109 protein-coding genes, 4 tRNA genes, 1 pseudogene and 2 riboswitches (1 of these 116 only partly in view) are annotated in these 114,882 nt (G+C 60.6%); of the genes and pseudogenes, 68 read left to right on the top strand and 46 right to left on the bottom strand.

Going from position 1 to position 114,882, the window contains the following annotated elements; genetic code table 11:
* The 7 genes from EDF61_RS08320 to EDF61_RS08290 all read left to right on the top strand — a co-directional run.
* On the top strand, nt 1–265 hold the 3' end of the coding sequence (locus tag EDF61_RS08320; RefSeq protein WP_105656601.1) for an acylneuraminate cytidylyltransferase. The gene continues 920 nt to the left of window position 1, outside the view; the window shows 265 of its 1,185 coding nt (coding positions 921–1,185); its start codon lies off the left edge, out of view; it ends in the stop codon at nt 263–265.
* 12 nt (nt 266–277) lie between these two features.
* Nucleotides 278–1,171 (top strand): N-acetylneuraminate synthase family protein, encoded by an 894-nt coding sequence (locus EDF61_RS08315; RefSeq protein WP_105656602.1) that lies wholly within the window; start codon nt 278–280, stop codon nt 1,169–1,171.
* Between the two features lie 87 nt (nt 1,172–1,258).
* Nucleotides 1,259–2,254, top strand: coding sequence for a glycosyltransferase family 2 protein (locus EDF61_RS08310; RefSeq protein ID WP_105656603.1), 996 nt, complete (start codon nt 1,259–1,261; stop codon nt 2,252–2,254).
* Nucleotides 2,251–3,594 (top strand): polysialyltransferase family glycosyltransferase, encoded by a 1,344-nt coding sequence (locus EDF61_RS08305; RefSeq protein ID WP_105656604.1) that lies wholly within the window; start codon nt 2,251–2,253, stop codon nt 3,592–3,594. Before EDF61_RS08310 ends, EDF61_RS08305 begins: the two co-directional genes overlap by 4 nt.
* Nucleotides 3,595–3,602: 8 nt before the next feature.
* Nucleotides 3,603–4,616: a hypothetical protein gene (locus EDF61_RS08300; protein WP_286172165.1), complete on the top strand. Its 1,014-nt coding sequence runs from the start codon at nt 3,603–3,605 to the stop codon at nt 4,614–4,616.
* 8 nt (nt 4,617–4,624) lie between these two features.
* Complete coding sequence (locus tag EDF61_RS08295; RefSeq protein ID WP_286172164.1) at nt 4,625–5,857, top strand: DUF6716 putative glycosyltransferase; 1,233 nt, start codon at nt 4,625–4,627, stop codon at nt 5,855–5,857.
* Between the two features lie 297 nt (nt 5,858–6,154).
* A complete protein-coding gene (locus tag EDF61_RS08290; protein WP_105656607.1) occupies nt 6,155–7,240 on the top strand; it encodes an inositol-3-phosphate synthase in 1,086 nt (361 codons plus the stop codon).
* 188 nt (nt 7,241–7,428) lie between these two features.
* On the opposite strand, the gene EDF61_RS19085 is transcribed toward EDF61_RS08290, so the two are convergent.
* Both EDF61_RS19085 and EDF61_RS08285 read right to left on the bottom strand, forming a co-directional pair.
* Complete coding sequence (locus EDF61_RS19085; RefSeq protein WP_255209577.1) at nt 7,429–7,551, bottom strand: hypothetical protein; 123 nt, start codon at nt 7,549–7,551, stop codon at nt 7,429–7,431.
* A gap of 583 nt (nt 7,552–8,134) precedes the next feature.
* Entirely contained in the window at nt 8,135–9,586 is a 1,452-nt protein-coding gene (locus tag EDF61_RS08285) for a CCA tRNA nucleotidyltransferase (RefSeq protein ID WP_133833769.1), read from the bottom strand.
* A 124-nt stretch (nt 9,587–9,710) separates the two neighbouring features.
* Here EDF61_RS08285 and EDF61_RS08280 point away from each other — a divergent pair, with 124 nt between their 5' ends.
* The 5 genes from EDF61_RS08280 (at nt 9,711) to trxA (ending at nt 15,122) form a co-directional block, all read left to right on the top strand.
* Entirely contained in the window at nt 9,711–10,250 is a 540-nt protein-coding gene (locus EDF61_RS08280; RefSeq protein WP_105656609.1) for an NUDIX domain-containing protein, read from the top strand.
* A 37-nt stretch (nt 10,251–10,287) separates the two neighbouring features.
* A complete protein-coding gene (gene murJ / locus EDF61_RS08275; RefSeq protein ID WP_286134650.1) occupies nt 10,288–11,991 on the top strand; it encodes a murein biosynthesis integral membrane protein MurJ in 1,704 nt (567 codons plus the stop codon).
* A gap of 126 nt (nt 11,992–12,117) precedes the next feature.
* A complete protein-coding gene (locus tag EDF61_RS08270) occupies nt 12,118–13,704 on the top strand; it encodes a hypothetical protein (RefSeq protein ID WP_133833768.1) in 1,587 nt (528 codons plus the stop codon).
* Between the two features lie 100 nt (nt 13,705–13,804).
* Complete coding sequence (gene trxB / locus EDF61_RS08265; RefSeq protein WP_105656612.1) at nt 13,805–14,770, top strand: thioredoxin-disulfide reductase; 966 nt, start codon at nt 13,805–13,807, stop codon at nt 14,768–14,770.
* Nucleotides 14,771–14,798: 28 nt separating this feature from the next.
* Nucleotides 14,799–15,122, top strand: a complete 324-nt coding sequence (gene trxA, locus EDF61_RS08260; RefSeq protein WP_105656613.1) for a thioredoxin — start codon at nt 14,799–14,801, stop codon at nt 15,120–15,122.
* Between the two features lie 112 nt (nt 15,123–15,234).
* Here the strand turns inward: trxA and EDF61_RS08255 are convergent, their stop codons facing one another.
* On the bottom strand, nt 15,235–15,447 hold the full coding sequence (locus EDF61_RS08255; RefSeq protein WP_133833767.1) for a hypothetical protein: 213 nt from the start codon (nt 15,445–15,447) through the stop codon (nt 15,235–15,237).
* Nucleotides 15,448–17,002: 1,555 nt separating this feature from the next.
* Here EDF61_RS08255 and istA point away from each other — a divergent pair.
* On the top strand, nt 17,003–18,559 hold the full coding sequence (gene istA, locus EDF61_RS08250; protein WP_133833766.1) for an IS21 family transposase: 1,557 nt from the start codon (nt 17,003–17,005) through the stop codon (nt 18,557–18,559).
* A pseudogene (locus EDF61_RS19265) lies at nt 18,556–19,300 on the top strand (ATP-binding protein). Before istA ends, EDF61_RS19265 begins: the two are co-directional and overlap by 4 nt.
* Nucleotides 19,301–21,471: 2,171 nt before the next feature.
* Here the strand turns inward: EDF61_RS19265 and EDF61_RS08240 are convergent.
* The 10 genes from EDF61_RS08240 to rpmH form a co-directional block, all read right to left on the bottom strand.
* A complete protein-coding gene (locus EDF61_RS08240; protein WP_133833971.1) occupies nt 21,472–21,717 on the bottom strand; it encodes an ATP-binding protein in 246 nt (81 codons plus the stop codon).
* An 861-nt stretch (nt 21,718–22,578) separates the two neighbouring features.
* Nucleotides 22,579–22,716 (bottom strand): hypothetical protein, encoded by a 138-nt coding sequence (locus tag EDF61_RS18760; protein WP_166650744.1) that lies wholly within the window; start codon nt 22,714–22,716, stop codon nt 22,579–22,581.
* Nucleotides 22,717–24,025: 1,309 nt separating this feature from the next.
* Entirely contained in the window at nt 24,026–25,219 is a 1,194-nt protein-coding gene (locus tag EDF61_RS08235; RefSeq protein ID WP_133833765.1) for a ParB/RepB/Spo0J family partition protein, read from the bottom strand.
* A gap of 198 nt (nt 25,220–25,417) precedes the next feature.
* Nucleotides 25,418–26,341: a ParA family protein gene (locus tag EDF61_RS08230; RefSeq protein ID WP_105658699.1), complete on the bottom strand. Its 924-nt coding sequence runs from the start codon at nt 26,339–26,341 to the stop codon at nt 25,418–25,420.
* Between the two features lie 177 nt (nt 26,342–26,518).
* The gene (gene rsmG, locus EDF61_RS08225) at nt 26,519–27,160 is read right to left on the bottom strand and encodes a 16S rRNA (guanine(527)-N(7))-methyltransferase RsmG (protein WP_105662203.1); all 642 of its coding nucleotides are present in this window, start codon (nt 27,158–27,160) and stop codon (nt 26,519–26,521) included.
* Nucleotides 27,161–27,206: 46 nt separating this feature from the next.
* A complete protein-coding gene (locus EDF61_RS08220; protein WP_133833763.1) occupies nt 27,207–27,734 on the bottom strand; it encodes a Jag family protein in 528 nt (175 codons plus the stop codon).
* 2 nt (nt 27,735–27,736) lie between these two features.
* Nucleotides 27,737–28,711 carry a membrane protein insertase YidC gene (gene yidC / locus EDF61_RS08215; protein ID WP_105658696.1) on the bottom strand — a complete coding sequence of 325 codons (975 nt, stop codon included), beginning with the start codon at nt 28,709–28,711 and terminating at the stop codon, nt 27,737–27,739.
* Nucleotides 28,711–29,088, bottom strand: a complete 378-nt coding sequence (gene yidD / locus EDF61_RS08210) for a membrane protein insertion efficiency factor YidD (RefSeq protein ID WP_105662201.1) — start codon at nt 29,086–29,088, stop codon at nt 28,711–28,713. The genes yidC and yidD overlap by 1 nt, the downstream gene beginning before the upstream one ends.
* Nucleotides 29,088–29,441: a ribonuclease P protein component gene (gene rnpA, locus EDF61_RS08205; RefSeq protein ID WP_105658694.1), complete on the bottom strand. Its 354-nt coding sequence runs from the start codon at nt 29,439–29,441 to the stop codon at nt 29,088–29,090. Before rnpA ends, yidD begins: the two co-directional genes overlap by 1 nt.
* A gap of 64 nt (nt 29,442–29,505) precedes the next feature.
* Entirely contained in the window at nt 29,506–29,643 is a 138-nt protein-coding gene (gene rpmH / locus EDF61_RS08200) for a 50S ribosomal protein L34 (protein WP_075972541.1), read from the bottom strand.
* 516 nt (nt 29,644–30,159) lie between these two features.
* Between rpmH and dnaA the strand changes: the two genes are divergently transcribed.
* The 11 genes from dnaA (at nt 30,160) to EDF61_RS08150 (ending at nt 41,195) form a co-directional block, all read left to right on the top strand.
* Nucleotides 30,160–31,596, top strand: a complete 1,437-nt coding sequence (dnaA, locus tag EDF61_RS08195) for a chromosomal replication initiator protein DnaA (protein WP_133833762.1) — start codon at nt 30,160–30,162, stop codon at nt 31,594–31,596.
* 466 nt (nt 31,597–32,062) lie between these two features.
* Nucleotides 32,063–33,190, top strand: coding sequence for a DNA polymerase III subunit beta (gene dnaN / locus EDF61_RS08190; RefSeq protein WP_105658692.1), 1,128 nt, complete (start codon nt 32,063–32,065; stop codon nt 33,188–33,190).
* Nucleotides 33,191–33,248: 58 nt separating this feature from the next.
* On the top strand, nt 33,249–34,412 hold the full coding sequence (gene recF / locus EDF61_RS08185; protein ID WP_133833761.1) for a DNA replication/repair protein RecF: 1,164 nt from the start codon (nt 33,249–33,251) through the stop codon (nt 34,410–34,412).
* Nucleotides 34,405–34,962 (top strand): DciA family protein, encoded by a 558-nt coding sequence (locus tag EDF61_RS08180; RefSeq protein WP_105658690.1) that lies wholly within the window; start codon nt 34,405–34,407, stop codon nt 34,960–34,962. The genes recF and EDF61_RS08180 overlap by 8 nt, the downstream gene beginning before the upstream one ends.
* 343 nt (nt 34,963–35,305) lie before the next feature.
* Nucleotides 35,306–37,309: a DNA topoisomerase (ATP-hydrolyzing) subunit B gene (gene gyrB, locus EDF61_RS08175; RefSeq protein ID WP_208294252.1), complete on the top strand. Its 2,004-nt coding sequence runs from the start codon at nt 35,306–35,308 to the stop codon at nt 37,307–37,309.
* Nucleotides 37,310–37,367: 58 nt separating this feature from the next.
* Entirely contained in the window at nt 37,368–39,995 is a 2,628-nt protein-coding gene (gyrA, locus tag EDF61_RS08170; protein ID WP_133833759.1) for a DNA gyrase subunit A, read from the top strand.
* On the top strand, nt 39,992–40,600 hold the full coding sequence (locus EDF61_RS08165) for a DUF3566 domain-containing protein (protein WP_133833758.1): 609 nt from the start codon (nt 39,992–39,994) through the stop codon (nt 40,598–40,600). The genes gyrA and EDF61_RS08165 overlap by 4 nt, the downstream gene beginning before the upstream one ends.
* 122 nt (nt 40,601–40,722) lie before the next feature.
* A tRNA-Ile gene (locus EDF61_RS08160) sits at nt 40,723–40,796 on the top strand.
* Nucleotides 40,797–40,827: 31 nt separating this feature from the next.
* On the top strand, nt 40,828–40,947 hold the full coding sequence (locus EDF61_RS19070; protein WP_219844366.1) for a DLW-39 family protein: 120 nt from the start codon (nt 40,828–40,830) through the stop codon (nt 40,945–40,947).
* Nucleotides 40,948–40,954: 7 nt separating this feature from the next.
* Nucleotides 40,955–41,027 (top strand) — tRNA-Ala (locus tag EDF61_RS08155).
* Between the two features lie 95 nt (nt 41,028–41,122).
* Nucleotides 41,123–41,195: transfer RNA gene (locus tag EDF61_RS08150), tRNA-Ala, on the top strand.
* 67 nt (nt 41,196–41,262) lie between these two features.
* Here EDF61_RS08150 and EDF61_RS08145 read toward each other — a convergent pair.
* Nucleotides 41,263–42,405, bottom strand: a complete 1,143-nt coding sequence (locus tag EDF61_RS08145; RefSeq protein WP_133833757.1) for a glycosyltransferase family 4 protein — start codon at nt 42,403–42,405, stop codon at nt 41,263–41,265.
* A 109-nt stretch (nt 42,406–42,514) separates the two neighbouring features.
* Here EDF61_RS08145 and EDF61_RS08140 point away from each other — a divergent pair, with 109 nt between their 5' ends.
* Together EDF61_RS08140 and EDF61_RS08135 are read left to right on the top strand one after the other, a co-directional pair.
* Nucleotides 42,515–43,486 (top strand): bile acid:sodium symporter family protein, encoded by a 972-nt coding sequence (locus EDF61_RS08140; RefSeq protein WP_133833756.1) that lies wholly within the window; start codon nt 42,515–42,517, stop codon nt 43,484–43,486.
* Nucleotides 43,487–43,615: 129 nt separating this feature from the next.
* Nucleotides 43,616–44,482, top strand: a complete 867-nt coding sequence (locus EDF61_RS08135) for a DMT family transporter (RefSeq protein ID WP_133833755.1) — start codon at nt 43,616–43,618, stop codon at nt 44,480–44,482.
* 6 nt (nt 44,483–44,488) lie between these two features.
* Here the strand turns inward: EDF61_RS08135 and EDF61_RS08130 are convergent, their stop codons facing one another.
* A complete protein-coding gene (locus EDF61_RS08130; protein WP_105658684.1) occupies nt 44,489–44,695 on the bottom strand; it encodes a hypothetical protein in 207 nt (68 codons plus the stop codon).
* 171 nt (nt 44,696–44,866) lie between these two features.
* Here EDF61_RS08130 and EDF61_RS08125 point away from each other — a divergent pair, with 171 nt between their 5' ends.
* Nucleotides 44,867–45,412 (top strand): peptidylprolyl isomerase, encoded by a 546-nt coding sequence (locus EDF61_RS08125; protein ID WP_105658683.1) that lies wholly within the window; start codon nt 44,867–44,869, stop codon nt 45,410–45,412.
* Nucleotides 45,413–45,649: 237 nt separating this feature from the next.
* Nucleotides 45,650–46,369 (top strand): rhomboid family intramembrane serine protease, encoded by a 720-nt coding sequence (locus tag EDF61_RS08120; protein WP_166650743.1) that lies wholly within the window; start codon nt 45,650–45,652, stop codon nt 46,367–46,369.
* A 481-nt stretch (nt 46,370–46,850) separates the two neighbouring features.
* Here the strand turns inward: EDF61_RS08120 and EDF61_RS08115 are convergent, their stop codons facing one another.
* The gene (locus EDF61_RS08115; RefSeq protein ID WP_105658681.1) at nt 46,851–47,468 is read right to left on the bottom strand and encodes a LysE/ArgO family amino acid transporter; all 618 of its coding nucleotides are present in this window, start codon (nt 47,466–47,468) and stop codon (nt 46,851–46,853) included.
* Nucleotides 47,469–47,544: 76 nt separating this feature from the next.
* Here EDF61_RS08115 and EDF61_RS08110 point away from each other — a divergent pair, with 76 nt between their 5' ends.
* Nucleotides 47,545–48,423: an ArgP/LysG family DNA-binding transcriptional regulator gene (locus EDF61_RS08110; protein WP_133833754.1), complete on the top strand. Its 879-nt coding sequence runs from the start codon at nt 47,545–47,547 to the stop codon at nt 48,421–48,423.
* A 5-nt stretch (nt 48,424–48,428) separates the two neighbouring features.
* A riboswitch (guanidine-III (ykkC-III) riboswitch) is annotated at nt 48,429–48,494 on the top strand.
* An 11-nt stretch (nt 48,495–48,505) separates the two neighbouring features.
* Nucleotides 48,506–48,823 (top strand): DMT family transporter, encoded by a 318-nt coding sequence (locus EDF61_RS08105; RefSeq protein WP_105658679.1) that lies wholly within the window; start codon nt 48,506–48,508, stop codon nt 48,821–48,823.
* Nucleotides 48,824–48,883: 60 nt separating this feature from the next.
* Here EDF61_RS08105 and EDF61_RS08100 read toward each other — a convergent pair whose 3' ends face one another.
* Nucleotides 48,884–49,141, bottom strand: a complete 258-nt coding sequence (locus EDF61_RS08100) for a cell division protein CrgA (RefSeq protein ID WP_105658678.1) — start codon at nt 49,139–49,141, stop codon at nt 48,884–48,886.
* Between the two features lie 221 nt (nt 49,142–49,362).
* Here EDF61_RS08100 and EDF61_RS08095 point away from each other — a divergent pair, with 221 nt between their 5' ends.
* Genes EDF61_RS08095 through EDF61_RS08090 form a run of 3 tightly spaced genes read left to right on the top strand, consistent with a single transcriptional unit; the run spans nt 49,363 to nt 50,956 of the window.
* Complete coding sequence (locus tag EDF61_RS08095) at nt 49,363–50,136, top strand: class E sortase (protein ID WP_133833753.1); 774 nt, start codon at nt 49,363–49,365, stop codon at nt 50,134–50,136.
* Nucleotides 50,137–50,144: 8 nt separating this feature from the next.
* Complete coding sequence (locus tag EDF61_RS18755) at nt 50,145–50,315, top strand: hypothetical protein (protein ID WP_038992718.1); 171 nt, start codon at nt 50,145–50,147, stop codon at nt 50,313–50,315.
* Nucleotides 50,312–50,956, top strand: coding sequence for an anthranilate synthase component II (locus tag EDF61_RS08090; protein ID WP_105658676.1), 645 nt, complete (start codon nt 50,312–50,314; stop codon nt 50,954–50,956). Before EDF61_RS18755 ends, EDF61_RS08090 begins: the two co-directional genes overlap by 4 nt.
* A 9-nt stretch (nt 50,957–50,965) precedes the next feature.
* Here EDF61_RS08090 and pknB read toward each other — a convergent pair whose 3' ends face one another.
* From pknB to EDF61_RS08055, 7 genes are read right to left on the bottom strand one after another with little or no spacing between them, the layout of a single operon-like run.
* Entirely contained in the window at nt 50,966–52,885 is a 1,920-nt protein-coding gene (pknB, locus tag EDF61_RS08085; RefSeq protein ID WP_133833752.1) for a Stk1 family PASTA domain-containing Ser/Thr kinase, read from the bottom strand.
* Nucleotides 52,882–54,690 (bottom strand): protein kinase domain-containing protein, encoded by a 1,809-nt coding sequence (locus EDF61_RS08080; protein ID WP_133833751.1) that lies wholly within the window; start codon nt 54,688–54,690, stop codon nt 52,882–52,884. Before EDF61_RS08080 ends, pknB begins: the two co-directional genes overlap by 4 nt.
* Nucleotides 54,687–56,147: a peptidoglycan D,D-transpeptidase FtsI family protein gene (locus EDF61_RS08075; RefSeq protein WP_133833750.1), complete on the bottom strand. Its 1,461-nt coding sequence runs from the start codon at nt 56,145–56,147 to the stop codon at nt 54,687–54,689. Before EDF61_RS08075 ends, EDF61_RS08080 begins: the two co-directional genes overlap by 4 nt.
* Nucleotides 56,144–57,541 (bottom strand): FtsW/RodA/SpoVE family cell cycle protein, encoded by a 1,398-nt coding sequence (locus EDF61_RS08070; RefSeq protein ID WP_133833749.1) that lies wholly within the window; start codon nt 57,539–57,541, stop codon nt 56,144–56,146. The genes EDF61_RS08075 and EDF61_RS08070 overlap by 4 nt, the downstream gene beginning before the upstream one ends.
* Entirely contained in the window at nt 57,538–58,932 is a 1,395-nt protein-coding gene (locus tag EDF61_RS08065; protein WP_105658671.1) for a PP2C family protein-serine/threonine phosphatase, read from the bottom strand. Before EDF61_RS08065 ends, EDF61_RS08070 begins: the two co-directional genes overlap by 4 nt.
* Before the next feature lie 3 nt (nt 58,933–58,935).
* A complete protein-coding gene (locus EDF61_RS08060) occupies nt 58,936–59,415 on the bottom strand; it encodes an FHA domain-containing protein FhaB/FipA (protein ID WP_105658670.1) in 480 nt (159 codons plus the stop codon).
* Nucleotides 59,412–60,227 (bottom strand): FHA domain-containing protein, encoded by an 816-nt coding sequence (locus EDF61_RS08055; RefSeq protein WP_166650741.1) that lies wholly within the window; start codon nt 60,225–60,227, stop codon nt 59,412–59,414. Before EDF61_RS08055 ends, EDF61_RS08060 begins: the two co-directional genes overlap by 4 nt.
* 283 nt (nt 60,228–60,510) lie before the next feature.
* Here EDF61_RS08055 and EDF61_RS08050 point away from each other — a divergent pair.
* A tRNA-Leu gene (locus EDF61_RS08050) sits at nt 60,511–60,594 on the top strand.
* An 85-nt stretch (nt 60,595–60,679) separates the two neighbouring features.
* Here EDF61_RS08050 and EDF61_RS08045 read toward each other — a convergent pair.
* Nucleotides 60,680–61,135 (bottom strand): 2-thiouracil desulfurase family protein, encoded by a 456-nt coding sequence (locus tag EDF61_RS08045; RefSeq protein WP_133833747.1) that lies wholly within the window; start codon nt 61,133–61,135, stop codon nt 60,680–60,682.
* A gap of 78 nt (nt 61,136–61,213) precedes the next feature.
* Between EDF61_RS08045 and EDF61_RS08040 the strand changes: the two genes are divergently transcribed.
* The gene (locus EDF61_RS08040) at nt 61,214–61,750 is read left to right on the top strand and encodes a YdeI/OmpD-associated family protein (protein WP_133833746.1); all 537 of its coding nucleotides are present in this window, start codon (nt 61,214–61,216) and stop codon (nt 61,748–61,750) included.
* Here EDF61_RS08040 and EDF61_RS18750 read toward each other — a convergent pair.
* On the bottom strand, nt 61,739–61,906 hold the full coding sequence (locus tag EDF61_RS18750; RefSeq protein ID WP_166650740.1) for a hypothetical protein: 168 nt from the start codon (nt 61,904–61,906) through the stop codon (nt 61,739–61,741). The two genes, EDF61_RS08040 and EDF61_RS18750, sit on opposite strands and share 12 nt — an antisense overlap.
* Before the next feature lie 3 nt (nt 61,907–61,909).
* Nucleotides 61,910–62,959 (bottom strand): LacI family DNA-binding transcriptional regulator, encoded by a 1,050-nt coding sequence (locus EDF61_RS08035; protein WP_133833745.1) that lies wholly within the window; start codon nt 62,957–62,959, stop codon nt 61,910–61,912.
* A gap of 149 nt (nt 62,960–63,108) precedes the next feature.
* On the opposite strand from EDF61_RS08035, the gene uriH reads away from it, so the two are divergent.
* The 9 genes from uriH to EDF61_RS07990 all read left to right on the top strand — a co-directional run bounded on the left by uriH (nt 63,109) and on the right by EDF61_RS07990 (nt 70,088).
* Nucleotides 63,109–64,080, top strand: coding sequence for a uridine-preferring nucleoside hydrolase UriH (uriH, locus tag EDF61_RS08030; protein WP_133833744.1), 972 nt, complete (start codon nt 63,109–63,111; stop codon nt 64,078–64,080).
* Between the two features lie 87 nt (nt 64,081–64,167).
* Nucleotides 64,168–64,866 carry a dienelactone hydrolase family protein gene (locus EDF61_RS08025; RefSeq protein WP_133833743.1) on the top strand — a complete coding sequence of 233 codons (699 nt, stop codon included), beginning with the start codon at nt 64,168–64,170 and terminating at the stop codon, nt 64,864–64,866.
* Nucleotides 64,867–64,920: 54 nt separating this feature from the next.
* On the top strand, nt 64,921–65,352 hold the full coding sequence (locus tag EDF61_RS08020) for a universal stress protein (protein WP_038992696.1): 432 nt from the start codon (nt 64,921–64,923) through the stop codon (nt 65,350–65,352).
* A gap of 88 nt (nt 65,353–65,440) precedes the next feature.
* A complete protein-coding gene (locus EDF61_RS08015; RefSeq protein WP_133833742.1) occupies nt 65,441–66,157 on the top strand; it encodes a LysR family transcriptional regulator substrate-binding protein in 717 nt (238 codons plus the stop codon).
* A gap of 42 nt (nt 66,158–66,199) precedes the next feature.
* Entirely contained in the window at nt 66,200–66,988 is a 789-nt protein-coding gene (locus EDF61_RS08010; RefSeq protein WP_133833741.1) for an enoyl-CoA hydratase/isomerase family protein, read from the top strand.
* A 14-nt stretch (nt 66,989–67,002) separates the two neighbouring features.
* Nucleotides 67,003–67,668: an alpha/beta hydrolase gene (locus tag EDF61_RS08005; protein WP_133833740.1), complete on the top strand. Its 666-nt coding sequence runs from the start codon at nt 67,003–67,005 to the stop codon at nt 67,666–67,668.
* Between the two features lie 9 nt (nt 67,669–67,677).
* The gene (locus EDF61_RS08000) at nt 67,678–68,577 is read left to right on the top strand and encodes a PfkB family carbohydrate kinase (RefSeq protein ID WP_133833739.1); all 900 of its coding nucleotides are present in this window, start codon (nt 67,678–67,680) and stop codon (nt 68,575–68,577) included.
* Nucleotides 68,578–69,372: an HAD family hydrolase gene (locus EDF61_RS07995; RefSeq protein WP_105662188.1), complete on the top strand. Its 795-nt coding sequence runs from the start codon at nt 68,578–68,580 to the stop codon at nt 69,370–69,372. It begins immediately after the preceding gene.
* Complete coding sequence (locus tag EDF61_RS07990) at nt 69,369–70,088, top strand: glycerophosphodiester phosphodiesterase family protein (RefSeq protein ID WP_133833738.1); 720 nt, start codon at nt 69,369–69,371, stop codon at nt 70,086–70,088. The genes EDF61_RS07995 and EDF61_RS07990 overlap by 4 nt, the downstream gene beginning before the upstream one ends.
* A gap of 9 nt (nt 70,089–70,097) precedes the next feature.
* Here the strand turns inward: EDF61_RS07990 and EDF61_RS07985 are convergent, their stop codons facing one another.
* On the bottom strand, nt 70,098–71,075 hold the full coding sequence (locus tag EDF61_RS07985; RefSeq protein WP_133833737.1) for a hypothetical protein: 978 nt from the start codon (nt 71,073–71,075) through the stop codon (nt 70,098–70,100).
* 92 nt (nt 71,076–71,167) lie between these two features.
* On the opposite strand from EDF61_RS07985, the gene EDF61_RS07980 reads away from it, so the two are divergent.
* Nucleotides 71,168–74,350 (top strand): HAD-IA family hydrolase, encoded by a 3,183-nt coding sequence (locus EDF61_RS07980; protein WP_133833736.1) that lies wholly within the window; start codon nt 71,168–71,170, stop codon nt 74,348–74,350.
* 82 nt (nt 74,351–74,432) lie between these two features.
* Here EDF61_RS07980 and EDF61_RS07975 read toward each other — a convergent pair whose 3' ends face one another.
* The 7 genes from EDF61_RS07975 to EDF61_RS07945 form a co-directional block, all read right to left on the bottom strand.
* Nucleotides 74,433–75,839, bottom strand: a complete 1,407-nt coding sequence (locus EDF61_RS07975) for a sugar porter family MFS transporter (RefSeq protein WP_133833735.1) — start codon at nt 75,837–75,839, stop codon at nt 74,433–74,435.
* A gap of 215 nt (nt 75,840–76,054) precedes the next feature.
* A complete protein-coding gene (locus EDF61_RS07970) occupies nt 76,055–77,338 on the bottom strand; it encodes a uracil-xanthine permease family protein (RefSeq protein ID WP_133833734.1) in 1,284 nt (427 codons plus the stop codon).
* A gap of 27 nt (nt 77,339–77,365) precedes the next feature.
* The gene (gene thiD / locus EDF61_RS07965) at nt 77,366–78,790 is read right to left on the bottom strand and encodes a bifunctional hydroxymethylpyrimidine kinase/phosphomethylpyrimidine kinase (RefSeq protein WP_105662184.1); all 1,425 of its coding nucleotides are present in this window, start codon (nt 78,788–78,790) and stop codon (nt 77,366–77,368) included.
* Nucleotides 78,787–79,428 carry a thiamine phosphate synthase gene (gene thiE, locus EDF61_RS07960; protein ID WP_105662183.1) on the bottom strand — a complete coding sequence of 214 codons (642 nt, stop codon included), beginning with the start codon at nt 79,426–79,428 and terminating at the stop codon, nt 78,787–78,789. The genes thiD and thiE overlap by 4 nt, the downstream gene beginning before the upstream one ends.
* A complete protein-coding gene (thiM, locus tag EDF61_RS07955) occupies nt 79,421–80,215 on the bottom strand; it encodes a hydroxyethylthiazole kinase (RefSeq protein ID WP_013347455.1) in 795 nt (264 codons plus the stop codon). Before thiM ends, thiE begins: the two co-directional genes overlap by 8 nt.
* Nucleotides 80,205–80,299: riboswitch (TPP riboswitch) on the bottom strand. (Overlaps the previous gene by 11 nt.)
* 34 nt (nt 80,300–80,333) lie before the next feature.
* Complete coding sequence (locus EDF61_RS07950; RefSeq protein ID WP_105658650.1) at nt 80,334–80,702, bottom strand: GntR family transcriptional regulator; 369 nt, start codon at nt 80,700–80,702, stop codon at nt 80,334–80,336.
* Nucleotides 80,699–82,228 carry a hypothetical protein gene (locus EDF61_RS07945; protein ID WP_166650739.1) on the bottom strand — a complete coding sequence of 510 codons (1,530 nt, stop codon included), beginning with the start codon at nt 82,226–82,228 and terminating at the stop codon, nt 80,699–80,701. Before EDF61_RS07945 ends, EDF61_RS07950 begins: the two co-directional genes overlap by 4 nt.
* A gap of 89 nt (nt 82,229–82,317) precedes the next feature.
* On the opposite strand from EDF61_RS07945, the gene EDF61_RS07935 reads away from it, so the two are divergent.
* Both EDF61_RS07935 and EDF61_RS07930 read left to right on the top strand, forming a co-directional pair.
* Nucleotides 82,318–83,751 (top strand): aldehyde dehydrogenase family protein, encoded by a 1,434-nt coding sequence (locus tag EDF61_RS07935; RefSeq protein ID WP_133833732.1) that lies wholly within the window; start codon nt 82,318–82,320, stop codon nt 83,749–83,751.
* A gap of 79 nt (nt 83,752–83,830) precedes the next feature.
* Nucleotides 83,831–85,279 carry an amino acid permease gene (locus EDF61_RS07930; protein WP_133833731.1) on the top strand — a complete coding sequence of 483 codons (1,449 nt, stop codon included), beginning with the start codon at nt 83,831–83,833 and terminating at the stop codon, nt 85,277–85,279.
* Here the strand turns inward: EDF61_RS07930 and pgm are convergent.
* Complete coding sequence (gene pgm, locus EDF61_RS07925) at nt 85,276–86,874, bottom strand: phosphoglucomutase (alpha-D-glucose-1,6-bisphosphate-dependent) (protein WP_133833730.1); 1,599 nt, start codon at nt 86,872–86,874, stop codon at nt 85,276–85,278. The genes EDF61_RS07930 and pgm overlap by 4 nt on opposite strands.
* 56 nt (nt 86,875–86,930) lie before the next feature.
* Between pgm and EDF61_RS07920 the strand changes: the two genes are divergently transcribed.
* Complete coding sequence (locus tag EDF61_RS07920) at nt 86,931–87,269, top strand: DUF4190 domain-containing protein (protein ID WP_105658645.1); 339 nt, start codon at nt 86,931–86,933, stop codon at nt 87,267–87,269.
* Nucleotides 87,270–87,332: 63 nt separating this feature from the next.
* Here EDF61_RS07920 and EDF61_RS07915 read toward each other — a convergent pair whose 3' ends face one another.
* Both EDF61_RS07915 and EDF61_RS07910 read right to left on the bottom strand, forming a co-directional pair.
* A complete protein-coding gene (locus EDF61_RS07915) occupies nt 87,333–88,790 on the bottom strand; it encodes a peptide MFS transporter (protein ID WP_105658644.1) in 1,458 nt (485 codons plus the stop codon).
* 52 nt (nt 88,791–88,842) lie between these two features.
* Entirely contained in the window at nt 88,843–90,189 is a 1,347-nt protein-coding gene (locus tag EDF61_RS07910; RefSeq protein WP_133833729.1) for an amidase, read from the bottom strand.
* Between the two features lie 67 nt (nt 90,190–90,256).
* On the opposite strand from EDF61_RS07910, the gene EDF61_RS07905 reads away from it, so the two are divergent.
* Entirely contained in the window at nt 90,257–90,583 is a 327-nt protein-coding gene (locus EDF61_RS07905) for a rhodanese-like domain-containing protein (RefSeq protein ID WP_105658642.1), read from the top strand.
* On the top strand, nt 90,580–91,503 hold the full coding sequence (gene pheA, locus EDF61_RS07900; RefSeq protein ID WP_133833728.1) for a prephenate dehydratase: 924 nt from the start codon (nt 90,580–90,582) through the stop codon (nt 91,501–91,503). The genes EDF61_RS07905 and pheA overlap by 4 nt, the downstream gene beginning before the upstream one ends.
* Before the next feature lie 65 nt (nt 91,504–91,568).
* On the opposite strand, the gene EDF61_RS07895 is transcribed toward pheA, so the two are convergent.
* The gene (locus tag EDF61_RS07895; RefSeq protein ID WP_105658640.1) at nt 91,569–92,615 is read right to left on the bottom strand and encodes a diacylglycerol/lipid kinase family protein; all 1,047 of its coding nucleotides are present in this window, start codon (nt 92,613–92,615) and stop codon (nt 91,569–91,571) included.
* Nucleotides 92,616–92,653: 38 nt separating this feature from the next.
* Here EDF61_RS07895 and serS point away from each other — a divergent pair, with 38 nt between their 5' ends.
* Together serS and EDF61_RS07885 are read left to right on the top strand one after the other, a co-directional pair.
* Nucleotides 92,654–93,931, top strand: coding sequence for a serine--tRNA ligase (serS, locus tag EDF61_RS07890; protein ID WP_105658639.1), 1,278 nt, complete (start codon nt 92,654–92,656; stop codon nt 93,929–93,931).
* A 124-nt stretch (nt 93,932–94,055) separates the two neighbouring features.
* On the top strand, nt 94,056–94,886 hold the full coding sequence (locus EDF61_RS07885) for an HAD family hydrolase (protein ID WP_105662175.1): 831 nt from the start codon (nt 94,056–94,058) through the stop codon (nt 94,884–94,886).
* Between the two features lie 9 nt (nt 94,887–94,895).
* On the opposite strand, the gene EDF61_RS07880 is transcribed toward EDF61_RS07885, so the two are convergent.
* Entirely contained in the window at nt 94,896–95,498 is a 603-nt protein-coding gene (locus tag EDF61_RS07880; protein ID WP_105658637.1) for a hypothetical protein, read from the bottom strand.
* A gap of 58 nt (nt 95,499–95,556) precedes the next feature.
* Nucleotides 95,557–96,192 carry a membrane protein YczE gene (gene yczE, locus EDF61_RS07875; RefSeq protein WP_133833727.1) on the bottom strand — a complete coding sequence of 212 codons (636 nt, stop codon included), beginning with the start codon at nt 96,190–96,192 and terminating at the stop codon, nt 95,557–95,559.
* A gap of 61 nt (nt 96,193–96,253) precedes the next feature.
* On the opposite strand from yczE (EDF61_RS07875), the gene yczR reads away from it, so the two are divergent.
* Entirely contained in the window at nt 96,254–97,654 is a 1,401-nt protein-coding gene (yczR, locus tag EDF61_RS07870) for a MocR-like transcription factor YczR (protein WP_166650738.1), read from the top strand.
* Between the two features lie 26 nt (nt 97,655–97,680).
* On the opposite strand, the gene yczE (EDF61_RS07865) is transcribed toward yczR, so the two are convergent.
* From yczE (EDF61_RS07865) to EDF61_RS07855, 3 genes are all read right to left on the bottom strand, one after another.
* Nucleotides 97,681–98,340, bottom strand: a complete 660-nt coding sequence (gene yczE / locus EDF61_RS07865; protein ID WP_133833725.1) for a membrane protein YczE — start codon at nt 98,338–98,340, stop codon at nt 97,681–97,683.
* A gap of 179 nt (nt 98,341–98,519) precedes the next feature.
* On the bottom strand, nt 98,520–98,741 hold the full coding sequence (locus tag EDF61_RS07860) for a hypothetical protein (RefSeq protein WP_133833724.1): 222 nt from the start codon (nt 98,739–98,741) through the stop codon (nt 98,520–98,522).
* 9 nt (nt 98,742–98,750) lie between these two features.
* The gene (locus EDF61_RS07855; protein ID WP_105662172.1) at nt 98,751–99,374 is read right to left on the bottom strand and encodes a pyroglutamyl-peptidase I; all 624 of its coding nucleotides are present in this window, start codon (nt 99,372–99,374) and stop codon (nt 98,751–98,753) included.
* 83 nt (nt 99,375–99,457) lie between these two features.
* Here EDF61_RS07855 and EDF61_RS07850 point away from each other — a divergent pair, with 83 nt between their 5' ends.
* A complete protein-coding gene (locus EDF61_RS07850; RefSeq protein ID WP_105662171.1) occupies nt 99,458–100,666 on the top strand; it encodes a DNA recombination protein RmuC in 1,209 nt (402 codons plus the stop codon).
* Between the two features lie 100 nt (nt 100,667–100,766).
* Here the strand turns inward: EDF61_RS07850 and EDF61_RS07845 are convergent, their stop codons facing one another.
* Nucleotides 100,767–101,246: an inorganic diphosphatase gene (locus EDF61_RS07845; protein WP_133833723.1), complete on the bottom strand. Its 480-nt coding sequence runs from the start codon at nt 101,244–101,246 to the stop codon at nt 100,767–100,769.
* Between the two features lie 97 nt (nt 101,247–101,343).
* Here EDF61_RS07845 and dacB point away from each other — a divergent pair, with 97 nt between their 5' ends.
* The 13 genes from dacB (at nt 101,344) to panC (ending at nt 113,602) form a co-directional block, all read left to right on the top strand.
* Nucleotides 101,344–102,708: a D-alanyl-D-alanine carboxypeptidase/D-alanyl-D-alanine endopeptidase gene (gene dacB / locus EDF61_RS07840; protein WP_133833722.1), complete on the top strand. Its 1,365-nt coding sequence runs from the start codon at nt 101,344–101,346 to the stop codon at nt 102,706–102,708.
* An 18-nt stretch (nt 102,709–102,726) separates the two neighbouring features.
* On the top strand, nt 102,727–103,653 hold the full coding sequence (locus tag EDF61_RS07835) for a zinc-dependent metalloprotease (RefSeq protein ID WP_105658630.1): 927 nt from the start codon (nt 102,727–102,729) through the stop codon (nt 103,651–103,653).
* Nucleotides 103,650–104,576, top strand: a complete 927-nt coding sequence (gene tilS, locus EDF61_RS07830; protein WP_286172157.1) for a tRNA lysidine(34) synthetase TilS — start codon at nt 103,650–103,652, stop codon at nt 104,574–104,576. Before EDF61_RS07835 ends, tilS begins: the two co-directional genes overlap by 4 nt.
* Nucleotides 104,577–104,640: 64 nt before the next feature.
* Nucleotides 104,641–105,192, top strand: coding sequence for a hypoxanthine phosphoribosyltransferase (hpt, locus tag EDF61_RS07825; protein ID WP_105658629.1), 552 nt, complete (start codon nt 104,641–104,643; stop codon nt 105,190–105,192).
* Nucleotides 105,193–105,299: 107 nt separating this feature from the next.
* A complete protein-coding gene (gene ftsH, locus EDF61_RS07820; protein WP_105658628.1) occupies nt 105,300–107,225 on the top strand; it encodes an ATP-dependent zinc metalloprotease FtsH in 1,926 nt (641 codons plus the stop codon).
* Between the two features lie 9 nt (nt 107,226–107,234).
* Complete coding sequence (gene folE, locus EDF61_RS07815) at nt 107,235–107,813, top strand: GTP cyclohydrolase I FolE (RefSeq protein WP_286134348.1); 579 nt, start codon at nt 107,235–107,237, stop codon at nt 107,811–107,813.
* Nucleotides 107,814–107,821: 8 nt separating this feature from the next.
* Nucleotides 107,822–108,724 carry a dihydropteroate synthase gene (gene folP, locus EDF61_RS07810; protein ID WP_105662168.1) on the top strand — a complete coding sequence of 301 codons (903 nt, stop codon included), beginning with the start codon at nt 107,822–107,824 and terminating at the stop codon, nt 108,722–108,724.
* Nucleotides 108,711–109,553 carry a 2-amino-4-hydroxy-6-hydroxymethyldihydropteridine diphosphokinase gene (folK, locus tag EDF61_RS07805; protein ID WP_166650737.1) on the top strand — a complete coding sequence of 281 codons (843 nt, stop codon included), beginning with the start codon at nt 108,711–108,713 and terminating at the stop codon, nt 109,551–109,553. Before folP ends, folK begins: the two co-directional genes overlap by 14 nt.
* On the top strand, nt 109,541–110,002 hold the full coding sequence (locus EDF61_RS07800; RefSeq protein WP_105658625.1) for a DUF3180 domain-containing protein: 462 nt from the start codon (nt 109,541–109,543) through the stop codon (nt 110,000–110,002). The genes folK and EDF61_RS07800 overlap by 13 nt, the downstream gene beginning before the upstream one ends.
* Nucleotides 109,971–110,468, top strand: coding sequence for a PH domain-containing protein (locus EDF61_RS07795; protein ID WP_105658624.1), 498 nt, complete (start codon nt 109,971–109,973; stop codon nt 110,466–110,468). The genes EDF61_RS07800 and EDF61_RS07795 overlap by 32 nt, the downstream gene beginning before the upstream one ends.
* Nucleotides 110,465–111,862 carry a PH domain-containing protein gene (locus EDF61_RS07790; RefSeq protein WP_166650736.1) on the top strand — a complete coding sequence of 466 codons (1,398 nt, stop codon included), beginning with the start codon at nt 110,465–110,467 and terminating at the stop codon, nt 111,860–111,862. Before EDF61_RS07795 ends, EDF61_RS07790 begins: the two co-directional genes overlap by 4 nt.
* Before the next feature lie 2 nt (nt 111,863–111,864).
* Nucleotides 111,865–112,731 carry a Rossmann-like and DUF2520 domain-containing protein gene (locus EDF61_RS07785; RefSeq protein WP_133833720.1) on the top strand — a complete coding sequence of 289 codons (867 nt, stop codon included), beginning with the start codon at nt 111,865–111,867 and terminating at the stop codon, nt 112,729–112,731.
* A gap of 4 nt (nt 112,732–112,735) precedes the next feature.
* Nucleotides 112,736–113,602, top strand: coding sequence for a pantoate--beta-alanine ligase (panC, locus tag EDF61_RS07780; protein ID WP_133833719.1), 867 nt, complete (start codon nt 112,736–112,738; stop codon nt 113,600–113,602).
* Here panC and EDF61_RS07775 read toward each other — a convergent pair.
* Nucleotides 113,599–114,552 carry an NAD(P)H-dependent flavin oxidoreductase gene (locus EDF61_RS07775; protein ID WP_133833718.1) on the bottom strand — a complete coding sequence of 318 codons (954 nt, stop codon included), beginning with the start codon at nt 114,550–114,552 and terminating at the stop codon, nt 113,599–113,601. The two genes, panC and EDF61_RS07775, sit on opposite strands and share 4 nt — an antisense overlap.
* Nucleotides 114,553–114,882: the final 330 nt, after the last annotated feature.

Below are 114,882 nucleotides of genomic sequence, written 5' to 3'. Positions count from 1 at the left end.
CAAGGCCGAATACCTGGCCCGCTGGCTGGCTGACGAATCCATCAATCCGGCTCGTGTTGCCTACGTGGGCAACGACATCAACGATCTGGGCGCGATGGCATTGGTCGGCTGGCCGATCACCGTGGCCGATGCCCAGGAAGATGTGCACCGGGCAGCACGGTACAAACTGACCCGCAAGGGCGGGCACGGAGCGGTACGGGAACTAGCCGAACTGGTTCTCGCCGCACGCACCGCTACCAAGAGTTCTCCAAGTTTCACCCACTGAAAGGCAATACCCATGACTTCCATGACTACTGACATCAAGCCTGTTGCTATCGGCGACGTCCAGGTTGGCGCAGGCCAGCAGGTCTACGTCATCGGCGAGATCGGCATCAACCACAACGGCGACATCGAGATCGCCAAGCAGCTGATCGATATCTCTGCTGAAGCCGGTGCCAACGCAGTGAAGTTCCAGAAGCGCACCCCGGACATTTCCACCCCGATGGACATGCGCGACAAGATCCGCTCCACCCCATGGGGCGACATGACCTACCTGGACTACCGCTACCGCGTCGAGTTCGACCAGGCGCAGTACAAGGAACTCATCTCCTACGCAGCCTCCAAGGGCCTGCACGCCTTCGCCTCGCCATGGGATGTTCCATCGGTCGAATTCATGGAAGAGCAGGGTGCAGTCACCCACAAGGTCGCCTCCGCATCGGTCACCGACATCGAGCTGCTCAAGGCCCTGGCGCAGACCGGCAAGCCGATCATCCTGTCCACCGGCATGTCCACCATCGAGCAGATCGACAAGGCCGTCGAGACCCTGGGTACCTCGAACCTGGTCATGATGCACGCTACCTCCACCTACCCGCTGCCTCCTGAAGAGGCCAACCTGCGCATGATCGAGACCCTGCGCGACCGCTACCAGGTCCCAGTGGGCTACTCGGGCCACGAGCGCGGCCTGCAGATCTCGCTGGCTGCTGTTGCCCTGGGCGCAGTGACCGTCGAGCGCCACATCACCCTGGACCGCACCATGTGGGGTTCGGACCAGGCCTCGTCGCTGGAGCCAAAGGGCTTCGAGTCGCTGATCCGCGACATCCGCATCCTGGAGCAGGCCATGGGTGACGGCGTGAAGAAGGTCTTCCCAGGCGAGCTGGCACCGCTCTCGCGCCTGCGCCGCGTCGACGCCTAAGCACGCCAACGTATCCGGCGGTTGGACTCACCGACGGGTCCAACCGCCGTTTATTTTTGTCTGCATGAGGAAGGCCTTGAAGCACAGATGAGTTTGATCCCCGGGCGCATTTCCGTGGTTATCCCCGCCTATAACCAAGAAGCATATATTTGCGATGCCTTGTCATCGCTGGTCCGGCAGAAGCTGGGACGCTGGGAGCTGGAAGTGCTCGTGGTTGATGACGCTTCCGATGACCAGACTGCTGCCCTGGTTCGCAGCTACCAAGACCAATTGCCTGGCCTGAACCTGATCTCGCTGCCTGAGAATGCCGGAGTTTCTGCCGCCCGCAATGCCGGGTTGGAACAGGTCACCGGCGAATACTTCACCTTCCTCGACCCCGACGACTGGTACTCCCCCGAGCATTTGGAAGCCCTGGCGGAATCCTTGACCGAACTGCACGTGGACTTCGTGCGTTGCGATCATGTGCGTGTCACCGGCACCAATCGCGTCATCCACCGCGCCCCGCAGGCGTTGCGCGGCATGCCGCTGAACCCGGCCGATGACATTGAACCTATCGATTCGCCGTCCATGGTGGACTACGCCTTCGTGTGGGCGGGCATGTACCGCACCGACCTGATGCGCGCCCGCGAACTGATGTACTTCGACGCGCAGTTGCACAGCGCCGAAGACCGCCTCTGGCTATGGAAGCTGCATCTGAACACCGAGCGCTATTCCGTCGTTTCCTCCCCCGGGGTGTTCTACCGCCGCGGCCTGCCCGGCTCGCTGACCCAGGTCTTCGACCACCGTCAGCTCGGCTTCATTCCGGCCTACTCGCAGATCCTCACCGAGGTGCGCTTGCACCCGGACGCGGATCGCCACCTGCCCAAGGCGATGCGGCAGTTCTTCGCCATCGTGTGCCACCACGAGAAGCGCGCGAAGAACTACCCGCCGGAAGTCCGCTTGGAGATGAAGCAGAAACTGCGCCAGGTATTCACCACTATTGATGCGCCGATGGCCCGCCAGGTTGCCCTCGAGATGGACGTTGCCCGTCGCCGCCATATTCTCTCCTTCCTCCAGCCAGGTCAGATCGGGGCCGCCAAGTGATCGCACTGATTGAAGCCAGCAGCTATTTCCAGCTTGCTTCTCTGGCCGCGATGGCCGATGCAGGACTGCTCCCCGAGGCAGATGAACGAATTCTCGTCTTGGCTAACGGCTCGCAGGTTCCGGAACTGACTACTGCGTTGGATGAAGTCCCGGGCTTCGAGAAGCTTGCCGCCCGCTTTGACCGCGTGGTGGATTTCGCTGCGCTGACCTCCCCGCGTCGCCCGGCACAGTTCAACCCGCGTGAGGACGAGCTGCATATTTTCGAACGCCTCCTGCGCAGCGCTTGGGATCTGGGCAATGAACCCTTGACCTTGGTTCTGGAATCCATCCAGGTCAATCCGGCGCGTGCGCTGGCGCGTATTTTCTTTGATGCCCAGCTGTGGATCCACTCCGACGGCTTGATGTCCTATGGCCCAACCCGTAATCGATTGCCAATGCCGCTTCGCCAGCGCGTCATGGGCACCATCCATGTGGACTTGGTTCCAGGACTGCAGCCTCACCTGCTCGCAGAGCTCGAGCCGCGGCGCGAGGTCTTGGCCACCGGCGGCCTGGCTGCAATCTTCGGCGAACTGGCCCAGGGGGCAGAATTCGATCTGCCAACCGGCAGTGCGCTGATCCTCGGCCAGTACCTGGGTTCCTTGGGCCTGATGGATGCCGAGGAAGAATTCGAGCTGCATCTGGAAATGCTCAACGAGGTGGCCCGCCGGGAAATTTCCACCGTCCTGTTCAAGGCGCACCCATCGGCCAGCGCCACCTCAGCGGCACGCTTGTCTGCAGCCGCCAGGGACATGGGGCTGGATTTCCGGTTGGTCGGCACCGATCATCTGGCGGAAACCGTTATCGCGGCGGTACGTCCAGCCGTGGTGATCTCCTGCTTCTCCACAGGCTTGGCCACCGCCAAGTACATCCTGGATACCGAGGTCTACGCAGTGGGCACCGGCAGACTGCTCCAGGCGCTGGCTCCCTACGAGAATTCCAACCGCATCCCGTTGTCCATCATCCATGCCTTGTTCGTCCAGGACGTGCCGGTTCCGGCGCACGGTGGCGGCAGCGACCGCCTCACCGAACTGCTGGCTGCCGTGGCCTACTGCATGCAGGCCGCGCAACTGCCTCACCTGCGCGAGCAGGCCGAGTCCTTCTTGTCCGCGCACTACCCGGAGTTCTCGGCTCATTTCAAGCGCCGGCGCATCACCAGGCTCGAGCTGCCTCCACGCTGGGCGCACATCAGCTCGCGCCGCTCGCTGCCTTCCAAAGTCCGCGGGGCCTCGCGCCGTGTGCTGCGCAATGGTTCCAAGCAGCTGGACACGCTTTCCAAATCCCTGAGCCGACTGGCAAAATGACCCTCACCATGATGAAACTGACTCAACATGACACCCACGAGGTGCCACGCCCGCGTTTCGGCACCGCGCACGTTTGGGTGGAGTCGCCACTGCAGCTGCTTTCGGCGGTAGAAACGCATGCCGCAGGGCTGCTGGGCACGGACATCCGGATCATCCCCCGTCAGGGAATGCCCCTGGAAGCCACGACGCAGGCAATGCTGAATCATGCCCCTGCAGGGGTTCATTTTGAACCGGCCGCTCGTAAGCCTCCGCAGCCCAAGGGCGCTGCCGATCGGTATGTCACCGGCGACGCCTACTCGGGCAAGATCCAGCGCACGCTGCTGGCAGGCGTACGGGCCAAGGAAATCGTGATCATCGATGACGGCATGGCTACGCTGGCCCTGATCAAGCAGCTCATTTCCGATGAGCCCACCCCGTTGGTGCGCGCCCGGACCAGGAATTCCGCAGCACGCGTGGCCATGGGATTGGCGACCTGGCATCGTTTGCGCCAGCTGGCCCGTGAAGATCGCCTGCTGATCGTTTCAGCGTTGTATGTCGACCCGGCATCCCGTCAGAAGATGGCTGATCTGGGGATCAAATTCGCGCAGCACAAGTTTGAATGGCTCGCTACCCAGCCGGTAGCCGAGCAGTTCACCGAACCTACCTTGCTGATCGGTTCGGCGATGGTGGCTGATGAGCTGATTTTTGAGCAGCCGTATCTGCGCTGGATTGAGCAGATCGCTTCCGAAGGCCCGGTTGCGTACTTCCCGCATCGCCGTGAAACTCCCGAATTGCTGGAGAAGATCTCCAGGATTGATCAGGTGGTGCTCAAGGAGCACACCGTTCCCATTGAAATGCGTTTGCGTGTCCTGCGACCAGGCCAGGAGATCCGCGCCTTGCCTTCCACGGTGATTCCATCCCTGCGCCTGCTGCTGGGTCCTGATGCCCGCTGCCTCTATCCGCAAGCCGTGATTGACAGCTGGTGGACCCCTGGTACCCCATCCGAGTTGCGCGAGCACCTATCCAGTTCATTGAAGGTGTGAATCAGCCGATGAAGCCATCAATACTTGCCATCGCCGACTCGGATTCCTATCTGAAGCTGGCAACGAGCTTCCTGAACCGCCTAGGTCCCGCATGGGATCGCAAGGTGTATTTGGCGCGGACCCCGGTGATGCCGACCGCCGACCAGATCGCAGCCGCCTTTGAAGGCACGGATCTGGATCCGGATATCCTGCAGGTGATTTCCGTATCCCAATTAGAAGCCGACACCGTAGATGAAGACATTGTTTTCGCTTCGGCCACCGGGCCGGTAGTTGCCGAGATCTACTCTCGCATGCTTCGCACCGAGCCGACTGATGGCCGGTGCACCGCACTGATTTCCGCCCTGCCTGGCGTGGCATTCCCCGCCACGCAAAAGGGGTGGAACTATCGTCGAGCCGGCGATGCGTTCATTTGCCATTCGCATGCCGAAGCCCGTGATTTCTCATTCATGATCGAAGGCCAGGTAGGGCACCAGCCGACCATCATGGTCAGCAAGCTCCCGTTCTTGCACTCGGCAGGATTCCCGCCAGCGCAAAAGCAGGTGGTCGAACGCTTGGTGTTCGCGCCGCAAGCGAAGGTACCTGCCCAAGAGAGCGAACGCGAGTCGATCCTGCTGGCTCTCGAGCAGGCTAGCAAGATGAATCCCGAACTTGAGGTGATCGTCAAGCTCCGCGCCAAGGCCGGTGAGCCCCAAACGCATCTCGAGGCGTTCCCGTACGATTCCCTGTTCGAGAAGTTGCAGTCCGAACGGCGGATCGGGCCCGAGTCGCGCCTTCGCTTCGATACCGGATCGATGAGTGAAGCATTGGCCGATGGCAGCGCCTTGGTGACAGTGTCTTCGACTGCTGCCTTGGAATCCATTGATCGCGGGTTGCCAACGCTGGTCCTTTCCGACTTCGGCGTCAGCGCGCAGATGATCAACACGGTCTTTGTTGCCTCCGGCATCATCGGCACCTTGGATGACGTCGCCGGCTTGAGCTTCGGTGAACCTACCAAAGCCTGGTTGCGGGAAAACTACTTCCACAGGGTGGACCACAGTTTCGTTCAGTCCCTCGAAATTCTCGCGCAGCGAGCTCGTGCTGGAAAGCTGCACACCGATCCGGAAATGCTGGCGCATATTCGCCGCCAGCCTTTGCGCCACCGCCTCAGAACCACGTTGCCTGCACCGCTAGTCAGGGTTTTGGTGAAGTTGCGGCACCACTTCGGGCCAGCGCGTAGAAATGGCGCCAACTCCTGGTCATGACCAACTGAGAATTAGCTCATGAAATGAATTCATGGACTGAATCCATCGTCACCGTCAGGAGTATCCAGCTCTTTAGTGCTTTACCTGTTATTGGTGCATCTGCGCTGAGGCAGTGGAATAATCACCTCGGTTTCGCTAGCCCAGAGAGGCCGCCCCGATAGTTATTCGGTGATACCGGGCACGATTGGGAATGTTTGCACTCCATTAAGACTTAAGATCATTATGGGTCAATTTGCGCAATGCGCTTTTGCGCGCCCTATTGCCCAAAGGTTTTATACATTTCAATAAGGAGTTCATGTGTCGGCGAACCCGATTCGCGTTGCCATCGTAGGCGTAGGCAACTGCGCCACTTCCCTTATCCAAGGTGTTGAGTACTACCGAAACGCCGATGCTGATTCCACGGTTCCAGGTCTCATGCATGTGCAGTTCGGCCAGTACCACGTGGGCGACGTTCAGTTCGTTGCCGCCTTCGATGTCGACGCCAAGAAGGTCGGGCTCGACCTCTCGGAAGCCATCTTGGCCAGCGAGAACAACACCATCAAGATTGCCGACGTTCCAACCACCGGAGTGACCGTTCAGCGCGGCCACACCTTGGATGGCCTGGGCAAGTACTACCGCGAGACCATCGAAGAGTCTGCAGCCGAGCCAGTTGACATCGTCCAGTCCCTGAAGGACAACGAAGTCGATGTCCTGGTTTGCTACCTGCCAGTTGGTTCCGAGCAGGCCGCCAAGTTCTACGCGCAGTGCGCCATCGACGCAGGCGTTGCATTCGTCAATGCCCTGCCAGTATTCATCGCCGGCACCCCAGAGTGGGCGCAGAAGTTCACTGACGCCGGCGTGCCAATCGTTGGCGACGACATCAAGAGCCAGATCGGCGCAACCATCACCCACCGCGTGATGGCCAAGTTGTTCGAAGACCGCGGCGTTGTCCTGGACCGCACCTACCAGCTGAACGTTGGCGGCAACATGGACTTCAAGAACATGCTCGAGCGCGATCGCCTGGAATCCAAGAAGATCTCCAAGACCCAGGCAGTCACCTCGAACACCTCCGCCGCCCTGGGGGAAGACGACGTGCACATCGGCCCAAGCGACTACGTTGCATGGCTTGATGACCGCAAGTGGGCTTTCGTCCGCCTCGAGGGCCGCAACTTCGGCGATGCTCCGGTCAACCTGGAATACAAGCTGGAAGTTTGGGACTCGCCAAACTCGGCCGGCGTGATCATCGATGCCGTACGCGCAGCGAAGATCGCCCTGGACCGCGGCATCGGCGGTCCGATCCTGTCGGCTTCGAGCTACTTCATGAAGTCGCCACCAGAGCAGTACGACGATGAGACCGCACGCAACAAGGTGGAAGCCTTCATTCGCGGCGACATCGAGCGCTAGCCCTCCGCGTTAGCGGAAAGGCAATGGCCAGGACCGTTCGGTCCTGGCCATTGCTGTATTCGAAAGTGCTCTGGATGCGGAGAAGCCCGCCGGCTGGCAGGCCGGCGGGCCTCTTGGCGATGCCTTGCGAGTTCATCATGGGTACCTCGGATTCTTGTTAGCTGTCAACGGTAATGGCGTTGCCGGCCTTAGCGAATTCGAAGGTACATTTCTGGTGGCACGTGGTTCTTCAGCTCACGCTGACGCATGCGGCGGTTGAACTCGGTGCTATCAAGGTTGGTGAACTTGCGCTTGTCTTGACGCTTTTTCATTTGCTGTCCCTCCCTTCAGTCAAAGTAGAAGGGGAGGGAAGATCTTGGCGCGTGGTTGAAATGGCGCGAGCTTTCAGGCTTTCTGGTCCTGCGAAGATTAATTCCGAGGTGCGAACTGCCCGTTGAGCGGATGAGGAGAACAGTGGACTAGGCATGAAAAAAGTTCCTAAGGGTGAGAGTCGATTACTGACCTGCAACCTCAGGAACTTATGCGGGATTTACCGTGAGTTAGGAATCCGCTTGTCCGGAGGTTGGGGAAATGAGCTTGCACAGACGAGACATGGGAGAGCCGCCAATAAATCGCGCTCCGCGATGAGTCTCTGTGTACCAATTGGTATTAATCATTTCGCCACCTCCTAAAATCTGCTCTCGGCCGGCCATGGATGCCATGGGGCCTCTTTGAAAAGTTTTCTCGATCCGCAAGTCTCATTGAGACTTCCCAATCACAGTATTCAGCATACATGGATTAACCCCGATGCGCTACAAATTCGCGCAGAAACTTTAAGCACTTTCCCGGAGACGGCAAAAGCACCCGAATCCATGCGGATTTCAGGTGCTTTTCCCTTGGTGCTCAGGTCAGAGGTTACCCCTCGGTAGCCGATTCCTGAGCTTCAGGCTGTTCTTTCCACCAGGCGCGCAAGCGCTCAGTGGCGATTTCCGCGCCCAGCGGACCTTCGTCCAAACGCAGTTCCAAGAGGAACTTGTATGCGCGGCCAACGACCTTGCTCGGCTTGATTCCCAACAGGTGCATGATCTGCTCGCCGTCGAGATCCGGGCGGATTGACTGGAGCTCCTCTTGCTCGGCAATCTGCGCGATGCGCGCCTCGAGGTCGTCGTAGGCAAAAGCCAGGCGGTCGGCCTTCTTGCGATTGCGGGTAGTGACATCCGAACGGGTCAGGCGGTGCAGATGCTCGAGCAGGTCTCCAGCATCGGTGACGTAACGGCGCACCGCCGAGTCGGTCCAGCCGGCCTCGCCGTAGCCATAGAAGCGCATGTGCAACTCGACCAGGCGGGCTACGGACTTGGTGGTGTCCTTGTCGAAACGCAGGGCGCGCATACGCGCCTTGACGAGCTTCGAACCCACCATGTCATGGTGGCGGAAGGATACCGCGCCGCTTGGTTCAAATTTGCGGGTCGCCGGCTTACCGATATCGTGCATCAGCGCCGCGAAGCGCAACACGAAGTTCGGGCCGGGAACAGGTCCCTCTTCATCGGTTTCCAACGCCATGGCTTGTTCCAGCACGGTCAGCGAATGCTGGTAGACATCCTTGTGCCGGTGGTGCTCGTCAATTTCCAGACGCAGTGCCGAGACTTCGGGCAGCACCTTATCGGCCAGGCCAGTTTCCACCAGAAGGTCGATTCCCGCGCGCGGGTCTGCACCGTTGATCAGCTTGACCAGTTCATCGCGAACCCGCTCGGAGGAAATGATGTCGATCCGATCGGTCATTCCGCTCATGGCTTCGCGCACCTCTGGACTGACTTCGATCTTCAGCTGCGAAGCAAAACGGGCAGCACGCATCATGCGCAGCGGATCGTCAGAAAAGGAGATATCAGGTGCACCAGGGGTGCGGATGGACCCTTCTTCCAGCGAGCTTACGCCGTCGAAAGGATCCACCAGCGCGAGCTGTGGCAAGCGCAGAGCCATCGAGTTCATGGTGAAGTCCCGACGGAAGAGATCGTCGTGCAGGTTATCACCGAAGGCAACGATTGGCTTGCGCGACTCCTTGTCATAGGCATCAGCGCGGTAGGTCGTGACCTCGAGCGTGTGTTCGCCCTTCTTGAAGGCAATAGTTCCAAACTCGCGTCCCACATCCCAGACGTTATCGGCCCAGCCGGAAATCACCTTGATGGTTTCTTCCGGGCGTGCGCTGGTGGTGAAATCGAGGTCCGGGGATACGCGTCCCAAGTACAGATCCCGAACCGGCCCACCTACCAGCGACAATTCATGGCCCGCCCGAACAAAACGGTCGGCCAAGTCGAAAATAACCGAGGGCAGGATTTGACGCAGTGCGTCAGGCGAGGGAAGTGCATGCATAGTTACTTAAGCGTGCCAGAAATCCCGGAAGAATGCTTGAAATTCCGACGGATTTGCCTGCGAGATAACTTACTTGTCCACGTCGATCAGGCGGCGAACGGTACTTTCTCGATAGAGTGGTTCCATGAACCGACCGATCCCGTCTGCCCCAAAGCGCACCCCATTGACTGCGTCAATGGCTCGCGCGCAGGCAACTGGCGGTCACACGAGCCTGCCGACCGTGGAAGAAGTCTCTTCCGGCGGCATCGTGATCGACTTCAACGACCCCACCTTCCCAGTGGCCATCATTGCCCGGTACAACCGTGGCGGACGGCTGGAATGGTGCCTGCCCAAGGGACACCCGGAGGGCGTGGAAACCAATGAGGAAGCGGCTATCCGCGAAATCGAGGAAGAGACCGGCATTGCCGGACGCATCCTCGCCCCGCTGGGTTCGGTCGACTACTGGTTCACCGTGACGAATTACCGTGTGCACAAGACCGTGCACCATTTCCTGCTGGAAGCTACCGGCGGGCATCTGACGATCGAGAATGATCCCGATCATGAAGCCGTCGATGTTGCCTGGGTCCCCATCGGTTCCCTGGGCAAGCGCCTGTCCTTCCCTAATGAGCGCCGGATCGCTGATCTGGCACGCGAGGTCCTTACAAAGCATGTCTCAGGTTCCTAATCCATCTGCGGGCTCCGATCAGCTACACACCGGAGCCATGGACGTAGTCGCCGGACCTCCCCCGCAGCAGGCAGCTCAGCCTGTTGGCTCGCGCTCCAGGATCTATGCCCTGATGGCCTCCGGCACGATGGTCTCCCGCTTGCTGGGCTTCGTGCGCACGGCCTTGCTGGCGATGGCCATTGGTTCGGTCACCTCGGTGGCTGACATCTTTGAAAAAGCCAATATCATCCCGACTATCATCTACATGCTGCTGGCCGGCGGCATTTTCAACGTCGTGCTGATCCCGCAGCTGATCAAGGCCTCCAAGGCGAAGGACCGCGGCGCCGCGTACACGTCGAAATTGGTGACGCTGACCGTCGTGGGCATGGGTATCCTGACTCTGATCCTCACGCTCTGCGCCAGGCCATTGATCACAGTGCTCACCAATAACTGGACCGAGCCGATGATCGCGTTGGGAACGGCCTTTGCCTACTGGTCGCTGCCGCAGATCTTCTTCTATGGGCTCTACGCAGTACTGGGCCAGGTGCTGAACGCGAATGGCCGCTTTGCCGCATTCATGTGGGCTCCTGCGGTCAACAACATCATCCAGCTGATCGTCATTGGCGCTTTCATCCTGACTTTCGGCGCCTACTCTTCGGGCGACCCGATGCAGGATTGGAGCGGCGTCAAGACCATGTGGCTGGCTGGCGGTGCCACCTTGGGTATCGTATTGCAGTCGGTGGCGCTGTTCTGGCCACTGAAGAAGACCGGGCTGAAACTGACACTGGACTTCCAATGGCGCGGCATGGGACTGCGCCACGTGGGCAAGCTGGCGATCTGGACCCTGGCGGCCATGGTGATCGGCAATCTCTCCTCGCTGGTGTACTCCAAGATCGTGTCCGGAGCTACCGCGGCTCGAGCGCAGCTGCCTCCCGAACAGGCCGCCTCGGTAGCCGGCGAGTACGCCTTGAACACCTCGCAGTTGATCACCGTGCTGCCGCACTCCCTGTTCGCGCTGACCGTCGCCACCGTGCTGTTCAACGACTTCGCCCGGGCATTCACCGAGAACCGCCGCAAGGATGTTGGCAAGCTGCTCAATCAGGGCATGCGCTCCACCGCAATCCCTATCGTGTTCTGCACGCTGGTCTTCATCGTGCTGGCCGGACCGCTAGGCAGGCTCTTTGCCGGCAACTCCGAGAATGCTGCGCAGGCCGCGGGCGCTCTCGGGCAGCTGCTGGTGCTCACCGCGCTTGGGCTGCCGTTCAAGTCCTTGCAGTTCTTCATGCTGCGTGTCTTCTACGCAGAGGAAGATACCCGCACCCCGATGCTGATCCAGTCGGCCACCGCCGGGCTCGGATTGATCTTGGCGTTCGCCGCTGCAGCCGTGGTCGATCCGCTGCATATCGCCGCCGCCATTGCCTTCATCTACGGCTTGACCAACGTGCTGACCTGCATCGGCACCCACTATCTGATCAAGCGCCGCTACGGCAACTACGGTGTTTCCTCTGTCATCGACACCTACATTCGAGTCGGTTGGATGGCTACGCTCTCCTCCATCATTGGATGCATCGCGCTCTGGCTGCTGGGTGGATTCAACTTCGGATTCGCCTACGACTCCGTATTCAGCGCCCTGGTTTCGGTGGCTATTGTCGCGCTGGTGATGGGCATCGTCTTCATTGGCTTGCTGTACAAAACCAAGGTCCCGGAGCTCCAGTCGTTCCTGGGTCCGATCCTTCGCAGAATCCCGGGACTCAATCGCTGATGGTCCGCTGAAACTTGCTAGTGATTCTGGGCAAATAGGCACCAAATAGCTTGATCTGACCGGTAACATGGCAGGTGGTGGTCCGTGGACCGCCACCGAACCAAAATCAACCCCTTGGAGATGCACGTGTCGCAGCCAATCGATGTCGGCTCTGTCCTCAGCGGTCGCTACCAAGTAACCGAGAGTGTCCTTTCATCAGCTGAAGGAGACTTGGTACTCGGTGGCGTAGACCAGGTACTGAACCGCTCGGTCAGCATCATGGTGGCTTCCGTGGAGAATTCATCGCAGCTGGCAACGAGCGCACGCGAAATCGCCATGGGCGAGCGCGCTTCGAACGTTCAGGTGCTGGATCTGGGCATCACCGATGCCAACCAGACCTACCTCGTCGCCAACACCGCGCGTTCCTCGGACCTGCTGGACCTGGTTTTGGAAACCGACGACGCTCCATATGTTGAGCCGTTCTTCACCGACACCCTGGGCACCGAGATCTTCGGCGAGTCCCGCCAGGCCGTCCCAGAGACCTATGAGGACGACAACGAGTACTACGACCAGCTGCAGTACGAAGACGAACCAGAGCAGCAGGGCAAGATCGGTTCCGCCTTGGCTGGTGGCTTCGCGGGACTGAAGAACCGGTTCGGCAAAAAGAACCAGGAACAGCCTGAAGAAGAACAGTTCGACCAGACTGCGCCTAATGAGCAGGTTCCCGACACCATGGCTACCCCGGTTGCGCCAGCTGAAAAGCCAGCGGCCGAAGACAAGCCGAAGGTGTCCCGCCTGGAAGACGAAGACGAGCCTAATGTCACCGCAACTGCGGCCCTGGCTGCCGCTGCGCAGTCCAAGGGCAAGACGCCGGCCAAGCCTACCCAGAAGCCTGCCGAGGAAGATGAGAAGCCGGCAAAGAAGAAGGCTGCAGCAGCTGGAGCCGTAGCCGGCGCAGGCTCCGCTGCGGGTGCCGCCGCTGCCGCTGCCCCGAAAGCCTCGACCTTCCCCGCAGCTGCCAAGAATGCTCCTGCCCAGGACCCCCAGGTCGGCGAAGAGGAAGAGGAAGAAGGCGGTTCCAAGGGAACTCGCCTGCTGGTTGGCGCCGTCTTGCTCATCGTGCTGATTGTTGCAGTCGTGTTCGCTTTCAACTTCCTTGGTGGGGACAAGAACACCACCGCCGATGGCGAGCAGCCAACTGCCGTGGAGTCCCCGGAAAAGCCATCCGAGACGGAGAAGGAAAAGGACTCAACCGAGGACGCCTTGCCTGCTCCGAAGATCGACGACGTATCCCGCCTGGTTCCCGGCAATCAGCAGCTGAACTCCGAAACCGATGGCAAGCTGGGCCAGATGATCGACGGCAACGCCTCGAGCACCTACTCAACGTACTCGTACACCACCGCTGATTTTGGCGGCTTCGCTTCCAACATGGTCTTCATCCTGGAACTGGACGAGAAGTCCAAGATCTCCGAGGTCAATCTAGAGGGCCTGAACGGCACCGGCGGCAACTACGAAATCCTCGTCGGCGAATCCGAAGACCTGGGCGATGCCAAGTCGGTAGCCAAGGGTTCATTCTCCGGTCCTTCGGTATCGGTAACTGCCAAGGACGACGACAAGGACTACATGGAAGGAACCCACGTGTTCCTGGACATCACCGACCTGCCTCGCAAGGCATCCGGCGGCAATGATTCACGTCCATTCGGTCTCCAGATCGGTGAATTCTCCGCCAAGTAATAGAAGCGGAATTTTTTACGAAAGCAATGCGTTGAGGTGGATAGTGAGGTTAGACCTTGCTATCCACCTCGCATTATTAGAACGAAAGGGTTCTACCCCCGTGACTTCAGCACAGAACGACGAAATCCGCGACGTCATCATTGTCGGCTCCGGTCCGGCCGGTTACACCGCCGCGGTTTACACCGCCCGTGCGAATCTGAACCCACTAGTCATCGCCGGCTCAGTCACTGCCGGCGGCGAACTGATGAACACCACCGACGTGGAGAACTTCCCAGGCTTCCCCGAGGGCATCATGGGCCCAGACCTGATGGACAACATGCAGAAGCAAGCCGAACGCTTCGGCGCCGAGATTCTCTTCGACGACGTCACCGAAATGAACCTCGAAGGCGAAATCAAGACGCTGTCCCTGGCTGACGGCACCATCTACCGTGCTCGTGCTGTCATCGTCTCCACCGGCTCCGCCTACCGCGAGCTGGGCCTTCAGGATGAAAAGCGCCTCTCTGGCCATGGCGTCTCCTGGTGCGCCACTTGCGACGGGTTCTTCTTCCGCGACCAGAGAATCGCCGTGATCGGCGGTGGCGACTCCGCCATGGAAGAAGCACTGTTCCTGACCAAGTTCGCCTCCAAGGTCATCGTCGTGCACCGCCGCAACGAGCTGCGCGCTTCGAAGATCATGGCCGACCGCGCCCTGGCCCACGAGAAGATCGAGTTCATCTGGGACTCCGAAGTCATCGGCATCAACGGTGCCGATAAGGTCGAAGGCTTGGTTGTGAAGAACCGCACCAGCGGCGAAGAATCCACCGTGGATGTCACCGGTATCTTCGTGGCCATCGGCAACGACCCACGCGTGGATCTGGTCAAGGACCAGCTGCAGCTGACTTCCGAAGGCACCATCGCCGTTGAAGGCCGCACATCCAAGACCTCGCTGCCAGGTGTCTTCGCCGCCGGCGACGTCATCGATTCCACCTACCGCCAGGCCATTACCGCGGCCGGCTCGGGCTGCGCCGCGGCCCAGGACGTGGAGCACTACCTGGCCAACGTTTCCGAAACCCTCGCTACCGCCTAATAGTTTTCTCAGAAAGGGGTTGTCTCTCATGAGCAACGCAAAAGCAGTAACTGAAGCAACCTTCCAGGCCGATGTCCTGGATGCCGACAAGCCAGTGATCGTCGATTTCTGGGCTGAATGGTGCGGCCCTTGCCGCCAGCTCGGTCCAATCCTGGATCAGATCGCAGAAGAGCACGCTGCGAAGGTCGACGTCGTGAAGGTCAACGTCGATGAGAACCAGGCAATTGCCGCGAAGTACGGCATCACCAGCATCCCAGCCGTATACGTCTTCAAGGGCGGCGAGCATGTCGCTACTTCCATCGGTGCCAAGCCGAAGGCTGTCATCGAAAAGGACTTCGCAGAATACCTGTAAGCCAAGAACATGATTGAAGTGGGGATCAACCGCAAGGTTGGTCCCCACTTCTTATTTAACCGTGGCGCCGCGAGAAGTTCACTTGCTTTCGTTTTCTGGCCGTTTCCGAGCCTTACCCCAGCTCAGGTTGAGCCGGTTCTTCATCTGAAGGCCCTTTTGACATGCTGTTGCGAATATCCAAGGTAAAATATTTGTTTTTATTATTCTGGCTCTGTTCTATGACGCTTTGCACAGTTCTTTGGCACCCGTCAGCCAAGATGCGCATTTCATGCTCAGCAATGGACCCGGCAAGTTCGGGTTCGCATTTGATCGTTTCTCTGGCCACCTAGACAGGTTCCCGAATTCTGAATCTTGATGTCCTATGCAAAATTCAGCGATCCGCAATCGCCGTATTTCTAGCCCTTCAACTTCGGCCCACAATTCCAGACTGCACTGTGAAGGGCCGCGGAAACGCATCCGGATACGCCGCACATGCTAGCTGATTGGATGTGCTTTCTGAGAGGCAGCCAAAACCAATTCCTCATGGGACTATCCGCTTCCGGTCGAAATTGCGTCAAATTCTGTCCATGGATAATCCAGGCCATGCCGACTGCCGCATCCCCGTGTCGCCGCGACACTCAGTTTTCATGGGCGTCTTTAGCTGGAACAGCATCTCTTGGTCTTGATTATTGGGGAGGGTTCAACGCGCAGTGAGAACTGCCAGGGCTAACGGAGTTCCAGGGAATTAGCGGAGCACTCCCCTTCCGCGTATCCACTGGTTGCTCACTGAGCCTACTGTTTCGCCGTCAATCGTCAGAATCCATGATGCTATCTCCTCCAAAGTCCGAACGGTTCAGCAACGAGTTCCTGAGGACGTTCTCTGGCTAAACTGGCACGCAGTAAGCAGAACAGAATCTTTCGGCTTGTGAGTTGTTGTCGTAAGTCAGTTGCTGCGGCCCAAACCATGTTTCGTGCCGATACGTCATCACCCACTGCGCAACTGTCACATGGGCCGCTGGGTAATGATGAGGTGCGACCTGTCGAAGATTGAATGAATCTGAGGTCGATTGCCGTGGAGCGAACGAGCCACATCATCGCTGAATAGCTGTTCATACCCATCGGGGCGAAGCTTGCCGGTAGAACCTGCATCAGGGACAAAGGCCTTAGACTCATGCTCGTTGCCCTACTGTCGACTCACGAAGAGAAGGCCTGAATCTCCAATCTGCTAGTGATCGGAGGGGTTTCTCTCTGATCAGGTCATTGCAATTCTGCACTAGGTCCTAGTGCAATCAACTAACTCTGAACAGCGCGCTACCTATCTTTCGGGAAGTCGGTTTCCCCGAGGGCCAGTACTAACCCCACATATAAGTTCTTTCATTCACACGCTTCCCTCCTTCAGGTTCTCTTGCCTTTCAATTAATGGAGGTCTTCGCCCAGTTCTCCAACCCTGAGAAATTTAGGTTGATCACTACTACGGGCTTCGGCACCTGGGGCTTCGCACTCCACGGCATCATGCCTACCTATTGCGCGGCTGGTGCATGGACAGCTTGGTCCGAATTCCCGCGCTAGTTACCTTGGGGCTTTTTCTAGTGAATAGTTCCTTCGAACCGGGACAAAAGCAGGAGCGGGTTGAGCCGGGTTTGCGGAGACTCTAGTGAACCTATTTCACCGCTAATCCTCCTACTCTCTTGGATTGAAGGTTGTGATCCTTCTGGATTTCCCTTCGCTCACCTTGCTCATTGAATATTTGCCTGCTTGGGAGCCATTGATATTGCATTTGGGTACCACACCGACTTGAACCACGATTATTCCGAATGGGTACCACCTGTAGCGCCCTTGGGGACCACAAAGTAAGCTCCTTCCACCATGTGAGGGCCACATGGTGAAAGGAGCCATTTCCAATGGTACGAAAGATTCAGACGAAGCCGATCCTTCAGCTTCGTTCCCAAGGGTTCTCCCAACGCTCAATCTCCACCTCTCAAGGGTTTTCCCGACGTAGCGTTGCTGCCGTTTTCGAAGCCGCAGACCGCGAAAACCTTGACTGGGATATGATCCGAGAAATACCAGAATCTACTGTTTATGACCGTTTATTCCCCGGACGGGGTACGCATGACAGCGTCTTTGTCCAACCGGACTGGGTACGCGTCCACAAGGAACTGGCGAAGGTCGGTGTCACGCTCAAGCTCCTGCACAGCGAGTACGTAGACGAGCACCGAAGCCACGGTGAACCGACGATGGGATATGACCGGTTCTGTAAGAGTTACCAGCGCTTCGTGCTGGAATCGAACGTCGCCTCCCGAGTCGAGCATAAGGCCGGCATGAGCGTGGAAGTGGACTGGTCAGGTCCCACCATGATGCTGAATGACCCGAACACCGGGGTGCCGGCCAAGGTGTATTTGTTCGTCGCCTGCCTGCCGTTCAGCCGATATTCCTTCGTCGAAGCGACCTTGAACATGAGTCAGGATTCGTGGCTCAGAGCCCATGCGGGCATGTTCGATGCTTTCGGTGGCAGTGTTCCCCGGATTGTTCCGGACAATTTGAAAACAGGCGTGACCCGTCACCCTGCCGAAGGAGAGATCGTACTCAACGACGCCTATCGGCATTTTGCAGCCCACTACTGCGCCGCAGTTCTTCCGGGTCGGGTTCGCAAGCCGAAGGACAAAGCCAGCGTGGAGAACACTGTGGGCCACATCGCGACCTGGGTCATCGCTGGACTGCGCCACCGGTCCTTCACCTCTCTCGATGAGCTACGCCAGGCGATCCGAGAACGGGTAGAGGCCTATAACGCGCAGCCCTTCCAGAAACGTGCCGGTTCCCGTACCAGTGTGTTCCGTGAGCATGAGCAGCCACTGCTGCGCCCGCTGCCAGCAGCACCCTACGAGATCAGTTCGTGGGTTTACGGGCGGAAAGTCGCGAAGAACAGCTACGTCTCGTTCAAACGGAACTACTACTCGGTGCCGGTGGCCCACCTTGGTGCCAGTGTGGACCTGCGTATCACCGACACCGTGGTCGAGATCTTCAGAGGACAACAGCGCTTGAGCAGCCATCTTCTGCTGCCGGCCACGAGCGTGAACCAGTACCAGACGAACGAGGCAGATATTCCGGCGGAGCACCGTTTCACCCAGTGGGACCCGGTCCGCGTACGAGCTTGGGCGCAACGGTGCGGGGTGAAGACTGTGGAGGTTGTTGACCGGATCTTCGCCTCGGTCCCGGTAGAGGAGCAAGCGTTGAATCCGGCATTGGCGGTGCTGCGGTTGAGCCGGAAATACAGTGCGGGCCGGCTAGAAGCGGCGTGCCAGATAGCTTTGGACAGTTCGATTCGTTCACCGCGGTACGCTCACCTGCACCCGATTCTGGAGACGGGGCAGGACCAGAAACCGGTGAGGCAGACATCTGATGTTCCTGAAACTGGTGGTTATGTTCGCGGTAGCGCGTACTACGCCGGGGGCCAGCGATGAGCGGCTTGGACCTGGAGACTAAGCGAAAGCTGCGTGAGATGGGTGCCGTGGAACTGCTGCACGCGATCGAGGCGCAGGATGAGGCACTGAGCATGAGCTTGCGTTTCAACGAGCGGATGCGGATGGCGGTGGATGAAGCCCATTCGGCCTACGATACCAACCGAGTGGGCGGTCTAATCCGTCGAGCCAGACTCCGCTACCCGGACGCTGACCTGCGAACATTGGACTTTGTGGAGGAGCGTGGCTTGGATCAGGTCACTCTTGCTTCGTTGGGCAGCTGCGGCTTCATTGCGCAGAACCACAATGTGGTCTTCCAAGGCTTTACTGGCTCGGGGAAGTCCTATTTGGGGTGCGCGTTGGCAAAGCAGGCGTGCCGAAATCAGATCCGCACCTTCTATATTCGAATGCCTGATTTGGAAGAGGAATGGGTTCAGGCCCAAGATAAGCCTTTTAGGTGCTTCGAAGTTCTTGAAGAAGTACGGGGCATACACGCTGCTTGTCATTGATGAGTGGCTGTTGGACCGGCCTGGCGGGGATTTCCTGCGCATGCTGTTGGAGCTGATGGAGCGAAGATATGGTGCGTCGTCGACAGTGTTCTGCACCCAGTATCAGAAGAAGGACTGGCATCAGCGGCTTGGTTCTGGGGTGCATGCGGACGCGATTATGGATCGAATCATTCACAATACGACGTGGTTCGAAACCGGGACGTACAACATGCGTGAGCAGTTGAACCTCGCATAGAGAGGAACACCGTTGGCGGCCAGTGGCACCCTTCAGGGCAGCTGCTGGTCCCCAACGGCAATAACGCTGGCTCCCAAAGGCAATATTGGGTGGTCCCCAAACCTACTAATATTCACTCATGAGCGGGATCTGGAGCGATGCCGGGCCGCTCATGCCCGACAGGGGTCCCGGAGACCCATACATCCGCCTAGGACGCGCTTCTGCGGCCTCATAAGTCACTCCTAAGGCTTTCTGGCCATCTGTTGCCTCGACCCCTCCCTAGGGCCTTGGCGTCATTTCCTCCTGTCAGCTGCTGGCGTTGAAGTGGTTGGACGATCGTATCCAGGCTTCACCTTCCGCGCGTATGGGACCAAGGGTCAAGTTATCCCTCGGCATCTCGCGACGCTCTTACTTTCCTGCACGCAGTGCGTGCTCGCCGGGTTTTTGGCGCTGGAACGAACTTCCTCATGTCCGCGCCGCAAGCCGCAGACTGATCACTGTCCTCTCACGTAGGCACCGGCCAGACAGGTCCTCTCCGGCGCTCGTACAGGGCTACGCATGTATTCAGCAAGCTTCTTATGCCTCATCTCAGCAAAGGCTGTCAGCCTGCGGGTAGTGGGTATAGCATCATTAGCTATTCATCTCGGGGGCGGGGTGCCCAGGTCGTGCGTGGCCGCTCCATTCTGTGCAACGTCAAACCTGCATTTGCTTTCAGGTCGTTCTGGTTGTTTCACGTGAAACAGCAAGCGCATCGTTGAATTCAGGACAATCAAAGGGCGGTCTAGTTAATGTTTCACGTGAAACACGTTTCGCTTCGCAGACGTCAGCAGGTTCGAAGGGGGTCTGGATTATGTTTCACGTGAAACGTTGCTTCAAGGCAGCTGCTTTCAGTGTCCATGTTGCGGTTCCGCCCCCCCCACCAGTCGCAGTCGCCGATTCAAGAAATTCGAGAGACGGTGACACGATTTCATGACAGCTCGAACTCGGATTTCTAGAGATCTGGACGTCGATTCGGCAAGGGTGCGCACCAATGTTAATCCCACACCTGCGTCAGGAATCTTAATGGAGTCGTTGATTCTCATCAGCGTGCCCTGGTTCAGGGTGCGCGTAATGGCTTCGGGAAGGGCTAGTACCACTCCCCCATCGCACGGCATGGCGCATTCGACATAAGAAGTTCCGGTCATGCCCGCAACGCCAACTGAAGATCGCCTTCTTATCGTCAAACGGAATCGGACCTGTACCGTCCAATTCTCCCTACGCCAGCTCGGCATTGGTCAGCAAACCGGACGGTTCTTCGCCCGATATGGATGGTTAGGCGAAGACAGCCTCTCCTCAGGGTGAACCAAGCAATCAGTATTCGCCGGGGCATCAATCTCGGCACCATTGGCCTCACCCCAGCGGACAATCGGCGGATTGGACCTGGTTAGCACCGACTTCTGTTAATAACGATCAGCTGCATCAACGGCCGCAGCACCGAATGGAATGTAATCCACCTTGACGATGATCAACAGTTTGTATTGCATAAGACGCAGCAACTCATGAGTCGATTTCCCTCCGTGATGCGCCGCCACCAACCTTTACTCGCAGCCAGAGCTGTTCATCAAAGAGCATTGGATACCACTGCCGGTAGGCTTTGACACCCAGCGCAATACGCGAGTTAGTATTCACCGCCCCTGGCGGTCCTCTACAGGTCACGAGCATAGCTGTCGGGATGATCGCCGTCCTGGCCCGGCAGGCTTCACGAGCCCATCCCTCATCATGTGCTGGATCAACATGCTACTTGCACGTCCGACAGATTGATGGCATTTTCATGGCTCTCGCCAACTGCTCAATCGTTTCTTCAGAAGTACGCATTACTGGTCATCATGAAAGTCGTGGATGTCCAGGCAAGGGATTCTATTGCCGGCCGATACCTAGCGTGACGCGACCACGCAGCCGTGGTCGTGGCCAGATAACGGTTGTGCGTCGAATCTTGCTCAACGCACAACGCAGTAATCTGCACATGTGCCGGATCGGTAATCATCTGGTGCTTGTGAATATTCGGTGGTTTGAGAGCCACCCAATATTGCGCTTCTGGGCCAGTCGTTATTGTGGTTCAGATCCACCCAATAGTCTCCCTTAGAGCCACCTGCCGGATCATCAGTCCGGCAGGCAGTCCTGAACGAGGATTCCATCGAATCAACGCCCCGTGGCTAATGCTCCGGCCGAGAGTACACCTCACACATGTTGAGCCCACCGGTCTCAACCCAAATCGTATCGTGCACGACATGATCCATGATCGCGTCGGCTAACGCACCAGTGTCCAGCCGGGCACGCCAATCCGATTGCTTGTACTGCGTACAGAAAATGGTGGATGCAGCGTCATACCGCCGCCCTATGAGCTCGAAGATGATTCTCAGCAACCCGCCGGCTGGAGGATCCAAAAGCCACTCATCCATCAGCAAGACGCAACCACCGGCGCGCGCGGACAGAATACTGGGTGGCTCAGAACCGCAATATTGGCGGCTCTCGAAAAGTCCAGTATTCAGCTTGTCCAGCACCGCGGAGGATCAGCCACCACCGGCTGGCCGCAGACCCTCTATCCATGGTCACCGTGGAATCAACAATCCGGCCAATGTCTGAAGGATGCACCAATTAATTATTGCGGCCCAGACTCATGCCATGGGTCCTTCTCCATCGTGCCCGATGGCTGAGCCCGGTACTGATGGCGTCGAAGGCGAGATGATCATTGTGCCTAGAGCCTACGGCGACCGGTCGATGCTCCGGACCTGGATCGGGCTGAACGGTGTACATGGGCTTTCGGTAGACACCCGTCGAGCTGTTTGCTGAGATTCTGAAGGAAAGAGGATTCAAGCAACTGGTTGCATTCGGTTTGCTCTTTGAACTCAGAATCTCTCGGTGGAGCCAGAATGGTCCTGCTAGCCAGCAGCTCGGCAAGCACTGAATTGGCTTCCGTGACTTTCCTTTTGCTTCCGAATCGCGGATTCACGGTCCCAGATTCTGCTCTTGAGGACCGCGTCATCATCGTCGTTCTAGCTCCACATCCCAACGCTCAGATCCGGGCATTGCCAACTAGGAATCATCAGCGCTTTGAACACCCTCAAATGCGACAGCCTCATCATTAGCTCCGGCAGCATCAGAGCCTGGTCGGATCCGACAGGTGTCCGTGGCTTGGGGAACCACAGATCCACTTGCGCGGCTTGCCCTGATTCGTGGACCAACCGGTCCGCAGGGCCCACGTTCGTGTATTCCGGACATATCAGTGCGACCCGGTTCTTCAACGTGGAGATGGAATTCGTTCATTCGATTCGTTCGTCGATGGCCGTCGTCGGCATGCGCGGATACTCGCAGACCAGCCTGCGGGTTTCTGGTTCGAAAGCGTCAGCGATGGAACCACGCTTCGTCTGCAGGTCATTTGCAGACTCGGTGACTGCCAATGCTGAGCATACGGTGTTACGTGCGATGCCAAGTCGCCGCGAGATCGCCGTTATTGGCACGCCTTCTGCTCAATGCAGTCGACGGATCTCTGCGTACTGTTCCACATTGATCCTTCCCTCAGAATGTCTGTTGAATGGATCAGGTGGGGTGAATATTCAAAAGTCGTTCAATGGTTAGCATTCAGTTAGCGTTGGCACCCCTCCGAACTTGCCCCCGGTTGGTCCTGCCATAAGTCCATAGCGGCCTTCCTTGGCCCTTCACGGCCTTCGTGCGAGCCTTCCTCTCCCCTACCCGACTCCCGGCTCTCGTGGCGTCGCTATACGCCCACCTTGCTGCTCAGAGAGTCATCACGGTATGCCTGACTATCTGATCTTGCTGTTCCAGAACATGCTGTATGCAGTCCTTGCTCAACGCCGTTGCATATCTGCCCTAAGCAAGAACGATGAAACGTACCCTTGGAATCGCCCGATACGGCTTCTCGGTCCAAGGTTTTCGGAGTTGTGCTCAGTTGCGGACAGCATCCTGGCTCCCTTGCACATCAGTCCTCGAACAATCTAAGAAGCATGGCTGACACATGCCACTGCGCATTAGATGGAGTAAAGCCAGGCAGGGATAGACCGCGAAAACCATCAGTGTCTCTACTGATCGCACCTTGTGTTCTCCTTCGCACTGGAAGGTAGCCGGAATACTGTGCACCAAATGCGGCACCTATCGCCCCGGATGTCCTACCAAGCAGAATACTGGCTGCCCAAATCCGTATCCGCTGGGGTAGTTCCCGCAGCCAGGCGGGTCGAATCATGCGTTCTATCCTCTTCCCGTTCTCCGTAGAATTCATTAAGTGGAGGCATTTCGGTGACCTAAACTGAATGGCTCGCTGATCCTCAGGAGCAGGCATCGGAGAATGGTTACGAAGCGAGGTGAAGGGCTCGGCTCAGCGATGCGGTGCCAATCCCGAACCTGGTACGGTGTGTCCTGCTTTCTCTACATTTCTGGACAGCGCCGTGGCTACTTCGTGCTCATGCCATCGGCGTGTACGTTCCCTCTTTGATAAGCCAACGGCGGATGCCAACAATCAGTTTTATGCTTGCTGTGGTTCATGATCCATTTGATGCGAAAGCTATGAGGGCACACCTAAGTATCCGTTTATGGACAGCAGCGGTTTCCTACCCACCAACGATTCATCTCCATGTGCCGCCCTCATACTTTGTTGGCAGTAACCTCGCATGGAGTATTTGTTTCACGTGAAACACAGGCTCTAGATACAAGAAAGGCGCATGTTTCACGTGAAACATGCGCCAGTTCATGAAATTACGAGTTCATAGTCGGATCAATAACCTGCATGATGCGGTTCAGATCATCCACCGAAGCGAACTCGATGCTGACTTTGCCCTTGCGGCTGCCAAGCTGAATCTTGACGTTAGTGTCCAAGCGGTCCGCGAGCGAAGTTGCCAGGAAGTCCAGGCGTTCATTGCGCTGGGTCTCTCGCGCCTTCTTTGCTGGCTTTCGTGGCTTGTCGTCACTCAGTGCCACTGCTTCTTCGGTCGCGCGCACGGACAAGCCCTCATTGATGATTCGCTGAGCCAGCTGCTCGATGACTTCGTTGTTCGACAGTCCTAGCAACGCGCGCGCATGACCGGCAGAAAGAACGCCAGCCGCAACACGACGCTGAACGAGTGGAGGTAGTTTCATCAAGCGAATCGTATTGGAAATCTGCGAACGGGAACGTCCGATTCGTTCTGAAAGCACTTCCTGGGTGCAATTGAACTCTTCTAGAAGCTGCTGATAAGCAGCGGCCTCTTCCAGTGGATTCAGTTGTGAGCGATGCAGGTTCTCGAGCAAGGCGTCGCGCAACAGATCGGTGTCATGCGTGTCGCGGATAATGGCCGGGATAGTCGCTAGGCCAGCCGCCTGTGTCGCGCGCCAACGGCGTTCACCCATGACCAGCTCATACGGAGCGTCATCTTTCTCGCGGGAAGGGCGGACCACGATAGGTTGAAGCAATCCAATTTCGCGGATCGAATGGATGAGTTCATCCATGTGCTCCTGATCGAAGTTGGTACGCGGCTGCTTGCGATTTGGGTGAATCAGCTGGACGTCGAGTTCAGCGAACTGTGCGCCAGGAACTTCGACAAGATCGGGAGAGTCTGATTTTACAGGTTGCGGCTCGGTCTTCTTAGGTGCTGGTTTCTCAGCTGATGCGTCTTCCTGAGGTGCAGAGGTATTCTTTCCCCCAAGAGTTGTATTCAAGCCAGGCATAGTTGCGCGAGCGCGCTTTGCCGGCTTTGCGGGAGTGGTTGGCGCCTTAGGTGCCGAGGACTTGCGTCCCGGTTCAAAGAACATATCGACAGGACGTGTAGCGCGCGACTTCGACGCTTCCGCGGCCGGTTCTACAGGAGCTGTTTCACGTGAAACATTCTGGTTTTCCTCAGGAGCCGCCGTCGCCGGTGAGCTGGAAATAAGGGCACCCAGTCCCCTGCCCAATCCCCGCTTCTTATCTGCCATGTTCTTCGCACGCCCTTTCATCCGAAATTTCAGCCCGAGACTAGTCTACTGTTTTTTGGCTTTGAACCGGGGATGCGCACAGTGCTTCAGCCGTGGCTCTCACCGTACGAATCTCGCATCCGCATCAGATAGATCTGGAAAAACAAACGAAAATCTAAGGGGATGATCTTTTCCAGCGTGAAACGTATTTATAAGGTCTTACGCGCCTCGTTCAGCCATCTCTACGGCTGCTTCGGAGTACGACAATGCACCAGTCGAATTTGGATCATAAGTAATGACGGTCTGCTGGTAGCTCGGCGCTTCAGAGATTCGTACCGAACGAGGGATGACGGCCTTGAGCACCTGCTCTGGGAAGTGCTCACGGACTTCGTTGGCGACCTGCGCGGCCAAATTCGTGCGACCGTCGTACATGGTCAGAAGTATCGTCGAAACCGTCAGCTTGGAGTTCAAATGCTTCTGGATCATTTCAATGTTCTTCAGTAGCTGGCTCAGGCCCTCGAGCGCATAGTACTCGCACTGGATTGGGATGAGAACTTCACGAGCGGCAACGAAGGCGTTAACGGTCAGCAGGCCTAGGCTTGGTGGGCAGTCGATGAAGACGTAGTCCAAGCGAGGCAGCCCCTTGCGCTGGCGGGTACGCGCGTAGTCATCCAGGGCGCGCTGCAGGCGCTGTTCGCGGGCTACTAATGAAACCAACTCGATTTCAGCGCCTGCCAGGTGAATGGTTGCAGGAGCGACCTGCAGGGTTGGCAAGTCTGGGCATGTGGCTACTACGTCAGCCAATGGAAGATCATTGATTAACACGTCATAAATGCTGTCTACTTCAGCGTGGTGTTCAATGCCCAGCGCGGTAGAAGCGTTGCCCTGCGGGTCGATATCAATGACCAGGACGTTTAGCCCGCCCTTGGCCAGGGCGGCGGCAAGGTTGACCGTGGTCGTCGTCTTGCCTACGCCACCCTTCTGGTTGGAAATGGTGAAATAGCGGGTCTTCTCAGGCATTGGCACCTTGCGGGCCTCCAAAGCTTCGCGACGACGATGTTCACTAGCTATCTGAGTAGCCAAAGGCGAGGACGAGTCGTTGAAATCAAACGCGCTATCCGATGAATCCTTAGTCTTAGACAAAGGTAAAACTCCTCCTCGTGAATTGATGCACCTAATGCTCATGGCGTGCACCGATAATGTTTCACGTGAAACATTCAAAACAAGTCATGCAGATTGCGAAATGGCTTCATCCTCGAAAACTATGAGGATGAAAGCCATTTCGCTTCTATAACTATTTAACAGACTATCGCGTCAACCTTAGCCAACCTTGATGCGAACCACCGTGGTTGGCTCTGCAAGGATACTTTCGCCCACAGTGAGCACTTCGGTTTCCCTGCCGCCAAGCTTGCGGATCGCCTTGGTAGCCTTAGCGATCTCTTCGACAGCGGAGCGGCCCTTGATGGCGATGAGCTCGCCCTGTCCGTGTAGCAATGGAATAGTCAATCCAGCCAAGTTGGTCAGAGCAGATACGGCACGGGCCGTGACATAGCGTGCGTTGACGACGTCGACCATCTGCTCTGCACGGCCACGCATCACGGTGACGTTGTCCAGACCCAGATCATCGATAACCTCGGAGAGCCAGATGCAGCGGCGCTCCAGAGGCTCAATAAGCGTCAATTTGAGGTCCGCGCGGGCAATTGCCAAGCAGAGCCCTGGAAGGCCAGCACCGGAGCCTACGTCGGCTACCTCGGCGTCCTTCTCCATGACCTCTTCGATCACGGCGCAGTTGAGCACGTGACGGGACCACAGACGGGGTACTTCCCGTGGGCCAAGAAGCCCGCGCTCAATGCCCGAGGTCGCCAGATGCTCCACATAGCGCTTGGCAAGATCCAGGCGGTCACCGAAGATCTTCTCGGCAGCCAGGGTCTCTTCTGCAGTAAGGCTGAGGTCCTCAGTCATGGTCGTTGGTCCTTAGGTCGATCAGCACGCTCTCGCGTGATGGTTCTTAGCTGTCCAGTACCGAAATAACGATATGGCGTCGGGTCGATTCACCCTCGGATTCCGAGTGCAGTCCTGCATCGGCGATCACGTCGTGCACGAGCTTGCGCTCGTAGGCGCTCATTGGATCCAAGTGGGTCTTCTCGCCGGTTTCGCGTACCGACGCAATAGCATCTTCAGCGATCTTGCGGAGCAGTTCTGCGCGCTCTGCGCGGTAGCCGGCAATATCCAGGATCAAGCGCGAACGTTCACCGGTAGCAGTGAGCACTGCCAGCCGGGTGAGTTCCTGGAGGGCATCGAGGACTTCTCCATCCTTGCCTACGAGGCTCTCCAACGAGGCGTCTGCGTCCTCGGCAAGGATCGAGATGTAGGTGCGGCCACCGCGGATCTCGATGTCGATATCGCCGTCCAGATCTGCAATGTCCAGAAGCTCTTCGAGGTAGTCGGCGGCGACGTCGCCCTCGTCCAGAACTTCCTGGTCGTCTTCGATCTGGTTTTCCAGTTCTGGTGCGTCGATGTTCTCAGTTGCAGTCATGGCTACTTCTTCTTTCGACGGTTCTTGCGCTGCGGCTGTTCACGCTGGCCCTTGGCCTGCTGCTCTGCCGCGGCGGCGGCAGCGGCATCAGCGTCTTCCTTCTTCACGCCTACTGGAGGCAGGCCCTTGGCGGCGCGGCGAGCGTTAAGTTCGCGCTCTGCTTCCGAACCAGGGGTCGGGTTGTTGCGGATAACCCAGAACTGCTGGCCCAGGGTCCACAGGTTCGAAGCGGTCCAGTAAATCAGCACACCGATTGGGAAGTTGATACCACCGATACCGAAGACCAGGGGCAGGATGTACAGCATCATCTTCTGCTGCTGCATGAACGGGCCCTCGAGGGCCTCCTTGCTCATGTTCTTGGTCATCAGCTGTCGCTGGGTGAAGAACTGCGATGCGGTCATTGCAAGGATCATGACCACCGCAACGATGATCACTGCCCAGTTGATGGCACCGGAATTGATGGTGCCCAAGAAGGTCTCGGACAGCGGAGCGCCCAGGATCGAGGAATTGTCGAAGCTGCGGATGTGCTCAGCGGACAGAGCGCCGATCGAACGTCCATCATCGCTGGCGCGGGAGGCTTCGTTCAGAACGCGGAACAGCGCGAAGAAGAACGGCATCTGCACGAGCAGGGGCAAGCAGGAAGACAGCGGGTTGGTCTTATGCTTCTTGAACAGCGCCTGCTGCTCCTGAACCATAGCCTGGCGCGACATCTGGTCGGTCTTGCCCTTGTACTTGGCCTGCAGCTTGCGCAGATCAGGCTGCAGTGCCTGCATCGCGCGCTGGGACTTGATCTGCTTGACGAACACTGGGATCAGCAAAGTACGGATCAGCAGCACGAGGAAGATGATCGACAAGGTCCAGGTAACACCCGAATCCCCGTTCATTCCAATCGCGGTGAACAGTTCGTGGAATGCCCACAGAACCCACGAGACTACGTACGTAAACGGAGTCAGTATCGTGTCTAGGAAGTTGTTCATCAGTGGTCGAGCTCCTTGCGGCCGCTTTCCGCGGCGTCTTCATCGTCGGGAATCACAGGATGATTCAGAACTATGATCCTCGGCAGTTTGCCTTCTGGCCAAATCCTCGGTCCCTCAGGAACGTGGTCGACGCCTCCGTGGGACCACGGATTGCATCGGAGAATCCGCCAAGTGGTCAATCCGGCGCCTTTGACAACGCCGTGCTGAGTCACTGCTTCGAGCCCATAGGCAGAACAGCTAGGAAAGTATCGGCATACATCGCCATATAGTGGCGAGATGAGTTTTCGGTAAGTCTTGAGCAGCCCGATAACGATGTTGCGTGGGATATCGATGATGAACCACAGCAAACCGGTACGCGGAGCTAAGTCCTTACGCATCAGCGCGCCTCAATCTTGCGCAAAACAGCGGAGAAGGCTGAATTGACCTGGGAGTTGAGTTCTTCCCAAGAGAGTTCGGCGGCGCCAGGAAGTGCACGGAAGACGAAATCGACGTCGCCGTCCACGCGCCGCAGCTCGTGGGCGATTTCCCGCATTCGTCGTTTGGTGAGATTCCTTTTAACGGCAATACCTACAGCCTTGGAAACAATGAATCCAAACCTGTCACCAAGGAACTCTTCGGTTTCTCGGTGCCGTGCATATAGCACGACGTTCCGGCGTCCGCTTCGGACGCCGGAACGTACAGTGGCTGTAAGGTCTTGCGCTAGGCGCAGTCGCTGATTCTTAGGCAACATCGGCTTCGGGTTGCTCTTTAGCTGAGCTCGTTGAAGTCATGCTGCCAAGAGCTGTTTCGCAAATTTATGCGGACAGCTCGGTGCGACCCTTGCCGCGACGTGCCGAAAGGATGGCACGACCTGCACGGGTACGCATACGAAGGCGGAAGCCATGCTTCTTCGAACGACGACGGTTGTTAGGCTGAAAAGTCCGCTTGCTCACGGTGACACTCCAAAACGTTTTAGATGATGCGTACTACCCGTTACTAGCTAGCTGGATAACAACAGGATGACGCTCGTGCTTTTTATAAAATGCGCTTTTTTCGCGGGCTCTTCCAAAAATGAGCAAGTCGCAAAAAGATGCGCATAGGACTGAATAACAATAGAAAACTATGCGCGCAAGGTCAAATTGGCGCACGAGTTCTGCCCATGCTCCCTACTTCGAGAGTCGGCCTGTGAATAATCTACCCCAGACTTGTGGATTAAGGCTGTGCATAACGAAAGAAAATTCACAGTTTTCCGCAAAACAGCTAGTCATCTCGCAGCGAAAAACGCTTGATTTCAAGGGAAAACCCGTTTTCCACAGTAATAACACCCGGTTTTTCCACGGAGCTGTGCATAACTGTGTGGATGATGGATAGAATCAATGCAGACGTGGTCCAGAAAACGACGTTTTAGAAGCCTGGAAACAGGATTCTTGTGACCAAGATTGCATTTAAACGGAAGCGGGGCGCCCTTAGTGAGCAGCGACGAAACCAATAGCATTGGTAGCTCTTGGCGCCAAGTCATCCGGAAGATCGAGGATGATGATCGCGTCAAGGCGCGTTACCGTGCCTTCGTATCGCTGGCTAAACCTCAGGGACTAATCGGTACGACGCTCTTAGTTGCGGTACCCAATGACCTCACCCGCGATATTCTGCAGACTCAGCTGCGCGAGCCGCTGGATGAAGCACTGCGAGAAGTCTTCCAGGACGAGATCCGTTGCGCCGTCAGCGTTGATCTCTCGCTCTCGGATGAGCCCGAAGAAGATGAGCCTGAAGCCAAAGCCGCCGCGCCGTCAGCTCCAGCAGTCGTTGAGACTCCTGGTCCGCGCCCCCAGCCAGCACCGCAGCCAACTCCCCCATCGAATTCGCAGGAGTTCGGCCGGCTGAACCCGAAGTACATTTTCGACACCTTCGTGATCGGCTCATCGAACCGCTTTGCCCACGCCGCAGCCGTTGCTGTTGCCGAAGCGCCGGCCAAGGCCTACAACCCGCTGTTCATCTATGGTGATTCAGGTCTGGGCAAGACTCACTTGCTGCATGCCATTGGCCACTACGCACGCCATCTCTACAAGGGCATCCGCGTGCGCTACGTGAACTCCGAAGAGTTCACCAATGATTTCATCAACTCGATCCGCGACGACGAGGGCGCAAGTTTCAAGCAGACTTACCGCAATGTCGACATTCTGCTCATTGACGACATTCAGTTCTTGGCCAACAAGGACGCTACCCAGGAAGAGTTCTTCCATACCTTCAATGCGCTGCACAACCACAACAAGCAGGTTGTCATCACCTCTGATCTGCCTCCCAAGCAGCTGCAGGGATTCGAAGACCGCATGCGTTCGCGCTTCGAGTGGGGCCTGCTGACCGATATTCAGCCACCAGAGCTGGAGACGCGTATTGCGATTTTGCGTAAGAAGGCCGACGCCGAAAATCTTTCAGCTCCAAGTGATGTCATGGAGTACATTGCTTCGCGTATTTCCACGAATATCCGGGAACTCGAAGGTGCTTTGATCCGTGTCACCGCTTTCGCGTCGCTGAATAACCAGCCCGTGGACCTTGCATTGGCCGAAACCGTGCTCAAGGACTTGATCAGCGAAGACGGGGCCCAGGAAATCACGCCGTCGACCATCATCAAGCAGACCGCAGAGTACTTCGGACTGAGTATTGATGAGCTGAACAGCAAATCGCGAACTCGTACTTTGGTCACCGCGCGCCAGATCGCCATGTACTTGCTGCGTGAGCTTACCGACATGTCGTTGCCGAAGATTGGTGCAGAACTTGGCGGCCGCGACCACACCACCGTGATTCACGCAGATCGTAAGATCCGTGAGCTCATGGCCGAGCGTCGAGCGATCTTTAATCAGGTCACCGAGCTAACCAACCGGATTAAGCAGAGCCAGCGGGAGCACTAGCGGCGAGAAATCACAGGTGTGGATAAGACTGTGGATGATTTGGTGAAGACCTGCGGATAAGTGCGCAAACCATGTGGACGTTAAAAATCGTGGAACTGAGTATCAACAGGATGGTGGAACTGAGTCTCACGTTCAACCACAGATTGTTCACATGCACAATCGTGGGCGGGTCTGGGGTTACAGGCCTTATCCACAGTATCCACAAGGGTTATTAACACTTCTCCTTTAAACCCTTAATCATCCAAATAACGAGTCCACTCCACACCCTCGAGCCAAATCCTGTGCAGAACAATTTTTTTGTTGCATCGTCCACACTTCGTTCATTGAGCAGACGTTGCGCTATCAGGGCGTGGCAAGATTAGATGGATAAAACGTGCAATTACCTGCTCTATGCTTAAGAACTTGGCGAGGGAACAACCTTCTTGGCCTGACTTAAGACTTATGGGTTCCGAAAGGCGGATTTTTCGTGAAGTTCAGCGTTGAAAAGGATGTATTGGCAGACGCCGTATCCTGGACTGCCCGGTCCCTGGCACAGCGACCACCATCACCTGTTTTGGCTGGCATTCTCATCACCACCCATGAAGGCCTGGTTCGGCTCGAGGGATTCGACTATGAGATTTCCTCGCATATTGAGATTCCCGCGGACATTTCTGAGCAGGGTTCGATCTTGGTTTCCGGCAAGCTCTTGGCTGAGATCACCCGATCGCTGCCTAACTCGACGGTCACCTTGGAAACCGAAGGCTCGAAGATCTCGCTGACCTGTGGCCGTTCACGATTCCACCTGGCCACCATGCCAGTTGATGAATACCCAACCCTGCCTGAACTTCCAGCTATCGCCGGCACTATCGATGGCCAAGCATTCTCCGAAGCTGTATCGCAGGTTATCGTTGCGGCGTCCAAGGACGACACCTTGCCAGTTCTCACCGGCATCAAGGTTGAAATTGAAAACGACCTGATCACGTTCTTGGCCACGGACCGCTACCGTCTGGCTCTGCGTGAACTCAATTGGACTCCTAACCAGGCGGAAATCTCGACCTCCTTCCTGATCAAGGCCAAGACCCTCAACGAAGTTGCCAAGACTCTCTCGAGCTCTGGCGAGCTGAAGCTTGCAATGAGCGAGAACGGCGAAATGGTTGGCTTCGAAAGCTCCAACCGCCGGACCACTTCGTTGCTGATCAATGGCGAATACCCGAAGATCCGCTCGCTGTTCCCAAGCGACACCCCAATCCATGCCACCGTTCGCACCAGCGAGCTGATGGAAGCTGTTCGTCGTGTATCGGTGGTTGCCGAACGCAATACCCCAGTTCGCATGGCTTTTACCGATGGCCAGCTGACCTTGGATGCCGGCACCGGCGAAGACGCGCAGGCTGAAGAAGCTATTGTTGCGTCTCTTCGCGGCGAAGACATCGTCGTGGCCTTCAACCCGACCTTCTTGTCCGAAGGCCTGAACTCCTTCAATACCGATTTCGTGCGCTTCTCCTTCACCAGTGCGCCCAAGCCGGCCATGCTGACCGGCCAGAAGAAGCTGGATGAGGATGACCAGGACCAGTATCGCTACCTCGTGATGCCGGTTCGGTTGCCCAACTCGAACTAAGCCAATTTCGTGGTGGATGGCTAAAGCCATCCACCACCTTCTTTCTGTCAGGACCTCGGTGTATATCTCGCAGCTTTCACTCACGGGCTTCCGCTCGTATGCGCAGGCCGACGTGCACCTGGCCCCTGGGATCAACGTTCTGATCGGCCCCAACGGCGTCGGCAAAACCAATATCGTTGAGTCCGTTGGCTATTTGGCCAATCTCTCTTCGCATCGCGTGAGCAATGACGCCCCTTTGCTGCATTTCGGTTCTGAGCGCGCGCTGATCCGCGGCACCGTGCATCGCGGACCGCAAACCACGGTGATCGAGGTCGAAATCACCAGTGGCAAGATCAATCGTGCCCGCATCAACCGGGCCAACCCGGTTCGCGCTCGGGAGATCCTGGGCATGGTGCGCACCGTGCTCTTCGCCCCGGAGGACATGGCGCTGATCAAGGGCGACCCGTCCAACCGCCGCAAGTTCTTGGACGAGCTCCTGGTAGCCCTGCGCCCGGTAGAAGCCGGCACCAAGAACGACTACGACCGCATCGTGAAGCAACGCAATGCCCTGCTCAAATCCATCCGCGGCAAGTCCAAGCTGAGCACCTCGCAGGAAAACACTCTCAAGGCCTGGGATCTGCAGTTGGCCTTGACGGGCGCTCGATTGATCCGCGGACGCCTTGACGTCCTGGCCTTGATTCGCCCGTACATGCAGGCCGCCTACGCGGATTTAGCCGATGGCGCGAAGGAAGCGCGCGCCGTCTACCGGTCCTCGCTCGAGGGCGAACTCGATGAAAACAGCCTGCCGGCAGAGGATCTTGATTCCTTGGACCAAGAAGAAATCCAGGAACTGCTGCTGAACGCCATTGAAGTTAATCGCGGTCGGGAAGTCGACCGCGGAATTTCGCTCTTTGGACCGCACCGGGACGATCTGACCCTGATCCTGGGACCGACCCCTGCCAAGGGCTATGCCTCGCACGGGGAAACCTGGTCCTTTGCCCTGGCCCTGCGCCTTGCCGCCTACCGTGTTTTCGGCGATGACGATCCCCGCCCAGGTTCCGGACCCATCCTGATCCTTGATGATGTCTTTGCCGAACTGGACACCACCCGTCGTGATCGTTTGGCGCATATCGTTGCCGGAGCCGAGCAGGTTCTGGTGACCGCCGCCGTTGTCGAAGATGTTCCAGAAGCACTGAAGGGACATTTCTTCCAGGTCTCCCCTGGCCAGGTTGTCGATGCATGAGCCATCAGAACGGGATGAACACCGCTTCGATCCAGAGATCGATGCGGCCAAAGCACTGCTCAACCGCATGCGGAAGCTCGCCGAAGAACGTGGCGAGAAGCGCATAGATGCGGCGCGCATGGACAAAGTGCGCAAGCGAAAAGCCGCCCGCCGCGGATTCGCCGCTGAAAAGCCGGAATCCGCCGAGGGGGCGATCCGCGATCCGCGCGCCATCGGCGAAGTAGTCTCCCGCTTGTCCAAGTCCCGCGGCTGGAACACCCAGGTCGCGGTCGGATCGGTACTCGGCCGCTGGCCCGACATCATTGGCGTGGAGAACGCGAAGCACTGCAAGCCGGAATCCTTTGAAGACACGGTGGTGGTGATGCGCTGCGATACAACAGCGAGAGCTGCGCAAATGCGCCTGCTCAGCCACGATATTCTGAAGAAATTCGATGCCGAGTTGGGTCCCGGGATCGTCACCGTGATCAAGGTGCTCGGGCCTAATGCTCCCTCCTGGCGCCATGGCATGCGTTCGGTGGCCGGCCGGGGTCCACGCGACACATACGGGTAGAAATTGCTGGCACGGCATATGGCGCACTCACGGACCCGGAGGGTGGATCCCCCCACACTTGATCGCCCCAACTGCCTCAGAACGTCAATTAGCAGCTTTTGGTGGGCGATTTAGGCCTCAAAGTCACCGTTTATTTTGGTCTACGCGGTAGAATTAGAGGTAGTGAAATGACTCCGCTGCGGGCTTGCCCGGCGGCGGTGTCCCTCCAGACCATGATTGCCTGACGCGCTGAATCCATCGCAGCGGGCAATCGCGCGCCAAATCCGAGGAGTTCGTAGCACCCGTGTCTACCGAAAATGCTTCACCGCAGGAACCGGCTGAAAGCCAAGCCCCCGCGGAATCGATGACTTCCAAAGTCGAACACACTTACGGCGCCCAGGATATTACCGTCCTCGAAGGACTCGAAGCGGTACGCAAACGTCCGGGCATGTACATCGGTTCCACCGGCCCTCGAGGCCTGCACCACTTGGTCTACGAAGTCGTCGACAACTCCGTCGATGAGGCGCTGGCTGGCTACTGCGACACCATCAACGTCACGCTGCAGGCCGATGGCGGCGTGCGCTGTGAAGATAACGGCCGCGGCATCCCAGTAGACATCCACCCAACCGAGGGCAAGCCAACCGTAGAGGTTGTCATGACCATCCTGCACGCAGGTGGCAAGTTCGGTGGCGGCGGCTACGCGGTCTCCGGCGGCCTGCACGGTGTGGGCATCTCCGTGGTGAACGCCCTGTCCGAGAAGGTCAACACCATCGTGCGCCGCCAGGGCCATGCGTGGCGCATCGGCTTCGGCAACGGCGGCCACACCGTCCAGGAGCTGACCAAGGGCGAAGAAACCGAGCTGACCGGCACCAGCCAGACCTTCTACCCGGATCCGGAAATCTTCGAGACCACCGAATTCGATTTCGAGACGCTTCGCGCCCGTTTCCAGCAGATGGCCTTCCTGAACAAGGGCCTGCGCATCACCCTCACCGATGAGCGAGTGCAGGACAACGAAGAGCCCGAGGCCGAGGTCGAGGAGGAAATCGAGAACCAGGTAGTCAAGCCGCGCACGGTGGACTACCTGTACAAGGACGGCCTGCTGGACTACGTCAAGCACCTGAACGCCGCCAAGAAGATCGAACTGGTCCACGACGAGGTCATCGCCTTCGAATCCGAAGATGCTGCCCGCGGCATCAGCCTGGAAATCGCGATGCAGTGGACCAGCGCCTACGCCGAATCCGTGCACACCTACGCGAACACCATCAACACCCATGAAGGCGGCACCCACGAAGAGGGCTTCCGCGCGGCCCTGACCGGCCTGCTCAACCGCTACGCACGCGATAACAAGATCCTGCGCGAAAAGGACGACAACCTCACCGGCGAGGACGCCCGCGAAGGGTTGACCGCCGTGATTTCGGTCAAGCTCTCCGAGCCCCAGTTCGAGGGCCAGACCAAGACCAAGCTGGGCAACTCGATGGCCCGAGGCTTCGTCCAGGGCGTGGTCAACGAGGAACTGGGCGACTGGTTCGAGCGCAACCCGAACGTGGCCCGCGACATCATCCGCAAGGCCCAACTGGCTTCGCAGGCCCGCATGGCCGCCCGCAAGGCCCGCGACAACGCCCGCCGCAAGTCGCCGATGGAATCCTTCGGCATGCCGGGCAAGCTCTCGGACTGCTCCTCGAAGAACCCTGCCGAGTGCGAAGTGTTCATCGTGGAGGGCGACTCCGCAGGCGGCTCCGCCAAGCGCGGACGCGACCCGCACACCCAGGCCATCCTGCCGCTGCGCGGCAAGATCCTGAACGTGGAACGTGCCCGCCTGGACCGCGCGCTGGGCAATGCCGAAGTGCAGGCGATGATCACCGCCTTCGGCACCGGCATCGGCGAAGAGTTCGACATGGCCAAGCTGCGCTACCACAAGATCGTGCTGATGGCCGATGCCGACGTGGACGGCCAGCACATCACCACGCTGCTGCTGACCTTGATCTTCCGCTTCATGCGCCCGCTGATCGAGCACGGCTACGTCTACCTGGCAGCCCCGCCGCTGTACCGCATCAAGTGGTCCAATGCGCCGCATGACTACGTGTTCACCGACAAGGAACGCGACCAGGAGCTGCTTGCCGGCCAGGCCGCCAACAAGCGCCTGCCCAAGGACAACGGCATCCAGCGCTACAAGGGTCTGGGCGAGATGGACTACTCGGAACTGTGGGACACCACCATGGATCCGGAGCACCGCACGCTGCGCCAGGTCACCATGGACGACGCCGCAGCCGCGGACGAGGTGTTCTCCGTGCTGATGGGCGAGGACGTCGAGTCCCGCCGTAACTTCATCCAGCAGAACGCCAAGGACGTGCGCTTCCTGGATATCTAGCCGGCCGCCGCCACCACAGATATCCACCGAAGACTTTTTTGACTTGTAAGGGAAGAAATTGAGCGACGAGCAAACCCCTGAGAACGCACCAATGGACGGCGAGATCATCGAGCCGGTCCCAGAAGGCGGTCGCATCGACCAGATCGACCTGCAGACCGAAATGCAGCGTTCGTACCTCGACTACGCCATGGCCGTTATTGTCGGCCGCGCGCTGCCGGATGTGCGCGATGGCCTGAAGCCGGTGCACCGCCGCGTGCTGTACGCAATGTACGACGGCGGCTACCGCCCTGAGCGCTCGTACAACAAGTGTGCCCGCGTGGTCGGCGAAGTCATGGGCCAGTACCACCCGCACGGCGACACCGCGATCTACGATGCGCTGGTCCGCCTGATCCAGGACTGGGTCATGCGCTACCCGCTGGCCCTGGGCCAGGGCAACTTCGGCTCCCCGGGCAACGACGGCGCCGCCGCCCAGCGTTACACCGAAACCAAGATGGCCCCGCTGGCCATGGAAATGGTCCGCGACATCAACGAGAACACCGTTGATTTCCAGGACAACTACGACGGCAAGAACCAGGAACCAACGGTTCTTCCGGCGCGTTTCCCCAACCTTTTGGTCAACGGCTCCTCCGGCATCGCCGTGGGCATGGCCACCAACATCCCGCCGCACAACCTGCGCGAAGTCGCCGAGGGCGTGCAGTGGTACTTGAAGAACCCGGAAGTTTCGCGCGAGGAGCTGCTCGCCGAGCTGATGCTGCGCGTGAAGGGCCCGGACTTCCCATCCGGCGCCATGATCCTGGGCACCAAGGGCATCGCCGATGCCTACCGCACCGGCCGCGGCTCGATCACCATGCGCGCAGTGGTCAACGTGGAGGAAATCCAGGGACGAACCTGCCTGGTGGTCACCGAACTGCCGTACATGGCCAACCCGGATAACCTCGCGGTGAAGATCGCCGAACTGGTCCGCGACGGCAAGATCGCCGGCATCGCCGACATGCGCGACGAGACCTCGGGCCGCACCGGCCAGCGCCTGGTCATCGTGCTCAAGCGCGATGCCGTGGCCAAGGTAGTGCTGAACAACCTGTACAAGCACACCGAGCTGCAGTCCAACTTCTCGGCCAACATGCTCGCGATCGTCGACGGGGTGCCGCGCACCCTGCCGCTGGATGGATTCATCCGCCACTGGGTCACCCACCAGATCGAAGTGATCGTCCGCCGTACCGAATACCGCCTGAAGAAGGCCGAGGAAGAAGCCCACATCCTGCGCGGCCTGCTCAAGGCCCTGGATGCCCTGGACGAGGTCATCGCCCTGATTCGCCGCTCGGCTACCACCGAGGCGGCGCGCGACGGGCTGATGGAGCTGCTGGACATCGACGAGAACCAGGCCCGCGCCATCCTCGATATGCAGCTGCGCCGCCTGGCCGCCCTCGAGCGCCAGAAGATCCAGGATCGCCATGCCGAGCTCGAGCGCATGATCGCCGAATTCGAGGCGATCATCGCCGATCCGGCACGCCAGCGCCAGATTGTCTCCGAAGAACTCAGCGAGATTGTCGACAAGCACGGGGACGAGCGCCGTACCAAGGTGCTGATGGGCTACGACGGCGACATGAGCGTCGAAGACCTGATTCCCGAAGAGGAAATGGTCGTCACCATCACCCGCGGCGGCTACGTCAAGCGCACCCGCATCGACAACTACCGTTCGCAGGCACGTGGCGGCAAGGGCATCAAGGGCGCGAACCTGCGCGGGGACGACGTGGTGGAGCACTTCTTCGTCACCTCGACCCACAACTGGCTGCTGTTCTTCACCAACCACGGCCGGGTTTACCGCACCAAGTGCTACGAGCTGGCCGAGGCCGGCCGCGATGCCAAGGGCCAGCACGTAGCCAACGTGATGGCCTTCCAGCCGGACGAGCACATTGCCCAGGTGCTGGACCTGCGCACCTACCAGGATGCGGCCTACCTGATGCTGGCTACCCGCAACGGCTTGGTCAAGAAGACCCGCCTGGAGGATTACGACACCAACCGCACCGCCGGCGTGATCGCGATCAACCTGCGCGAGGACGATGAACTGGTCTCCGCGCAGCTGGTCAGCGAATCCGATGACGTGATGCTCGTCTCACGCAAGGGCCAGTCGGTCCGCTTCACCGCCACCGATACCGCGCTGCGCCCCATGGGCCGTGCAACCTCGGGCGTGACCGGTATGAAGTTCCGCGAAGACGATGAACTGCTGGCAGCCGACGTGGTCCGCGAAGGCTCCTACGTCTTCACCGTGACCAACGAGGGCTACGCCAAGCGCACCACCGTCGAGGAATACCGTGTGCAATCCCGCGGTGGTTTGGGCATTAAGGTGGCCAAGCTCAACGAGGAACGCGGTGAGCTGGTTGGCGCGCTGATCGTCGACGAGACCGATGAGGTCTTGGTGGTGATGGGCTCGGGCAAAGTAGTCCGCTCGGCCGTTTCGCAGGTTCCTTCCAAGGGCCGCGACACGATGGGCGTCATCTTCGCCAAGCCGGACAAGAAGGACCGGATCCTTGCGGTTGCCAAGAACTCTGAGACTGAGCTCGAAGAGAACTTGGAGGAAGATGCCGTAACGTTGGACGCAGAAAACACGATCGATGAGTCATCGGCTGTGCCAGAAAACGAATCCGGCGCGGAAAATGATGACAACACTAACGGAGGTAACGCATGAGCACGCCCTCGACGCCACGCCCCAGCGGCGGTGCCCCGAAGAGCGCAGCGCCGCGACCTACCCAGGTAAAGCGTCCAGCTCCGACCGGTACTGGCGCCCGTCCGGCTAGCGCCGGCGCACGACCAGCAACAGGCCAAGCGCGTCCAGCGGGCCAGCGCCCGACAGGAGCGCCGCAGCGCCCAACCAGCCAGCAGCGTCCGGCCAATGGCCAGGATCGCCTGGTTCGTCCAGCGCCCAAGGCAAAGGTCCGCAAGGCCCGCCTGCTGGTTTCCAAGGTGGAGCCTTTCTCGGTTCTGAAGCTGGCCTTCCTGCTCTCGGTAGCTTTCGGTGTGATCACCGTGGTTGCCGCCGTGGGCATCTGGGCTGTCTTGGATCTGACCGGAACCTTTGATGCGTTCAACCAGCTGATGCGCGAGGCCATTGGCGCCGACGGCAACTTCGACCTGCGCGACACCATGTCGCTGGGCCAGGTGGCTTCCTACGCGACGATCATCGCAGTGGTGAACGTAGTGGTAATTTCCGTGGTCTCCATGCTTGGCGCGGTGCTGTACAACATTGCTGCTTCACTGGTCGGCGGAGCCGGAGTGACCCTCACCGACGACTAGGAACACCCCAAGTCGAGCCCGGGATTCATGCTGTGATGCATGACACCCGGGCTCGATTTGTATCTTTGGGAGAACACCGGTAAAGTTTTATTTCGTTCCGAAGGGAACAAAAACAAAAGCAAGGGCGTATAGCTCAGGCGGTTAGAGCGCTTCGCTGATAACGAAGAGGTCCCAAGTTCAAGTCTTGGTACGCCCACGGAAACCTTGCTGGAGAGAAAGAGGGAGTAATGAAAAAGTTCCTGGTTCTCGCATCGATCGCGGCTGCTGCAGTAGTCTTGGTCAAGAAAGCGAAGGCTTCGTCGGAAACGAAGGAAACCTGGCATCAGGTAGCCGATAAAGTTTCCTAAAGCTTTTGGGGCCTTAGCTCAGTTGGTAGAGCGTCTGCTTTGCAAGCAGAATGTCAGGAGTTCGATTCTCCTAGGCTCCACAAAAGAAAGTGGCGGAAAGTGAAAACTTTCCGCTAATTCTTTTTGATTGATTCGGATGAATTGATCTTGGAGTGGAAACTTCAAAATTGAATACGGGGCCTTAGCTCAGTTGGTAGAGCGTCTGCTTTGCAAGCAGAATGTCAGGAGTTCGATTCTCCTAGGCTCCACATTTGCCAAAAGGCGGAAAGTGAAAACTTTCCGCCTTTTGCGTATCCAGAAGAAAATTCTATTTCGCTAGTGCCGGATCCGGGCCATCCGGACATGCTCATAGTGTCCAATAAGCTGCTCGCCAATGCTGTGCCAGGACCGATCCTGGACACTGCTAAGCGCAGCGCTGGCAAAAGCCAGCCGTTTCGCATCGTCATAGGCCAAATCGCTGACCCGACTGCGCAGCTCACTAAGGTTTCCTGGCTGATAGAGCCAGCCCGTGCGCGAGGAATCCACCAGATCCAGCGGTCCCCCACGGCCTACGGCCACGACAGGCACACCACAGGCCATGGCTTCCTGAATGGTCTGGCAAAAGGTCTCTGAGGCGCCAGGATGCACAAAGATGTCCAGCGAAGCCATGACCTCGGCCAAGCGTTCCCCGGAAAGGAAACCGGTGAAGTGGGCGTTGGGCAAAAGGCTGCGCAGTTCGTCCTCGAGTGGGCCGGAACCGACGATCACCAGCCGAGTATTCTCAAGACTCGCCAGGGCCTGCAGGTCCGCGACCTGCTTCTCTGCTGCCAGCCGGCCGACGTAGCCAATGACTACCTCGTCATTCGGGGCAACCGCCTGCCTGAACTGCTCGCTTCGCCGTCTTGGCGTGAACTGCGCTGTATCTACTCCCCTGCCTGAAATGGCAAGCCGCGGAACGCCCAGAGATTCGAGCTGGTGGTAGGAAAACGTGCTTGGAACCAGAGTGAGGTCCGCACCCGTGTGGATCGCTCTGACGTGCTCCCAGAGCCTCTGCGTCAGCCACGGCATTTTGTAGCGTGCTGCGTAGCTGGGAACCTCGGTCTGATACAGCGCCACGGTGGGCAATTCGAGTTCCTGTGCAGCGCGCAGAGCCTGCCATCCAAGGATGAACGGGCTAGCCAGATGAACTACGTCGACGCGCTCTCGAGCCAGCATCTTGCGCAGGCGCGCCACACTGGTGGCAGCGACCCGAACCTCGGGATAGCTTGCCAAAGGCATCGACGGAACTGTGAGGATCTTGAAGCCCTGATAGAGCTTTGGCACGCCATGGCCCGACAGCTCCCCTGCCAGCGAGCCTGCAGGGGTAATGACCACGGCCTCCTGGCCAGTCTGCCTGAGGTGATCCAGCGTCTTGAGGATTGAGTTGGTGACCCCATTGAAATGGGGAAGGAACGATTCAGCGACGATTGCTACCTTCACATCTTCAGCATGCTTTTCGTCAATTACACGCAAGTGAATATGACAAGGGTAGTGGATTAACTTCAGTTGTCTCGTTGTGGCCGCAACTCTTTAGTGGCAAAATACCTAGGTGCCCTATGAACAGTCCAGCCCTTCCGCCGCGGCGGTAAATGCCAATAAGAACGAAAAAGACTCCCGCATCGCGGTGTTGCTATTCCCTGTGCTGATTTTGCTGGGCGGACTGTGCGGAATGCTCGTTCCCCAAGCGTTCGTGGGGTTTTCCGGATGGATAAATCCCCTGCTGATGGTGATCATGTTCTGCATGGGGCTGACGCTGACCTTGCCAGACTTCGCCCTGGTGTTCAAGAACCCGTTGCCGGTGCTCGGCGGTGTCGCAGCGCAGTTCATCGTGATGCCATCCATGGGCTGGCTGGTCGCCACGCTGCTGCAGCTTGAACCTGCCTTGGCCGCCGGCCTGATCCTGGTTGGCTGCGCACCAGGTGGCACGGCATCGAATGTGGTTTCCTACCTGGCTCGAGGCAATGTCGCCTTGTCCGTTGCCATGACGTCCGTGTCGACCTTGCTCGCACCGCTGCTGACCCCGGCGCTGGCCTTGTGGCTGGCTGGCCAGTACATGCCGGTCGATGCTGGATCCATGGCCGTCAGCGTCATCAAGATCGTACTGATCCCTGTGGTCCTAGGCATCGTCCTGCGCATGCTGTTCAACCGGTTCGTGGCGAAGATCGGTGGTGTGCTGCCATGGCTGTCGGTGCTAGCCATCACCTTCGTGGTGACGGTCATCGTCGCGGGCAGTGCACAGACGATTTTGACTGCTGGCCTGCTGGTCCTGGTTGCGGTCATTTTGCATAATGCCCTGGGCCTGGCTTTGGGGTATGCCATGGGTGTCCTGTTGCGCGTTCCCGAAGCTTCCCGGCGCACAATTGCCATCGAAGTCGGCATGCAGAATTCAGGCCTCGCCGGTGGGCTAGCGAAGCAATACTTCTCGCCTGAAGCCGCTCTGCCAGGTGCCGTATTCTCTGTTTGGCATAACTTGTCCGGCGCATTGATCGCAGCTTATTGGCGGAGAAAAGACGCTAAATAGCTCGAGAGTGCGGGCACGGATAAAAGTATTCCATCATAAGAATATCTTGATCTGACCAAGTATTCGCCGGATCCGGCACGTTCCGAGTTCGAATGAAGCCCATGCGCTGGGAAACTGTAATCTTGGTTGGTGACCATCTTGCTTGCCTTGGTCGGAATTCTCGGGATTTCGGCATCCGGCCCCATTATTGCCGCCTTCCCTGGTGTCCCGGTTCTCTCCATGGCCTTTTGGCGCAATGGAGCTGCGGCGGCCGCGCTCAGCGCACCGGCACTGCGAAAGAACTCCAAAGCTTATCTGCAGATGACCGGGCGAGAATGGTTCTTCACCGGGGTAGCAGGTGTAGCTCTCGCACTGCATTTCGTGTGCTTCATGTATTCGATGCGACTAACCAGCGTGGCTGCTGGAACGGCACTGGTGTGCATCCAAGGTGTCTGGATCGCGATTTACCAGGTTCTTCGCGGAACCAAATATGGAACGCAGGTTTTCCTTGGCATGGGCATTGCGCTGCTTGGTGCAATCATCATCACGGGATTCGACATGGGGCTGGGACGTGATGCCATCATTGGCGACCTCTTGGCACTAGCCGGTGGCGTCTTGGCCGCTGTGTACACGCTGGCCGGATCCGTGGCTCGCAGGACCTTGGGAACTACAACGTATGCCTCGAGCTGCTATGCCATTACCTCCGCAGTGCTGCTAATCCTGTGTTTCCTGACTGGAACGCCGATTTGGGGTTTCGACGCCCGAGGATGGATGGCGATCATTCTGCTGACGCTTTGCGCGCAGATCTTTGGCCATACCGCCATGAATCATTTGCTCAGCGTGCTCGGTCCGCTCACGGTCTCGACGCTGATTCTGCTCGAGATTCCTGGCGCGGCAATCCTGGCGGCAATATTCTTGGGGCAGGTAGTTCCTATCGCTACCTATGCCGGGTTGGCCGTGATACTTGTTGGGCTTGCCCTCGTGATTCGAGGGCAAGCCCAACCAAAAGCAGCCTAGACGGCTTTATTTGTCATCTTCGAGGATTTCGCGGATTTCTTCCACGCTGGCTTCACGCGATTCAACAGGCTCGTGCGGTTGTGCAGGAAGTGGTTCGTTTTCCCATGGATCCTCAATTGGTTTCGAGGCCTTCCACACAGCTACCAGCACTGCGACAAGTCCCGCAATCAAGCCAACGGCTAGTACTTTTCCTGCTTTGCTCTTCTTGCTCATGCATTGCTCCCGATCCGAAAAAATTCACGCTAACCGACAGTTCAAGACTAGGCAGTTCTATGCCCAGTGGCCAGCAGTATCGGACAAGCAACCTAAGAATGGTCCAAATTTTCTCTCAACGCGTACGTCAGTATTTAGCGGGTCGAGCATAGATCATGGAAGAATGAAGGCATGACCGCAAACGCAACTCATAAAGCCACGATTCACACTACTTTGGGCGATATCGTTGTCGATCTCTTCGGCAACCACGCACCAAAGACCGTAAAGAACTTCGTTGGCCTCTCGACCGGTGAGCAGGAGTGGGTACACCCAGAATCCGGTGACAAGAAGACCAACACCCCGCTGTACAGCGGAACCATCTTCCACCGCATCATTTCTGATTTCATGATTCAGGGTGGCGACCCACTGGGCCAGGGCTTCGGCGGCCCAGGCTACCAGTTCGATGATGAGATCCACCCAGAACTGAACTTCAACGAGCCTTACAAGCTGGCCATGGCCAACGCGGGCATCCGCATGGGCCGTGGAACCAACGGTTCGCAGTTCTTCATCACCACCGTTCCTACCACCTGGCTGCAGGGCAAGCACACCATCTTCGGTGAAGTCCTTGACGCTGACTCGCGCAAGATCGTTGACGCGCTGAACGCCGTTGCTACCGATGGCCGTGACAAGCCACTGGAAGACGTCGTTATCAACTCGGTCGACATCGAGACCCTGTAACAACACAGGCGCACCAACCCGAGGCTCTGACGATTCCCTAGCGGCATTGTCGGGGCCTCGAGTATTTAATCCTTCTCCCCCAACTCAAGGCAGGTACTGATGTCCTTTGGACAGGTTTTCCCAGAGGGCCAAGCAACTCCGACGTGCTATCGACACTCGCAGACGGTGTCCTATGTTTCATGCCACCGGTGCGGACGTCCGGTCTGCCCGCAGTGCCAGGTCTCTGCGCCTGTAGGTGTGCAATGCGTAGACTGCGTCGCGCAAGCCAATAAGAACCTGCCGCGGCAGAAGACCCAATTCGGTGGCCGGGCTCGATCCGGTGCTCCTGTTATCACCTACACTTTCATCGGCCTGAACGTGCTGGTGTATCTGCTGCAGTGGATCATCCCTGGATTCACCAATCAGCTTGTACTTGCGCCGGCTCTGGCCGCCTATGAGCCATGGCGCCTGATCACCAGCGCCTTTGCCCACTCCACGAGCTCCTTCTTGCACCTTGCCATGAACATGTACGGCGTCTACATCTTCGGCACCATGCTCGAACCAAGGATGGGACGGCTGCGCTTCACCTGGCTATACCTGCTCAGCGCTTTTGGCGGTTCACTAGGCGTTCTCCTGCTGAGCAACCCGATCAGCGCCACGCTCGGCGCTTCGGGCGCACTGGCAGGCTTGTTCCTCGCAACTTTCGTAGTGTTCCGTTCCAACAAGCAGGCACTTCGCTCCATGGGAATTATCCTGGCGCTGAATGTCGTTCTCGGCTTCGTTATTCCCAGTATTTCGTGGCAGGGGCATCTGGGCGGAGCGATATTGGGTATCCTCGCAGCCTGCTGCATTGTGCTGATCCCGCGAAGTAATCCACAGCGTGCGCGTAACCAGATACTTTTACTCACGGCCTTGTCGATTGCGTTGCTGGCAGCCCTTTACCTCTCCACGGAAGCAGTGAAGTGGCCCTTGGGATAGTTCGAAAAGAAGCAATGCAGTTATCCACACTGCTTATCCACACTGTTAATAACTTACAAGCGTGTAACTCTCGAGGCCTAGTGGTTATTAACAGCCCCAAGACCCCGTGATATCAGGGATATTCGCCTTGGAGTACCCAATACTCACAACCTTGTCCCCAGATGTGGATAACTTTTTAACAACCCCTGTAGATAGTGCATATACGAATCCACCGACTGTTAATAACTTCGGGTTCGAAAGTTTAAACGAATCATGAGAATCACGGTTCAATAAGCGGAATCACGCCTTATCCACAGCCGGAATCCACAGTGTTAATAACTTACAAGCATGTCATTTCAGTTTCCAATATCCAAGTTGACCCGTACTTTATCCGAAAAATCATGAACTCTACCCAAGTTCTCCCCAGCTGTGGATAACTTTGTGAACAACTGTTTATAAAAGTTGTTCACAGTCACTGTGGATAAGAGTGTTTGCCTGTGGATTACTTGGTGAGAACTGGCAGGATCAACATGCTGGCAAAGATGAGCATGACGATTCCGATAAGTACATCAAGTACCTGCCACGCCTTGGGGTTGGCAAAGAGCGGGGCAAGGAAACGTGCGGCGTAGGCAAGTGCGAAGAACCAAGTGAAGCTGGCAATGATCGCACCAGTGGCGAAATAGGGTGCGCCTGCGGCTTGGGAAGTAGCAATTGAACCAAGAAGCAGTACCGTGTCGATATAGACATGTGGATTCAGCCAGGTGAGGGCCAACGTCGTTCCGATGATCGAGACGGCTGTTGTTGCACCGGGGAGCCCTGAGACTTTCAGCGCCTCGGGCTTCAGTGCTCGGCGGAAAGCGAAAATCGCGTAGCTTGCCAGGAAGATGAAACCGCCTATTCGCGCAATCACCAATATCCAGGGCGCTCGGTCGACAAGCGCTCCCATGCCGCTGGCTCCGGCGGCAATCAGGATCGCATCTGATAATGAGCACACCAAAGCGGTGATGAAAACATGCTCTTTCCTGATTCCCTGGCGCAGCACAAACGCATTTTGCGCACCGATGGCGACGATGAGGGACAGGCCAGTGGTAAAGCCGAAGAACAAGGATCCAGAGAGCATGTAGAAACTGTAAGAGATTAGCTGATCTGCGTCGAACTTAAGTTTCTGATTCTAGATTAGAGTTCCTAATGTGAACATGGATGTGGAACACCTCGAAACCCTGCTTGCGGTAGTTGATGCGGGAAGCTTCGATGATGCCTCGATTGATCTGGGAGTGACCGCTTCGGCCGTCAGCCAGCGCATCAAGGCCTTGGAGAACCGCCTGGGTGCAGTCCTGCTCGTCCGCAGTCGCCCGGTTAGGCCTACCGAGCATGGACTGAAAGTTCTGCGCTATGCGCGACAGATGACGCTGCTCAGTGCAGAGTTCTCCAAAGAGATAGCCTCCGAAAATCCGATCCCGATCGCCATTGGAGTCAACGCGGATTCGCTCTCCACTTGGTTCGGTCCGGTATTCTACGAGCTCGCGAAGTTCGAAGACCTCTCCTGTGAAATAGTGCGTACCGATGAAAACAGGGGACTGGAGCTACTTCGAACCGGTCGCGTCAGCGCCGTGGTCACCAATGCGGAGGAGAATATCCAGGGTTGCATCAGTGACAAACTGGGTGCACTGCGCTATCGCGCAGCCGCGCAAGCTTCGGTGGTCCAACGCCATGTACCTACTGGGGCCGTGGAAGAGCTCATTCGCACTCCGATGGTGGTCTTCGATCGTGAGGATCCCTTGCAGCATGAGATGCTCCAGCGGGTTGCCGGGGCTAAAGCGCGACCGGAAGGCCAAGTCCACCATGTTCCAGATTCCATGCAGTTCGTTGCGGCCATAGAAGCGGGGATGGGGTGGGGGATGGTTCCAGAAACGCAGCTGCAGAAAGCCAGCGGGCTGCAGGTACTCAACGAGCAATGGTTTATCGATGTGCCACTGTATTTTCAGCGCTGGGCTGTGGACTCGCAGATCCTCGCGAGGATAGGTGGCATTTTGGTCACAGCCGCGAGACAGCAAGGCCTGCATTTGCTAGCCTGAGGTGGTCACCAGCAATCATTGCTTGGACCCGGACGAGGGAGCCGTACCCGGAGCGCGACAAGACGGCCAGAAAGTATCTGGCATGCATTGGGTAATTTTGATCGTTTCCGGACTATTCGAAGCGGTATGGGCCATCGCTCTTGGCATGAGCGAGGGGTTCTCCAAACTCGTTCCGACCATCGTCTTCTTCGCGGCGCTGGTTGTGTCCATGGGTGGACTGGCCTACGCCATGAAGGAAATTCCCGTCGGCACTGCATATGCCATCTGGGTAGGCATCGGAGCCTCGCTTGCCGTCATTTACTCGATGGCCACCGGACAGGAAGCCTTCAGCGTACTGAAGATGGTCTTCATTCTCGGATTGGTTGGTTGCATCATCGGCTTGAAAGCCGTCAGCCACTAATATCAAAAGCCGCCATTAAACAACTTCGCCGGCCCCCTCAGTAGGGGGCCGGCGATACGGCTATTTCCAGCCCGTTGTCATGAAAAAGCCGACCATCGCAATGCCGAAGCCGACAACGATGTTCCAACCGCCGATATTCGGAATCGGGTACAGGGTCTGCGAAACGTAATAAACGATGATCCACAGCAGGCCCAGAAGCATCAGTCCGAACATGACTGGCTTGTACCAGCCTGGCATCGGCTTATCGATGGCATGGGCGCTCTGGCGCGTCTCCTGCGGCTGTGAATTCTTCTTGCGTCGTGGCTTTGACTCCGGCACTCGAATGCTCCCTCGGCTTCATCTGCTTAATGTAGTAAATGTGGGTGACCTTCAGGTCTTCCCGGTAGGCTTGGGTGCAAGAATGCTGAGAACTGCTTAGTGCATTCCTACGTAGCTTCCATACTAGCCGTTACCCGCTGGAACTCTGGGTTTTGGCCAGTATCGACCCATCTTAGTTGACCTATTTCGCGCATTTCTTTCCCCTAAGGAGCCAGACCGCCGTGAACCGATCAGCCACTGCGCAGGGACGTCGCATGCAGCACCGACGACCGTCGGCAGGAAACCGTATTGCCGGATTCTTTGGCGAACTGCTGATCACCCTTGGCATCTTGCTGATGCTCTACGTGGTGTGGGAACTGTGGTGGACGAATATCGACTCGGCCCAGGCCCAGAAGGAAGTCACCGCAAACCTCGTGCAAGAACTTGGCGAGGTCGTGGTGCCGGAAGGCAACGAGGAGGAAGAGGAGAAGGACTACGGTCCGGCTCCGGTCACGGAAGTGGCTCCCGGAGAAACTTTCGGGATCATGTATTTCCCGCGCTTTGGCGCTAGCGGATCGCACCACCCGGTGACCTACGGCGTGGAAGACCACGTGATCGATAATCTCGGCATTGGGTATTACCCGAGCACGCAGCAACCGGGGGAGCTGGGCAACTTCGCCGTCGCGGCCCACCGCCAGACCCATGGCCAGGTCTTCTGGGATATTGACAAGCTGCAAGACGGCGACAAAATCTATCTGCAGACTGCACAGGGGTATTACACCTACACCTGGTATGCCACCGAGATTGTGGCTCCATCCAATGGCGATGTCCTGTTGCCTACCCCGCACCAGTGGGGAGTGGAACCAACGAAGTCCATCTTGACCATGACCACCTGCCATCCGAAGTACTCGACCCAGCAACGCATGATCGCGTATTCGGAACTCACCGATTGGCGTCCACTGGATGCAGGTCCGCCGAAGGAAATCCGTGACATGGTCATCGACGCAACGAGCTAGGAGAAGAGATGTACGCCTGGATATTTAGAAATCTGCCCGGCCCTTTGTGGCTTCGTATTCTTGAAGCATTGATTCTCATTGCCGCGATCGTGCTATTACTGATGATGTACGTTTTCCCATGGCTGAACCAGTACATCAGCCCATTCACCGATTCAACGATTGGCCAGAGCACCCCGTGAGCAGCACCAGGATCCTCGTGATCGATAACTACGACAGCTTTGTGTACACCCTCGTGGGTTACCTGCAGGAGCTGGGCGCGGAAACCACCGTATACCGCAACGACGATTTGAGCGTTGGGGAAGCAACCAAGTTGGCTGCGGAATACGACGGTGTGCTGATCTCCCCGGGCCCGGGCGAGCCTGCAGGAGCGGGTGTCAGCATCGATCTGATCAAGTGGTGCGGGCAGCAGCGCAAGCCAATGCTCGGTGTCTGCCTTGGGCATCAGGCGCTCGCTGAAGCTTATGGCGGCACGGTCACGCACGCCGAAGAACTTATGCACGGCAAGACCTCGCTGGTGAGCCACGAAAACCACCCGGTCTTCAACCAGGTAGCCAACCCCTTCACCGCAACGCGCTACCACTCCCTGGCAGCCGTACGCGAGAGCATCCCTGCTGAGCTTGAAATCATCGCTGCTACCGCCGGGGGAGTCATCATGGGGCTGGCGCACCGGGAAGCACCACTATGGGGCCTGCAGTACCACCCAGAGTCGGTGCTGACCGAGCAGGGATACCAGATGCTGGGCAATTGGCTGGAATTCGTAGGACTTCAGGGGGCAGCCAAGAAGGCCACGACCCTGAGCCCGCTCTTCAGCGGAGAGTAGCCTAGCAGCCTATCGGTCGCGCCCGTTTTCCCGTGGCGGGTTAGTCCGATCTGGCGGGCCCTTCCCATTGGAAGGAGCCGGAGCGTCACTGGTAGGAGAAGCACTGTCGGACGGATCATCGGATTCTTCTGAATCTGGAGATTCGGTCTCGCTGGGCGATGGTTCTTCACTTGGTTCTGGTGCCGGCGGAGCCTTGGCCACAGAAATCTTCACCAGGCTTCCCTGAGCCACGTCCTCCGAGGCCTCGGGGGACTGCTTGAACAGGGTTCCCTCAGGGTAGTCGTCGGTTGCCACCTCATCGAACTGAACTTCCAACCCGATGTCGTCCGCAGAGAGCTTCTCTTCAGCTTCCTCACGGCTCATCTCGGTAACGACCGGAACGGTCACCATGCCGGTAGAAAGGATCAGGTCGACTTCGCTGCCGGCCTTCACCTTGGAGCCCAGCTCCGGGCTGGTGCCAATAACCCAGTCGGTTGGAATGGTTGCAGAGTTCTCCCGGCTGACTTCACCCACTTCGAGGCCAGCTTCACGCAGGGCATCGCGGGCAGCCGTCTCGGACTGGTTCGCCAGATCCTTGGGAATCGTGCGCTGTTCCGAACCATCGGAAATGAATAGCGCAACCGTGGATTCCTTGGAAACCATGGACCCTTCTGCCGGGTCGGTTCGGGTCGCCTTGCCCTGCTCTACTTCATCACTGAATTCCCGCTCTACACGCACCTGGAAGGTGGAATCGCGCAGCAATTCACGTGCGTCGTCTTCGGACATCTCCAGGACCTTGGGCACAGCAACTGGGGCACGCTTTTCAGCCTCGGCCTGGATCGAGCGGATCACCAGGAAACTGGCGATACCCACAGCGATCAGGGCAATGATGGTCAGCAGGATGATCAGGCCGCGGTTGGACTTGTGCCGTGCAGGAGCTTCGGGAGCCTCATCTTCGACGAAGACCGGGTGCTGGCTGGTGCCTGGCGCTGACTGCGCGATGAACCCGGTTTCAGTCTCGCCGTGCATGCCGTATATCGGCAAGGTGTAGGTTGATGGTGCCGGTTCGTCATCATGGAATTCAATGCCGTTCAGTGCATCTTCCAACGCAGCCGCGAAAGCGCCTGCGCTCTGGAAACGGTCATCGCGTTCCTTGGACAGAACCTTGGAAACGATCGGGTCGAAGATCGGGTCAACGTCGTGCTTGACCTCGCTGGGCGCTGACGGAATCTCGCCAACGTGCTGGTACGCGACCGAAACCGGCGAATCACCGGTGAACGGGGGGCGCTGGGTCATCAGCTCGTAGAACAGGCAGCCAACAGAGTAGATATCCGAACGGAAATCGACCTGTTCGCCGCGTGCCTGCTCAGGAGAGAAGTACTGGGCGGTTCCCACCACAGCGGCGGTCTGCGTCATTGTCGCCGATGTGTCCAAGGCACGGGCTATGCCGAAGTCCATCAGCTTCACGTGGCCGGCATCGGTCACCATCACGTTGGCCGGCTTGATGTCGCGGTGGACGACATTGTTATTGTGCGAATGATCCAGGGCATTGCATACGCCGCGGGTGACGTGCACAGCGAAGGAAGCGTCGACATCGCCCGAAGCGATCACCTGCTTCAGAGTCCGGCCGGTCACGTATTCCATGACCATGAAGGGCAAGCGCTCACGGCTATGATCGGTAGCAGGCAGCTCGCCGGTGTCGTAGACGGCAACGATATTCGGATGGCTCAGGCCCGCGACGGCCTTGGCTTCACGGCGGAATCGATTGACCACCATGGGGTTGCTTGCGGTATCCGGGCGCAGCACCTTGACCGCGACCTTGCGCGAAAGCACATGGTCGGTGGCAAGATAGACATCCGCCATGCCGCCGCGGCCTACCAGCGATTCGATCTCGTAGCGATCGTTGATCAACCGTGGCAAGCCGGGGGGCAAGGCTTCGACTTCACTCATGGCGCTTCGCTTTGGTCCGGCTCTGCAGCTTCTGGGGATTCAGATGCCGACGGGGTAGCGGACTCGGATGCTTCGGGTTCTTCTGGGCCCATGGAAATATCCAGGGTCACCGTGGTGCCCGGCTCTACTTCGCTGCCGGCTGGAACGTCCTGCGCAAGCACCGTGCCAGCGACCGAAGAGTCATGGCGTTCCTCGCCCTTGGCCACGGCCAGCCCAGCGTCCTGGATGCGCTGCTGCGCAGCTTCGTAGCCCATGCCGGTTACCGAAGGAACGCCAACGGTTTCGGGAGCCATGGCGTAGGTAATCGAAATGGTTTCGCCCTTTTCGACGCTGCCGGTCGGGTTCAGCGAAATGACTTCGCGTGGGTCGTACTCATTGGTTTCCTGCGGGGTCGCGTCAACGACCAGGCCCTTGCCCTCAAGCTCTGCCGTCACGGTGTCGATATCCTGGCCCACCAGCGAGGCCGGAACCTCTACGTAGGTCACGGTTTCACTCGGGGTCGGGGAAGAGGACTCGAAGGTCTCCGATGCTTCGGTGGTTTCTTCCGAAGGATCGGTGGATTCCTCGGTCGGAGAAGGGGATTGGGAAACATCGGTGCTCTGCGTGACCGAAGCCGTCGGCTGATTGTCCTTGTCGCTGCTCATGGCAGGGATCAGCCACGCCAGCAAGGCAATCACGGCGGCCAGCGCGATGATCACGATCAGCGGGACCAGCCAAGGGCTGCGTTTGGCCCCGGCCTCGCCAGCCGGATCCTGGGTATCCACGTCCTCGTCATCGAATCCGCCGGCTGCGGCACTGGACCCGGAGAAACCGCTGGTAGCGCCGGCAGGTTCCACCACGGTCGGCATCGCATTGGTCATCGTCGGCGCGGAATCAGCACGCGGCACCACCTGGGTGGCGTCGTTACCCATGTTGACCACTTGGGTTGCGTCGGTGGCGATACCGGTGGCCAGCATGCCGGGAACGGCCAAGGTCGCGGTATTGGTATCACCGGAGCGCAGTGCATCGGCGGCCTTCGCCAGCGCCGTTGCGTCCTTCGGGCGATCCGACGGGTTCTTGGCCAGCATCGACATGATCAGCTGGCGTACCGGTGCCGGGATGGTGTCCGGCAGCGCCGGGGGAGCATCGTTGACCTGTGCGAGGGCGATGGCGATCTGCGATTCGCCGGTGAACGGGCGGCGTCCTGCCAGGCACTCGTAGCCGATCACGCCCAAGGCGTAGATGTCAGAGCTGCCGGTGGCGATCTGCCCGGTGGCCTGTTCCGGGGCCAAGTACTGGGCGGTTCCCATTACCTGCCCGGTGGCGGTCAGCGGAACCTGGTCAGCAAGCCGGGCAATGCCGAAGTCGGTGATCTTCACGACGCCCGAAGGCATCACCAGGATGTTACCCGGCTTCACATCGCGGTGCACCAGGCCGTGCTCGTGGGCTGCTGCCAGCGCGCGGGCGGTCTGCGCGATCAGCGAGAGCGTACGGTCCACGTCGAGCTTGCGCTCGCGCTCGATAATGGTGGACAGCGGCGGGCCGGGAACCAGTTCCATCACCAGATAGGCGGAGCCCTGTTCCTCGCCGTAGTCGAAGACACCAGCGATGCCAGGGTGGTTCAGCAGCGCGGTGTGGCGTGCTTCCACGCGGAAACGCGTCAGGAAGCTCTCATTATCGGTGTATTCCTCTTTGAGGATCTTGATCGCTACCAGACGTCCTAGGACCTGGTCTCGTGCCTTCCAAACTTCGCCCATGCCACCGATCGCAATGCGGTCGGTCAGCTTGTAACGACCGCCCAAGGTGGTGCCGGTTACTGGCCTCACTTGTTGAACACCGCCTCTAACATCGTCTTCATAAGTGCACCTGCCGTGTTGTGGCCGGTGTTGTAATCTACGTCTTGAATATTGACCGTGATGGCAACCTGCGGATCATCGGCCGGTGCGAAACCGGTCATCCAGGAGTTCACCATGCGGACTCCGTTCTCTGACGGTCGCTGCGAGGTGCCGGTCTTGGCTCGGAAATCCACGCCGGGAACGCGGGCATTCATGGCCGTACCGCTCACAACCGGGCCTTCCATCAGCTCGGTGAGCTGTTCGGCAACTTCCGGGGTGGTGGCCGTGGAGAACTTCTCCGGCTTCGGGTCCTCGATAACTCGAAGATCCGGCGCGATGACCTTGCCGATCAAATTCGGCTTCATGATCACGCCGTCATTGGCGATGGCCATGGCGGCCATGTTCATCTGCAGCGGAGTAGCCTTGTTTTCCCATTCGCCGATTGCCATCTGCGCCATCTGCGCTTCATTGGCCTCAGCAGAAGGGAACTCGCTTGGAACAACATTCTGCGGGATGCTCAGCTGCTGCCCGTAGCCGAAGCGCTCGGCAACCTCGGTGAAGGCATCCTTGCCGACGGTCTGGCTGATTTCCATGAACGGGGTGTTGCAGCTCTGGGCAAAGATGAACTCGAGCCTTGCCCGGGTATCCCGCGCGCAGATGCCCTCATTGAAGTTGTTCATCTTAGCGGTCGAATGCGGATAATTCACCGACACCGGATTGTCGATGGGGGTTTCCATATCGAACTTGCCTGATTCCAGGGCCGCAACGGTGCTGAGGATCTTGAACGAGGAACCTGGGGTCACCGGGTTGCTGATGGCCGGGTTCCGGTAGGGGCTCAAGCCGTCGGTGTTGCTGATGTCCTTCAGGTTCTGGGCCGCCTGGGAGGTCGAGTGCACCGCCAGCAGGTTGGTGTTGTAGCTTGGCTTGGAAGCCATCGCCAGGATGTCACCGGTCTTCGGATTGGTCACGATGATCGTGGCCTTCAAGTTGTCAGGAATCGCTTCGAAGGCAGTCTTCTGCAACTGCCCGTCAATGGTCAGCTCAACCGAGGCGCCTTCGGAACGGGTACCGGTGAACATGGCCGACAAGCGGTCGAAGAGCAGATCCGAGCTCGTGCCGGTCAGCCAGTCGTTCAGCTGCGATTCGAGCTGGGTGGTGCCATTCGCGAGCGAATAGTAGCCAGTCAGGTGGGCGTAGGTTTTCGCGTCGTGGTAAACACGCTGGAATTCGAACTGGCCATCATCGGTCGGAACGGATTCGGCAATCGGCTTGCCGTCGACCAGGATCGCGCCGCGGGGCAGGTCGAACTCGCGGTAGAGTTCGCGCTTGTTCAGCGCATTCTCCGAGAGCGGCTTGGCGTCGAAGAACTGGATGTAGCTCAGTCCACCCAGGCAGATGACGAACAGGACGGTTAGCGCAACCCAAACGCGCTTGATTGCATGATTCACTTTTTCGTCACCGCCTTGGTGCTGGAGGTAAGGGCCGTGCTGGCACTTGCAAATTCATCGGTTGGTCCTACGCCGCCAGTCTTCGGGCGGCGCGAGTTGTGGGAGATCAGGAGCAGCAACGCGATGATGATCCAGTTCGCCAGCAGCGATGAGCCGCCGGCGGCCATAAATGGCGTTGCCAGGCCGGTCAGCGGGATCAGCCGGGTGACGCCTCCGATGATCACGATGCATTGCAGGCCCAGGGTGAAGGACAGGCCTGCAGCCAGTAGCTTGCCGAAGGTATCGGCCGAGCCCAAGGCGGCCCGCAAGCCGCGGGAGACCAGCAGCATGTAGAGCAGGATGATCGCGGCCACGCCGATCAGGCCAATTTCTTCGCCGAAGGAGGCAATGATCATGTCGGAGTTGGCCAGCGGAACACGGTAGGGGGAACCCGCGCCCAGGCCGGTGCCGAACAAGCCGCCGTCAGCCATGCCGAATAAGCCTTCTACGATCTGCATGCTGCCACCCTTGGCCTGGTAGATCGCAGGGTCAAAGGCGTTGAGCCAGACGTCCAGGCGGCGGGTTACGTGGCTCATGGTCAGGCCCGCGACGATGCCGCCGGCGACAACCATCAAGGCACCGATGAGCACCCAGGAAATACGCGCGGTTGCCACGTAGATCATCACGATGAACAGGCCGAAGAAGAGGATCGCGGAACCGAGGTCTCGCTGCACCACGAGCACGCCGATGGAGAGCAGCCAAGCGATAACCATCGGAGCCATATCCCGCAGGCGGGGCAGCTGCAGCGGTCCGAACTTGCGGCCAGCCATCAGGATCAAGTCGCGGTTCGACGAGAGATAACCGGCGAAGAAGATCGACAAGGTGATCTTCGCGAGTTCGCCTGGCTGCAGCGAGAACATGCCCATGCGGATCCAAATGCGGGCACCGTTGATCGTGACACCCAGTTTGGGAATCAACGGAAGCAGGAGCAATACGACCGATAGCAGCAGGGCGATATAGGTAAACCGACGCAGCAGGCGGTGGTCCTTGATTGCCCAGAGAACGACCGAAGCAATGACGATGGCAATGGCGGTCCAGAGCAGCTGGCGCGCCGACTGGGACGTTCCCTTAGCCAGGTCAATGCGGTGAATCATGGCTAAGCCAAGGGAGTTCAACGCAATCGTAATCGGAAGTATTACTGGATCGGCATATTTGGCGAAGATGCGCAGCAGCACATGAACCGTCAGGGATAGTGCCGCCAGGATGCCCATCTGCACGTAGAAGTCGGTGTTGTCGACATCCTCGGTGGAGCTGCCCACCAGATAGAACGCGGCACCGCCCACGCAGAGGGCCAGCAGCACCAGCAGCAGCTCGAGATTGCGCCGTGGCACCGGTGCGGTTTGCACTTCGGTCATTGCATTATCTCCTGGCAGTAGGCGGGCAGTTCGAGCTGGTTGGCGGAATCCGAGGATCCGGGAACGGTGACCGGGCAGTTCTGCTTCGCGGTGACCAGGAGTTCCTGGATGATCATCTGGGCATGCTGCTGGTTCTCTGCCGAGATGGTCGATTCAACGCGGTGGCGTGAATACTCCGGCAGGGCTTCGAGCGGCACCTTGCTGACTGTGTCGACCTCGGAGAGCGAAATCGGTCCGAGCTCCTGGGGAACGCCCTTGTAGATTGCGACCTTTCCATCGACAGTGCCAACAAAGTACTGGGTCTGGGTCCACATGTAGCCCCAGACGCCCAGGGCAATGACGAAGAAAGCCGTCAAGGTCAGCAGGATCGGCATCATCCAACGGCGCTGCTGCACCGGAGCATCCAGTGGATCCAGCACCTCGCCGGCCGCCGGGGAACGGTGGGTCAGCAAGGCAGCTGCACGGCGTTCGCCGGTGTGCTGGGTCACCACCGGGATCTGGCCGGTTTGCGTCGCAAGCTGGGCGGCGCCCACCAGCAGGTGGGGACGCTGGGAAATCTCATGGCGGAGCAGCGAAGCGCTGGCTTCGACATCGCCTTCGGCGGCAATGGTGAGCTGGCCGGTATCCGGTGCGGGTTCTGGTTCGGCGGGCGCTTCGCCTTCGACGACAGCGTTTTCGACAACCTCGAACATCACCACGGTGACGTTATCCGGCGCACCATTCTTCAAGGTGATGGCAACCAGGTCGTTGACCGCTTCATCCATATCGGCGGTAGTGCGGATGATCTGCTCGATTACCGGAACCGGCACCGCGTCGGTGAGTCCGTCAGAGCACAGCATCCAGCGTTCGCCGGGTTCTGCCTCGAATTGGTCGACATCGAGTTCCGGGGAGGCATCCGAGTCGCCCAGCACGCGCAAGAGCACGTTCTTATGCGGGTGGACCTCGGCCTCGGCCGGCTTGATGCGGCCTTCGTCGACCAGCCGCTGCACGAAGGTATGGTCCTTGCTGATCTGCTCGAAGACCCCGTGCTTCAAGCGGTAGGCGCGGGAGTCGCCGATGTGCGCCATGTGCAGGGTACTTCCCGAGAGCAGCAGGGAAGTGACGGTGGTACCCATCCCCGAAAGCTTCGGGTTGGCGCCGACGAGTTCATTCAGCACCAAATTGGCGGCCTGGATCTCATCCGGCAGGGCATTTTGCGGATCTGCGGTGCCATCGTGGTCCAGATGCACCAAATCAAGCACGGTGGAGGCTGACGCCACGTCACCGCCGACGTGTCCGCCCATGCCATCGGCAAGCACCGCGAGGTACGCGCCGGCGTAGGCGGAGTCGTCATTCTTCTTGCGAACCCGCCCCACGTCGGATTTCGCAGCAAATTTTAGTTTGAGGGCCATAGGCTAGGGCTTCAATTCCAGGACAGTCTTTCCGATGCGGATTCGCTGGCCGGGCTCCACTGCCTGGGCGCGTGAGAGCTGGTTGTCACCCACGAAGGTGCCGTTAGTTGAGCCGAGATCTTCAATGAACCAGCGCGATCCCTGCGGGAACAGGCGGGCATGGCGTCCCGAAGCGTAGTCATCATCGAGAACGACGGTGGCATCCTGAGCTCGCCCGAACATGATCGGTTGGCCGCGGAGGGGAATGCTGCTGCCGGCCAGTGGGCCCTCAACAACTTCCAATGACGTGGCGGCCTTGCGCGCAGGCACTTCTGGTTCCGCCAGCTCTGGATTCTTCTTCAGTTCCCGAGCGCTGGGCTTGCCGGTGCGTGCCCGCGATCCGATGGCCAAGTCGCGGCGCATCGATCCGACAACGCTTAATACGAGCAGCCAGATGAGGACCAAAAAGCCCAATCGGAACAAGCTTAGAACCAGGTCGTTCACGCGCGGCCTCCGTTGTTCGAGGTAATCAGCCGAAAGACGATTTTTGTCTGTCCGATAGTAATGATCGAACCGTCAAATATACGGGTTTCTTCCGAAATCTTCTTGCCGTCCACGTAGGTTCCATTGGTTGAACCCAGATCGGTGACGACGAAACTGGTTTTGCCGCGGGTTTCGACGCGCACATGCTGGCGGGAAACGCCGGAATCATCCACGGGAATATCGGTGCTGGCCGAACGGCCCAGCACGATGGAGTGGTGATGCAGGGCGTAGCGCTGTCCAGCGACCTCAAGAATTGCCTGCTTCTGCATGGGCTTCTTGGGGATCTCTTCAATCGGACGGACCGATGGACGTGGCTGTGCGGTTGTCGGCGGGGTGGCGGATGGCGCTGCGGGCGCTGCTGCTCGCTCTTTTGCCGGAGCCGAGGCTGCTGGGCGCGAGCTGGACTCCTTGACCGAGCTGGCAATCTCCATTTCTCCGGGCTTGAAATCGTCCTTGGAAACAAAATGGATCGTGATGTCGCCGTGGACCGAGTAGTCCTGGGCTGCCGCATGCTCAGCGGTGACCTTTGCCATTTCGTTGACGACGCCCCGCCCCCAACCCTGCGCGGTGTTGTAGTCCTTGGTGCTCAGCGAGACAACGAAGTCATTGGCTGCAAGGCTGCGGCCCTCGCTGATTGGCATGATTCCGCGGTCCATGTCATTGCGTAGCGCGGTAGTCAGTTCGACTGGCTTGAGATCTGCGGTGCTGGTGCCACGAAAGAAGCTAGTGACGACCTTCTCTAAGCCGCGTTCGACATTGTCGAGAAAGCCCATTATTCGTGCTCCTTCCTTAGGGTCCATGGCTGGTTATTGCGAGCCTGCATTCACGCCGTCCAAGCTGTGAACACAGAACTTCATATTCGATCTTACTGTTTTCAGCTGTGCAAATGCCGAAAAATCCTTGAGCGGCTCAAGTGCGTCAATATCAACGATAAATGCCCCAAAAAGGTTTCCCATGTGTCCCTAACCACAAATCAGGGTTTCGATTAGGTGAACGGAAAATGAGTGTGTAAGCTATTTCTTGTTGCAAAGAACGATGGCAACGAAAACAGAATATGCGCGAGTGGCGGAATTGGTAGACGCGCTGGCTTCAGGTGCCAGTGATCGCAAGGTCGTGGGGGTTCAAGTCCCCCCTCGCGCACAAATGGAAAATAACCCTTGATCTTCGGATCGAGGGTTATTTTTTTGTTTAAAAGAGCAACTGAATCGTTATCTTGCAGGGTGTGTCAGTTTGCCGGTGGCGCGCTGACATTGACGCCCCGGCGCTTGAGCAGGGCGGCCAGTACGCCATCGCCTGCAACGAGTTTTCCGGTGTGCGAGCCATCGTAGATGGTGCCGCAGCCGCACGAGGGGCTGCGATCCTGCAGGATCGCCTCGGTGATTCCCTGGTGCTGGACTAGATCCGAAACCTTCTGGGCACCAGCTATGAACTGCCCGCTGATGTCCTCGCCGTTGATGTCGATCACGCAGGCCCGGCCTTCCAGCACGTCGTGGCCATCGCCACCGACAATCTCCGCTGGCGGACGCGGAGTAGGGAGCTCACCCAATTCCTCAGCGCAGGCCGCAACGGCTTCTCCTCGTGCCACGGCCTCGACGATGGCAGGGTTTGCCTTCGCCTTGCCGTTGTAGCGGCAAGGGATGCCGGCCAGACAGGAACTAACGAGCAGCGGAGGTTGGGTCATAACAGCAGTCTAGCCACGTGGAAGCGCAATGCCGCCGTGCCATAGACTGCCCTTGGACAACGGAGAAGGGGAATTCCCATGGCGGTATCCAATGAGATATTCGAACTGAATGGAACTGCAGATCTGGTCAACGATCGGAAGATAATCAGGCTCGACCAGGAATCCAGCGACAAGTTGCCAAGCCGCGGACAGGTTGCGGTGGAACTTCTCCAGGCGCATGAAGGCCACGTGGTCGTAATAGATCCCGACGGGCGCCGAGGCCACTGGTTGGCCCTCGATGGACAGGGCGCGCCCCAGCTGTTGGCCGAGGCGGGGGATCAAGTGGAATTGACCGCCCGGGTCGCTAGAACCTGGCCGGAAACAGGGATTCCGCAAGACCTGGCCGGCGCCCTGGGCGAGGCTGGGGATCTGGATGAGATGTGGGCAGGGCTCACTGCCATGGCCCGCTGGGAATGGGTACGCTGGATCGGTGCGACCAAGAACCCTTCCACGCGCGAACGCCGAGTGGAGGCCAGTATTTCCAAGCTGCGTGATGGCAAGCGCCGGCCGTGCTGCTTTGATTTGTCCTCATGCACCGATCCCGAAGTTTCGAAGAGCGGAAAGCTAATCCAGTAGCACCCAGCTGCGCGCGGCGGATTCGATGCCGGTGCCCGGTGGGGTTGCCGGGCCGGTAATGAGGCCCAGCACTCCGCTGGACATGACGATCAGCCCCAAGGCAATCAGCAGGGCGATGGCGGCAGTGACCTTGGCAGGCCATTTATGCATGTTCACCGGCTAGTCTCCTTTGTTGCCCAGCGTCGATCCGCGGACAATCAACGAACTGGGCAGCATTGTCTGCAGTGGGTCAGGGGTCTTTCCATCGAGCAGCGCGCGCAGCTTCAATGCGGCCTGGCGTCCGCCTTCCTGGGCGTTGAGCTGCACGGAAGTGATGGAAGGGCTGGACGTTGCCGAGTAGGGAAGGTCGTCGAATCCGGCCACCGCAAGCTGCTGCGGAATGCGGATACCAAGCAGGCGCGAAGCATGCAGCACGCCGAAAGCGTGGTTATCGGTTGCGCAGCCCAGTGCGGTCACGCCCGATTCATGCCACTTGGGCCAATGCTGGCCAAAGGCTGCTGAAGCCGCAGTGACGTCGATCATCGAGCTGGCAACAGAAGATGGCAGCACTTCGATGCCGTACTCCCTTGACGCCGCCAGGAAGGCCTCGCGGCGCACTGCCAGGGTCTCGGTGCCGGTGCTGGCATCCAGGTAGGCGGCCTTGGTGTGTCCCTGTGCAGCGAAATGGGCTACGACTTCCCGCGCTCCCTGGGCGACGTCCATATTCACGGCAGGAATCGATGGATCGATGCCCGGGGCATCCAGGGCCACCAGCGGGAGGTTGCTCGAAATTTCCTCGAGGAAATCCTGGCTTGGGGCATGGACCAGCAGCCCGGCCGGACGGAGGCCCATGATCTTCCTCGTTTCGCTGGCGCTGGGGGAGACGCCGGCATCCGTGACCGAGAGCAGGAGCTGGTAGTCGCTAGCCAATACCGAGCGCACGCCAGCGATCACCTTGGCAAAGAAGGGGTTGGAGATATCCGGGGCCACCAGGACCACCAGCGAACTGACGCCCTTGGCCAGCGAGCTGCCGATGCTGTCGACGAAGTAGCCCAGTTCGCGAATTGATTCACGCACGCGCTGCTCATTCGCGGCCGAGACCCGGCCCGCCGACTTCCCGTTGGCAACAAGAGAGACCGTTGCGGTGGAAACGCCGGCGTGTTCGGCTACCATCGCTGCGGTCACGCGGCGTGGAGCGCGCGAGTTGCCGGACTTCTCACCATTCTTCATGGCTCCATCGTAGTCGGAGTTGTGACACGCGACAGCTTTGCGTTAAGCGCTTGACGATAGCATGGGGACGCGAAAGAATTATCAAAGGATGCCTATCCGCCCCACGACTTAGCTACCGGCCACCAGCTGGCAGAGCGAAGGAAGAAGCCATGACCCAGGACTGCAATGCCCCGCGCAAGATCATTTTGGACTGCGACCCGGGTCATGATGACGCCGTGGCAATGATTCTTGCCCATGGCAATCCCAAGATCGACCTGCTAGCCGTGACCACCGTGGCCGGCAACCAGACCCTGGATAAGGTCACTGCCAACGCGCTGGCCGTGGGTACCATCGCCGGCATTACCGGCATTCCCTTCGCGGCCGGCTGCGCCCGTCCGCTGGTGCGCGAAGTGGAAACCGCGGGAGACGTCCACGGGGTTTCCGGGATGGACGGGCCGGCCCAGCCGGAGCCGGGCATCGAACTCGATGGGCGCCACGCCGTGGACGTCATCATCGACCTGGTGATGAGCCATGAACCCGGTGAAATCACCTTGGTGCCCACCGGCGCATTGACCAATATCGCCTTGGCGGCCCGGAAGGAACCGCGCATCGTTGAACGCGTGCGCGAAGTGGTGCTGATGGGCGGCGGCTACCACACCGGCAACTGGTCGGCGGTGGCAGAATTCAATATCAAGATCGATCCTGAAGCTGCGCACATCGTCTTCAACGAGGCCTGGCCGGTGGTGATGGTCGGATTGGACCTGACCCACCAGGCGTTGGCCACCTCCGAGGTGGTTGAACGCATCGAGAAGATCGGCACCGGCCCATCGACCTTCGTGCGCGAGCTGATGGACTTCTTCGCCCGGGCCTACCGAGACCACCAGGGCTTCGATGCACCGCCGGTGCATGACCCATGCGCCGTGGCCTACGTGATCGACCCGGATATCGTGCGCACTGTCAAGGCCCCGGTCAGTGTTGAGCTGCGTGGCGAGCTGACCTTGGGGATGACCGTCACGGACTTCCGCGCGCCGGCTTCCGCCGACTGCAATACTTCCGTGGCGGTGGACCTGGATCACGAAGGCTTCTGGAATCTGGTGGTCGATGCGCTGGAACGTATCGGCGAGGTCACGCTCGGAAAATAGAACAACTTTGGCGCAATGTGGGGCAGGTCAATGCCAATGGCGTCCAGACCTGCATAAACTGGAGGCACACGCAGAGCAGGAGGCACCATGGCGGACAAAACCCCGCACCAGAACGTGACTTTCCCTTCTTCAGGCGCGCAAGCGCATGGCTATCTCGCCTTGCCGGAGTCCGGCAAGGGCCCTGGGGTCATCGTGATCCAGGAATGGCGGGGTCTGACCGACCATATCCGCGACGTTGCCGACCGGCTGGCCGCGCAGGGCTTCGTGGCTCTGGCTCCGGACCTCTATGGAGGCTGGGTCACCCACGACGGTGAAGAAGCCGGGCAGATGATGTCCCAGCTCCCGGAAGCCGCCGGGGCCCAGCTATTGAGCGGTGCCGTGGACTACCTTCTGGCCAATGAGCACGTCACCAGCGAGAAGCTGGGCGTCATCGGCTTCTGCATGGGTGGCGGTTTCGTGCTGCAGATGGCTGCCCAGCAAGGCGGGAAAATTGCCGCGGCCGTGCCTTTCTATGGCGTCGGCCAGGGTGTGCCCAACGATTTTTCCGGAGTCCGCGCGGCCATCCAGGGCCACTACGCGAACCTGGACCAGATGTACTCGCCGGCTCAGGCGAAGGCTCAGGAAGAGCAGATTCGCCAGGAATCAGGCGCGGAAGTCCAGTACTTCTACTACGACGCCGATCATGCATTCCACAACGACGAGAACCCTGCCGGCAACTACGATCCCGAACAGGCTGCCATCGCATGGCAGCGCGCCGTGGACTTTTTGCAGGCTAAAGTGGCCTGAAGGCCATAAAGTGTTACCCATCACTTAATGCATCACTCATATAAGGAGAACAATATGTCTGAAACCATCATCGTAGGCGTAGACGGTTCCGAAACCGCACAGCGCGCAGCCCGCCGCGCTGCAGAACTCGCCGTCAAGCTCGACGCTGACCTGGTGGTCATCACCGCTCACGCTTCGGATAACACCGAGGTCGTTTCCATCGGTTCCGATACCTGGATCCTGGATGACGCAGAGCAGGCCCGCAAGCTCGCCCAGCGCGTAGCCAACGACGTGAAGAACGCTGTGCCAGGCGTCAAGATCACCGCTGCTGCCGGCCACGGCAAGCCAGGTGACGTGCTGATCTCCGACGCCGAGGACCGCAAGGCTTCGATGATCGTTGTCGGCAACGTGGGCATGAAGGGCCTGGGCCGCGTGCTCGGTTCGGTAGCTTCCTCGGTGGCCCACTCGGCACCATGCGACGTTCTGGTCGTCAAGACCGACAAGTAGGCCTCCCCGGCTTGCGCGGACGCAGGCGGGCACCGGTTCACCGGTGCCCGCCTGCGCCATTTAACCCGGCAGAGCGTAGGCTTAACCCGTGCAGAAACTTCGAATCGCCTACGCAACCGGCGTCACCCCCGGCAAATGGATGGACCGCTTCCAGGAACGCTATCCTGCCATCGAGCTGAAAGCCTGGCGCCTGGATGAGGGGGAAATCCTGGATCTGTTGGCCAATGGCGAGGCTGACGCAGTATTCGTGCGCTATCGCGGCGACTCGCCCAAGGACGCAACGCGCCACGTCATCCCGCTTTACGAGGAACTCGAAGTGGTCTGCGCGGGCAAAGACCACGACGTGGAGTACTTCGAAGAATCCGTTCCGCTGGAGACCGTAGAGTCCTTCCCGCAACTCGACTTGGCCGACTACCCGGAATCCGTGGGCGGCATTCCGGTAGCGATGGAAGTTGTCGCTTCCGGAGCCCAGGTGCTGCGCACCACGCAGTCCATTGCCCGGCTCTTCGCCCGCAAGGACGTGGTGGTGCGCTTCATTGAAGACGGTTCGCCAACCCAGGTGGGCATCGCCTGGCCTACCGCCACCGAAGACACCGCCTTGCTCGAAGAATTCATCGGCATTGTGCGCGGACGTACCGCCAGCTCATCGCGCCAGACTTCGGTGCGCAACCAGGAGCAGAAGGCCAAGCGCGTCAATGAGCAGAAGAAGGCCAAGGCGAAAGCCCAAGCCAAGGCAAAACAGCAGGCCAAGAGCTCATCCAAGAAGCCACAGGGTGCCAAGGCAAAGCCACGCAAGCACCGCTGACAATCCAATACGTGACGCGCGTTACGTGAGAGAGTTAGGGGTATGAAGCAATTCGATACCCTCAGCCTGAGCACCCAGGGCTCGGCCCTCATCCTGACCGTCAACCAGCCGAAGTCGCTGAACGCGTTGGCAAAAGAGGTCGTCAACGACCTTGAAGCCTTCCTGGACTGGTTCGAGGCCACCGGCTATGAATACCGCGGCGTGATCCTCACCGGTGCCGGCGAGAAGTCCTTTGTCGCCGGCGCCAATATCGTGCAGCTGCGCGAAATGGACCCGGCGGCGGCGCTGGCCTACGGGCGCCAGATGCACGCGGTCACCGAACGCCTGGAGAAGCTGCAGGTTCCAGTGATCGCCGCAGTCAACGGCTTCGCCCTGGGCGGCGGCTGCGAACTCGCCCTGGCTTGCGATTTCATCTACGCTTCCGAGACGGCCAGCTTTGGGCAGCCGGAGGTCAACCTCGGGCTGGTGCCCGGCTTTGGCGGCATGGTGCGCCTGCCGCGACGTGTCGGCAACGCGATGGCCCGTGAATTGGTTTTCACCGGCCGCCGCATCAAGTCCGAGGAAGCATTGCGCATTGGCCTGGCCAACCGCGTTATCCCGGCCGGGGAACTGATTGACCAGGCCGTGGCCACCATCGAGGAGATCGCGAAGGTGGCACCGACGGCCGTTGGCAATGCCAAGGCCGCGATGGTGGACATGGACGCGCTGAACACCCATGACGCCCTGCTGGTTGAAGCACAGTCCTTCCAGCAGGCCTTCGGAACCGCCGACTCGGTGGAAGGCCGTGCCGCCTTCGTCGAAAAGCGCGCCGCGGTCTTCCCGGGCAACTAGCCGGGGCGCCGACCATGCACTACGGGGCGCACCCGGACCAGCAGGTCCGGTTCTACGAGCCGGAACGCACCACCGCTCGCGGAGCGGTGATGATCATCCACGGCGGATACTGGCGTGAAAAGTACACCTCTGGCCTTGGCGTGCCCCTGGCAGAGGATCTGGCCGCCCGCGGGATCCCTGCCTACAACCTCGAATACCGGCGTGGGCCGGGCAGCGCGGCGAAAATGCTGGCCGATGCCCGGCTCGCGCTGGGCCTGGTCAAGGAAGAAGGGCCGATCACGCTGATCGGCCATTCAGCCGGAGCGCAATTGGCCTGCGTGTTGGCCGCCCATGATGCACGGGTCTCCCAGGTGATCAGCCAGGCCGGGGTCCTGGACCTTGAAACGGCGCAGCGCCTGAAGCTCAGCGGCAGCGCGGTGGACGAGATGCTCGCAGGCGCGCCATTGGGCGCCTGCAATCCGGTGGAATTATGGCCAATGCATGCCCGTGTCGTAATCTTTCATGGACGGGACGATGGCGATGTTCCGGTAAGAATTGCCCGTATCGCAGCCCAGAAAGCGGCTGCGCTCGGACAGGAGCACAGCTTCTCGCTGTTCGCGGGCGACCACTACACCTGGATCGATCCGCACAGCAGCCAATGGGCTGCCTGCGTGCGTGCCCTGTCCCCACTGCATTACTGAAGGAGCAGCATGAACCCGACCGTGATCGGCGAGGCCCTCGTTGACGTCCTGGCCTCCGGCATTGCCCCAGCCCAGGAGTTCGTTGGCGGCAGCCCGTTGAACGTCGCGGTTGCGCTCTCCCGCCTGGGGTACCCGGGAACCTTGATTTCCCGCTGGGGCGCCGATGACAAGGGCCGCAAGATCGAGGATTACCTCAAGGACAACAACGTGGCATACCTGGGCGGAGCCGATGACCAGGCCACCGTCATTGCCCATGGCATCCTCGACCCGGCCGGCGGCGCGGCCTTCGCGTTCAACGCCTACTGGCAGATGCCGACCATCGGGCCGGAGCTGGCCCAGGATGCCGAGCTGGTGCACACCGGCTCCATCGCCACCCTGTTCAGCCCCGGAGAACTGCTGCCGCTGCTTTCGGCCGCGCGCACCCATGCCACCATCAGCTACGACCCGAACCTGCGCCCGTCGCTGGTCACCAACCATTCGCAGACCGTGGCCGAGGTCGAGCGATTCGTCGGCCAGGCCGACGTGGTGCGGGTCTCCGGCATCGACCTGAAGTGGCTGTACCCGATGCGCTCGGTCCAGGACTCGGCCCGTGCCTGGCTGGACATGGGTCCCGCGATCGTGGTGTCCACCGCAGGCTCGCGCGGGTCCTGGGGCGTCGTTCGCGCCGGCGACGCCGAATTCACTGCGCCGTCGGTGGAAGTCACCGATACCGTGGGTGCCGGCGATACCTTCACCGCCGCGCTGCTGTGCTGGCTGGCCGAACATGGCCTGATTGGCGCGGCCAACCGCGAAAAGCTGAACCAGCTGCAGATTGCGGAGCTTTCGCGAGCCCTGGAATTCGCGGCCTTGGCCGCCGCGGTGACCGTGCAGCGTGCCGGGGCGAACCCGCCACGCCGCCAGGAGCTGTAGATGATCAAGCTGATCGCCTCGGACCTCGACGGCACCATTGTCGCCAAGGACGGCACCATCTCCGAACGCACCCAACGTGCCTTCATCCAAGCCCGCGACGCTGGCATCCAGATCGTCTTTGTCACCGGACGCCCCTTCCGCTGGCTGAGCCCGATCATTGAAGCCTTCGGCGGGATGGGCACGGTCATCTGCTCCAATGGCGCGGTGCTCTACGACCTGGAACAAGACGAAGTGATCTGGTCGCGCACGCTCAGCGCGGCTACCGCGCGGCGGGCGAGCGAAATCATCCTGGAGCTGGAACCGCGCGCGTCCTTCGCTGCCGAGACCACCAAGGGGCTGCACCTGGGTGAAGGCTTTGCCGACCGCCACCACAACTTCGGGGTGCAGGCAGTCCTGGATCTGACTAGCGAGTCAATTGATTCCGAGGGCATCGTGAAATTCCTTGCCCGCTCCCAGCACCTGCCGATAGACAAGTTCTATTCCTCGGTTGAGCCGCAGCTGGCAGAACTGGTATCGGTGACCCACTCCGCCTTCGACGTTTCCCTATTGGAAATGGCGCATGTGGATATCCACAAGGCCACCACGCTGCATGAATACTGCCAGCGCCTGGGAATTGCCGCAGCTGAAGTGATGGCCTTCGGCGACATGCCCAACGACATCGAAATGCTCGAATACGCCGGCCACGGCTACGCGATGTCCTCCGGACACCCCATGGCGCTGGCCTCCGCCCGCTTCCGTGCACCCTCGCTGGCCGATGACGGGGTAGCCCAGGTCATTGAAGGCCTGCTGAAATGACCTACGCCTTTTCGCACCGCGGCGTACGCACGGGCAACGAGGAAAACACGCTGGCAGCCTTCCAGCGCGCCGCAGACCTGGGCATCACCCATCTGGAATCGGATGTGCACGCCTCAGCCAACGGCACGGTCTACCTGTTCCATGACCAGAGCCTGGACCGGGTGACCGACGCGAGCGGGAATTTCAACGACTTCACCGACGAGCAGCTGGCAATGGTGCGGGCCGGAGGGGAACCGCTGTGCACGCTTGATGCACTGCTCGATGCGTTCCCGCACGCCACACTGAACCTGGACGTCAAGGACGAGCACGTGATCGGCCCGCTGGCCGAGCTCATCGAGCGCAGGAAAGCCCATCGGCGAATTGCCCTCGCGTCCTTCTCCACGGCACGCAGCGCCGCGGTCGGCCACCTGCTTTCCGCTCCGATACGGCGCTCGCCGGGTCAACGGGAAATTGTCGCCATCTGGCTGTGCGCCCACCTGCTGGGCTGGGTTCCCAAGCGGCTGCTGGCAGGCTTCTGGGCGGTCCAGGTGCCGCTGAACCAGGGCATGCTGCCGGTAGCGACCCGTCGATTCATCAAGGCGGTCCACCGAGCCGGCGCCCAGGTGCATGTCTGGGTCATCAACGACGAGCCGACCATGCGGCTGCTGATGGAGCGCAAGGCCGACGCCATCATGAGCGATGACGCGGCCTTGCTGGCCAGGGTTCTGGGCTCTTGAACTGCGGCCCTAGGAGATATCCAGGGTTCCCAAAACGGTCTCGGCGTGCTCCTGCAGTTGCTCGTCGCTGGCATCCAGGAGCAGGCGCAACCAGGTCTCGTGCTGCGACAGCGGCGCAACCAGGCAGGCTGGATTAATCAGGTCGTACAGCTCATCTGCTGAGCCGTAGGCAGAGAACTGGTCCAGGTACGCGAAAAGCACCTTCATCACTCGCTCATCACCGGTATCGCAATCCCACGCTTCGCACATGGCGGCCAGCGGCGTGTTCAGGGATGAGAAGGGGTGAGCCCAGTGCGCGGAGGACAGATTCAGGATGCGGCCGTGGTCTCCGGCCTCGGCAGGAACCACCACCTGCGACAGATCGAAGTTGCCCTGCTCGATGCTCAACGGCACCGCACCGGCATGAAGGGCAGCGGTGGCCCTCCTCAACTCATCGAGATGCGAAACCATCTTGTCCGCCATGGATCCATCCAGGTACAGCGGGTGTGCCGGGTCCAGGGACACATGCATCATCAGCGCCTGCTCGTACTGCTCGGGCAGGAACTGCGGGTCCACCACGGTGACCCCGGAATCAAAGAATTCTTCCTCGTGGCCCATCAGTGCGACCTGAAAGGAACCGAGCGAGGCCATGGCCAGCTCCCAGTTCTCCACCGAATCGCCCAGATCCGCCAGGGTGTGCCCGAAATCCGGGCTGAGCATGTAGCCGGCGATCCGGTCGATAGCCAGTGGCATCACCACGCGATCGGGCAGCAGCTGGCCGGCAGCGACCGTGATCGCTGGTTCCGAAGCCAGCCCCGGAGCGTTGGCGCTGAAGATCAGATCTGCGGCACCGGTCTGAACCGCCGCCTGGATCTGGTGCAAATCTGCGGGCCAAAAATCCGGTCCTGCGGTGCGCTGAATGCCATATGCCTCGCACGCAGCATCGATCCACTCGGCGGTTGCCTCACGCCAGTCTTCGCTATTCCATACATCTATCCACTGAGCCACATTCTTATCGTAGTATGTCGAAGCAAGCGCGTTCAGTTGCTACGGTAAGGACTACGGCCAGTAATTCGCTCCTCTTTCGAAGGATTTCGATTGTGAACGCTTTTCGTCCTGAGTACCGACATCGTGATTACAAGGCCGTCCTCTTTGATCTGGATGGCGTGATCACTCCTACCGCGTTGCTGCATCGCAAGGCGTGGGAAGAACTTTTCACCACCTTTTTCGACAAGCACCCGGGCGTGGCCCCATACACTGCCGAGGACTATTTCAACCTGCTTGACGGCCGTCCGCGTTATGACGCGGTGGCGGCCACCCTCGAATCCCGCGGCATTAGCTTGCCCCGCGGGGATGAAAGCGATCTGCCGGGGGAGGGCAGCATCTGCGCGCTGGGCAATATGAAGAACGAAAAGTTCACCCAAGTGCTGCAGCGCGACGGGATCGACCCCTATGCCGGCTCCGTGGCCTACCTGCAACAGGTGCTGGATGCCGGGCTGGACGTCGCGGTGGTGTCCTCCTCGCGCAATGCCAGCGTGGTACTTGCTGCCGCAGGACTGGCCGAGCACTTCCCATTGGTGATGAGCGGCCAGGAAGCTGCTGCGCGCCGGCTGGCGGGCAAACCGGCCCCGGACACGTTCCTGGCTGCCGCCGCCGATCTGGGTTGGCGTCCGGAAGAATGCGCCGTCATCGAGGATGCCACCAGCGGGGTGAGGGCAGCGCGTGCCGGAGGCTTCGGAGTCATCGGCGTGGCCCGCGAAGGCAATGAGGCCGCCTTGCTGGATGCAGGGGCCCATTTTGTGGTTCATGACCTTTCCGAACTGGTCTCCGAGCAAGCAGCCAAGGCCTGGGAAGAGGACTCCTGGTCGCTGTGGCGCGGGAACCAGCGAGACAGCGATGGCGCCGAAGACACCGTTTTCTCCCTGGGCAACGGTTTTCTGGGTGCACGGGCTGCGCAACTGGGTCTGGGGGACCAAGGAGGCGGCACATTCATCAACGGGCTGCATGAGACCTGGGAAATCCGCCATGCCGAGAGCGCCTTCGGGCTGGCCGAAACCGGACAGACCATGATCAGCGCCCCGGATTTCCGGACCATGCGCGTGTTCATCAATGACGAAGCCCTGGAAGTCGGCCGCACGGAGATGCTGCGTGATGAGCTGCGCCTGGATTTCCTTGACGGGACGCTGACCGCGCACACCCTGTGGCGAACTGCCGAGGGGCACCGGGTAGCCGTCACTGCCCGCTCAATGATTTCCTTCACGGATCGCCACGTGGCGCTGCAGGACGTGCACGTGCGCCTGCTCGATGCTCCGGCGCAGGTGCTGATCCAGTCTTCGGTCATCGGGTACCGCTCCAGCCGGAAGGTGGCTTCCCCGGAGGAAACCGATGCCGGGGTTCCTGCCGATCCGCGCAAGAGCGAGGAAGCCAGGGCCAACCCGCTGCATCCGGCGGGCACCCACCGCGATGGCGCCCGGCTGGGCATCTCGTACCAGGTCTTCGGATCCGGGATGTCGGTAGCAGCAATGGTGGAGCACGAGGTGGCCACCACTGGCGGAGCGCAGGCGGAGCTGTCCGTGGTCCGCAAGGTGGACGATGACCGCGCCGATGAAGTGATCAGCACCAGGCTGGAAGCCGGGCAAGGCGTGCGCGTCTCCAAGTACGCGGTCTACCACTCCTCGCGGCGCCATCCTGCCCAGGAGATGCTCTTGCGTTCTGAGCGGGCCTTGGAGCACCTGGTGCCGTTGGGGATTGACGAGCACTTCCGCACCCAGCGCCGTTTCATGGCCGACTACTGGGACCGCAGCGATGTGGTGGTGGAGAGCGATGAGCCCGAGCTGCAGCGCAAGATCCGCTGGAACCTGTTCCAGCTCGCCCAAGCTGCCGGACGTGCCGACGGCCTGGGCATCAGCGCCAAGGGCGTGAGCGGCAACGGCTATTCCGGGCACTATTTCTGGGATACCGAAATCTATGTGATGCCGTTCTTGACCTATACGAACCAGCAGTGGGCGCGCAACACGCTCCGCGCCCGGGTCTCGATGATTCCTGCAGCGACCCGGCGGGCGCTGATCATGAACGAGGAAGGCCTGCTCTTCCCGTGGCGCACGATTAACGGCGAGGAAGCCAGCGCCTATTATCCGGCTGGCACTGCGCAGTACCATATCAATGCCGACGTGGTGTATTCGCTCAACCGGTACCTCGGGGTCATGGAGGATGACGAGTTCCTGCTGGCCGGCGGCGCCGAAATCCTCGTGGGAACTGCGCGCATGTGGGCCTCGCTGGGGTTCTGGCGTGGCGAGCAGGGCAATGAGCGTTTCCATATCCATGGGGTCACCGGGCCCGATGAGTACACCGCGGTAGTCAACGACAACCTCTACACCAATGTCATGGCGCGCTTCAATTTGCGCCGCAGCGCCCAGCTGCTGGCCGAAATGGCCCAAGAGCATCCGCGCGAGTTCGCGCAACTGGCCAGCAGGCACTCATTGGAAAACGAGGAGATCGCCCTGTGGCTCAAGGCCGCTGATTGCATGCACATCCCGTATTCCGAAACGGTCGGAATCCACCCCCAGGACGAGCATTTCTTGAACCGCGAAGTCTGGGACCTGGCCAATACCGGTGCGGATAAGCGGCCGTTGCTGCTGCACTACCATCCGCTGGTGATCTACCGCTTCCAGGTCATCAAGCAAGCCGACGCGGTGCTGGCTTTGTGGCTGCGTTCCAGCGATTTCACCGCCGAGCAGAAACTTGCGGATTTCAACTACTATGACCCGCTGACTACGGGCGACTCGACACTGTCGGCGACAGTGCAATCGATTCTCGCCGCCGAGGTGGGCTACCGCGATCTTGCCTGGGAGTATTTCGAGCACGCGCTGAACGTGGATCTGGAAAACCTGCATGGCAATACCGCTGACGGCGTGCATGTGGCATCGACCGGTGGCGTCTGGTCGGCGCTGATCTACGGCTTCGCGGGACTGCGCGACGATGACGACCAGCTGCGCTTTGATCCGCGGCTCCCGGAGAAATGGCGGGCCCTGCGCTTCAACCTCGGGTGGCGGGGCATGAGGATTTCCGTGGGCTTGCGGGCTGAAGCCATTGATTTCACCCTGCACGGAGCCTTCTCCCGTCCGATCTGGGTGCGCGGCCAGCAGGTGGACCTGCAGCCGGGGCAGACAGTCAGCGTGGCGCTCGCCGGCCAGGGCCCGACGCTGGAAGGGCGGCCAAGCTTGGAGCATGTGCTCTCGCTGCAAAGCGACGTCGGCGTGGATGTGCCCAACAAGGCCTGGTAAGCATCCGGGCACGCAAAAGGAGGCAGGAACCATCTTGGTTCCTGCCTCCTTTGCGCAATCCGCAATGCCCTGCGGGTGGTGCCTAGAGGGTCATCTCCTCGAGTTGGCGCCCCTTGGTTTCCTTGACCAGGAAGATCACGAAGATCAGGGAAAGCAGCGCGAAGAATGCGTAGATGCCGTAGGCCAATGCCAAGCCTGCCTCGGCGAGGGCCGGGAAGGTGGTGGAAACGGCGAAGTTGGCGATCCACTGCGCCGAGGCTGCCACTCCGAGTGCCATGGCGCGGATCGAGTTCGGGAAGATCTCGCCGAGCAATACCCATACGGCCGGACCCCAGGTGGCGCCGAAGCCGACCACGAACAGGTTGGCCGAGACCAGGGCGACGATGCCCCAGCTGCCCGGCAGCGACACGGCGCCGTCGATGGTGACCGACTGCGCGAACGCTACCGCCATCATGCCCAGCGACAAGGTCATGATGGCCGAGCCGATGGTGAGCAGCAGCTTGCGTCCCAGCACGTCGATCAGCAGCACCGCCACGATCGTTGCCAGCACGTTGGTCGCCGAGGTGATCAGCGAAATCGTGAAGGAATCCGATTCGGCAAAGCCGACGGACTTCCACAGCGTCGTGGAGTAGTAGAAGATCACGTTGATGCCGACGAACTGCTGGAAGACCGAGAGCAGGATGCCGACCCACACCAGCGGGTGGAAGCCGAAGCGGCCCAGCAGGTCCTTGAAGACCTGGCGGCGCTCGATGTGCACGGTGGAGCGGATCTCTTCGATCTTCTTTTCGGTATCCGTGCCGGCGTTCATGCCCATATCGCGGGTCAGCACGGTAGCTGCTTCAACGAAGCGGCCGCGCTCGACCAGGTAGCGGGGAGATTCGGGCAGGCGCAGCGAGAGCAGGCCGTAGAGCACTGCTGGAACCAGCAGCGACAGGTACATCCAGCGCCAGGCCGCCAGGCCGAACAAGCCGACGGCATCCGCCGAGCCCATGACGAAGACCAGCAGCGCGCTGACCAGGAAGGCCACGAAGATGCCCAGCACGATGGCCATCTGCTGCATGGTGCCCAGGCGTCCGCGATGCGCGGCCGGGGAGACTTCGGCAATGTAGGCAGGGGCGATCACCGAGGCGAAGCCCACGCCGATGCCGCCGACAATGCGCCAGATGATCAGGTCGGCTACGCCGAAGCACAGGCCGCAGCCGATGGCTGATGCTGCCAGGAGGATGGAGGCGAAGAGCATGGTGCGCACGCGTCCCACGCGTTCGGAGACCACACCCGCTATCCAGGCTCCCAGTGCTGCGCCGAGCAGGGCGCAGGAAACGGTGAATCCGATGGTTACCGCGTTGAGCCCGAATTCGTGCTCGACAGCGTCCACGGTGCCGTTAACGATTGATGAGTCATATCCGAAAACGAACCCACCCAATGCCGCCCCGAGGGCGATGAAGATGAGCCGCGCGGAGAGTTTTCCGTCTGATGTAGTCGCAGTCACAATGAGCCATGCTATCGGATTCGAGAGCCGCAGAATCCCGATTTCCCGATTTTTTATGGGAGATCGATCACAAATTGGAAGGAGTCCTTACTTCAAGACCGGGGGAGGCCCAGTGCGCGTCGCCGCTTCATGACTGGCCAGCTCCCGAATTCTTGGCAAAAAAGCAGGCCGGCATTGCGAGTTATCGCGATGCCGGCCTGCGGGGAATTTATTTGCTAGCTATCCGCAGGCTTCTGCGAGTCCGCCAAATCGTTGCCGCGCATCTTGGCGACGATACTCATCAGGTGGAAGACCACCAAGGTGGCGATCGAGCCCAGGGCGATGCCGCCCAGCTGGAGCTGGCCGAAAGCGATTTCCTTGGTCACCGCAATGGCGATAATCAGGCCGGTGCCGGCGGTCATCAAGTTGATCGGGTTGCCGAAATCCACCTTCGCCTCGATCCACAGGCGCGCGCCGACGATGCCGATCATGCCGTAGAGCACGATGCCCAAGCCGCCGATCACGCCTTCTGGAATGGTGCCGATCAATGCGCCGAACTTCGGCAGGAAGGCCAGGGCCACGGCCACAATCGCAGCGATCCAATAGGCCGCGGTCGAGTACACGCGCGAAGCGGCCATCACGCCGATGTTCTCGGCATAGGTGGTCGTGGCCGAACCGCCGCCGAAACCGGCGAGCACGCTGGCAGCGCCATCGGCCATCAGCGCACGGCCGTTGAACTTCGACAGGTCGCGATTGGTCATCACGCCCACGGTGCGCACATGGCCGATGTTCTCGGCGATCAGCACGAACACCGCAGGCAGGAACATCAGCGCAGTGTCGAAGTGGAGGGTCGGGGTGTGGAATTCTGGCAGTCCGATCCACTCTGCGGCAGCAACCGCCTTGAAGCTCACCTGCCCCTGGGCCAGCGCAACAAGGTAGCCGCAAAGAAGTCCCATGAGGATCGACAACCGGCCCAGCAGGCCCTTGAACGCAACGGTCGCGACCACGGTAAAGATCACCGTGAGGAAAGTGGTCAGCGGGAACTCGGTCATGGGAACCAGCGTTGCGCTGGCCAAATTCAGGCCGATGAGCGCCACGATGGTGCCCATGACCACCGGCGGCATCAGGGCGTGGATCCAGCCGGTGCCGGTCTTCTGCACGATCAGCCCGACAACGAACAGCAAGGCCCCGGTCATCACGATGCCGCCCAGCGCGCCGGACATGCTGTGCGACTGGGTGGTCGAGAGGACCGGGGCAATCATCGCAAAGGACGAGCCGAGGTAGCTGGGCACCTTGTTCCTGGTCATCAGCAAGAAGATGACGGTGGCCAGGCCGGTGAACAGCAAGGTCGTGGTGACCGGGAAGCCGGTGATGGTTGGCACCAGGATGCTGGCGCCGAACATCGCCAGGATGTGCTGGGCTCCGATGGAAACGGTCTGCGGCCAATGCAGCCGCTCATCCGGGGCAACTACCTCACCTGGGGTGATGGTCCTGCCGTTGCCGTGAATGCTCCAACTCATGATTCCTCTTCCCGGGCCCTGCGGGTTTTAGGCCGTAGAGAAGTCTACTCGGTTCTCGTGCGCCTGCGCGAAGAAAGAGCGCTCATGTTCCGCGGAGCGGATGAAAGCGGCCTCCATGCGGGCCCGCAGCTGCGGATCTGCCTGCTCGAACGCCTGGCGGACCATTTCGATGGCCTGCTCGGTGGCGGAATCGAATTCCTCGGATGCATAGGTTTCCAGCCATTGCCGATAAGGATGCTCGGCATGGTTGGCTGCCGCCAGCCGCTTGCCGATGTCCTGGTACAGCCAGTAGCAAGGCAGGATCGCGGCAATCAGCTCCCCGTAGCTCTCCTGGCTGGCGGCCAGGTGGTTGGTGTAGTTCAGCGTGGTGGCGCTGGGCGTATCAGCGAACTCATCCAGGTAGCTGCCGTGCAGCTGCAGCTCGCCATCGAGGATGCCGTTGGCGCCACGCGACCAGAAACGCTGGGCACCGAGATCCGGCGCCATCGAGCTGGCCAGCGAAAGCACCTTGGCGTAACGCAGCAGATACAGCGCATCCTGGGCGATGTAGTAGTGGAAGTCATCCCGGTCCAAGGTGCCCTCGGATAGCCGGGTGATGAAATCCAGCTGGTCGATTTCCTCGCGGATCGGCTGGATCTTCTGCCACCAGTCGCCCATGGGATCTGCCGTGCCGAAGAAGTCGATGAAGTGGTTGACCGGGCCGTGGCCGCTGCCCACCTGCAATTGGTCGGCCGCTGCGATGGCCTTGGAGAGGTAGGACTTGGACTGCTCCAACGCGGCGATCCAATCTCCAGTGGCAGCGAAGCGGGTAGCCAGAGTGCTGGAAAGGGTGCAGCCGGTGCCGTGGGTGTTCCTGGTGGCATGGCGCGGTCCGTGCAGCTCCAGCTGCACCCCGCCCGCCGACACCAGGGCATCGGGGCAATCCGCCCCGGCCAGGTGCCCGCCCTTGGCCAGCACCAGCGTGCCGTGCTTGGCAGCCAGCCGCTGGGCCTGGCGCAGGGCTTCGTCCCAGGAAGGGGCCACAGGCTCGCGCAGCAAGCTGGCCAGCTCCAGCAGGTTCGGGGTAATCACCGTGGCGCGATCCAGCAGTGAATCAAGGGCCGATTCGTCGTCGAGCAGGCGATCCCCGCTGGTCGCCACCATGACCGGGTCCAGCACGACGGGGGCGTCAACAGTTTCCAGCCAGCTGGTGACTGCGCGGATCACCTCGGCGTTGGCCAGCATCCCGATCTTGATCGCATCGATGCGGATATCTGTACTCACGGCTTCGAGCTGCGCGAGGACGAAATCGCCGCTGATCGCCTGAACTCCGGATACCCCATGGGTGTTTTGCGCAGTCAAAGCGGTGATCACGCACATTCCGTAGCCGCCGTTGGCGGCAATGGCCTTCAGATCCGCTTGGATTCCGGCGCCGCCGGAAGGATCGGAGCCTGCGATGGATAGGATGTTCATTTCGAGGCCTCCCAGGCTGCGACCAGCTGCGCGCTGGCAAGTTGCGGATCTTCGGCGTTGCAGATGGCGCGGACCACGGCCAGGCCTGCGCCGCCGCCGGTGCGGATCGCGGCGGCATCGTCTTGGGTAATTGCGCCGATCGCTACGCAGGGCAGCTTGGCCAAGGCAGCGGCTCGCGCAAAGCCGTCCAGCCCCAGGGGAGCAGGATGGTCTTTTTTCGTCGGAGTGGCGCGGATGGCTCCTACACCGAGGTAGTCGATCACCGAGGCGTCCTTGTTCGCCTGGGCCAATTGCTCATCGCTGGAAGCACTCAAGCCGATGATGCCCTCGCCGATGATCTGGCGAGCCAACTGTACCGGCACATCTTTTTGCCCGATATGGATGCCGTTAACTGCTGCGCCAGCAGCCCGTGACGCGAGGTAGACGTCAATGCGGTCATTGATCAGCAACTGGGCTTTGCCCTCGGTGAGCTTGGCAGCCGCGCAGGCCAGCTCGAAGAATTCCCGGGCGCTTTCATCCTTGGCGCGCAGCTGGATCCACCCGATCCCTCCGGCGACGGCGCCCTCGATAACTTCCAGGGTGCTGCGTGGGGTGCAGCTGGCAGTGTTGGCTACTAGATAAGCGCCGTAATTATGCATGGTTCAATTCCTCGTACTTCAAAGTCTTCAGTTCCCCGGGATCGGCAGCCGACAGCGCATCAAGGAAGGCAACTGCGAAGCTGCCCGGACCGGAGCTGCCAGCCAGGGCCTTTTCCGCGGCCAGGCCATAGAAACCGTGGGCTGCGATGGTGGCCTCAAACGGGTCATCGTGGACCGCAACCATCCCGGCGCAGACCGCGCCCAAGGCGCAGCCGCCACCTGTCATCCGGGTCAAGCCAATTCCGTTGGTATGCACCAAGACGGTACGCGTGGCGTCGATGATGGCGTCAGCCTGGCCGGAAATGGCCACTACGCAGTCGTGTTCCGTGGCCAGTTCGCGTCCCGCCGCCAAGGCGGCAGAAACCTCATCCAAGGCATCGACACCGCGCGAAGCAGATTGCCGGCCGGCCAGGGCCAGGATTTCCGAGGCGTTGCCGCGAATCAGGGTCGGGCGTTGCCGGACAATGCGCCGGGCAAACTCCGTGCGCACCGGAAGCGCTCCCACTGCCACTGGATCCAGGACCCAGGGGGTGCCTGCAGCGCTCGCCGACTGCACAGCTTCTTCCATGGCGGTCAGCTGTTCAGTGCTTGGAGTTCCCAAATTCACCAATACGGCTGAAGCTGCCTGCGCGAATGGGCCGGCCTCTCCGGGCAGATCCGTCATGGCCGGGGAAGCCCCGGATGCCAGCAAGACATTGGCGGTGAAATTGGATACGACGGTATTGGTCAGGCAAAAAACCAAAGGTGATTGTTGCCGGTATTTTTGGGCAACTGCATGCAAAGCCATGCGACATCCCTCCGCTAGCGTGAACTAGATCAGGTTCTACGGGTCTTATCTCAGTCGGTTGATCCGACACCCCGTGTCACTGCCATAGAGCGTACGCACAACCGGTTCCGAGGACAAGTTACTTACGTTCGCGCCGCGCCACCAAGGCCTTGAGCGTGGCCGCATCCACCTTCTGCGCGGCCGCCAACGCCCAGAGGTGATCCACGGCGGCCAGGAGATCTTCACTGGTATCCACCGGCTGCGGCCGCTCGTTGACCACTGTGCCGGCACGGCGCCGGGAGGTGATCAGCTCTTCGGCTTCCAGCTCCTTGTAGGCGCGCGCCACTGTACCGGCAGCGACGCCGAGGTCCGTGGCCAGCGCACGCACAGTAGGCAGCTTGCTCCCCGAGGGCAGATCTCCCAAGGAGATCAGTGAAGCAATCTGCGAGCGGATCTGCTCATAGGGCGGGGTAGCTGCTTGGAGGTCAACACTGATCTGCGTGCTCATGAAGTAGCTGCCGGCCGATGTTCCCGCACGAAGGCGCTACCGGGGCGCTCTAGGAAAATGACTGCTGGGACAACGAAGATGAGCAATGCAAAGAGTCCCAGCCCGGCCGGGAATCCGTAGCCAATGAGCAGCATGGCTACCACTGCACTGGTGTTAACACGCATTGAACGCAGTTCCAGGACCTTGCGGTACCAGATTTCTTCGGCCGACGAGACAGCCCAGGGAATAATTGCCCGGCGGGAGAACCAGACGAATCCAAGATGGGTTGCCAGCAACAGCAGGATCAATCCTGCAACCATTGTCTTGCCTGGAGGCACGAAGCCCCACAAATAGTCCAGCGGCGGATCGAGCAGAAAATAGGTGCTGGTGGCAAACAGCAAGCCAGCGGCGATGTAGGACCACAAGGGCAGGGGCGCGTGGTACTTGGGTGCTGCAGACGCCTGCCGGGCCACCGTGCTGACGTAGCTGAGATAAAGCGCATTGAGAACGGCATAGCTCAAAGCCGCACCGGCAAAGATCATTAAGATCCACGTAGTTCGCTCATTGGTAGGCATCTGGAGCTCGTCATCCAGTGGCAAGAATGACCAGCCGATTGCAACGCTGAGCAAGGTGAGTGCTGCAGTTACGTATTGCAAGGTGAATAGTTGATCACGCAAACGCGAGAAGGCGGTCCGTTCCCTGGTGGTGGATTGAGCTGAGAATGTAGAGCGCGGTCCCCAGAAGAGCAACGTGAGGGCGACCGCAAGGGCGCCATAGCTAACGAACTCGTACTGTCCATCCGGCGAATTAGCCTGCGAGTAATTGACCACCGACACGGTGAAGGCCAGCAAGACGATGCCGATATTGCGCATCAAGCGGTTGAGCCAGACCGTGCGCAACGCTTGGTTGTCTTCGGCCGAGATGCCGGCCAAGGCAGGTCTTTTCAGGATAACTACGGTAATCACAGCCGCGGCCACGATGATCCCTGCCAGGGCCACGATGAATACCGGGAGCATCTGTGTGCCCGGCAACCGCCCATCATACGGACCCTCCGACGTGTATGAATAGATGCCGTCAAAATCAAAGGTCGTGAATTCCGAGGCCGGAACGCCAACGAGCCCTTCGACTTTGGACGCCGGCCACAGGGAGCCGACCGCGATCAGCAGCAAAAGCCCAACGAAAGCCCCTAGGGCCTTGGGAAATGGAGTTGTCAGGCTGCGGGCCTCTAATGAAGCGGTGCGCACTGGCTGGAGTTCCTTGGGCCAAGTGAACAAGCCGATGAGGTAAACCAGAAGAACCCAGATCCCCGGAGTGAGTGCTTCAGCGAGAGCCGAACCTGAATTGGGCTCGGTCATTGAAACGCGCCAGGTCTCGGACAAATCCCATGAGGTTGAAGCAAAGAATGCGATCAATGCGCACCAGAACGAGTGGGATCGGGCCCGGTCGATAGCTGGTGTTCCACGCCTGTGCGCCACCGAACGCAACCAAACGCAGATGATTGCGGCAACGAAAGCGATGGATATGGCGCTCGCCGAGAACTGGTTCATGGAAATCAATGTATCAACTATTTGATACATATTGAATCCTCCGGCGAATTAAACGATGAAAAATAGTCCCAGTGACGTACGCTCAAATCATGGGTCTGTTTACTTCCACTCCGTTGCCCGAACCGGTCGGTGATTCCGCACCTCCGGTGGACGAGCATCCATCGCGCATAGCAACAGTTCTGAGCCATTTGCGGCGTTCTGCGGACACGCGGATCACGCATCCGCGACGCTTCCGCCTGCAGCAGCTCAAGGCCCTGGAGAAGATGCTCGAAGAGCATCTGGAAGACTTCGTCCAGGCCCTGGCCGAGGACTTGGGCAAGAGTGCCACCGAAGCCAAATTCTCCGAAATCGACGTGGTGCGGGCAGAAATAGATTTCGCCCAGCGCCACCTCGTTGAATGGATGGATTCCACCAGCGTCAAGGTACCGCTGGCTTTGCAACCAGCCATTGCCAAGGTTGAGCCGCGCCCGCTGGGGGTCGTGCTGATTATCGGCGCCTGGAACTACCCGGTTCAGCTGGTGCTCGCACCGCTGGTCGCGGCCATTGCTGCCGGCAACGCGGCGGTGATCAAGCCATCGGAACTGGCTCCTGCGACCTCAGGCGCCTTGGCCAAGTTCCTCCCGGTCTACCTCGACGAACGTGTCTACGCGGTAGTTGAAGGCGGGGTGGATACCTCCACGGAGTTGCTCGGCGCCCGCTGGGATCATATTTTCTACACCGGCGGTGAACGCGTGGCCAAGATCGTGGCTGCAGCGGCTGCGAAGCATCTGACACCAACCACCTTGGAACTGGGCGGAAAGTCGCCGGCCGTGGTGGAAAACGATTCGTTGGCTTCCGCAAAGCGCTTGGCCTACGCCAAATTCATGAATGCCGGCCAGACCTGCGTGGCCCCGGATTACGTATTGAGCGTGGGCGACTCGTCTGAGCTCATCAAGCGCCTGGGCCAGGCCATCACCAGCTTCTACGGCAAGGAGCCGCTGACCCATCCGGACTTTGGCCGCATCGTCAGCCGCAAGCACTTTGACCGGCTGTTGTCGATGTTCGAGCAGGGCGAGGTGGTTTTCGGCGGCGAATACGACGAGGATACCTTGCGCATCGCTCCGAGCATCATGCGCAATGTGGACCTCGAGGGAAGTTTGATGACCGAAGAGATTTTCGGTCCTATCCTGCCGGTGGTCGAGGTGGAAACCTTCGAGGAAGCCCTCGAATTCATTGCCCGGCGGCCATCACCGCTGGCCGCTTACCTGATGAGCGAAAGTCCGCGCCTGCAGTCGATTTTCTCTGATCGGGTGCGAGCCGGCTCCATAGTGCACAATGCTCCGTTGGCCCAGATGATCGTTCCAACCCTGCCTTTTGGTGGCGTCGGACCGAGTGGAATGGGGGCTTACCACGGCAAACATGGATTCGAACGGCTTTCGCAGATGCGCTCAGAACTCAACAAAACGACCGTAGTTGACACCTTGAGCGCAATATATCCTCCGTATTCATGGGCTAAGCGAAAGATTATTGATCGCTTACTGTAGCGCGGTTCATAGCGTTATGGCTTGTCAGGGTGCTTGGATGGATAGGTTGGAAATTTTCAAGCATCAGGAGATGTAACGCATGACTGAGCCCGCACCGTCCCAGGACGGTCTGAAGCGTGGCCTCAAAGCTCGCCATATGCAGATGATTGCCATTGGCGGCTCGATTGGTACCGGACTATTCGTCGCGTCCGGCGGCACCATTGCCCAAGCTGGCCCAGGCGGTTCGCTGGTGGCCTACGCGCTGATCGGCATGATGGTGCTGCTCCTGATGCAGTCGTTGGGAGAAATGAGCGCCCGCCTTCCGGTCGCTGGTTCCTTCCAGACCTACGCAACGGTCTTCGTGAACCGCCACTTCGGCTTCGCAATCGGCTGGAACTACTGGTTCAACTGGGCCATCACCGTGGCTGCCGAGCTGGTAGCCGCCGGCATCATCATGTCCTACTGGTTCCCTGATGCCCCGGGGTGGATCTGGGCGGCCATCTTCCTGGTGCTGCTCACCGGCTTGAACGCGCTGTCCGCCAAGGCCTTTGGCGAGGGCGAATACTGGTTGGCCGCGATCAAGGTCATCACCGTGGTGGTCTTCTTGATCTGCGGTGTCGCGATGATCTTCGGCATCCTGGGTGATTCCACCCCGGGCTTCAGCAATTGGACCGATGGCGAAGCGCCATTTGTTGGCGGCTGGTTGTCCATCGTCTCGGTCTTCATGATTGCCGGCTTCTCCTTCCAAGGAACCGAACTGATCGGTGTGGCCGCCGGCGAAGCCGAGAACCCCAAGCGCGATATCCCACGCGCCATCAAGGCGATCTTCTGGCGCATCATGCTCTTCTACATCGGCGCGATCTTCGTCATTGGCATGCTGATCCCGTATATGGATCCATCGCTGCTGTCTTCGGAGGCATCGGATATCACCACCTCGCCATTCACCCTGGTCTTCGAGCGTGCGGGCGTAGCATTCGCCGCGGCCCTGATGAATGCGGTGATCCTCTCGGCCATCCTCTCCGCAGGCAATTCCGGGCTATATGCCTCTGCACGCATGCTTTATTCGATGGCGTTGGACGGCAAGGCGCCAAAGATTTTCGCCCGCTTGAACAAGCGCGGCGTGCCGATGCCGGCAATGCTGCTAACCGCCTCGGTAGGCCTCTTTGGCTTCCTGACCGCCATCATCGGCCAAGGCTCGGCATATACCTGGCTGCTGAACGTTTCGGGCCTCTCCGGCTTTATCGCCTGGGTGGGTATCGCGGTGTGCCACTACAAGTTCCGCAAGGCATACATTGCTAGCGGACAGGATCTCGCGAACCTGCCGTACAAGGCGCCGCTATTCCCGCTGGGCCCGATTCTGGCTTTCGTGATCCTGATCGTGGTGATCGCAGGCCAGAACTACCAGGCGATCGTGGATGGAAACCTGCTGCAGATGGCTTCCAGCTACATTGGCCTGCCAATCTTCTTGCTGCTGTGGCTGGGCCACTGGCTGGCCACCCGCAAGCAGCCAGCCGTGGCCATCGACCCATGGACTGCAAAGCTGAACTAGCCAGCTAGCGCAGCATCAACAATCACCCGAGCTTCAGCCAGCACCTGCTGCAGATGCTCGGGTGATTTTGCTGATTCTGCATAGATCTTGTAGATGTCTTCTGTGCCCGATGGGCGCGCGGCAAACCATGCGTGCTCGCTGGAAACCTTCAAGCCGCCAATGGGGAAGCCGGCCGCTTGCGTGGCCTTGGCGGTAATCGGATCCGATGCCAGTTCGGTAGCGGTGACCATCGATGGGTCCAGCTTGCCCAGTACGGCCTTCTGCTCGCGATTTGCGGGCGCGTCAAAGCGGTCGTAGAAGCTGGGGCCGTGGCGCTCTACCAGTTCGGTATGCAGCTGGCTGGGGCTCTTGCCGGTTACTGCGCGGATCTCGCTGGCCAGCAGGGCCAGCATCAGGCCGTCCTTGTCGGTGCTGAACGCCTTGCCGGAGAAGTCCAAGAAGCTCGCGCCGGCCGATTCCTCCCCGCAAAAAGCGACCCTGCCGGAAGCCAGCGGTTCAACGAAGTACTTGAAGCCCACCGGTACCTCGCGCAGGGTCCGGCCGTGGGAAGCCACCACCTTGTCGATGAGCACCGAGGAGACCAGGGTCTTGCCGATCTGGGCATCACCCGGCCACTGCGGACGGTGGGTGAGCAGGTAGTCGATGGCCACGGCCAGGAAGTGGTTCGGATTCATCAGGCCGGCATCCGGGGTGACAATGCCGTGGCGATCAGCATCGGCATCGTTGCCGGTCGCGATGTCGTACTTCTCGCGATTGGCCACGAGGGAGGCCATTGCATGGGCGGAGGAGCAATCCATGCGGATCTTCCCGTCCTTGTCCAAGGTCATGAAGCCGAAGCACGGATCCACGGATTCGTTGACCACTTCGAGGTTCAGGCCGTATCGGCGGCCGATTTCGCCCCAGTAGTGCACCGAAGCCCCGCCCAGCGGATCTGCGCCAATGGAAATGCCGGACTCGGCGATGGCCTTGAAGTCGATGACTTCAGCCAAATTGGCGATGTACAGTTCGCGGAAGTCGAAGGGCCGGGCATTCGGCTCGCCGCGCTTGACCGCTCCGCTGGCCAGCAATTCGTTGGCCCGTGCAGCGATGGGTCCGGTGATTCCGGATTCTGCCGGTCCGCCATGCGGCGGGTTGTACTTGATGCCGCCGTCGGTTGGCGGGTTGTGCGATGGGGTGATGATCAGGCCATCGGCCTGTTCGCCGCCGCTAGCGTTATGTACCAGGATTGCGTGGCTGACCGCTGGAGTGGGAGTCAGTCCGTCATCGGCGAGCACGGTGACGCCGTTGCCTGCCAAGACTTCAAGGGCGGTGCGGTATGCGGGCGCGGAGAGTGCGTGGCTGTCCTTGCCCACGTACATCGGGCCGGTGATCCCCGCACCGTTGCGGTAGTCGACCACGGCCTGGGTGATCGCAGCGATATGCGTTTCATTGAAGGTGGTGTTCAGGGAGCTTCCGCGATGTCCCGAGGTGCCGAAAAAGACGGCCTGGTCGGGGTTGCCGCTGGAAGGAACCAGGGTGCTGTAGGCATCGAGTACCTCCTGCAAATTGATCAGGTCTGATTCTTGGGCTGGCTGGCCAGCTCGGAGGTGTGCCACAGATTGCCTTTCAGATTGATGCGCTTATCGCAGTTTCGTAGAAGAATGGTAGGCAAATGAGCTACTACCAGTATCCGCAGAACCCCTACCAACGACCGCCTGAATCCGCCGGCCTCTCGGTGGCTTCCCTGGTGCTTGGCATCTTGTCGTTGCTAGGCTTCACTGTCATTATCCTTGTTCCGCTGGCCGGAGTCATTACCGGGCACCTGGCCTACCGGCGTGAACCCAGCTCCCGGGGCTTGAGCCTGGCCGGGCTAATTACCTCATGGATTGGATTGGCACTAGCCATAGTCATTTATGCGGTAGCCATCTGGTTCTTCTGGGCATTGTCAACCGGGTTCGGCTACGACTCGTATTACGACAACGTGACCTTCTCACAAGGGCTTCTTCGATAATCCCCGGGCATGAAAAAAGCGGTTGGTTCAAATGAACCAACCGCTTTTCGCATGATCGAACGCCTAGAGGATCGGGCCCATCAGCTTCTTCAAGGCCGGGGTAGCTGCCATCATGGCAATACCCAGGACAACAGCGGTGCCGCCCATGGCGATGAAGTACGGGATCTCGTTGCCCTCGGTGTAGTAGCCGGCCAGCACACCCGACAGGGTGGTGCCCAGCGAAACCGACAGGAAGAACAAGGCGATCATCTGGGTGCCGAAGGCGGCCGGAGCCAGCTTGGTGGCAATTGCCTGGCCCACTGGCGAGAGCAGCAGCTCGGCAAAGGTGCACAGCAGCAGGATGCCGACCAGCGCCAGCAGCGGGGTCTTCACGAAGGATTCCAGCGGGATGAACAGCAAGAAGGCCGCACCCACAACCACCAGTGCCAGGCCGAACTTCATTGATGTGCGTGGCTGGCGCTTGCCCAGTTTGGTCCATAATGCGGCGAAGATACCGGCGAAGATGATGATGAAGACCGGGTTGATCGAGGTAACCCAGCTCGGTGGCATTTCCCAGCTGCCCAGGTGGCGGTCCAGGCGCTGATCCGAGTAAGCGGCAATGAAGGTGAACTGCTGCTGGAACAGGGCCCAGAAAGCAGCCGAACCGATGTAGAACGGAATGAATGCCCAGACTTGCTTGCGCTCGGTGGCGTCAACCTTCTTGCTGCGCAGGATCAACGCGAAGTAGATGATCGAAGCGGCGATCACCACGTAGGCGATGGTGCTTGCCAGATTCTCCGGAGTCACGATCTTGGATGCGAAAGCGGCAATGATCAAAACGATCACGGCAGCGAAGATGACCACATAGCGGTTGCGCTCAGAGGCAGGCAGCGGGTTGCTTGGGATGCGGCCGGAGTCCGGCAGCTTCTTGCGTCCAAGGGCATAGATCCCCAGGCCGATAGCCATGCCGACCGCGGCAGCGGCAAAGCCGATGTGGAAGCCGTACTGGACCTGCAGCCAACCGGTGAGCAGTGGGCCGAGCAGCCCGCCGATGTTCACGCCCATGTAGAACAGGGAGAAGCCGGCATCGATGCGCGGATCTTCCTTGGAGTACAGGGAGCCCACCAGGGCTACAGCGTTGGCCTTCAGGCCGCCGGAACCGACGGCAACGAAGATCAGGCCGATAACCAGTCCGGCATAGCCGGGCAGGAGCGCCAGGCCAATATGGCCGATCATGATCGCGATAGCCGAGAAGAACAGGACGCGTTCCGAGCCGAACAGGCGGTCGGAGAGCCACGCGCCCAGGATGGTGGACAGGTAGACAGCGCCGCCGTAGGCGCCGACCAGCGACAGAGCCAGACCCTGGTCCATGCCCAGGCCGCCGTCGGTGACCGAGTAGTACATGTAGTAAGCCAGCAAGCCCTGCATGCCGTAGAAGGAGAATCGTTCCCACATTTCCACGCTGAAGAGGCTTGCGAGCGCACCGGGGTGACCGAAGAAGGTCTTTCCGGAAGCTTTGGTGCTCGTTGTTGCAGTAGACATACGTAATATTTTTCGCCCTTGCCCACCCGAGTACCTACTTATATGGGAAAGGTCACACCTGCATCTGGGCTGCCAGCGCGAGCAGCAGTCCTTCGTCCGAGCGTGGGGAAATCAGCTGAATACTCATTGGTAACCCCTCGTTGGAGTGGCCTACCGGAACGGTGATGGCCGCTACTGAGGCGACGTTCACCATGGAAGTGTAGGGGGTGTACTGGCACTGCAACATATAATCCACATCGGCTGTGGATTGTGTATAGTGCCCGATCTTCGGCGGGATCGAGGCCATGGCAGGGGTGGCCACGACATCGTAGGCGGACCATTGGCGCACGAAGTCGGCCGCAATCTGCTTCAACCTCGAACCTGCCTGCAGGCTCTGTTCCAGCGAGCGGTCGGCGGCGCGTCGGCGGAAATCCCTTGCCAAATCGCCGAGCAGCGAATCATCCGCGACCGGAACGTCCTTCAGCCCATTGGTCCACACCGCCGCGAAGGTTTCCGGATAGTCCGTGGCGTAGTGCAGGTTGGCCGGCTGGACGCGATGCCGTTCTCCAAGGCGTTCAAGGCCCTGGGCAAATGAAGCCCGGGCTTCTTGCGCCAGGGTAATTTCATAGACCGGTTCAAACGGGGAATGGATGCTGTACCCAATATTCAGCCCGTCCAGGCGCTGGGGGTAGCTTCCCTGCAGTAACGGCAGATAGTGGTCCTTGCCGCGCATGGCGTCAAGCAGCAAAGCCGCATCCAAGGCATCATGGGCCAACGGTCCGCTAACCGCTAGCTTCGGTGCGCCCATGGGATCGGTGTAGCCATCAAGGATGTCGCTGGGAACGCGGCCCAAAGAAGGCTTCAGGCCTACCAGCCCGCAGGCGGCCGCGGGGATGCGAACCGAACCGCCGCCATCAGAGCCCGGACCCAGCGGAATCATGCCGGCGGCAATCGCCGCGGCCTGCCCGCCAGAGGAACCGCCCGACGAGCGCGTGGGATCAAAGGGATTGCGTGATGGGGGCGCCACGAGGTTCTCTGAATAGCTGCTCAGCCCGAATTCCGGAACCTGCGTCTTGCCCAGGACCACCACGCCCTCGGCGCGCAGCCTGGCCACCAAGGAGTGATCACGTTCAGCGACCATCGCAGGCATCGCCGCAGTGCCATAGGTGGTAGGCATCCCGGCCACGTCATTGAGGTCCTTGAACGCGGTGGGGAGCCCATGCAAGCGGCCAATGTCGCCACGGGCATGCGCCTGGTCCGCCGCTGCCGCGGCCTCCATCGCATTTTCTGCCACGTGGACGAAAGCGCCAAGGTCCGCTTGCTCTTCGATGCGCTTGAGGTAGTGCTCGGTGACCTCGCGGCTTGAACGCTCGCCGCGGGCCAGCTCGTCTCGCAATTTCAGGGCGCTTGAGGGAAACATGTCGGCTTTCGACGCAGGAAATGACTAGTCTTATAAGCAAACACCCTATGTGAGAGGAATGCTAGCCGTGAGCGATTTTGAGACTGTTTCGGTCAATGATGTCCCGAAGGATGCCTTCATCCTTGACGTGCGCGAAGACTTCGAATGGGAAGCAGGCCGTGCTGCCGGAGCAACCCATATTCCCCTTGGCTCCTTGCCAGAGAAGATTTCCGAGCTTGACCCGGATGTAGACACCTACGTCATCTGCCGTACCGGTGGCCGTTCGGCCCAGGCCGCATCATGGCTCACCGTGATGGGCTACACCGCCTTCAACGTCGCCGGCGGTTCCGATGCGTGGATCGAAGCGGGCTTGCCAATGGAAGCGGATAACGGCCAGGAGCCAACCGTACGATGAACTATGCCTATCTGGGACCTGCTGGCACTTTCACCGAGTCGGCCCTGCTGCAGGTTCCCGGGGCTGCCGAGGCGCAGCGGATCGCGGCCTCCAACGTCAACGTGGCGCTGACCATGGTGCGCGAGGGGACCGCGGACGCGGCGATGGTCCCGATCGAGAACTCGGTAGAAGGCGGCGTTTCGGCCACCTTGGACGCCATTGCGCAGGGCGAAGCCCTGCAGATTGTTTCCGAAATCCTGGTTCCGATCACTTTCGTGCTGGCGGTACGCCCCGGCATCGACTCGCTGGAGCAGATCAGGCAGATCTCCACCCACGGGCATGCCTGGGCGCAGTGCCGCTTATGGGCCGAAGCGAATATTCCCGGGGCCGCATTCACCCCGGCTTCTTCCACGGCAGCCGGCGCCCTGGCTCTCGAAGAGGACGAACCGCCGCATGATGCGGCGATCTGCTCTCCGCTGGTAGCCCAGGAGCGCGGCCTGAAGGTGCTGGCCAGCGGGGTCGAGGACAATATCGGCGCGGTGACCCGCTTCATCCTCGTGACTCGTCCGGGAAGGATTCCGCAGCCTACCGGCGTGGACAAGTCAACGCTGATCCTGCCGCTGCCCGAGGACCGTCCCGGTGCGCTGATGGAAATCCTCGAGCAATTCACCGCGCGCGGCGTGAACCTCTCGCGCATCGAATCGCGTCCTACCGGCAAGAGCCTGGGCGAGTACTTCTTCTCCGTCGATATCGAAGGCCACGTGGCCGAGGAACGCGTTGCCGCCGCCTTGTCGGGGCTGCACCGGCTGTCCCCGCAGCTGCGCTTCCTCGGTTCCTACCCAGCCGCCCAAGGCCTGGAGCCGGCCGTGGATACGCATAATTCAGATGCGGCCTTCAGTGAAGCCCGTGCCTGGGTGCAGTCGCTGCGCGACCGGCTTTAAGCAGGCAGCGCGAAGGCCCGGCCTAGCTCCCCGCAAGGGGAAATCGGCCGGGCCTTCGGCATGCGCTACGGGGTGCGCAGGCGCAGGGCGCTCGGGTTCACGGACACCTGCAGTTCGTTGACCTGGCCGGTGGGGTCCCCGTCGATCTGGGTATTCATCGGCTCATCGCAACGCAGCGACACGCCAGAGGTCTGGTAGAAGCTCATCACCGGAATCTTGTTCTTGGCGCGGAATGCGGTCTTGAGCAGGATCCAGGTCCAGCCGGCGGCCGAGCGGGGAGAAAGGATCACTGCGTCGAGCACGCCGTCGTCGATCTTGGCGTCGGGCACGAAATCCAGGCCCTGCAGCTTTCCGCAGTTGGCGAAGAGCACCGAACGGACCTTGCGGGTCTGCCAGCTCTCGTCGCCCGAGAGCTTGAAGCTGACCTTCTTGCGCTGGCCCGGCAACTGGCGCAGGCCGGCTTCCGAGTAGGCCAGCCAGCCGACCTTGGATTTCAGCTCTTCGTTGGTGTCGTCAAACAGGTCGGCGTCGGTGCCCACGCCGGCGATGACCAGGAAAGCATGATCCGCCTCCTTGCCGTCCAGCAGCTGCAGCTTCATGTGCCCGACGTCGATCCGGCGAACCATCCCGCGCACTGCCACCAGCGCCGCGGTGTGCAGGTCATCGAGCGGAATATCCACGTTGCGGGCCAGCAGGTTGCCAGTGCCCAGCGGCAGGATTCCCAGGGATGCGCCGGTGCCTTCGAGCACTTCCGCGACGGCGCGGATGGTTCCGTCGCCACCTGCGGCAATAATTGTGTCGCATTGCGCATCGAGTGCTTCACGGGCTGCATCCTGGCCGGCGTTGTCCTTGGTCGTTTCAAGGACCAGCGGTGCTTCCAGGCCCGCTTCAGCGCAGACGCGGACCACGGCTTCCCTTGCTTCGTCAGCACCTGACTTGGAAGGATTGATGACCAGGGCCACCTTGGTAGCCGCTGCCTGTTCAGCCGCTTCGGGTTGCTTGATCAGCGGTTTGCTGTAGTTCGAAAGCTTGCGCACCGAATACCAACTGGTCGCCGCGGCGGCAGCTGCAGCAGCCACGGCAGAGAAAACGATCACACGATTTGTCTGCATAATGCTCTCATCGTACTCATGATTGCTACCCTTAACATGTGATCGACCTGAAAATGCTCACCGAAAATCCGGATTTGTACCGTGCCTCGCAACGCGCGCGCGGTGCCGACGAGTCGTTAATTGACCAGCTGCTGGCAGCTGACACGGCACGTCGTGAAACCATCGCCACCTACGAGCGCCTGCGTGCCGAGCAGAATGCGTTCTCCAAGAAGGTCGGCAAGGCCAAGGGCGACGAGCGCGCCGCCCTGCTTGCCGAGGTCAAGGAGCTCGCTGCCGCGGTGAAGTCCGCCCAGGCCGAGTCCGACGCGGCCTCCGCCAAGTGCACCGCACTGCAGCGTTCCATCCCCAACCTGATCATCGACGGCATCCCGGCCGGCGGCGAGGATGACTTCACCGTCGTCAAGCACGTGGGCACCGCCCGCGACTTCAAGGCCGAGGGCTTCGAGCCGCTGGACCACCTGCAGATCGCCGAGAAGCTGGACGCCATCGACATGGAACGCGGCGCCAAGGTTTCCGGCTCGCGCTTCTACTTCCTCAAGGGCATCGGCGCCCGGCTGGAAATCGCGATGATGAACATGGCCTTGGATGTGGCCATGGCGCACGACTTCATCCCGATGATCACCCCGACCCTGGTCCGCCCCGAAACCATGCAGGGCACCGGCTTCGATGTCGAGCACGACGACGAGATCTACAAGCTCGAGCGCGACAACATGTACCTGGTCGGCACCTCGGAGGTGGCCCTGGCCGGCTACCACGCGGACGAGATCATGGATCTGGCCGACGGCCCGATCCGCTACGCCGGCTGGTCCTCCTGCTACCGCCGCGAGGCTGGTTCGGCCGGCAAGGACACCCGCGGCATCATCCGCGTGCACCAGTTCAACAAGCTGGAGATGTTCGTCTACGCCAGCGTCGAGGACGCCGAAGCAGAGCACCAGAAGCTGCTGGCCATGGAAGAGGACATGCTCGGGCGCATGGAACTTCCCTACCGCGTGATCGACACCGCCGCCGGGGATTTGGGCATGAGCGCCGCGCGCAAGTTCGACTGCGAAGCCTGGGTTCCTACCCAGGGCACCTTCCGCGAACTGACCTCGACCTCGAACTGCACCACCTTCCAGGCCCGCCGCCTGAATATCCGCGAACGCGAGATCATCGACGGCAAGGCCGGCAAGACCCGTTCGGTGGCGACGCTGAACGGCACCCTGGCGACCACCCGCTGGCTCGTGGCGATTCTGGAAAACCACCAGAACCCGGACGGTTCGGTCAACGTGCCCAAGGCGCTGCAGCCTTACCTTGGCGGACTCGAAGTACTCAAGTAGCCAATGACCGGCCATTTGCCGGCTGCCCCTCGCGGGCAGCCGGCAAATGCTTTTAACCGGTTGTTCACTTGGCGCTGTGCCTTGGGTCATCGCCAAAAACCCGCGGTGGTGGTTAACTTGAGCCATGACTGTTATGACTAAGCTCGGCAACGATGACCGGCTGACCAAGCAAAAATTGATGATTTGCCTTGACGTGGATGGCACCATCGTCAACCACCAGGGGGAAATGAGCCAGCGCGTGCGCGATGCCGCGCGGGCTGTAGTGGCCCAGGGCCATGAGGTAATCATCTCCACCGGCCGCTCCTTGGGTGCGGCCCTGCCCATCATGGCGGAACTGGGCATCGACCATGGCTATGTCGTGGTCAGCAACGGCGGCGTGCTCGCAAAGGTGTGCCAGGATGAAGTCGAGATCCTGCACCGCGAGATCTTCGACCCGTCGACAGCGCTCAAGGCGCTGCGCGACCAGCTTCCCAAAGCCAAGTACGCCTTGGAAAACGAGCGCGGCGAATTCCTTTCCAGCGAAACCTTCGGCGACATGAGCTTTGGCGCCGAGAGCAAGGTCGTTGATTTCGGCGAGCTGGTCAACAGCAAGGCCGTGCGCGTGGTGGTTTTCTCCACCGACAACACCGCCGAGGAATTCGGGCATGCCGTGCAGAGCCTGGGGCTCTCCGGGGTGACCTACTCGGTGGGCTGGACCGCTTGGCTGGATATTGCCGCCGAGGGTACCACCAAGGCCAGCGGCCTGGAGCGGCTGCGGGCGATCCTGAAGTTCGATTCGAAGGACTCGCTGGCAGTAGGCGATGGCCGCAATGACGTCGAAATGCTGCAGTGGGCCGGACATGGCGTGGCCATGGGCCAAGCGCCGGATGAGGTCAAGGCAGCGGCCGACGCCGTGACTGAAGGCGTTGACCAGGATGGCCTGGCCATCGTCCTGGAAGGGCTGCTGGGCAGCTAGCACCAGGGTCTAGAGCTGGTCGGTGTATTCCAGCAGCCGGGCGATCGCTGCCCGCGCGCCCAGCTCGTCGTTGTAGCCCGAACGCACGATCGCCGCAGATACTGCCTGGGGAGTGATTCCCAGGATCCCGGCGACCGCTTTTTGCTGCCCGCGCACACCGGGAGTCAACAGGTCAACGACGGACCATTCGGCCTCGGTGCGGGTGCGGATCCACTGTCCGAGCATGCGCAGCAGGCCCTCGAGCTCGCCGTCCATCTCGTCATTGCCCGAGGAAACGCAGATCGGGACCCTTTCGCCGCGGTGGCTGGCCGCCTCCAGCGCGCCGAGCGCGCGCCGCGCCGCCCTGCCCTCGACCAGGTCGGCCTCTGCGGGCACCGGCTCGTACAGGCTGCCGATGCCCAGCCCGATATTGCAGAAGTTCAGCCGTGCCACGCGCAGCAGCGCGTCGACGGCGGCATCGGGGTCACTGGGCACTCCGAGCAGCAGCTGCCCGCTGAGCGCGGTGAACGGCGCGTGGGTGTCGACTTGTTCCAGCTGGTGCCAGAGCTGCTCGCTGGCGGCGGCAACATCGGTGACCGAGCGGGGCCGGGGGCTGAGCGCAACGACAAACATGATTCAAGTATTGCGTGTGCAACCGGGTTTGTCGCGCACTGCGCGCTGCAGGCTGCCGCTAGCTTCCCTGCGGAAGCCGGATGCTGGCGCGCCGGATGAACAACTGCGTCGCCGGGCCGATGAGCAGTGCGTAGGCCACGGTGCCGATGCCCACGGGTCCGCCCAGCAGCCAGCCGATGGCCAGCACCGAGAGTTCCAGGGCCGTGCGGACCAGGCGGATCGAAACACCGGTGCGCCGATGCAACCCGGTCATGAGGCCATCGCGCGGACCGGCGCCGAAGTGGCTCCCGATATACAGAGCCCCTCCCAGCCCGTTGACCAGGATAGCCGCGGCCAGCGTGAGGATCTGCCAGCCCAGGCCATGGACTTCAGGCAGGAAGCGCAGGAAGGCATCCAGCGCGATTCCCAGGTACAGCGTGTTCGCGATGGTGCCGAGGCCGGGCCATTGCCTCAGCGGGATCCACGCCAGCAGCACCAGGATCCCGACCAGGATGATGATCGTCCCGAGCGAGAGCGGCAGGTGATTCGCGATGCCCAGGTGCAGCACATCCCAGGGATCAACGCCCAGCTGGGCCCGGATCATCATGGCCATGGCGAAAGCGTAGAGGGTCAGGCCAAGGAAAAGGGTAGTGAGGCGCAGGGGCAGTCGTCCGGCGGAAAGCTGCTGGCGCGGAGACAGGTTCGTTATGGTCATGGAAGCAATGCTCCGGTAAAGTGGACTTAGAAAAAATAGCCAATTATGAATGGGTGGATCCATGGGACGCGTCACAGCCGCGACGCTTGCGGGCATGCTCGGTGCCGTTGATGCTTCAATGCCCGCCTACCGCTGGCTCTTCCTGGCAATGCGGGCGCTGATTGCCAACGGCCGGATCCTGCATGGCACTGCGCTGCCCAGCGAACGCGACGCCGTCCAGGCCCTGGGGCTGAGCCGCACCACGGTGTCGCGGGCCTACTCCGAACTGCGCGATGCCGGGTACGCCAGTGCCCGCCGCGGCTCGGGGACCATCGCCCAACTGCCCGGAGGCCCGGTATCCGGAGGCGCCGAACCGCTGCCGCTGGGCGGATTCGGGCCGATGCCCGGAAGCCGCGCCCTCGATCTGACGTGCGCGGCGCCAAATGCCCCTGCGGGGATGATCGCCGAGTTCGAAGCAGCGCTCGAGCAGCTTCCGCGCTACGCCGCGACCATGGGCTACTATCCGCTGGGCATCGAGCCATTACGCGCCGCCCTGGCCGAGCAGTACACCCGCAAGGGGCTGCCGACTAGTCCTGAACAGATCATCGTCACCTCCGGGGCGCTCTCCTCGGTCGCCGCTGCCGGGCGCGCGGTGATTGGCCGCGGGCAGGCGGTGCTGGCAGAAACACCCACCTATCCGAATTCGCTGCTGGCGCTGAAGGCCCACGGGGCGCGCACCGCCGCCGTGCCGATCGGCCCGGAAGGATCGGATCTGGAGCAGATTGCCGAAGCCCTGCAAAGGATCTCGCCCGCGGTGATGCTGTGCCTGCCGGATTTCCACAACCCGGTGGGAACGCTGCTCGATGATGCCGGACGTGAACGCTGGGCCGCCGAGCTCGATCGCGCGGGAACCGTGGGAATTGTCGATGAGACCTGCGCCGAGCTATGGCTCGATGAGCGGCCCGAGGTATTGCCGATGGCCGCATTCTCCAGGAACCTGATCAGCGTGGGCAGCGCCAGCAAGTCGCACTGGGGAGGCTTGCGCCTGGGCTGGATCCGCGCCCCGCGCCACCTGGCTGGAGCACTTGCCCGCTCCCGGATGAGCATGGATCTGGGGGCTCCGGTACTGGAACAGCTGGTGCTGGCCAATGCGCTCGCCTCGCAGTCGGCCCTGTCCCCGGCGACCCGCGAGGAGCTGCGCGGGAACCGTGATTGGATGATCGGCGAATTGGGCAAGGTGCTGCCCGACTGGGAACCCAACCGGCCTGCCGGCGGACTGAGCTTGTGGTGCCATTTGCCCCAGCCGCGTTCCAGCGCGCTGGCGCGCCGGCTGAAAGGCATCCTGCTGGCCCCCGGAGCGACCTTTGCCGTCGAGGGGCACGGGCTGGAGCACTATATGCGCCTGCCCTTCGCCCAGGACCGCTCGCAGCTGGAGCAGGCCCTGCCGGCCATTGCCGCGGCATGGCGCCAGGTGGCTGCGTAGCCTCTGGCCTCAAGCGGCTGGCGGAACTAGGCCGGAGTGCGGCTGGGCGTGCCCTGCTGGGCGGGCAGCGCAACGGTCGTGTACTTGAAGAAGAACTGCGTAGCGGGGCCAATCAGCAGCGCATAAGCCACCGTGCCCACGCCCACCGGACCGCCGAGCAACCAGCCGATCCCCAGCACGCACACCTCGATAATGGTGCGCAGTAGGCGGATCGATTTGCCGGTGCGCAAATGCAGCCCGGTCATCAGGCCGTCGCGCGGGCCGGGGCCGAAATGGCAGCCGATGTACAGGGCGCCGCCAAGGCCATTGACGGCGATGGCGCCAACCAGGGTCAGGATCTGCCAGCCCAACCCGTGGACATCAGGGATGAGCCAGAGAAAGAAGTCCAGGCCAAGCCCGATGAGCAGCACATTGGCGACGGTGCCCAATCCTGGCCACTGCTTGAGTGGAATCCAGGCCAGCAGCACCACGACGCCGACGATGATCACTATCGTTCCCAGCGACAGCGGAATGTAGTTGGCCAGGCCCAGGTGAAGCACATCCCACGGATCCACGCCGAGCTGGGCGCGGATCAGCAGTGCCATGGCCAGCGCAAAAAGCATGAGGCCGATGAACAGATTTGCAAGACGCAGGGGGAGCTTTCCGGCACGCAGCTGATCGAGCGGAGTGAGATTATGCAGGGTCATGATGCTTCAAGGCTAGCCCTGCGCTGAACCCCGGCAGTAATCCCGCAAGTATCAGATGGTCACATTCCTAGTCCCAGTCCAGCCATGGTGCGGCGAGCCCCGAGACAACCAGGGCGAAAGCTCCGATGAAAAGAAAGCCGATGGCAAGCGAAAAAAGAACCATCCAGCGGGTGGGACTGCTATTCATTATCGGATCCAGGCTTTCGTTTCATCATGATCCCGGTCAAGCGGGCCACCGAGTAGACGGCGCCAAACAGGGGAATAGGCATGGCTAGAGCCAGCGGTATGGCGGTGCGCACACAGCGTTCGCGGAGGAACTGCACCAGCACAAAGAGCGTGCCCAGCGCCCACAGCACCAGAATGCCAACTTCCAGGCCGTCCAGTGCCATTACCGCTTCCATGAAAGCAGTCTATCCACCGGGGGCGAGGCTTCCCAGTATCGCAATGCCCAGGGCCGACGATAGCTGGCTCAGGTCCCCGGGCCGAGGTTGGCTGGCCGATGCGTCGGTTTCAGCACCAACCGTGGCTTGAACCCCTGGCGGGCGCAGTGCGGGAACATGGATGAACAATGCCGGGACCGGTTGGGAATACGCCAAATACGCAGTGTGGTTGCACACGAAACGCCCGGCATCCTCGGAGACCCTTGCCTCATAGCCTGCGGCGAGCAGGGCGCGGACGGCCGCTGCTGGATCAAGTGTGGCATCCAAGCGTCCCGGCGCATTCGCCTTGATGGCCGCTGACCGTGGCTGGGCGCCATCATTGTCGGGGATGCGGGCATCATCTTCGTTAAAAGCCCATCGCTCCGGCGTGATTGCATTCCGGCCGCCGGCTTCGCCGACGCAAATCAGCGCATCGGGCTGGTGCTTCGCCAAGAGCGATTCGAGTGCTTTGCCGGAGGCCGCGAAGGACACCGGAAGCATGGCGGTGAGGACCTGATGCTCGCCCAGCTGCCTGGGAAGGCTGGAAACGGCTTCCTGGCTGGCATTGAATTCGTCGTTGCCGAACGGCTCGAAACCGGTGACCAAAATATGCATGGACCAATTATGGGCCCAAACTGTCGGTGTCCGCTGATAGGACTGAGGCAATGGTCCGCTCGACAGTTTTTGGTTAGGTGCTCATGGTAATCGCGGTTTTTGTACTCGTCATCCTGAATATTCTGGCAACGGCATGTATTGCCTTGCTGCTGGTGCGCAGGACATCCGGCTCTGATGGCACCCAGATCCAGGACTCGGTGCGTGCTGCTAATGCGGAGCTCCGGCAGGAACTGGGGACCCAGCGCACCGAACTGCGCCAGGGGATGGGCGAAGTGCGTACCGAGATCGACGCCAAGCTGACCGCGATGGCAGAAGCCAATGCGAACCGCCATCTGCAGGTCCAGGGGCTGCTCCAGCAGGAAATGGAGAAACTGCGCTCGGGCAATGAAGCCAAACTCGAGAAGATGCGCGAGACGGTGGACGAGAAGCTCCAGGGGACCTTGGAGAAGCGGCTGGGCGAATCCTTTGAACTGGTCAGCAAGCGGCTGGAAATGGTGCAGAAGGGGCTGGGGGAAATGCAGAGCCTGGCCCAGGATGTCGGCGGGCTGAAACGCGTGCTCACCAACGTGAAGAGCCGTGGTTCATGGGGCGAAGTGCAGCTTTCGCGCCAGCTGGAAGACATCCTCACCGCAGAGCAGTACGAGCAGAACGTGGCGGTCGTGCCCGGCAGCCGCGAGGTCGTGGAGTTCGCGGTGATCCTGCCCGGGCGGGATGCCGGAACGATCTATCTGCCAATCGACTCCAAGCTGCCGCAAGAGGACTACGAGCGCCTGCTCGATGCCCAGGAGCACGGCGACAAGGCCGTCATCGCCGCTGCGGGCAAGGCGCTGGACCGGGCGATCCTTGAGCAGGCCAAGCTGATCTCCAGCAAGTACATCGCCCCGCCGTACAGCACCGACTTCGCCATCATGTACTTGCCCACCGAGGGGCTGTTCGCCGAGGTTGTGCGCAGCCCGGGGCTGGCCAGTAAGCTGCAGGCCGAGCACCGGGTGCTGGTCACGGGGCCGACCACCCTGATGAGCCTGCTGAACTCCTTGCAAATGGGTTTCCGGACACTGGCCATTGAGAAGCGCAGCAGTGAGGTGTGGCAGGTGCTCTCGGCGGCCAAGGAAGAGTTCCGCAAGTACGGAGATGTCTGGGACAAGCTGGGCAAGCAGCTGGCCACGGCGCAGAACACGGTGCGCGATGCCGGTACCCGGACCCGTGCGGTGGAGCGGAAACTCAAGGACGTGCAGACCCTGGAAGTTTCCGCGCAGGAAGATGTGCTCAGCGGAATGCTGCCTGAAGCCTAGCGCCGGGCAGGTCCGGGTCTCCGGCAGTGAACCGGCAGCAAAAGCAATGGCGGCGACCCCGATTCGGGGGTCGCCGCCATGTTCGGCTTGAGCCTAGTGGCTAGGCCTTGAAACGCTCGATGGAGCGAGCCAGCTCGGCTTCGGCAGCCCCGCGGCCTTCCCAACCCTCGGCCTTGACCCACTTGCCTGGTTCCAGGTCCTTGTAGCGGGTGAAGAAGTGCTCGATCTCCTTGATCAGCCATTCGTCGATGTCTTCAAGTTCCTTGATGTGGTCAAAGCGCTTGTCGGCAGGAACGCACAGCAGCTTGGCATCGCCACCGCCATCGTCGGTCATGTTGAATACGCCAATTGGGCGTGCTTCGACAACAACACCTGGGATCAGGTCAACACCCGGGATGAAGACCATGGCGTCCAATGGATCGCCATCTTCGCCCAGAGTATCGTCGAAGTAGCCGTAGTGGGTTGGGTACTGCATCGAGGTGAACAGCACGCGATCCAGGCGCAGGCGGTGGGTCTCGTGGTCGATCTCGTACTTGACGCGCGATCCGGTGGGGATCTCGATGGTCACGTCGTGGCTCATGAAAAGCACACTCCTAAACTAGTCTTAGGGATATCCGCTAATAAGGGTATCGCCCCATTGCGCCTGATGGATAAAACTGCGAGAGGAATGTAACCATATGAACACTGCCGCCCGACGCGCTATTACGCTGGGGGTGGCGATTGTTGCCATGGTTGCAGTGATTGCCGCGATGCTGCTGGCCCCGCGATTCTTCACCGGAGAGCCCGAGGCTTCCTACACCCCGGCCAGCGCGCAGCTGGCCGATAAATCCCCAGTCGCCGTGCGGGACCTGGACCCCAACGCCGCGCAACCGGACCCCGGGATCCTCGCCGCGAAGCTGGATGGCATCCTGGCGGACAAGCCCGACCGGACGTCCTTCAACGCCCAGGTGGTCGACGTGGCCACGGGCACAGTCCTGTATGACAGGAACTCCGAAATAAATGGCACCCCGGCCTCCAGCCTGAAGGTAGTCACCGCCATCGCGGCCCTCGATGCCCTCGGCGGCGACACCCAGCTGTCCACCAGCGTGCTGCTCGATGGCGGCACATTGATCCTGCGCGGCGGGGGAGATGTGCTGCTGGGCGACGGGGAATCGGACCCGGCGCACCCCAAGGGCTATGCAGGACTGGCAACCCTGGCTAAGCAGACCGCCGAAGAACTTGAAAAGCGCGGCATCAGCGAGGTCAAGCTGTGGCTGGACGACTCGCTGTTCGGCGATGCGCACAGCAACCCCGCCTGGGACAAGTCGCTGTTCACCTCCAATAACATTGGCCAGGTCTACCCGATTGCGCACTACGCCGGGCGTGCCGGGGAAAGCATCAGCACCGCCTACCAGTCCGACCCGGCCGCGCAGGTCCGCAAGGTCTTCGCCCAAGCCCTGGGCGAGCAGGTCAAGGTGGATGAGGGTGGCCGCGGCCCCTATGCGGGGGGCGAGCAGATCACCGAGGTGAAGTCGGCACCGCTGCGCGATGTCATCAAGCACATGCTGCTGGTTTCGGATAACTACATTGCCGAATCCATGGGCCGCCTGGTGGCGCTGGACCGCCAGATGCCCGGGGAGCAGGCAGGGGCCGCCGTCGCTGCTGTGGCCCAGGCCCATGGGGCTGCTGGCCACACGCTCGTGGACACCAGCGGCCTGGCTGCCAGGAACCGGATTTCGCCCGCGGCGCTGACCGCGGTACTGCGCTCGGCCGCCACCAGCAAGAAGCCGGAATTGCGCGAGGTCGTCTACTCGCTGCCGGTCGCCGGCTACAACGGCACCTTGATGAACCGCCTGGGCGGTGCCGGAACACTTGGCCTGGTCCGCGCCAAGACCGGCTCGCTGACCGGCGTGGCCACGCTGACCGGCATGGCCATGACCGAAGACGGGCGCCTGCTCGCCTTCTCGATCTATGCCGATCAGCCCAACGGAACACTCGCACCCCACAAGCCAACCATTGACTCTGCTGTCACCGCCATCCGTGGCTGTGGCTGCCGGAGCTGAACGCCGCAGGAGCAGCAAATGAACCAGTTCGTCGATTGGAAGCTGGCGGCCAAGGCCGCGAAAACCCTGATGCCCGCCGGGCCGGGGATCCAGGCCCAGGATGCCGCGCGGATCATCGAGGAACTGCGCATCGCCGCCGGCGAAGGCCTGGTGGAGGCCGAGAAGGTTTCCAAGCTGGCTGCTTCCGCGCCCTCGCAGACCCTGGTGGTGGACCGGTCCGGCTGGGCCAAGGCCGTCAGCCAGAATTTCGCGGCCCTGCTCCCGGCAGCGCGTCAGGACGTCCCCGGTGTGGTCCCCTTGATTGCCGGCGCAGAACTTGGCGCGGTGCTCTCGGTGCTGGGCACCCGGGTGCTGGGCCAGTTCGACCCGTTCGTCGGCCCGCGCCTGCTGCTCAACGCCCAGACCATCACCCAGATCCGCGGCGAGCTGAATGTGAACGCCCGCGACTTCTACCTGTGGATCGCCACCCACGAGCAGACCCACCGCCTGCAATTCGAGCACGCTGCCTGGATCCCCGGGGTCATGAAGCAGACCCTGGCCGAGGCCTTCGAGCCGCTGGCCGGCACCACCCACTCCATGGGCGAACTGGGTGAACGCCTGAAATCCATGAAGTCCGAGGTCAGCGAACTGACCAGCATCATGTCGGTGCTCGAAGGCCACGCCATGGTCGTGATGAACGATGTCACCTCGATCCGCAGCATCAAGACCATCCGCCGCCGCTTCGAAGCCCGTGGCGAGAACCGTTCGGCCCTGGCGATCCTGCTGGGCAAGCTGCTGGGATTGGATGCCAAGGCGCTGCAGTACAAACGCGGGGCAAAATTCGTGCGGCATATCGTCGACGCGATTGGCTACGAGGGCTTCAACGAAATCTTCACCGCCCGCGAGATGTTCCCGAGCGCCGGGGAACTCGATGACCCGGAACGCTGGCTGGCCCGCACCCGATGAGCCGCGCCCTTCACCTTGCCCGCGCCGCCATCAGTGCCAGCAGCGCGCCCGGGCTGAACCTGATCGGGGTTTCCGGCGGTGCCGACTCGCTAGCCCTGGCCATTGCCGCCGCGACGCTGCCCGCTTCCTTCGGCGCCGTGGTCATCGATCACGGCCTGCAGCCCGGCAGCGCCCAGGCGGCCGAACGCGCCGCCGGGCAATGCCGCGAGCTGGGATTGGACCCGGTGGCGGTGGTCCAGGTCGAGACCTCGGATGACGAGGCTTCGGCCCGCACGGCCAGGTACCAGGCCTTTGAAGCAGCCCTGCAGCAGTTCAACGCGCAGGCATTGATGCTCGCCCACACCCGCGACGACCAGGCCGAGCAGGTGCTGCTGGGGCTGCTGCGCGGATCGGGAACCCGCTCGCTGGCCGGCATCCCTGCCCGGCGCGGAGCCTACCGGCGCCCCCTGCTGGAACTGTCCCGGGCGCAAACCGAGGAAATCTGCCGGCAGGCGGGGCTTGGCTACTGGGAAGATCCGAGCAACGCGGACACCGGGTACAAGCGCAACCTCATCCGCCATAGGATCCTGCCCTTCTTGCGCGAGGAACTTGGCGAGCATGTTCCCGAAGCACTGGCGCGCACCGCCAGCCTGGCCGCCGCCGACGCCCAAGCCCTCGACGAATGGGCCCAAGCGGCCAAGGACGAGCACGGGTTGGCGATCCCGGACCTGGCCAAGCTGCCGGTGGCCATCAGCTCGCGAGTATTACGCCTGGCCGCCATGGAAGCCGGGGCCAGGAATGTGGGCCATGAGCGAACGGCGGCGCTGTGCGCGCTGGCCGGGCTCGGCGTCCCCAAGTCCAAATCAGCTGGTCCTGTGCAGCTGGATGGCAGGATCAGCGCCTTCCGGCGGCAATCGGTGATCGTTTTCACCACAACCGGCTAAACAACCTTCCGCTAAATGTGGCACTCTAGGTAAGTACCACACCTCTAGAATCAGGAGAATTCTCGTGGATTCCAATGCAGTCAAAGCCGATCTTGCGCACGTTCTGTACACCAAGGAAGAAATCCAGGCCCGCGTGGAAGAACTTGCCGCGCAGATCGACAAGGATTACGAAGGCCGCGACATCCTCGTGGTAGGTGTGCTCAAGGGCGCCGTGATGATCATGGCTGACCTGGTTCGCGCACTGAACTCCCACCTGACCATGGACTGGATGGCAGTGTCCTCCTACGGTTCGGGTACCCAGTCCTCCGGTGTGGTGCGCATCCTCAAGGACCTGGATTCCGACCTCATGGGCAAGCACGTGCTGATCGTCGAGGACATCATCGATTCCGGCCTGACCTTGTCCTGGCTGAAGTCCAACCTGGAATCCCGCGGCCCGGCCTCGGTGGAAATCTGCACCCTGCTGCGCAAGCCGGAAGCAGCCAAGGTGGAAATCGACGTCAAGTACGTCGGCATGGACATCCCGAACGAATTCGTGGTGGGCTACGGCCTGGACTTCGCGGAAAAGTACCGCAACCTTGATTGCGTGGGCACCTTGGCCCCGCATATTTACCAGTAGGGAACTTTTCTCGCCAATGGGGCGTTGAGAAATATCGAAGGTGGCGTGACCCGGACGCCAGAGCAGTGCGTGAGGGGGATGCGCCAGGCGCGGGGCCTGTCGGATCAATGAAAACGAAGAAGCTTTTTAACAGCTGGATCATTTGGGTCCTGGTCGGCGTAGTCGCCGTGGTGTTGTTCCTGCCGATGGTCTTCGGCAATAACTCGGCCAAGGTGGACACTTCCGTAGGCCTGCACCAGCTCACCAGCGGCAATGTCACCGAAGCGAAGATGTTCGACGGCGACCAGCGCGTGGATCTGAAGCTGCGCGACTCGCTGAAGGTCGATGGCGTGGACAAGGGCACCTCGGTGAGCTTCTACTACTCCACCGCCCGTGCCGAACTGGTGGTCGATGAGATCAACAAGGCCAACCTGGGCAAGTTCACCGACCAGCCGGTGGAAAGCAACTGGCTGCTGTCGATGCTCGGGATCATCATCCCGTTCCTGCTGATCGCCGGCATCTTCTGGTTCATCCTCGCCCGCTCCCAAGGCGGCGGCTCCAAGGTCATGCAGTTCGGCAAGTCCAAGGCGAAGCTGATCACCAAGGACATGCCGCAGGTGACCTTCAAGGATGTCGCCGGCGCCGACGAGGCCGTGGAGGAACTCCACGAAATCAAGGAATTCCTGCAGGAACCAGCCAAATTCCAGGCCCTGGGCGCGAAGATTCCCAAGGGCGTGCTGCTCTACGGCCCTCCGGGCACCGGCAAGACCCTGCTGGCCAAGGCCGTAGCCGGCGAGGCGGCGGTACCGTTCTACTCGATCTCCGGTTCGGACTTCGTGGAGATGTTCGTCGGCGTGGGCGCCTCGCGCGTGCGCGACTTGTTCGAGCAGGCAAAGACCAACTCCCCGGCGATCATCTTCGTTGACGAAATCGACGCCGTCGGCCGCCATCGCGGCGCCGGCATCGGCGGCGGCAACGATGAGCGCGAGCAGACCCTGAACCAGCTGCTGGTGGAGATGGACGGGTTCGACGCCACCACCAACGTCATCCTGATTGCCGCGACCAACCGCCCCGACGTGCTGGACCCGGCGCTGCTGCGCCCGGGCCGCTTCGACCGCCAGATCCCGGTGGAGGCACCGGATCTGAAGGGCCGCGAGCAGATCCTGGCCGTGCACGTGAAGGGCAAGCCGATGGATGCCACCGTGGACCTGAACGCCGTCGCGAAGAAGACCCCGGGCTACACCGGCGCCGACTTGGCCAACGTGCTCAACGAGGCCGCGCTGCTCACCGCCCGCTCCAACGCGAACCTGATCGACGACCGCGCCCTGGACGAGGCCATCGACCGCGTCATGGCCGGCCCGCAGAAGCGCACCCGCCTGATGGACGAGCACGAGCGCAAGGTCACCGCCTACCACGAGGGCGGCCACGCGCTGGTGGCAGCGGCCATGAACCAGACCGCACCCGTCACCAAGATCACCATCCTGCCGCGCGGCCGCGCGCTGGGCTACACCATGGTGGTTCCCGAATCCGACAAGTACTCGGTCACCCGCAACGAGCTGCTGGACCAGATGGCCTACGCCATGGGCGGGCGCGTCGCCGAGGAGATCGTCTTCCACGATCCGTCCACCGGTGCCAGCAACGACATCGAGAAGGCCACCGCCACCGCGCGCAAGATGGTCACCGAATACGGCATGAGCGAGAAGGTGGGCGCCGTGCGCCTGGCCGGCTCGGCTGCCGAGCAGGGCATGGGCACCGCCTCCCGCGACTTCTCCGACGAAATGGCCCACCTGGTGGACCAGGAAGTGCGCGAGCTGATCGAGCAGGCGCACAACGACGCCTACCAGGCGCTGATGGCCAACCGCCATGTGCTCGACCGCCTGGCCCTGGCGCTGCTGGAGCGCGAGACGCTGAACCAGAAGGAGATCGCCGAGATCTTCTCCGACCTGGTAAAGCGCGACAAGCGCGAAGTCTGGCTGAGCAACGAGGCCCGTCCGGTGCACCAAGAGGGCCCGATATTAAGCCCCAAGGAGCGCGCAGCTTCCTCGACCGACTAGGATCGAAGCGTGAGTGAACTACAAGAGATTGATCAGCCGCGGATCGCGGCAGCCGTGCGCGAGATCCTGGAAGCCATTGGCGAGGATCCCGACCGCGACGGCCTGGTAGACACCCCGAAGCGGGTGGCCAAGGCCTATGCGGAGTTCTTCGCCGGCTTGCACCAGAAAGCGGCAGACCACTTGTCCACCACCTTCGACATCGAGCACGATGAGATGGTGCTGGTCAAGGACATCCCGTTCTACTCGACCTGCGAGCACCACCTGGTGCCCTTCTACGGTTCGGCGCATATCGGCTACATCCCGGGCAAGGGCGGCAAGGTCACCGGCCTGTCCAAGCTGGCCCGGCTGGTCGAGGTGTACGCCCGCCGCCCGCAGGTCCAGGAGCGCCTGACCACCCAGATCGTCGATGCCCTCGTGGAGCACCTGAACCCCTCCGGTGCGATCGTCGTCGTTGAATGCGAGCACATGTGCATGTCCATGCGCGGGGTGCAGAAGCCCGGCGCGAAGACCGTGACCAGTGCGGTGCGCGGGCAGCTGCGGGAAACCGCCACCCGTGCCGAAGCCATGAGCCTGATCCTCGGAAAGTAGGAACCCCCATGTCGCTTGGAGCGATCCCGGGCACCGGCCCGAACACCAGCCCATTGCCGGTGATCCGCAAGTCCAGCAAGAAGACCATGGCCGACCTGCCAACCGGCCGCACCCTGGTCATGGGCATCCTGAACGTCACCGAGGACTCCTTCTCGGATGGCGGGAAGTACCTGTCCGGCGATGCCGCGATCGACCAGGGCCTGAAGCTGCTGTACTCGGGTGCCGACATCATCGACGTGGGCGGCGAATCCACCCGCCCGGGCGCCACGAACGTGGATCCTGCCCTGGAGCGCGAGCGCATCATCCCGGTCATCGAAGCCCTGGTGAAGGCCGGCGCGGTGATCTCCGTGGACACCATGCATGTCTCCACCGCCCGCGCGGCCATCGCCGCCGGCGCGCACCTCATCAACGACGTTTCCGGCCTGACCTATGAGCCGGGCATGCCGGAGCTGATCGCGGAAACCGGCGTCCCCTACGTATTGATGCACCGCCGCGGCACCGCGCAGGACATGGTTTCCGAGGCGAACTACCAGGACGTGGTCACCGAGGTCATCGCAGAATTGCGCATGCTGCGCGATGAATTCGTCGCCAAGGGCGTGGCCCCGGAGCAGATCATCATCGATCCGGGACTGGGCTTCGCCAAGGATGCGCAGCACAATTGGGCGCTGCTGGCCAACGTCCCTGCCATCGAGGAGCTGGGCCACCGGGTGCTGATCGGCACCAGCCGCAAGCGCTTCCTGGGCGAACTGCTGGCCGAGGGTTCCAAGAGCCGCGCGCCGATGGAACGCGATTCCGCGACCGCCGCGACCACCGTGCTGGGCGCCCGCGACAAGGTCTGGGCAGTGCGCGTGCACGATGTCACCGGCAACCGCGACGCCATTGAAGTCGTGCAGGCCTATGGATCGCATTAGCATCTACGGAATTTCGGCCACCGGCTACCATGGCGTTTTCGACCATGAGAAGCGCGACGGCCAGGAATTCATCATTGACGTGGTGCTGCACGTGGATATCTCACGTGCGGCAGCCAGCGACAATGTTCTTGACACGGTGCACTACGGCGAAGTCAGCGAGCTGGTAGTCCAGCAGATCCAGGCCGGCCCGTGGGACCTGATCGAGAAGCTGGGCAGCGAAATCGCCGAGGCGATCCTCGCCGCCTACCCGGGCGTGTTCACCATCGACGTGGTGGTGCACAAGCCGCAGGCTCCAATCCCGGTACCGTTCACCGATGTCACCATCTCGCTGACGCGGCACCAGAAGCAGCACACCGCGATCATCGCGTTGGGCGCCAACCTGGGTGATCCGCAGGCTACCCTGGCCGCCGCGGTGCAGGACCTCGGCGCAGAAGTCGAGCTGCTCAAGGTTTCCCCGCTGGCCATCACCAAGCCGGTAGGCGGTCCGCCGGAACAGCCCGATTACACCAACCAGGTCGTCCAAGTGCGTACCCGGCTGGCCCCGCATGAGCTGCTGGATCTGTGCCAGTGGATAGAAGCCAAGCACCACCGCACCCGCGAAGTGCGCTGGGAAGCGCGCACGCTGGATCTGGACCTGATCGCCTACGACCAGCTGAACCTGGATGATGAGCGGCTGACCCTGCCTCATCCGCGCGCCGCGATCCGCGGCTTCGTGCTGGCCCCGTGGAGCTGGATGGATCCGGACGCGGTGCTGAACGGGCAACTGGTTTCCCGTTTGGCCGCCGAAGCTGCCGATACGAAGGACATCATCCGGCTATGGCCAAGCTGAAGCTGCGCTGGCTGCTCTGGTGCGCCGGGCTCGGGGCCGTGGCCGGCTGGATCGCGTTGCGCCTGCTCACCGCGGCAGGCAGGTACGCGCCGGTGCTGGACTACTCCGCCCTGTACTCGCTGGGCGCGGTCTGCGCGGTGATCCTGTTCCTGGGGATCCGCGTGAAGCGCTCCACCCTGGGCAAATCGGACTTCGAGCCGATCGCCGCAGCTCGTACCCTGGTTCTGGCCCAGGCCTCGGCGTATGCTGGTGCGGTGATTGCCGGTTGGCATGTTCCGGCCATCATCACCCTCTGGGCGGCCACTGGGATCACCCCCACTCTGACCCGCGGCCTGGTGCTGACTGGTGCTGGTGTCCTCATGGTGATTATTGGGTATATTGTTCAGCAACTGTGCAAACTACCTCCAGAGGATACCGATGGCAACAGCGACTCCGTGGTCACCGAATAACTTCACCCCAGCCCACCGGGACTACGCCAAGGTCAAGTTCACCACCTGGGCAATCACCTGGGGCCTGTTCCTGCTGGCGGCACTGGTCCCTGCCGTGCTGGCAGTCACCGGCGTCGGCATCCCGCTGTGGCTGGTGCTTTCCCCGGTCCTGCTGGTGCTGGCGATCGCGTTGCCGGCATTGCGCATCATCCGCCGCCAGGTCGCCGCACTGGGCTATCTCGAACGCGAAGAAGACTTCATCGTCCGCTCCGGGGTGATGTGGCGCAAGCAGGTGGTCATTCCCTACGGCCGCATGCAATACGTCGAGGTCAACAGCGGGCCGCTGGAGCGCCGCTATGGGCTATGCCAGCTAACGCTGAACACCGCCGGCAGCGCTGCCACCGCGCACGTCTACGGGTTGCCCGAGCGCGAAGGGCAGGCCCTGCGCGAACGGCTTGTGGCCGCCGGCGAAGAGAAAATGCTATGAGCCAGGCCGAAGAACTGGCCACCGGAGACAGTGCCGAGCCATGGCAGCGGGTGCATCCAGCCAGCCCGTTCGTCCACGGCTGGCTGGCCATCATCGGCCTGGGCTACATCTACTGGCAGAACACCGACGACCTGTCCTGGGCGGAGCGCTTCTCCGGCACCAGGTTGATGTGGACCGTCGCGGGCGCCGGCATCGCACTGGCCGTGGTGCTCATCTTCTACTTCCTTTCCTGGTACTTCACCCGCTATAAGCTCACCAGCACCCACGTGTACGTGAATTCCGGGATGCTATTCCGCAGCCAGAAGCAGGCGCGCATCGACAAGGTGCAAGGCATAGACATTGCCCAGCCACTGGTAGCCCGGCTGCTGGGTCTCGCCGAACTGCGCTTTGACGTGGCCGATTCCTCCGAGTCGGTGCTGCGCCTTTCCTTCCTGCGCAAGGCCGATGCCCACGCGCTGCGCGTGGTCATCCTGGAGCGGGCCCGCGGCGAAGAACCTGCCGCTGCCCAAGAAAGCGGCTCCCACGACGCGGCGGATCGCGCGGCAGCCCAGTCGCAGGCCGCCGCGGACGCATTGCCGCTGATGGCCAACGTGCCCATTGGGCGCCTGATTGGCTCCATGTTCCTGCAATTGCCGGTGATGTTCGGGGTGCTCGCATGCCTGGCGATGCTGGTGCTTTGGCTTGCCGGGGTCGACGGAATCATCGCGGCCCTGGTCCCCGCGGCCTTGGCCTTCGGCAGCTTCTACTACAAGCAGCTGAACCAGGGCTGGAACTTCACCGCCAGCGCCTCGGACACCGGCATGCGCATCAGCTACGGACTGGCTGACACCCGCCAGCACTCCATTCCTGCCGGCCGCGTCCAGGCCATTTCGGTGACGGCACCCTTCTTCTGGCGGATGCTGGGCTGGTACAAGGTGGAAGTCAACGTGCTGGGCACCAAGAGCGATGACGCGGATAACCTGCAGGTGCTCCCGGTGGGCGACTTCGAGTCGGTCGCCCGCATCATGGGGATCCTGCTGCCGGATCTTGGCGTCGCCAACCAGCGCGAGGTGCTGGCCACCGCGGTGAGCACCGGATGCGAACACGGTTTCACCGGCTCCCCGGAACGCGCCAAGCCGCTATCGCCCGGGGCATGGAAGCACCAGGCGTTCCTGGCCACCGGCACCACGGTGATTTCCCGGTATGGCTGGCTGGCCCGGCAGGCCAGCTTCGTGCCGCATAACCGGGTGCAGGGCATGAGCTGGGGCCAGGGGCCGTGGGAGCAAGGACGTAAACTGGCCGGTGTCCGCTTGCACTGTGCCGGCGGAAACATCATCGGATACCTGCATCAGATTGATGCGGACACCGCAGCAGAATTTATTCGGGCGCAAACCCGGCGCCTGGTTGAAAGGTAGAAGTGGACGCACCACGCTTGGGAATCGGCATCATCTCCGCCGGCAAGGTAGGCACCGTGCTTGGTGCGGCGCTGGCAGCCAGCGGACACCGGATCACCGGAATCCACGCCGTCTCGGAGGATTCGCGCGATCGCGCCGACGCCTTGCTGCCCGGCGTGGAACTGCTGGACCCAGCAGAAATCCTGCGCCGCAGCGAACTGGTGCTCTTTGCGGTACCCGACGACGTGCTCGGCGAACTGGTGTCCGGACTGGCAACGGGCGGCCATATCGCCGCTGGGCAGTTGATCGCGCACACCGCCGGGCGGTACGGCACCTCGATCCTGCAACCGGCCTTGGATGCTGGCGCCTTTGGACTGGCAATCCACCCGGCCATGACCTTCACCGGCATGAGCATGGACCTCCAGCGCCTGACCGACTGCGTCTTCGCGGTCACCGCGGACGAGGCCATCCTCCCGGTAGCCCAGGCGCTGGTGGTGGAAATGCGCGGGGAGCCGGTGGTGATCGCCGAGCAGGATCGTGCCAGCTACCACGCGGCCCTGGCCCATGCGGCAAACCACCTGAACACCATCACGGCGCAATCGGCGGACATCCTGCGCCGGATCGGCGTGGAAGAACCATCCAATACCCTGCGCGCCCTGATGTACGCGAGCCTGGATAATGCCCTGCGTTCCGGCGCGGGCGCACTGACCGGCCCGGTAGCACGAGGCGATAGCGGAACGGTCACCGCGCACCTGCAGGCGCTGGCCGATGCCCCGGCGGAAACCAACAATTCCTATCGGAGCCTCTCGCGCGCTACCGCGCTGCGCGCCGCAGAACGCGGACTGATCTCCCAAGCCACGCTGGAAGAGCTTCTGCGAGTTCTAGAATAGAAGCGTGAAAACCCCGAAGATTGTAAAGACCCGTGCCGAGCTGAAGGCTGCTATTGCCGCAGCTAACCCGGGATCGCTGGGCTTCGTGCCCACTATGGGAGCCCTGCACCGCGGACATGCTTCGCTGTTCAAGGCCGCCCGCGCAGAAAACGAACTGGTAGTCATCTCCGTATTCGTCAATGAGCTGCAGTTCAACGATGCCAGCGACTACGCCACCTATCCGCGCCAGCTCGACGCTGATGTGCAGCTGGCCGCGGCCGCCGGCGTCGATCTTGTCTTTGCCCCGGACGCTTCCGAGATCTACCATGCCGGCCTTCCGCTGGTGAAGTTGAGCTCCGGCGCGCTGGGCGAAATGTATGAAGGCGCCTCGCGTCCAGGCCACTTCGATGGCATGCTGGCCGTAGTCGCCAAGCTGCTGCACTTGACCGACCCGCGTCGGGGCGAATACCGCGCCTACTTCGGCCAGAAGGATGCCCAGCAGCTGATGCTGATCCGCCGCATGGTTGCCGACCTGGACTATCCGGTAGAACTGCGTGCGGTGCCGATCGTGCGCAGCCCGAAAGGCCTGGCGCTTTCCAGCCGCAATGCATTGCTCAACGAGGAAGAGAAGGAAGCAGCCTTGGTGCTGCACCGTTCGATCCAGCTGGTTGCCGACCGTGCGGCACGCAATGAACCGCTGTACATCGAGGATGCCATCGGCATGTACCAGATGGCCCCGCTGGTGGAGCTGGACTACTTCGCCGTCGTTGACCCGGATACCCTGCAGGAACTGGCATTCAACTGCCAGGACACCCCCTTCACCGGCGAGGGCTTGATCCTTGTCGCGGCGAAGGTGGGCAACGTCCGTCTGATCGACAACCAGCCGATCTAGGCAAAGCGTCGAGCAGTCTGCCCGAGGACCTGGCGGAAGCCGCACAGCTCCTGCATGATTTCGGCGGCGGGCTGCTCGGCGCCAACGAACTGCACCGCCTCACCGGCATAGACCGGGGCTATGTCCGTCAGCGCTTCGGAGCGGGCCTGATCCATCTGCTCGCGCAGCGCATCGTTCGGCTCCCAGCTGGAAAGATCCGCGTGCTTGTCGCTGAACTCATTGCGCAGCGCCCGTCCGCCGAACTCGGGCGCCCATGGCAATTGCTGGGCGAGATCGAAGGCGCGGGTATAGATAGTGTCATCCAGGCCCGCATTGCGTGCTGCGCTCTTCATGTTCCCGTGCCCGCTGGACTCTGCTGCCGAGAGGAAACGGGTCCCGATCCAGGCAGCTTCCGCGCCAGCTGACAGCACCGCGGCGATACCTCGCGCAGTGCCGATGCCTCCGGCCGCCACCACAGGCTTCTGGTGCTGGGCGGTTGCCAGCTGCAGCAGCGGCAGAGTTCCGGCTTCATTGCGGCCATGTCCGCCACCTTCTGCGCCACGGGCAATGATGATGTCGATGTCATCAGCCATCGCGCGTTCCAGATCTGCCGCATTGCCTACCTGCATGGCGGTCAGAACTCCAGCCTCATGGGCTACCGCCGCGGCCCGGGTGACATCGCCGAAGCTCAAGGTCACCAACGAGGGCCCGAACTCCAAGAAGGCCTCTAGCGGGGAGAGATCCGTTTCCAGCGCCCAGGCCATGAAGCCGACGCCCCATGGAGTACTCAGGGATTCAACGAATTGCGTTTGCTGTTCAATCCAGTCAGCTGTGGGAGTTGCAGGCGAACCGATCATCCCTACACCTCCCGCGTGGGAAACAGCTGCAGCCAAGGCGCCGCCAGCCGCGCCAGCCATAGATGCATTGAAGATGGGTTCACGGTATCCAAGGAGTCTTTGCAGGTCGCTCATGAGCCCAGACTAGAACAGCGAAATGAATGTGACCTAGAACGCGGCCCCTCGATTTGTAAGTGCCCAAGAACCTGTGTATAGTTTTTATCTGTTGCCGGAACGGAAACAACACGGAATCTACCGATTGTTCACCCGGCAGCCAATCACTTTTCACTAAAGGTTTTCCGCCGATTTTGATCGGATCAGGAACTCTGGTAAGTTGGAAAAGTTGCTCCGGAGCGAAGCAGTCATCGAAGGATTGGTGGTTGTGGTGTCGAGAGTGTTTGTTGTTTGAGAACTCAATAGTGTGCCAAGTTTGTTGATACCGAATATTTTTATTTGGTGAATACA

Source organism: Arthrobacter sp. JUb115, from assembly GCF_004365035.1.
Taxonomy (GTDB): Bacteria; Actinomycetota; Actinomycetes; order Actinomycetales; family Micrococcaceae; genus Glutamicibacter.
This window is presented reverse-complemented; position numbering and strand designations above follow the sequence as displayed.

What these genes read in the sequence shown, in the direction of transcription:
- EDF61_RS08310 (WP_105656603.1), top strand. Translation starts at nt 1,259, where the DNA reads ATGAGTTTGATCCCCGGGCGCATTTCCGTGGTTATCCCCGCCTATAAC.
- yidD (WP_105662201.1), bottom strand. Translation starts at nt 29,088, where the DNA reads ATGCGTAAGGACTTAGCTCCGCGTACCGGTTTGCTGTGGTTCATCATC.
- EDF61_RS08315 (WP_105656602.1), top strand. Translation starts at nt 278, where the DNA reads ATGACTTCCATGACTACTGACATCAAGCCTGTTGCTATCGGCGACGTC.
- EDF61_RS19070 (WP_219844366.1), top strand. Translation starts at nt 40,828, where the DNA reads ATGAAAAAGTTCCTGGTTCTCGCATCGATCGCGGCTGCTGCAGTAGTC.
- EDF61_RS08005 (WP_133833740.1), top strand. Translation starts at nt 67,003, where the DNA reads ATGCACTACGGGGCGCACCCGGACCAGCAGGTCCGGTTCTACGAGCCG.
- EDF61_RS07845 (WP_133833723.1), bottom strand. Translation starts at nt 101,246, where the DNA reads ATGAGCCACGACGTGACCATCGAGATCCCCACCGGATCGCGCGTCAAG.
- EDF61_RS08010 (WP_133833741.1), top strand. Translation starts at nt 66,200, where the DNA reads ATGAAGCAATTCGATACCCTCAGCCTGAGCACCCAGGGCTCGGCCCTC.
- thiE (WP_105662183.1), bottom strand. Translation starts at nt 79,428, where the DNA reads ATGCATAATTACGGCGCTTATCTAGTAGCCAACACTGCCAGCTGCACC.
- rnpA (WP_105658694.1), bottom strand. Translation starts at nt 29,441, where the DNA reads ATGTTGCCTAAGAATCAGCGACTGCGCCTAGCGCAAGACCTTACAGCC.
- folP (WP_105662168.1), top strand. Translation starts at nt 107,822, where the DNA reads ATGTCGCTTGGAGCGATCCCGGGCACCGGCCCGAACACCAGCCCATTG.
- rsmG (WP_105662203.1), bottom strand. Translation starts at nt 27,160, where the DNA reads ATGACTGAGGACCTCAGCCTTACTGCAGAAGAGACCCTGGCTGCCGAG.
- EDF61_RS07795 (WP_105658624.1), top strand. Translation starts at nt 109,971, where the DNA reads ATGGCAACAGCGACTCCGTGGTCACCGAATAACTTCACCCCAGCCCAC.
- EDF61_RS08220 (WP_133833763.1), bottom strand. Translation starts at nt 27,734, where the DNA reads ATGACTGCAACTGAGAACATCGACGCACCAGAACTGGAAAACCAGATC.
- EDF61_RS08285 (WP_133833769.1), bottom strand. Translation starts at nt 9,586, where the DNA reads ATGCATGCACTTCCCTCGCCTGACGCACTGCGTCAAATCCTGCCCTCG.
- EDF61_RS07935 (WP_133833732.1), top strand. Translation starts at nt 82,318, where the DNA reads ATGGGTCTGTTTACTTCCACTCCGTTGCCCGAACCGGTCGGTGATTCC.
- EDF61_RS08065 (WP_105658671.1), bottom strand. Translation starts at nt 58,932, where the DNA reads ATGGCCCTCAAACTAAAATTTGCTGCGAAATCCGACGTGGGGCGGGTT.
- EDF61_RS07910 (WP_133833729.1), bottom strand. Translation starts at nt 90,189, where the DNA reads ATGTTTCCCTCAAGCGCCCTGAAATTGCGAGACGAGCTGGCCCGCGGC.
- dacB (WP_133833722.1), top strand. Translation starts at nt 101,344, where the DNA reads ATGAACACTGCCGCCCGACGCGCTATTACGCTGGGGGTGGCGATTGTT.
- EDF61_RS07930 (WP_133833731.1), top strand. Translation starts at nt 83,831, where the DNA reads ATGACTGAGCCCGCACCGTCCCAGGACGGTCTGAAGCGTGGCCTCAAA.
- EDF61_RS08235 (WP_133833765.1), bottom strand. Translation starts at nt 25,219, where the DNA reads ATGGCAGATAAGAAGCGGGGATTGGGCAGGGGACTGGGTGCCCTTATT.
- gyrB (WP_208294252.1), top strand. Translation starts at nt 35,306, where the DNA reads ATGACTTCCAAAGTCGAACACACTTACGGCGCCCAGGATATTACCGTC.
- ftsH (WP_105658628.1), top strand. Translation starts at nt 105,300, where the DNA reads ATGAAAACGAAGAAGCTTTTTAACAGCTGGATCATTTGGGTCCTGGTC.
- EDF61_RS08280 (WP_105656609.1), top strand. Translation starts at nt 9,711, where the DNA reads ATGAACCGACCGATCCCGTCTGCCCCAAAGCGCACCCCATTGACTGCG.
- EDF61_RS08295 (WP_286172164.1), top strand. Translation starts at nt 4,625, where the DNA reads ATGAAGCCATCAATACTTGCCATCGCCGACTCGGATTCCTATCTGAAG.
- EDF61_RS08000 (WP_133833739.1), top strand. Translation starts at nt 67,678, where the DNA reads ATGAACCCGACCGTGATCGGCGAGGCCCTCGTTGACGTCCTGGCCTCC.
- EDF61_RS07885 (WP_105662175.1), top strand. Translation starts at nt 94,056, where the DNA reads ATGACTGTTATGACTAAGCTCGGCAACGATGACCGGCTGACCAAGCAA.
- EDF61_RS08105 (WP_105658679.1), top strand. Translation starts at nt 48,506, where the DNA reads ATGCATTGGGTAATTTTGATCGTTTCCGGACTATTCGAAGCGGTATGG.
- EDF61_RS07990 (WP_133833738.1), top strand. Translation starts at nt 69,369, where the DNA reads ATGACCTACGCCTTTTCGCACCGCGGCGTACGCACGGGCAACGAGGAA.
- EDF61_RS08025 (WP_133833743.1), top strand. Translation starts at nt 64,168, where the DNA reads ATGGCGGACAAAACCCCGCACCAGAACGTGACTTTCCCTTCTTCAGGC.
- tilS (WP_286172157.1), top strand. Translation starts at nt 103,650, where the DNA reads ATGAGCCGCGCCCTTCACCTTGCCCGCGCCGCCATCAGTGCCAGCAGC.
- EDF61_RS07880 (WP_105658637.1), bottom strand. Translation starts at nt 95,498, where the DNA reads ATGTTTGTCGTTGCGCTCAGCCCCCGGCCCCGCTCGGTCACCGATGTT.
- EDF61_RS08045 (WP_133833747.1), bottom strand. Translation starts at nt 61,135, where the DNA reads ATGACCCAACCTCCGCTGCTCGTTAGTTCCTGTCTGGCCGGCATCCCT.
- EDF61_RS07800 (WP_105658625.1), top strand. Translation starts at nt 109,541, where the DNA reads ATGGCCAAGCTGAAGCTGCGCTGGCTGCTCTGGTGCGCCGGGCTCGGG.
- istA (WP_133833766.1), top strand. Translation starts at nt 17,003, where the DNA reads ATGGTACGAAAGATTCAGACGAAGCCGATCCTTCAGCTTCGTTCCCAA.
- pheA (WP_133833728.1), top strand. Translation starts at nt 90,580, where the DNA reads ATGAACTATGCCTATCTGGGACCTGCTGGCACTTTCACCGAGTCGGCC.
- yczE (WP_133833725.1), bottom strand. Translation starts at nt 98,340, where the DNA reads ATGACCCTGCATAATCTCACTCCGCTCGATCAGCTGCGTGCCGGAAAG.
- thiD (WP_105662184.1), bottom strand. Translation starts at nt 78,790, where the DNA reads ATGAACATCCTATCCATCGCAGGCTCCGATCCTTCCGGCGGCGCCGGA.
- EDF61_RS07945 (WP_166650739.1), bottom strand. Translation starts at nt 82,228, where the DNA reads ATGAACCAGTTCTCGGCGAGCGCCATATCCATCGCTTTCGTTGCCGCA.
- EDF61_RS19085 (WP_255209577.1), bottom strand. Translation starts at nt 7,551, where the DNA reads ATGAAAAAGCGTCAAGACAAGCGCAAGTTCACCAACCTTGATAGCACC.
- EDF61_RS08165 (WP_133833758.1), top strand. Translation starts at nt 39,992, where the DNA reads ATGAGCACGCCCTCGACGCCACGCCCCAGCGGCGGTGCCCCGAAGAGC.
- yidC (WP_105658696.1), bottom strand. Translation starts at nt 28,711, where the DNA reads ATGAACAACTTCCTAGACACGATACTGACTCCGTTTACGTACGTAGTC.
- pknB (WP_133833752.1), bottom strand. Translation starts at nt 52,885, where the DNA reads ATGAGTGAAGTCGAAGCCTTGCCCCCCGGCTTGCCACGGTTGATCAAC.
- yczR (WP_166650738.1), top strand. Translation starts at nt 96,254, where the DNA reads ATGGGACGCGTCACAGCCGCGACGCTTGCGGGCATGCTCGGTGCCGTT.
- EDF61_RS18755 (WP_038992718.1), top strand. Translation starts at nt 50,145, where the DNA reads ATGTACGCCTGGATATTTAGAAATCTGCCCGGCCCTTTGTGGCTTCGT.
- EDF61_RS07915 (WP_105658644.1), bottom strand. Translation starts at nt 88,790, where the DNA reads ATGTCTACTGCAACAACGAGCACCAAAGCTTCCGGAAAGACCTTCTTC.
- EDF61_RS07970 (WP_133833734.1), bottom strand. Translation starts at nt 77,338, where the DNA reads ATGAGTTGGAGCATTCACGGCAACGGCAGGACCATCACCCCAGGTGAG.
- uriH (WP_133833744.1), top strand. Translation starts at nt 63,109, where the DNA reads ATGACCCAGGACTGCAATGCCCCGCGCAAGATCATTTTGGACTGCGAC.
- EDF61_RS07775 (WP_133833718.1), bottom strand. Translation starts at nt 114,552, where the DNA reads ATGAGCGACCTGCAAAGACTCCTTGGATACCGTGAACCCATCTTCAAT.
- EDF61_RS07850 (WP_105662171.1), top strand. Translation starts at nt 99,458, where the DNA reads ATGGTAATCGCGGTTTTTGTACTCGTCATCCTGAATATTCTGGCAACG.
- thiM (WP_013347455.1), bottom strand. Translation starts at nt 80,215, where the DNA reads ATGGCTTTGCATGCAGTTGCCCAAAAATACCGGCAACAATCACCTTTG.
- EDF61_RS08040 (WP_133833746.1), top strand. Translation starts at nt 61,214, where the DNA reads ATGGCGGTATCCAATGAGATATTCGAACTGAATGGAACTGCAGATCTG.
- EDF61_RS08130 (WP_105658684.1), bottom strand. Translation starts at nt 44,695, where the DNA reads ATGAGCAAGAAGAGCAAAGCAGGAAAAGTACTAGCCGTTGGCTTGATT.
- EDF61_RS07790 (WP_166650736.1), top strand. Translation starts at nt 110,465, where the DNA reads ATGAGCCAGGCCGAAGAACTGGCCACCGGAGACAGTGCCGAGCCATGG.
- EDF61_RS07950 (WP_105658650.1), bottom strand. Translation starts at nt 80,702, where the DNA reads ATGAGCACGCAGATCAGTGTTGACCTCCAAGCAGCTACCCCGCCCTAT.
- murJ (WP_286134650.1), top strand. Translation starts at nt 10,288, where the DNA reads ATGGACGTAGTCGCCGGACCTCCCCCGCAGCAGGCAGCTCAGCCTGTT.
- EDF61_RS07995 (WP_105662188.1), top strand. Translation starts at nt 68,578, where the DNA reads ATGATCAAGCTGATCGCCTCGGACCTCGACGGCACCATTGTCGCCAAG.
- yczE (WP_133833727.1), bottom strand. Translation starts at nt 96,192, where the DNA reads ATGACCATAACGAACCTGTCTCCGCGCCAGCAGCTTTCCGCCGGACGA.
- EDF61_RS08110 (WP_133833754.1), top strand. Translation starts at nt 47,545, where the DNA reads ATGGATGTGGAACACCTCGAAACCCTGCTTGCGGTAGTTGATGCGGGA.
- EDF61_RS07855 (WP_105662172.1), bottom strand. Translation starts at nt 99,374, where the DNA reads ATGCATATTTTGGTCACCGGTTTCGAGCCGTTCGGCAACGACGAATTC.
- EDF61_RS07835 (WP_105658630.1), top strand. Translation starts at nt 102,727, where the DNA reads ATGAACCAGTTCGTCGATTGGAAGCTGGCGGCCAAGGCCGCGAAAACC.
- EDF61_RS08125 (WP_105658683.1), top strand. Translation starts at nt 44,867, where the DNA reads ATGACCGCAAACGCAACTCATAAAGCCACGATTCACACTACTTTGGGC.
- EDF61_RS07860 (WP_133833724.1), bottom strand. Translation starts at nt 98,741, where the DNA reads ATGGAAGCGGTAATGGCACTGGACGGCCTGGAAGTTGGCATTCTGGTG.
- trxA (WP_105656613.1), top strand. Translation starts at nt 14,799, where the DNA reads ATGAGCAACGCAAAAGCAGTAACTGAAGCAACCTTCCAGGCCGATGTC.
- EDF61_RS08300 (WP_286172165.1), top strand. Translation starts at nt 3,603, where the DNA reads ATGATGAAACTGACTCAACATGACACCCACGAGGTGCCACGCCCGCGT.
- EDF61_RS08070 (WP_133833749.1), bottom strand. Translation starts at nt 57,541, where the DNA reads ATGACCGAAGTGCAAACCGCACCGGTGCCACGGCGCAATCTCGAGCTG.
- EDF61_RS08020 (WP_038992696.1), top strand. Translation starts at nt 64,921, where the DNA reads ATGTCTGAAACCATCATCGTAGGCGTAGACGGTTCCGAAACCGCACAG.
- EDF61_RS07895 (WP_105658640.1), bottom strand. Translation starts at nt 92,615, where the DNA reads ATGCAGACAAATCGTGTGATCGTTTTCTCTGCCGTGGCTGCTGCAGCT.
- folK (WP_166650737.1), top strand. Translation starts at nt 108,711, where the DNA reads ATGGATCGCATTAGCATCTACGGAATTTCGGCCACCGGCTACCATGGC.
- EDF61_RS08055 (WP_166650741.1), bottom strand. Translation starts at nt 60,227, where the DNA reads ATGGGCTTTCTCGACAATGTCGAACGCGGCTTAGAGAAGGTCGTCACT.
- EDF61_RS08115 (WP_105658681.1), bottom strand. Translation starts at nt 47,468, where the DNA reads ATGCTCTCTGGATCCTTGTTCTTCGGCTTTACCACTGGCCTGTCCCTC.
- EDF61_RS08180 (WP_105658690.1), top strand. Translation starts at nt 34,405, where the DNA reads ATGCATGAGCCATCAGAACGGGATGAACACCGCTTCGATCCAGAGATC.
- EDF61_RS08035 (WP_133833745.1), bottom strand. Translation starts at nt 62,959, where the DNA reads ATGAAGAATGGTGAGAAGTCCGGCAACTCGCGCGCTCCACGCCGCGTG.
- EDF61_RS07920 (WP_105658645.1), top strand. Translation starts at nt 86,931, where the DNA reads ATGAGCTACTACCAGTATCCGCAGAACCCCTACCAACGACCGCCTGAA.
- EDF61_RS08240 (WP_133833971.1), bottom strand. Translation starts at nt 21,717, where the DNA reads ATGGATGAGTGGCTTTTGGATCCTCCAGCCGGCGGGTTGCTGAGAATC.